The organism is Kitasatospora sp. NPDC059146 (assembly GCF_042786665.1).
Taxonomy (GTDB): domain Bacteria; phylum Actinomycetota; class Actinomycetes; order Streptomycetales; family Streptomycetaceae; genus Kitasatospora.
Genome location: NZ_JBHZCY010000019.1, coordinates 3,784 through 102,421 on the forward strand (window position 1 = coordinate 3,784; position 98,638 = coordinate 102,421).

Annotated in this window: 80 protein-coding genes, 1 tRNA gene, 1 other RNA gene and 1 riboswitch; of the genes, 25 read left to right on the forward strand and 57 right to left on the reverse strand. The window is 73.6% G+C overall.

Annotated features, from left to right (window positions below):
• Nucleotides 1-138: 138 nt before the first annotated feature.
• The 4 genes from ACFXPX_RS11265 to clpS all read right to left on the reverse strand — a co-directional run bounded on the left by ACFXPX_RS11265 (nt 139) and on the right by clpS (nt 3,307).
• On the reverse strand, nt 139-570 hold the full coding sequence (locus ACFXPX_RS11265; RefSeq protein ID WP_375883086.1) for a Mov34/MPN/PAD-1 family protein: 432 nt from the start codon (nt 568-570) through the stop codon (nt 139-141).
• 112 nt (nt 571-682) lie between these two features.
• Nucleotides 683-2,125, reverse strand: coding sequence for an amino acid permease (locus ACFXPX_RS11270; protein WP_375883083.1), 1,443 nt, complete (start codon nt 2,123-2,125; stop codon nt 683-685).
• Between the two features lie 219 nt (nt 2,126-2,344).
• Complete coding sequence (locus ACFXPX_RS11275) at nt 2,345-2,917, reverse strand: DUF2017 domain-containing protein (protein ID WP_375883081.1); 573 nt, start codon at nt 2,915-2,917, stop codon at nt 2,345-2,347.
• Nucleotides 2,918-3,013: 96 nt separating this feature from the next.
• Complete coding sequence (clpS, locus tag ACFXPX_RS11280; RefSeq protein WP_380522531.1) at nt 3,014-3,307, reverse strand: ATP-dependent Clp protease adapter ClpS; 294 nt, start codon at nt 3,305-3,307, stop codon at nt 3,014-3,016.
• 140 nt (nt 3,308-3,447) lie between these two features.
• Between clpS and ACFXPX_RS11285 the strand changes: the two genes are divergently transcribed.
• Both ACFXPX_RS11285 and ACFXPX_RS11290 read left to right on the forward strand, forming a co-directional pair.
• Nucleotides 3,448-4,764, forward strand: coding sequence for a nicotinate phosphoribosyltransferase (locus tag ACFXPX_RS11285; RefSeq protein WP_380589448.1), 1,317 nt, complete (start codon nt 3,448-3,450; stop codon nt 4,762-4,764).
• Between the two features lie 301 nt (nt 4,765-5,065).
• Nucleotides 5,066-5,659 carry an isochorismatase family protein gene (locus ACFXPX_RS11290; RefSeq protein WP_375883075.1) on the forward strand — a complete coding sequence of 198 codons (594 nt, stop codon included), beginning with the start codon at nt 5,066-5,068 and terminating at the stop codon, nt 5,657-5,659.
• Nucleotides 5,660-5,801: 142 nt separating this feature from the next.
• Here ACFXPX_RS11290 and ACFXPX_RS11295 read toward each other — a convergent pair whose 3' ends face one another.
• A complete protein-coding gene (locus ACFXPX_RS11295; protein WP_380640761.1) occupies nt 5,802-6,815 on the reverse strand; it encodes a hypothetical protein in 1,014 nt (337 codons plus the stop codon).
• Nucleotides 6,816-7,109: 294 nt separating this feature from the next.
• Between ACFXPX_RS11295 and ACFXPX_RS11300 the strand changes: the two genes are divergently transcribed.
• Both ACFXPX_RS11300 and ACFXPX_RS11305 read left to right on the forward strand, forming a co-directional pair.
• Nucleotides 7,110-7,883, forward strand: coding sequence for a hypothetical protein (locus tag ACFXPX_RS11300; protein WP_380640763.1), 774 nt, complete (start codon nt 7,110-7,112; stop codon nt 7,881-7,883).
• A 523-nt stretch (nt 7,884-8,406) separates the two neighbouring features.
• A complete protein-coding gene (locus ACFXPX_RS11305; protein ID WP_375883069.1) occupies nt 8,407-8,847 on the forward strand; it encodes a hypothetical protein in 441 nt (146 codons plus the stop codon).
• Between the two features lie 16 nt (nt 8,848-8,863).
• Here the strand turns inward: ACFXPX_RS11305 and ACFXPX_RS11310 are convergent, their stop codons facing one another.
• Both ACFXPX_RS11310 and ACFXPX_RS11315 read right to left on the reverse strand, forming a co-directional pair.
• The gene (locus ACFXPX_RS11310; RefSeq protein ID WP_380640765.1) at nt 8,864-9,508 is read right to left on the reverse strand and encodes a DinB family protein; all 645 of its coding nucleotides are present in this window, start codon (nt 9,506-9,508) and stop codon (nt 8,864-8,866) included.
• A gap of 135 nt (nt 9,509-9,643) precedes the next feature.
• Entirely contained in the window at nt 9,644-10,027 is a 384-nt protein-coding gene (locus ACFXPX_RS11315; protein WP_375883065.1) for a winged helix-turn-helix transcriptional regulator, read from the reverse strand.
• 170 nt (nt 10,028-10,197) lie between these two features.
• Between ACFXPX_RS11315 and ACFXPX_RS11320 the strand changes: the two genes are divergently transcribed.
• Both ACFXPX_RS11320 and ACFXPX_RS11325 read left to right on the forward strand, forming a co-directional pair.
• The gene (locus ACFXPX_RS11320) at nt 10,198-10,872 is read left to right on the forward strand and encodes an NAD(P)-dependent oxidoreductase (protein ID WP_380640767.1); all 675 of its coding nucleotides are present in this window, start codon (nt 10,198-10,200) and stop codon (nt 10,870-10,872) included.
• Nucleotides 10,873-10,926: 54 nt separating this feature from the next.
• Complete coding sequence (locus tag ACFXPX_RS11325) at nt 10,927-11,490, forward strand: GNAT family N-acetyltransferase (RefSeq protein ID WP_380522528.1); 564 nt, start codon at nt 10,927-10,929, stop codon at nt 11,488-11,490.
• On the opposite strand, the gene mycP is transcribed toward ACFXPX_RS11325, so the two are convergent.
• From mycP to ACFXPX_RS11345, 4 genes are all read right to left on the reverse strand, one after another.
• On the reverse strand, nt 11,484-12,710 hold the full coding sequence (gene mycP / locus ACFXPX_RS11330) for a type VII secretion-associated serine protease mycosin (protein WP_380640769.1): 1,227 nt from the start codon (nt 12,708-12,710) through the stop codon (nt 11,484-11,486). The two genes, ACFXPX_RS11325 and mycP, sit on opposite strands and share 7 nt — an antisense overlap.
• An 89-nt stretch (nt 12,711-12,799) precedes the next feature.
• A complete protein-coding gene (locus tag ACFXPX_RS11335) occupies nt 12,800-14,203 on the reverse strand; it encodes a WXG100 family type VII secretion target (protein ID WP_380589463.1) in 1,404 nt (467 codons plus the stop codon).
• A gap of 29 nt (nt 14,204-14,232) precedes the next feature.
• Nucleotides 14,233-14,673, reverse strand: a complete 441-nt coding sequence (locus ACFXPX_RS11340; RefSeq protein ID WP_380522524.1) for a hypothetical protein — start codon at nt 14,671-14,673, stop codon at nt 14,233-14,235.
• Nucleotides 14,674-14,769: 96 nt separating this feature from the next.
• Entirely contained in the window at nt 14,770-15,468 is a 699-nt protein-coding gene (locus ACFXPX_RS11345; RefSeq protein ID WP_380522523.1) for an endonuclease V, read from the reverse strand.
• Nucleotides 15,469-15,671: 203 nt separating this feature from the next.
• Here ACFXPX_RS11345 and ACFXPX_RS11350 point away from each other — a divergent pair, with 203 nt between their 5' ends.
• Nucleotides 15,672-15,920 (forward strand): hypothetical protein, encoded by a 249-nt coding sequence (locus ACFXPX_RS11350; RefSeq protein ID WP_380522522.1) that lies wholly within the window; start codon nt 15,672-15,674, stop codon nt 15,918-15,920.
• A gap of 79 nt (nt 15,921-15,999) precedes the next feature.
• Here the strand turns inward: ACFXPX_RS11350 and ACFXPX_RS11355 are convergent, their stop codons facing one another.
• A complete protein-coding gene (locus ACFXPX_RS11355; RefSeq protein ID WP_380522521.1) occupies nt 16,000-16,722 on the reverse strand; it encodes an RDD family protein in 723 nt (240 codons plus the stop codon).
• 152 nt (nt 16,723-16,874) lie between these two features.
• Nucleotides 16,875-18,320 (reverse strand): RDD family protein, encoded by a 1,446-nt coding sequence (locus tag ACFXPX_RS11360; protein WP_380640771.1) that lies wholly within the window; start codon nt 18,318-18,320, stop codon nt 16,875-16,877.
• Between the two features lie 421 nt (nt 18,321-18,741).
• Between ACFXPX_RS11360 and ACFXPX_RS11365 the strand changes: the two genes are divergently transcribed.
• The gene (locus ACFXPX_RS11365) at nt 18,742-19,158 is read left to right on the forward strand and encodes an SsgA family sporulation/cell division regulator (RefSeq protein ID WP_188307044.1); all 417 of its coding nucleotides are present in this window, start codon (nt 18,742-18,744) and stop codon (nt 19,156-19,158) included.
• Nucleotides 19,159-19,274: 116 nt separating this feature from the next.
• On the opposite strand, the gene ACFXPX_RS11370 is transcribed toward ACFXPX_RS11365, so the two are convergent.
• The 4 genes from ACFXPX_RS11370 to ACFXPX_RS11385 all read right to left on the reverse strand — a co-directional run bounded on the left by ACFXPX_RS11370 (nt 19,275) and on the right by ACFXPX_RS11385 (nt 25,057).
• Entirely contained in the window at nt 19,275-20,678 is a 1,404-nt protein-coding gene (locus tag ACFXPX_RS11370) for a glycosyltransferase 87 family protein (RefSeq protein ID WP_380589472.1), read from the reverse strand.
• A 221-nt stretch (nt 20,679-20,899) separates the two neighbouring features.
• A complete protein-coding gene (locus ACFXPX_RS11375) occupies nt 20,900-22,489 on the reverse strand; it encodes a cellulose binding domain-containing protein (RefSeq protein WP_380640773.1) in 1,590 nt (529 codons plus the stop codon).
• A 298-nt stretch (nt 22,490-22,787) separates the two neighbouring features.
• The gene (locus ACFXPX_RS11380) at nt 22,788-24,338 is read right to left on the reverse strand and encodes a sensor histidine kinase (protein ID WP_380640775.1); all 1,551 of its coding nucleotides are present in this window, start codon (nt 24,336-24,338) and stop codon (nt 22,788-22,790) included.
• Nucleotides 24,335-25,057, reverse strand: coding sequence for a response regulator transcription factor (locus tag ACFXPX_RS11385; RefSeq protein ID WP_380640777.1), 723 nt, complete (start codon nt 25,055-25,057; stop codon nt 24,335-24,337). The genes ACFXPX_RS11380 and ACFXPX_RS11385 overlap by 4 nt, the downstream gene beginning before the upstream one ends.
• Nucleotides 25,058-25,202: 145 nt before the next feature.
• Between ACFXPX_RS11385 and ACFXPX_RS11390 the strand changes: the two genes are divergently transcribed.
• Nucleotides 25,203-25,742: a hypothetical protein gene (locus tag ACFXPX_RS11390; protein WP_380589483.1), complete on the forward strand. Its 540-nt coding sequence runs from the start codon at nt 25,203-25,205 to the stop codon at nt 25,740-25,742.
• 67 nt (nt 25,743-25,809) lie between these two features.
• Here the strand turns inward: ACFXPX_RS11390 and ACFXPX_RS11395 are convergent, their stop codons facing one another.
• The gene (locus tag ACFXPX_RS11395) at nt 25,810-26,352 is read right to left on the reverse strand and encodes a VOC family protein (RefSeq protein WP_380640779.1); all 543 of its coding nucleotides are present in this window, start codon (nt 26,350-26,352) and stop codon (nt 25,810-25,812) included.
• Between the two features lie 192 nt (nt 26,353-26,544).
• Here ACFXPX_RS11395 and ACFXPX_RS11400 point away from each other — a divergent pair, with 192 nt between their 5' ends.
• Nucleotides 26,545-27,129 carry an Lrp/AsnC family transcriptional regulator gene (locus ACFXPX_RS11400; RefSeq protein ID WP_380640781.1) on the forward strand — a complete coding sequence of 195 codons (585 nt, stop codon included), beginning with the start codon at nt 26,545-26,547 and terminating at the stop codon, nt 27,127-27,129.
• Between the two features lie 11 nt (nt 27,130-27,140).
• Here the strand turns inward: ACFXPX_RS11400 and ACFXPX_RS11405 are convergent, their stop codons facing one another.
• The 3 genes from ACFXPX_RS11405 to ACFXPX_RS11415 all read right to left on the reverse strand — a co-directional run bounded on the left by ACFXPX_RS11405 (nt 27,141) and on the right by ACFXPX_RS11415 (nt 30,872).
• Nucleotides 27,141-27,947 carry a S16 family serine protease gene (locus tag ACFXPX_RS11405; RefSeq protein ID WP_380640783.1) on the reverse strand — a complete coding sequence of 269 codons (807 nt, stop codon included), beginning with the start codon at nt 27,945-27,947 and terminating at the stop codon, nt 27,141-27,143.
• 69 nt (nt 27,948-28,016) lie between these two features.
• A complete protein-coding gene (locus ACFXPX_RS11410; RefSeq protein WP_350564128.1) occupies nt 28,017-28,667 on the reverse strand; it encodes a helix-turn-helix domain-containing protein in 651 nt (216 codons plus the stop codon).
• Between the two features lie 372 nt (nt 28,668-29,039).
• Nucleotides 29,040-30,872: a DEAD/DEAH box helicase gene (locus ACFXPX_RS11415; protein WP_375883453.1), complete on the reverse strand. Its 1,833-nt coding sequence runs from the start codon at nt 30,870-30,872 to the stop codon at nt 29,040-29,042.
• A gap of 310 nt (nt 30,873-31,182) precedes the next feature.
• Here ACFXPX_RS11415 and ACFXPX_RS11420 point away from each other — a divergent pair, with 310 nt between their 5' ends.
• Nucleotides 31,183-31,611: an SsgA family sporulation/cell division regulator gene (locus tag ACFXPX_RS11420; protein ID WP_375883023.1), complete on the forward strand. Its 429-nt coding sequence runs from the start codon at nt 31,183-31,185 to the stop codon at nt 31,609-31,611.
• Nucleotides 31,612-31,708: 97 nt separating this feature from the next.
• Here the strand turns inward: ACFXPX_RS11420 and ACFXPX_RS11425 are convergent, their stop codons facing one another.
• The 3 genes from ACFXPX_RS11425 to ACFXPX_RS11435 are packed head-to-tail and all read right to left on the reverse strand — an operon-like array spanning nt 31,709 to nt 36,239.
• Entirely contained in the window at nt 31,709-34,309 is a 2,601-nt protein-coding gene (locus ACFXPX_RS11425; protein ID WP_380640785.1) for a rhomboid family intramembrane serine protease, read from the reverse strand.
• Nucleotides 34,276-35,601 carry an alpha/beta hydrolase-fold protein gene (locus ACFXPX_RS11430; RefSeq protein ID WP_375883019.1) on the reverse strand — a complete coding sequence of 442 codons (1,326 nt, stop codon included), beginning with the start codon at nt 35,599-35,601 and terminating at the stop codon, nt 34,276-34,278. Before ACFXPX_RS11430 ends, ACFXPX_RS11425 begins: the two co-directional genes overlap by 34 nt.
• Nucleotides 35,598-36,239 (reverse strand): class F sortase, encoded by a 642-nt coding sequence (locus ACFXPX_RS11435; protein ID WP_380522510.1) that lies wholly within the window; start codon nt 36,237-36,239, stop codon nt 35,598-35,600. Before ACFXPX_RS11435 ends, ACFXPX_RS11430 begins: the two co-directional genes overlap by 4 nt.
• A 445-nt stretch (nt 36,240-36,684) precedes the next feature.
• Here ACFXPX_RS11435 and ACFXPX_RS11440 point away from each other — a divergent pair, with 445 nt between their 5' ends.
• Nucleotides 36,685-37,992, forward strand: a complete 1,308-nt coding sequence (locus ACFXPX_RS11440; protein WP_375883014.1) for a hypothetical protein — start codon at nt 36,685-36,687, stop codon at nt 37,990-37,992.
• Nucleotides 37,993-37,999: 7 nt separating this feature from the next.
• Here the strand turns inward: ACFXPX_RS11440 and ACFXPX_RS11445 are convergent, their stop codons facing one another.
• Nucleotides 38,000-39,439, reverse strand: coding sequence for an MFS transporter (locus ACFXPX_RS11445; protein ID WP_375883011.1), 1,440 nt, complete (start codon nt 39,437-39,439; stop codon nt 38,000-38,002).
• 96 nt (nt 39,440-39,535) lie between these two features.
• On the reverse strand, nt 39,536-39,850 hold the full coding sequence (locus ACFXPX_RS11450) for a DMT family transporter (RefSeq protein ID WP_375883009.1): 315 nt from the start codon (nt 39,848-39,850) through the stop codon (nt 39,536-39,538).
• A 44-nt stretch (nt 39,851-39,894) separates the two neighbouring features.
• A riboswitch (guanidine-III (ykkC-III) riboswitch) is annotated at nt 39,895-39,963 on the reverse strand.
• Nucleotides 39,964-40,043: 80 nt separating this feature from the next.
• On the opposite strand from ACFXPX_RS11450, the gene ACFXPX_RS11455 reads away from it, so the two are divergent.
• Nucleotides 40,044-40,115 (forward strand) — tRNA-Cys (locus ACFXPX_RS11455).
• A gap of 134 nt (nt 40,116-40,249) precedes the next feature.
• Here the strand turns inward: ACFXPX_RS11455 and ACFXPX_RS11460 are convergent.
• From ACFXPX_RS11460 to ACFXPX_RS11485, 6 genes are all read right to left on the reverse strand, one after another.
• A complete protein-coding gene (locus tag ACFXPX_RS11460) occupies nt 40,250-42,580 on the reverse strand; it encodes a xanthine dehydrogenase family protein molybdopterin-binding subunit (RefSeq protein WP_380522508.1) in 2,331 nt (776 codons plus the stop codon).
• Nucleotides 42,577-43,779, reverse strand: coding sequence for a 2Fe-2S iron-sulfur cluster-binding protein (locus tag ACFXPX_RS11465; RefSeq protein WP_380640788.1), 1,203 nt, complete (start codon nt 43,777-43,779; stop codon nt 42,577-42,579). Before ACFXPX_RS11465 ends, ACFXPX_RS11460 begins: the two co-directional genes overlap by 4 nt.
• On the reverse strand, nt 43,776-44,642 hold the full coding sequence (locus ACFXPX_RS11470) for an FAD binding domain-containing protein (protein ID WP_375883450.1): 867 nt from the start codon (nt 44,640-44,642) through the stop codon (nt 43,776-43,778). Before ACFXPX_RS11470 ends, ACFXPX_RS11465 begins: the two co-directional genes overlap by 4 nt.
• Nucleotides 44,643-44,966: 324 nt before the next feature.
• Nucleotides 44,967-46,577: a beta-N-acetylhexosaminidase gene (locus tag ACFXPX_RS11475; protein ID WP_380640790.1), complete on the reverse strand. Its 1,611-nt coding sequence runs from the start codon at nt 46,575-46,577 to the stop codon at nt 44,967-44,969.
• Nucleotides 46,578-46,668: 91 nt separating this feature from the next.
• Entirely contained in the window at nt 46,669-46,953 is a 285-nt protein-coding gene (locus ACFXPX_RS11480; protein WP_360239079.1) for a DUF3039 domain-containing protein, read from the reverse strand.
• A 100-nt stretch (nt 46,954-47,053) separates the two neighbouring features.
• Complete coding sequence (locus tag ACFXPX_RS11485) at nt 47,054-47,647, reverse strand: YqgE/AlgH family protein (protein WP_375883000.1); 594 nt, start codon at nt 47,645-47,647, stop codon at nt 47,054-47,056.
• Nucleotides 47,648-47,946: 299 nt separating this feature from the next.
• On the opposite strand from ACFXPX_RS11485, the gene murA reads away from it, so the two are divergent.
• Nucleotides 47,947-49,287 carry a UDP-N-acetylglucosamine 1-carboxyvinyltransferase gene (gene murA, locus ACFXPX_RS11490; RefSeq protein ID WP_375882997.1) on the forward strand — a complete coding sequence of 447 codons (1,341 nt, stop codon included), beginning with the start codon at nt 47,947-47,949 and terminating at the stop codon, nt 49,285-49,287.
• Between the two features lie 70 nt (nt 49,288-49,357).
• On the opposite strand, the gene ACFXPX_RS11495 is transcribed toward murA, so the two are convergent.
• The 8 genes from ACFXPX_RS11495 to ftsE all read right to left on the reverse strand — a co-directional run bounded on the left by ACFXPX_RS11495 (nt 49,358) and on the right by ftsE (nt 58,386).
• Complete coding sequence (locus tag ACFXPX_RS11495) at nt 49,358-49,639, reverse strand: HU family DNA-binding protein (protein WP_030059737.1); 282 nt, start codon at nt 49,637-49,639, stop codon at nt 49,358-49,360.
• Between the two features lie 532 nt (nt 49,640-50,171).
• Complete coding sequence (locus ACFXPX_RS11500; protein ID WP_375882994.1) at nt 50,172-51,644, reverse strand: NAD-dependent malic enzyme; 1,473 nt, start codon at nt 51,642-51,644, stop codon at nt 50,172-50,174.
• A 348-nt stretch (nt 51,645-51,992) separates the two neighbouring features.
• On the reverse strand, nt 51,993-54,296 hold the full coding sequence (locus tag ACFXPX_RS11505) for a HelD family protein (RefSeq protein ID WP_375882992.1): 2,304 nt from the start codon (nt 54,294-54,296) through the stop codon (nt 51,993-51,995).
• Nucleotides 54,297-54,448: 152 nt separating this feature from the next.
• Nucleotides 54,449-54,830, reverse strand: a transfer-messenger RNA (tmRNA) gene (ssrA, locus tag ACFXPX_RS11510).
• 86 nt (nt 54,831-54,916) lie between these two features.
• The gene (smpB, locus tag ACFXPX_RS11515; RefSeq protein ID WP_350504740.1) at nt 54,917-55,393 is read right to left on the reverse strand and encodes an SsrA-binding protein SmpB; all 477 of its coding nucleotides are present in this window, start codon (nt 55,391-55,393) and stop codon (nt 54,917-54,919) included.
• Nucleotides 55,394-55,456: 63 nt separating this feature from the next.
• Nucleotides 55,457-56,593 (reverse strand): S41 family peptidase, encoded by a 1,137-nt coding sequence (locus tag ACFXPX_RS11520; protein WP_375882990.1) that lies wholly within the window; start codon nt 56,591-56,593, stop codon nt 55,457-55,459.
• A 113-nt stretch (nt 56,594-56,706) separates the two neighbouring features.
• A complete protein-coding gene (ftsX, locus tag ACFXPX_RS11525; RefSeq protein ID WP_350504738.1) occupies nt 56,707-57,618 on the reverse strand; it encodes a permease-like cell division protein FtsX in 912 nt (303 codons plus the stop codon).
• A gap of 78 nt (nt 57,619-57,696) precedes the next feature.
• Nucleotides 57,697-58,386, reverse strand: coding sequence for a cell division ATP-binding protein FtsE (ftsE, locus tag ACFXPX_RS11530; RefSeq protein WP_030059730.1), 690 nt, complete (start codon nt 58,384-58,386; stop codon nt 57,697-57,699).
• A 367-nt stretch (nt 58,387-58,753) separates the two neighbouring features.
• On the opposite strand from ftsE, the gene ACFXPX_RS11535 reads away from it, so the two are divergent.
• Entirely contained in the window at nt 58,754-58,948 is a 195-nt protein-coding gene (locus ACFXPX_RS11535; RefSeq protein ID WP_030059729.1) for a hypothetical protein, read from the forward strand.
• A 147-nt stretch (nt 58,949-59,095) separates the two neighbouring features.
• On the opposite strand, the gene prfB is transcribed toward ACFXPX_RS11535, so the two are convergent.
• The 3 genes from prfB to ACFXPX_RS11550 all read right to left on the reverse strand — a co-directional run bounded on the left by prfB (nt 59,096) and on the right by ACFXPX_RS11550 (nt 63,699).
• On the reverse strand, nt 59,096-60,211 hold the full coding sequence (prfB, locus tag ACFXPX_RS11540; RefSeq protein ID WP_380589507.1) for a peptide chain release factor 2: 1,116 nt from the start codon (nt 60,209-60,211) through the stop codon (nt 59,096-59,098).
• Between the two features lie 68 nt (nt 60,212-60,279).
• The gene (locus ACFXPX_RS11545; protein WP_375882985.1) at nt 60,280-61,533 is read right to left on the reverse strand and encodes a serine/threonine-protein kinase; all 1,254 of its coding nucleotides are present in this window, start codon (nt 61,531-61,533) and stop codon (nt 60,280-60,282) included.
• A gap of 258 nt (nt 61,534-61,791) precedes the next feature.
• Nucleotides 61,792-63,699 carry a serine/threonine-protein kinase gene (locus ACFXPX_RS11550; RefSeq protein ID WP_380589510.1) on the reverse strand — a complete coding sequence of 636 codons (1,908 nt, stop codon included), beginning with the start codon at nt 63,697-63,699 and terminating at the stop codon, nt 61,792-61,794.
• 352 nt (nt 63,700-64,051) lie between these two features.
• Here ACFXPX_RS11550 and ACFXPX_RS11555 point away from each other — a divergent pair, with 352 nt between their 5' ends.
• A complete protein-coding gene (locus ACFXPX_RS11555) occupies nt 64,052-66,967 on the forward strand; it encodes an FtsK/SpoIIIE domain-containing protein (RefSeq protein WP_380589513.1) in 2,916 nt (971 codons plus the stop codon).
• Nucleotides 66,968-67,145: 178 nt separating this feature from the next.
• Here ACFXPX_RS11555 and ACFXPX_RS11560 read toward each other — a convergent pair whose 3' ends face one another.
• The 6 genes from ACFXPX_RS11560 to ACFXPX_RS11585 all read right to left on the reverse strand — a co-directional run bounded on the left by ACFXPX_RS11560 (nt 67,146) and on the right by ACFXPX_RS11585 (nt 77,616).
• Complete coding sequence (locus ACFXPX_RS11560) at nt 67,146-67,976, reverse strand: hypothetical protein (protein ID WP_380589516.1); 831 nt, start codon at nt 67,974-67,976, stop codon at nt 67,146-67,148.
• A gap of 146 nt (nt 67,977-68,122) precedes the next feature.
• On the reverse strand, nt 68,123-73,069 hold the full coding sequence (locus ACFXPX_RS11565) for an NAD-glutamate dehydrogenase (RefSeq protein WP_375882975.1): 4,947 nt from the start codon (nt 73,067-73,069) through the stop codon (nt 68,123-68,125).
• Between the two features lie 286 nt (nt 73,070-73,355).
• Nucleotides 73,356-74,981, reverse strand: coding sequence for an L-glutamate gamma-semialdehyde dehydrogenase (gene pruA, locus ACFXPX_RS11570; protein ID WP_380640806.1), 1,626 nt, complete (start codon nt 74,979-74,981; stop codon nt 73,356-73,358).
• A gap of 156 nt (nt 74,982-75,137) precedes the next feature.
• Complete coding sequence (locus ACFXPX_RS11575) at nt 75,138-75,794, reverse strand: HAD family hydrolase (protein WP_375882973.1); 657 nt, start codon at nt 75,792-75,794, stop codon at nt 75,138-75,140.
• Nucleotides 75,795-75,889: 95 nt separating this feature from the next.
• A complete protein-coding gene (locus ACFXPX_RS11580) occupies nt 75,890-76,399 on the reverse strand; it encodes a DUF6912 family protein (protein WP_375882972.1) in 510 nt (169 codons plus the stop codon).
• A gap of 101 nt (nt 76,400-76,500) precedes the next feature.
• On the reverse strand, nt 76,501-77,616 hold the full coding sequence (locus ACFXPX_RS11585) for a patatin-like phospholipase family protein (RefSeq protein ID WP_380589521.1): 1,116 nt from the start codon (nt 77,614-77,616) through the stop codon (nt 76,501-76,503).
• 349 nt (nt 77,617-77,965) lie between these two features.
• Between ACFXPX_RS11585 and ACFXPX_RS11590 the strand changes: the two genes are divergently transcribed.
• Complete coding sequence (locus tag ACFXPX_RS11590; protein ID WP_380640792.1) at nt 77,966-78,511, forward strand: Rv3235 family protein; 546 nt, start codon at nt 77,966-77,968, stop codon at nt 78,509-78,511.
• 104 nt (nt 78,512-78,615) lie between these two features.
• On the opposite strand, the gene secA is transcribed toward ACFXPX_RS11590, so the two are convergent.
• Entirely contained in the window at nt 78,616-81,378 is a 2,763-nt protein-coding gene (secA, locus tag ACFXPX_RS11595; RefSeq protein WP_380589527.1) for a preprotein translocase subunit SecA, read from the reverse strand.
• A gap of 242 nt (nt 81,379-81,620) precedes the next feature.
• Here secA and ACFXPX_RS11600 point away from each other — a divergent pair, with 242 nt between their 5' ends.
• Together ACFXPX_RS11600 and ACFXPX_RS11605 are read left to right on the forward strand one after the other, a co-directional pair.
• Complete coding sequence (locus ACFXPX_RS11600; RefSeq protein ID WP_380640793.1) at nt 81,621-82,202, forward strand: GNAT family N-acetyltransferase; 582 nt, start codon at nt 81,621-81,623, stop codon at nt 82,200-82,202.
• Nucleotides 82,203-82,280: 78 nt separating this feature from the next.
• Nucleotides 82,281-83,486 (forward strand): winged helix-turn-helix domain-containing protein, encoded by a 1,206-nt coding sequence (locus ACFXPX_RS11605; RefSeq protein WP_380640795.1) that lies wholly within the window; start codon nt 82,281-82,283, stop codon nt 83,484-83,486.
• An 18-nt stretch (nt 83,487-83,504) separates the two neighbouring features.
• Here ACFXPX_RS11605 and ACFXPX_RS11610 read toward each other — a convergent pair whose 3' ends face one another.
• On the reverse strand, nt 83,505-84,263 hold the full coding sequence (locus tag ACFXPX_RS11610) for a response regulator (RefSeq protein WP_375882957.1): 759 nt from the start codon (nt 84,261-84,263) through the stop codon (nt 83,505-83,507).
• Nucleotides 84,264-84,503: 240 nt separating this feature from the next.
• The gene (gene hpf, locus ACFXPX_RS11615) at nt 84,504-85,199 is read right to left on the reverse strand and encodes a ribosome hibernation-promoting factor, HPF/YfiA family (protein ID WP_360244504.1); all 696 of its coding nucleotides are present in this window, start codon (nt 85,197-85,199) and stop codon (nt 84,504-84,506) included.
• Nucleotides 85,200-85,578: 379 nt separating this feature from the next.
• Between hpf and ACFXPX_RS11620 the strand changes: the two genes are divergently transcribed.
• A complete protein-coding gene (locus ACFXPX_RS11620) occupies nt 85,579-86,310 on the forward strand; it encodes a ComF family protein (protein WP_380640797.1) in 732 nt (243 codons plus the stop codon).
• 6 nt (nt 86,311-86,316) lie between these two features.
• On the opposite strand, the gene ACFXPX_RS11625 is transcribed toward ACFXPX_RS11620, so the two are convergent.
• The 3 genes from ACFXPX_RS11625 to mtrA form a co-directional block, all read right to left on the reverse strand.
• Nucleotides 86,317-88,194, reverse strand: coding sequence for an LpqB family beta-propeller domain-containing protein (locus tag ACFXPX_RS11625; RefSeq protein ID WP_380640799.1), 1,878 nt, complete (start codon nt 88,192-88,194; stop codon nt 86,317-86,319).
• A gap of 58 nt (nt 88,195-88,252) precedes the next feature.
• Nucleotides 88,253-90,235: an MtrAB system histidine kinase MtrB gene (gene mtrB, locus ACFXPX_RS11630; protein WP_375882951.1), complete on the reverse strand. Its 1,983-nt coding sequence runs from the start codon at nt 90,233-90,235 to the stop codon at nt 88,253-88,255.
• Nucleotides 90,236-90,359: 124 nt separating this feature from the next.
• Complete coding sequence (gene mtrA, locus ACFXPX_RS11635; protein WP_030283937.1) at nt 90,360-91,037, reverse strand: MtrAB system response regulator MtrA; 678 nt, start codon at nt 91,035-91,037, stop codon at nt 90,360-90,362.
• Between the two features lie 287 nt (nt 91,038-91,324).
• Here mtrA and ACFXPX_RS11640 point away from each other — a divergent pair, with 287 nt between their 5' ends.
• The 5 genes from ACFXPX_RS11640 (at nt 91,325) to ACFXPX_RS11660 (ending at nt 96,807) form a co-directional block, all read left to right on the forward strand.
• Complete coding sequence (locus ACFXPX_RS11640) at nt 91,325-92,479, forward strand: hypothetical protein (RefSeq protein WP_380640801.1); 1,155 nt, start codon at nt 91,325-91,327, stop codon at nt 92,477-92,479.
• A 5-nt stretch (nt 92,480-92,484) separates the two neighbouring features.
• A complete protein-coding gene (locus ACFXPX_RS11645) occupies nt 92,485-93,192 on the forward strand; it encodes a DUF4129 domain-containing protein (RefSeq protein ID WP_380640802.1) in 708 nt (235 codons plus the stop codon).
• The gene (locus ACFXPX_RS11650; RefSeq protein WP_380640804.1) at nt 93,189-94,427 is read left to right on the forward strand and encodes a DUF4350 domain-containing protein; all 1,239 of its coding nucleotides are present in this window, start codon (nt 93,189-93,191) and stop codon (nt 94,425-94,427) included. Before ACFXPX_RS11645 ends, ACFXPX_RS11650 begins: the two co-directional genes overlap by 4 nt.
• 26 nt (nt 94,428-94,453) lie before the next feature.
• Complete coding sequence (locus ACFXPX_RS11655) at nt 94,454-95,434, forward strand: AAA family ATPase (RefSeq protein WP_380407819.1); 981 nt, start codon at nt 94,454-94,456, stop codon at nt 95,432-95,434.
• 62 nt (nt 95,435-95,496) lie between these two features.
• Nucleotides 95,497-96,807, forward strand: a complete 1,311-nt coding sequence (locus tag ACFXPX_RS11660) for a DUF58 domain-containing protein (RefSeq protein WP_380531530.1) — start codon at nt 95,497-95,499, stop codon at nt 96,805-96,807.
• Between the two features lie 9 nt (nt 96,808-96,816).
• Here ACFXPX_RS11660 and ACFXPX_RS11665 read toward each other — a convergent pair whose 3' ends face one another.
• Both ACFXPX_RS11665 and ACFXPX_RS11670 read right to left on the reverse strand, forming a co-directional pair.
• On the reverse strand, nt 96,817-97,962 hold the full coding sequence (locus ACFXPX_RS11665) for an RNA polymerase sigma factor (protein ID WP_380531548.1): 1,146 nt from the start codon (nt 97,960-97,962) through the stop codon (nt 96,817-96,819).
• A gap of 20 nt (nt 97,963-97,982) precedes the next feature.
• On the reverse strand, nt 97,983-98,390 hold the full coding sequence (locus ACFXPX_RS11670) for a YciI family protein (RefSeq protein ID WP_375882940.1): 408 nt from the start codon (nt 98,388-98,390) through the stop codon (nt 97,983-97,985).
• Between the last annotated feature and the right edge of the window lie 248 nt (nt 98,391-98,638).

The window sequence follows — 98,638 nt, forward strand, 5'->3', positions numbered from 1 at the left end:
TGGTGCCCGGGCCCCCCCCGGACGGCCCGCCCGGGCTACCGGTTGGGTTGCGTGTCCTTGTGGGTGGGCCGGCGGGCCGGCGGGGGGCGCGGGGCCGGGGGGGGGGGGTGGGGGGGGCCGGGTCCGGGTGGGTGCCGGTCAGGCCGGGTGGGCCTCGACGACCTGGACGTCTTCCTCCGTGATCTCGCCGTCCACGATGCGGAACGAGCGGAACTCGTAGGGGTCGTCCTCGGCGGCTCCCTCGGCGGTGGAGACGAGGACGTAGTGGGCGAACGGCTCGGAGGCGTAGCTCACGTCGGTGCGGGAGGGGTAGGCCTCGGTGGCGGTGTGCGAGTGGTAGACGATCACCGGCTCCTCGTCCAGGTCGTCCATCTCGCGGTAGAGCTTGAGCAGGTCGCCCGAGTCGAACTCGTAGAAGGTGGGCGAGCGGGCCGCGTTGAGCATCGGGACGAACCGCTCGGGCCGGCCGCTGCCGGCCGGGCCGGCGACCACGCCGCAGGCCTCGTCCGGGTGGTCGGCGCGGGCGTGGGCCACGATCCGGTCGCGGATCTCTCGGGTGATGGTCAGCATGTCGGCCAGGATGCCACGCCCTACCGGATGTCCGCCGGGGCGTCCGAGGCCCGGTCGCCGGGTGTCCGCCACCCGGTCGCGGGCCCGCGGACGCCCGGCCGCGCCGGGGGTGTCAGCCGCCGTTGCGGGCGTGCAGGTGGTCGTGGGCGGTGCCGTGGACGGACTCCGGGTTGCGGCGCTTGAGCACCTGGTAGCCGATCACCAGCACCAGCGCCCAGCCGGGGAAGACGTACAGCGAGATCCGGTTGTCGGCGTCCAGGGCGATCAGCACCACGACCATGGCCAGGAAGGCGAGGGCGGCCCAGCTGACCCAGGCGCCGCCGGGGGCCTTGAAGGTGGGCGGCGGCAGGTGGCCGGCCTGCCAGGCCTTGCGGTAGCGGATCTGGGAGATCAGGATCATCGCCCAGGTCCACAGCCCGCAGACCGTGGCGACCGAGGTGATGTACTCGAACGCCCGTGCCGGGACGAGGTAGTTGAGGACCACGCCGGCGCCCATCAGCACACAGGAGATGGTGATCGCGAAGGCCGGGGTGCGGCGGCTGTTGAGCTTGGTGAGCTGCCCGGGGGCCTGGCCGCGCAGGGCGAGGTCGCGCAGCATCCGGCCGGTGGAGTACATCCCGGAGTTGCAGGAGGAGAGCGCCGCGGTGAGCACCACGAAGTTGATGATGCCGGCCGCGGCCGGGATGCCGATCTTGCCGAAGGCGGCGACGAACGGGCTGACGCCGGGCTGGAACTCCCGCCACGGCACCAGCGAGAGGATGACCACCAGGGCGCCGATGTAGAACAGCGCGATGCGCCAGGGCAGGGTGTTGATGGCGCGCGGCAGGGTCTTCTCGGGGTTCTCGCTCTCGCCCGCGGTGACGCCGACGAGTTCGACGCCCAGGTAGGCGAACATGACGATCTGCAGGGTCATCACGGTGGCGCCGATGCCCTTGGGGAAGAAGCCGCCGTCCTGCCACAGGTGGGTGATCGACGCGGTGTCACCGGCCTTGCTGAACCCGAGGGTGAGCACGCCGATGCCGATCAGGATCATGCCGATGATGGCGGTGACCTTGACCATGGAGAACCAGAACTCGATCTCGCCGAACAGCTTCACCGAGATCAGGTTGGCCGCGTAGAGGATGACCAGGAAGGTCAACGCGCTGGCCCACTGCGGGATGCCGGGCGCCCAGAACTTGACGTACACGGCGGCCGCGGTGGTCTCGGCCATGCCGGTGACGACCCAGAACAGCCAGTACGTCCAGCCGGTGACGTAGCCGGCGAAGGGGCCGAGGAACTCCCGGGCGTACTCGGCGAAACTGCCGGAGACCGGGCGGTAGGTGAGGAGTTCGCCGAGGGCGCGCATGATCGCGAAGATCACCAGGCCGGCGACCGCGTAGGAGAGGATCAGGCTCGGCCCGGACTTGGAGATCGCGGTGCCGGCGCCGAGGAAGAGGCCGGTGCCGATCGCGCCGCCGATCGCGATCATCTGGATCTGGCGGCTGCCGAGCCCCCGCTCGTAGCCCTCTTCGTCCGGTTTCCCGTCGACCACCTGGTCGTAGGTCTGCTCGGCCATGGTCACCGTCCTGGTGGGTCTCGTTTGTGGGGAGAAGTCGTACCACGCCCGATCCGGATACCGGTGTTCATCTGAGCGATATTTGAGCATGTCCTGCTAGGTTTTGCCCGATTTATGCGAAAATGCCCCGGCCGATCGTCCGCATGCTGGACGGAACGGCCGGGGCTTGCCCGAAAGCGGGCAGGATCGCCGGACGAAGCGGAGGAAACCGCTCCACCGTCAGTCGGCGATCGCCTCCAGCAGCGACTCCTGGAGCGCCCCGAGCCACAGGTAGGCCATCACCAGCGGCTTGCGCTCGTCGCCGTCCGGCAGCCCGTAGAGGCCCTGCTCGTCCTCCTCGGTGATCTCCAGCCGCGCCCCGAGGGTCAGCCGCAGGTCGTTGAGCGCGCCCAGCCAGCGCAGGCAGTCGGGGGCCGGCAGCTTGAGCACCCCGCCGCCGCCCAGGCCGTCCAGCGACCGGACCACCTGCAGCGCGTCGTCCCGCTTGCGGGCCCGCAGGTCGAGCTCGGTGTAGCGGCGGAACTCGGCCGAGGCGGCCTGCGCCTCGGTGTCGGCCGGCGCGGCCGGGTCGCCGTAGGCGTCCGGGAACAGCCGGGCCAGCGCCGGGTCCGCGGGCGCCTCGCTCGGCCCCTCGGCGAACAGCGCCGCCAGCGGGTCGTCGCTCTCCCCGCCCGGGCCGGGGCCGATCAGCTCCAGCATCTGCACTTCCAGCGAGCGCAGGATGGAGGCCTCCACCTCGTCCAGCGCGATCGCCGCGCCACCATCGCCGGTGCTCTCGAACAACCCAGCCATCTGTATCGGTCAGCCCGTCTTCGTCGTCTTCGCCCGCACCGCCGGGGAGGCGGGCGGTCAGTCGGTCGCCCGGTCGGTCGTACGCCGGAGGGGAGGTCAGTCGTGCTGCAGCGTCGCCCACAGGCCGTAGCCGTGCATCGCCTGGACGTCCCGCTCCATCTCCTCGCGGGAGCCACTGGAGACCACCGCCCGACCCTTGCTGTGCACGTCCATCATCAGCTTCCGGGCCTTGTCCTTCGGATAGCCGAAGTAGGCCTGGAAGACGTACTGGACGTAGCTCATGAGGTTGACCGGGTCGTTGTGCACGATGGTCACCCAGGGCGTGTCCGGCTCCGCCACCGGCAGTCCTTCGACCTCCGGGCGCTCGATCTCCACGGGCGCGACACTCACCGGCAGGCCTCCTCGTTGCACACTCGTCCGTGACTTCTCACGCCCCATGCTGCCATCCGGGGGACACCCGGGCGATTCCGCCCCGGGTCGCAACGAGAGAAATCGTCACTCTGACGCTAAGTGGTAGTAGCATCATCCTCATGGACGCCACATCAGTGCGCGCGGCCGGTTCGACCGCGCTGCTCACCGACCGCTACGAGCTCACCATGCTGCAGGCCGCCCTGCGCAGCGGGGCCGCGCACCGCCGCTCCGTCTTCGAGGCGTTCACCCGACGCCTCCCCAGCGGCCGCCGCTACGGCGTGATGGCCGGCACCGGCCGGGTGCTGGACGCCGTCGAGAACTTCCGCTTCGACACCGCCCAGCTGGACTGGCTGTCCGAGCAGGGCGTGGTGGACGAGGACACCCTGCGGTTCCTGGCCGACTACCGCTTCCGCGGCGACATCCACGGCTACCCCGAGGGCGAGGTCTACTTCCCCGGCTCCCCCGTGCTCACCGTCGAGGGCAGCTTCGCCGAGACGGTGATCCTGGAGACGGTGATCCTCTCGATCCTCAACTTCGACTCCGCCGTCGCGGCCGCCGCCTCCCGGATGACCGCCGCGGCCGGCGGCCGGCCGGTGATCGAACTGGGCGCCCGCCGGGCCCACGAGCAGGCCGCCGTCGCCGCCGCCCGGGCCGCCTACGTGGCCGGCTTCGCCGCCACCTCCGACCTGGAGGCCGGCTACCGGTACGGCATCCCCACCACCGGCACCTCCGCACACGCCTTCACCCTGGTGCACGACAGCGAACGGGACGCCTTCCGGGCCCAGATCGAGTCGATGGGCCGGGGCACCACCCTGCTGATCGACACCTTCGACCTGCACGAGGCCGTCCGCACCGCCGTCGAGGTGGCCGGGCCCGAACTCGGCGCCGTCCGGATCGACTCCGGCGACCTCATCCTGGCCGCCCACCGGGTCCGCCGTCAGCTCGACGAACTCGGCGCCGAGAAGACCCGGATCATCGTCACCTCGGACCTGGACGAGTACGCCATCGCCGCCCTCGCCGCCGCCCCGGTGGACGGCTACGGCGTCGGCACCAGCCTGGTCACCGGCAGCGGCCACCCGACCTGCGCCATGGTCTACAAGCTGGTCGCCCGCGCCGAGACCCCGGACGGCCCGCTCGTCCCGGTCGCCAAGCGCGCGGCCGGCGGCAAGACCAGCGTCGGCGGCCGCAAGTGGGCCGCCCGCCGACCCGACGCCGAGGGCGTCGCCGAGGCCGAGGTGGTCGGCACCGGGCCGATCCCCGAGGACCTGCGGCCCCACCTCGTCCAGGTGCCGCTGGTCCTGGCCGGCGAGACCGTCGGCCGCGAACCGCTGACCGCCGCCCGCGACCGCCACGTCCGGGCCCGGGCCGCGCTGCCGCTGTCGGCCACCCAGCTCTCCAAGGGGGACCCGGTCATCCCCACCGAGCTGATCGACTGACCGGCGGTCCGGTCGGCCGGCTGGATCGACTGACCGGCGGTCCGGTCGGCCGGCTGGCCGGCAGACGACCGGTTGGCCGACCTGCCGACAGACCCGCCGACTCCTGCGGAGCGTCGCGGACGGCCGCGCGGACCGGCGGTGGGCCGCCGGGCCCGAAGACGGGCCCCAAGCCTTCCGCCGCCGCGCGCCACTCCCTAGAGTCAGCCGTAGAGTTCCCCTGGAGTTCCTCCCCGGCCGTCCGGCGTTCGCGAGGGACCCGCCACCGGGGCACACCCGCCCCCCACATCCGAGGATGCGAGCCATGCACCGGGCACTGATCGTCGTCGACGTGCAGAACGACTTCTGCGAGGGCGGCAGCCTGGCCGTCCCGGGCGGCGCCGAGGTGGCCGCCGCCATCACCGACCTGATCGCCGAGTCCCCCGCCGGCTACCAGCACATCCTCGCCACCCGGGACCACCACATCGACCCGGGCGGGCACTTCTCCGCCGAGCCGGACTACGTCTCCAGCTGGCCGGTGCACTGCGTGGCCGGGACCGAAGGCGTGGGCTTCCACCCCAACTTCGCCCCCTCGGTGATCTCCGGCGCGGTCGAGGCGGTCTTCGACAAGGGCGCCTACTCGGCGGCCTACAGCGGCTTCGAGGGGCTGGACGAGAACAACCGCGGCCCGGTGGAGTGGCTGCGCGAACGGCAGGTCGACGAGATCGACGTGGTCGGCATCGCCACCGACCACTGCGTCCGGGCCACCGCCCTGGACGCCGCCCGGGCCGGCTTCACCACCCGGGTGCTGCTCGACCTCACCGCCGGGGTGGCGCCGGAGACCACCGCCGCCGCGCTGGAGGAACTGCGGGCGGCCGGGGTCGAGCTGGTCGGCGCGCCGGTGGTCCGGCCGGCCTGAGCCGGACCTGCTGGGCCCGGCCCGCTGGACCCGGCCCGCGCACGAGCGGTGCGGTCGGCGCGGTCGGCGCGGTCGGTGCGGTCGGTGCGGTCGGCGCGGTCGGTGCGGTCGGTGCGGTCGGTGCGGTCGGTGCGGTCGGTGCTCAGACCACCATCAGCTCCACCACGTCCGTCCCGCCCGCCCGGTAGGCCTCGCGCAGCTCGCCGCCGACCGCCTCCGGGTCCGCGGCCAGCCGGGCGCCGGAGACGTACACCACCCGGATCCCCAGGTACTCCATCCGGTGCTGGCCGCCGCGCACCCAGGCGGCCTCGCCCTCGCTGACGCAGCGCAGGTCCGAGTCCACCTCCACCGCGACGCCCTGCTCCGGCCAGTAGAGGTCCGGGACACCGATGTAGGTGCCGCCGCGCATCCGCAGCTCCGGGGCGACCAGCGGGGCGGGCAGCAGCCACTCGTCCACCAGCCGGTCGACCCGCTCCAGCACGAACTCCCGCTCGGCGGCCAGGAGTTCGTCCAGCGCGGCCCGCACCCGGGGCTCCCCGGTCAGCCCCGACTCGACCAGCTCGGCGGCCAACTCCCGCGCCGTGCAGCGGTTCTCCGGGCGGGCGACGGCCTCACGGAGCACCTCGCGCACCGGCACCGGAGCGTCCACCGGGAGCCCGTCCGCCGTCCACTCGGCCAGCGCGTCGGCGACCGCCCGGGCCACCGGCGCGCAGGCCAGCCCGTGCACCGAGCGGGCCACCAACTCCCGTTCGGTGCGCCGGATCCGCACCTCGCCGGCGTCCTTGAGCCGACGCTGGCGGGGCACCAGGACGTCCACCCCGGTCACCGCGGGCAGCCGGGGCACGGCGGCGAAGCCGTACAGCGCCAGCGCGGCCGCCCCGGTGATCACCGCACCCTCCCGGCGGCCCTCCTCCCGACCGTTCTGCGCCGCGTACAGCAGCGCGGCCCACATCCGCTGCTCCGGGGTGGGCTCGCCGGACTGGAGCAGGTAGACCCTGGGCAGCAGCCGCTGCCAGGGGCCGCCGTGGCGGCAGTGCTCGGTGATGACCCGGGCCGGCACGCCCCGGGCGCGCAGCTGGCTCGCGGTGACGACGTTCTGCTGACGCTTCGCCAGCTCCTCCAGGGACGGCGGCGGCGAGGGGATCCGGTAGCTCATGCGCGCCCCTCGACGAATCGCTCACTACGTTCGTTCATGCGCCCACCATCCCCAACCGCCACGCCCCCCGTGCCACTGCCTGACGCACTGTTACTCAACCGTCGCGAAACCGGGATCAGCCTGCACTAAAGTCCTCATACCCTCACTCATTTGGAGTAAATGACGTTCATATGGCTATCGGGTTTGATCGGAAACGATCGCCGACCTGGTCGTCTGACCCAGAGTGATCAAGGGCATACGGCGAGGGACCCCCGGGGCGTCAAACGCGCTTCCGGGATTGCCTAGGCTTACGTCATGTCACGTGACGAGACCGCCGGCCTCCGCGCGGCCCAGCTCCGCCTCGGCCGTCTGCCCGGGTACGTCCGCCGCCCGGATCCGGCCCGCCGCAGCGGCGAGAAGGGCCATACGTACAAGAAGGGCTGGGAGGTCCGCTTCACCGCCCGGAGCGAGGCCGAGATAGCAGAGATCCGCGACCTCGTGGTCGCCGCCGGGTTCGCCCCGGCCAGACCCTTCTTCAAGGGCCACCAGCTCATCCAGCCGGTCTACGGCATGGCCGCCGTCCAGGCCTACCTGGCCGCTAGACAGGCGGCCGAGGAACACGCCGAACGGGCGGAACTCGGGCGCCGACGACGCGCGGCGGGGGCGCGCACGGGCGCGACGCACGCCGGAGGGGCGCACGCCGCCGGACAGCACGCCGTCGGCCATGCGGCGAACGGGTATCCGGCGGGCGGACACCAGGCGAACGGCCACCTCGCCAACAGCCACCCGGCGAACGGACACCAGACCAACGGACACCCGACCAACGGGCATCCGGCCAACGGGTTTCCGGCGGGCGCACACGCCACAGCCGGCCACCCCTCGGCAGCGCAGGCCACCGCAGCGCCCGGCACCCACCGGTGCGAGCGCGAGGAGGCCGCCGCCGGAGCCGCCGCGGCTGCCGCGGCAGCGGCCGCAACGGCCGCCCAGCTGGCCCGGCGCCGGGCCGTCGAGTCCTTCCCCGCCCAGGTCGAACGCGGCAACACCGCCGACGACCTGATCGCCCCCACGGAGGCCCGGCCGACCCCCTGACCGGGCGGCACCTCCCCGCCCCGATCCGCGCCCCGGTCGCCGCAGGCCGCCGGGGCGCTTTCGACGCACCCCCCGCCACCCGGCCCGGCGCAACCCCCGTCGTGAGCGCGGTTGCGCAGACGGTTGTGCGGCCCCGGCTTCGCGCCCTGGGCGTGGACGCCGGACCCGGCAGGCCCTACGGTGGCACCTCAACTGCCGTGCGACCCCTGCCGTCCCACACCCCCTGACCAGCTGCGACACGCTCGCACCCGCGCCCCCGCACCGCTGTGCAGCACTCCCCGGCCGGGCCTCGGCGGCCCCGGTCGACCCACCACCAGCCCTCGACCGGCCCTCGACCGGCCCTTCACCGGCCTCCACCGGCAGTACCGCCGCCGCGCCGCACCGCCCGTCACCGGAACCGGACGCGCCGCAGCGGGTTCCAGGCATTCCATCGGATTGGTCACCCAGCGCACCGAGGGCCTACCGTAGAGTGAGCACAGATGATCGACCATCAGAAACCCATCTCCCCTTCCGAGAAGACGAGATGACCAACCGTCACACGAGCGCCGCCGAGCCACCCCCGGGGCCCGGCGAACCGGAGGACGTACCGCTGGAGTTCGCGGCCTTCTGCGAACTCCACCGCCCCCGGTACCTCAGCTACGCCCGGGTGTGGCTGACCGAGCACGCCGAAGCGGCCACCGCCGTCCAACAGGCGTTCGCCGAAATCGCCGTCCAGTGGCGGGAATTGCTCACCAGCCCCAACCCGACCGCGCTCGCCTGGCAGATCCTGCGCGGCACCGTCGCCGAACACACCCCGCAGGAGATCCCCGTCCCCGACCGCCACCCCGCCGACGACGACCTGGCGATCCTGCACTACGTCGTCGGCCTCGCCGCCCCCGAGATCGCCGACGTCATCGGCACCGACACCGCCAGCGTCGCGGGCCGGCTCCGGCGCACCATGCTCCGCGAGGCCTCCGGCTGGTGAACCGCGGCGACCGGGGTCAGACCCGCTCGCCCGTCACGTCGAACAGGTGGTGCACCGGGTCGTGGATCAGGTAGCGGGCGAAGGACCCGACGGTGAAGCGCGCCCCGTCGCTGCGGCTCCCGGTCCGTTCCCACTGCTCCCCCGACACCGCCTCGAACGCCGCCGCCAACGCCGCCGTGGCCTCCGCCAGCTCCCCGGCCACCACCTGCGGCCGCTGCTCCCGGTAGCGCTCGGCGACCGCGGTCTCGTCCTGGTCCCAGTTCGGGAAGAGCGGGCCGTCCTGGTCGAGCATCAGGTCCAGCCGGACCAGGAACAGCCGGAAGACGTCCCGGACGTGGCAGGCGTACTCCAGGTCCGACCACACCCCCGGAGCCGGCCGACGGCGCAGCCCGTCCTCGTCCCCCGCCAGCACCGCCAGCCAGGCCTCGGCGTTCGCCCGGACCATCGCGGCGACCTCCGTCGGGGCCACCGCCGGAGTGTCCAACCCGCAGTCGGGGCAGGCGCGTTCGAGCACCCAGGTCCAGTCCTTGGCGTCGGGGACGATCGCGTCCGGGGCGCTGGGGGCGGGGGTGCCCGGGGCGGGGGTGCCCGGGGCGGGGGTGCCCGGGGCGGGGGTGCCGGCGTCGACGGGGTTCGCGAGGTGCTGGTCAGGAGTGCTCATGGGCCCAGCATGGCCGCCCCGCACCCGGCCCCACCAGCGCCAAGGCCGCCAGCGACCGCCGAAATGCTGCCAGGCCGGCGCCCGTCCGATCGGCACCCGTCCGAGCGGTGCGCGGCACGATCAGCCCCGGCGCGATCAGCCCCCGGCCCGCTCGTACTCCAGCCGGGCCGCCAGCAGGCTGCCCAGATTCTCCCGGCTCCACTCGCACACCGCGTCCATCGGCCCCAGCAGGGTCCGCCCCAACGGCGTCAGCGCGTACTCGACCCGCGGCGGATTCTCCGCGTACTCGGTCCGGACCACCGCGCCGTCCTGCTCCATCGAACGCAGCGACTCCGCCAGCACCTTCGCCGTGATGCCCGCCAATGGGACCCGCAGCTCCGAGAACCGGCGCGGCCCGCCCTCCAGGCAACGGATGATCCGCCAGGCCCACTTGCGGCTGCCCAGCACCGGCACCGACTGCACCGGGCAGTCGGCCGGGAAGAAGTCCGCCGGCAGCGGCGCCGGCCCGGTCTGCGTCATGCCCCGACCGTACCCGCCGGACCGGCTCCGCGGCAGGGCGGCACCGGCCGTCGGAGCCGGTTCCGTTGAAGTAACCGGCACCCCCCGGTCTACCGTCACGGCACCGGCGGGCCACCACGCCCGCCACCGAACCGACCCGAACCGACCCGAACCGACCGACGGAGGCCCCCATGACCACCACCACGCCCCGGCACCAGCACCGCGCGGACGTCATCGTCTACGGCGCGGGCGGGCAGGTCGGCCGCGCCGTGATCACCGAGGCCCGCCGCCGCGGCCTCACCGTCACCGCCGCCGTCCGCGACCCCGAGCGCCACGCCGACCTCGCCGACCTCGCCGGCGGGGGCGTCACCCTGGTGCGCTGTGACGTCACCGACCCGGCCGCCGTCGCCGCCACCGCCCCCGGACACCCCGCCGCCGTCAGCTCCGTCTACACCCCCGACACCCCGTCCACCGAGTTCTACCGCGCCGCCACCAGCGCCCTCGTCGACGGCCTCGGCCGCGCCGGCGTCCCCCGGCTGCTCAGCGTCGGCATCGCCACCACCCTGCAGACCGCCCCCGGCGTCGCCGTCCACGACGACCCCGCCTTCCCCGACGCCTACCGCACCTTCTCCCTCGGCCACTCCGCCGCCCTCGACCTGCTCCACGACTCCCCCGCCACCCTCGACTGGGTCGTCGTCACCCCGCCCATGGACCTCGACCGCACCGCCCCCGGCACCGGCCGCTACCGGATCGGCGGCCCCCACGTCCTCGGCCCCCGGATCGCCCAGGCCGACCTCGCCCTCGCCATCGTCGACCAACTCACCACCCCCACCCACCACCGGCAGCAGATCGCCGTCGCCGCATAGGCCCCGCACCGAAAATCCCGGCACGAACCGGCCCCACCGGGCATCCTGGGCACCATGGCCACGGACCTCTCAGCCCTCGCGGTGAAACCCACCCTGCACGGCCCCACCATCCGCCTCGTCCCCCTGGCGGCCCGGCACACCGACCCGCTGTGGGCGCACTGCACCGACCAGGAGACCAACCGCCTCACCGGCACCCGCACCGCCTTCACCCGCGACCAGATCGCCCAGTGGTGCGCCACCCGCGCCGACCACCCCGACCGGCTCGACCTCGCCGTCGAGGACCCGACCACCGGCCGCTTCCTCGGCGACACCGCCCTCACCAACGTCGACCCGGACAACAACTCCGCCGACTACCGGATCGCCCTCACCCCCGACAGCGTCGGCCGCGGCATCGGCACCGAGACCACCGTCCTGGTCCTCCGCCACGCCTTCGCCACCGTCGGCCTCCACCGCGTCCACCTCGACGTCTTCGAGTACAACGAACGCGCCGCCCGCGCCTACACCAAGGCCGGCTTCGTCCTCGAAGGCCGCGCCCGCCAGGCCCACCACTGGGACGACCGCTACTGGGACGTCCTCCACATGGCCGCCCTACGCGACGACTGGCTCAGCACTCACTGACCGCCCCCACCGTACGGCGCCCCCTCAACCCCCCGCCGCCCCCGCCGCCGCAGCACCACCACGGCCACCACCGCCCCCACCACCACAACACCAACCGCACCGGCGCCGATCACCAGCCCACTGCCGCTGCTGCCGCCTGACGTGGCCTCGGGTACGGCCGATGGTTGGCCCGTCGCGTCGCTCTCGTCATCGCCGGGTGGCGCGCCCAACGACTCGGGCCGGTTCGCGAGCGGGTTCTCCTTCGGCCCGTTGTCCACCGCCGGATTCGGCTCCAGCGCCTTCTCCGGGGCGACGACCCCGTAGCCGTAGTGGACATTGGGCACCACTGTCCCATCCGGCGGGGGAGTAGCCGACTTGATCATCCTGTTGATCACCTGCCCGGCGGACAGGTTCGGGTACTTGGACCGAATGAGAGCCGCGGTAGCGGAGACGTAGGCAGTGGAGTCGGACGTACCGTTCCCGATCGCATAGCTCGTCAGGGATTTCGCCGAAGCACGGTAGATCTCCACACCGGGTGCGAGGAGCGTGAGTTCGGGACCGGGCTTGGAGCTGCCCCACACCACCCCCTTGGCGTCCGCCGCCCCGACGGCCACCACACCGGGAAAGGCGGCCGGATAGTTGACGCTCAGGTCCGCGACGCTGTTGCCGGCTCCCCCGACCAGTACGGCGTCCTTCGACACCGCGTACTCCACCGCTTTCCGGGCCTGAGAGTCGAAGTGGAACGGTCCCCCGACGGACATATTGATGACCGTCGCACCGTGGTCCACCGCGAAACGAATCGCCGCCGCCAGATCGTTCTGCTCCGGCACAGGACCGCCGTCGCTCGTTCTCACCTTCACCGGCAGGATCTTCGCCTTGGGGGCCAGCCCCATCACTCCGGCCTGGGTACCGTGCCCGTGCCCCGCGATGAGACTCGCCATCCCGGTACCGTGACCGTCCGTGTCAGTACGCCCGTCCGACTTGGCACCGGAGAAATCGGCCCCGGGAAGCACCTGCCCCGTCAGGTCCTGGTGCTCCGAGTTCACCCCGCTGTCGATCACCGCAACGACGACGCCCTCGCCCTGACTCACCGGCCAGACCTTCGTCTCGGCCTCGAAGGTCTTGAGAGCCCATTGCTTGTCCCTGACCTCATCGGCCAGAGCCGCCGGCGCGGCGACGGCCCAGACCAGCGCCCCAGCCGCAAGGACCGCCGTACCACGTGCCAACGAGCGGCTCGTCAACCCCGTTCACCCCACTCAACGAGGCATCCCCGCAGATCACCGACCTGCGGGGATGCGATCAGATCACCCGGCCGTTCACGGACCGGCCCTCATTCCACCACGTTCGGATTGGCCGGCTTGTCCGACGCCCAGGTCTCCTCGTCCTCGACGAGGTAGTCCGGCCGCTTACCGTCCTTCCCTCGGTTCTTCCTACCGCGCTGTGCCTCGCTCAGCGGGATGCCTGGCGACATGACACCTGTACTCCGGGCTCCGACCTCCCCACCCAGGCGGCTGCGCGCGCCCAAACCGGACCCTCCTTCCGTGAAGGCCTGCTTGCCCCGTACTCCGGAAATGGGCGGAATCGTCTCGCCGACGGCTCCCCCGGGCCGGGCCAGCGGTCCAGCGAGCTGTCTGGCCCCGGCCGCTCCTCTTCCTCCGGCTCCGATACCTGGATGGACCTCACCACCGATCCCGGTAGTTCGGCCACCTCGAAGACCCGGCCCCTCCACCGGAGCCGCGCCACTCGAAAATTCCTTGGCGCCAAGGCCAGAACCAGCAGGAGAGCCCTGCACCGACGGTCCTGGATGGACAGCAGTCGTCCGCTCACCGCCGCCCCCGATCGGTCCGCTGCCGGGAGCCACGGTCGGCGGAACATTCAAGCCGGACGTCTGGGTCCCGGAGGTGACCGGACTCGGCACACTTCCGCCCTGTCCGGGCATCGGCGTACCCGAGATGCCCGCGCTGGAAGTACGCCCCGTGGTTGGCGGCGATTTCGGGAGCGCCTGTGCCACTCCTCCCCTGATCCCGGAGTCGGTCGGGGCCGCTGTCCCCTTGACCGCGGGGCGGGCCACCATCGGAGGCTGCGACTTCGGCCGCGTTGACGTGGCGCCGGCTGCCGACCGCGCCGACGCCCCTCCGGTCCCGAACGAAGCACCTGAGACGACTGCGGCCACTGCAGCCGCCGCCCCCGTCGGGTCGGCCTGCGGGCTGGCGTCTCGACTGTCGTCCACCGGCGGTCGTTGAAGGGACGGCGGAGCCTTCAAGGCAGGTGTCGCGATGCGGTAGTGCATCGCGAGGGTCTGCATGACGGCTGCCGCTTCGGCCTTCTTCTGGTCCGTGAGCTGGATGTGGTCGTCCTCGCTGCTGAAGAAGTCCCCGACCTTGTCCTTGAACTGGTCCCAGCTGCCCGGTTCCTCGGGCATGGTGCGCTTGGCCGTCGCCATCGCCTCGGACATGTTGTGCAGCGTGTTGGCCGCGTCGTTGGCGTACGCGGCGGCCTCGTTGATGTTGGTGGCGAGGGTCAGCATCGAGGTGTGGAAGGAGTCGCTGGTGGTGCCCTCCCAGGAGGTGGCCGCCTCGGTGCTCACGTTGGTGAGGGTCTTGCGGATCTCCTTGAGCGTGGTCGCCGCCTTGCGCCAGGGGTCGCCGGCGGCCATCACCGCGCCGGGGTCGAGGGCCTGTGCCATCGTGCGGAGATCGGCATGGCTGTACTTGGTGAAATCGGTGTAGGTCACGGGTTGTTCACCTCCGGTCGGGCGATCGGTCAGATGGTGGCGTTGCCACGCCGGGACGGGACCTGGTTGGCCTGGTACGCGACCTGGCTGGTGGCCGAGGGATCGGACACGGACCAACCGTCGCCGGCCAGCTTGAGCTTCGTGCCCACGTGCTGGTCCTGCTCCTCGTAGTTGGTCGCGGTGAGTTCTGCCTTCTTCTGGGCCTGATCGATCGCCTGCTGGAGCTGGTTCAGCACGTCCCGCAGGGCGTCCCGCATGGTGCTGTAGCGGCCGTGGATCTCCGTCGCCTCCGCGAAGGTGCCGAAGGCGGTCTTGCCGATGCCGCTGCGTCCGTGGGTGGTGCTGCCGTTGGCGTCCTTCTCGAATTCCTTCAACAGCAGCCGTACCTGCCCGGCGAACGTGCGCAGTTGCTCGATCTCGACCCGGTAGCCCTGGTTGGCCCCGCCGGTCGAACCGGTCCCTGTTCCCATTGCGGCGCCCCCCGTGCGTCCGTTCCTGGCCTTCGGGGCCCGGGCCCCGGTGTCCCATGTCTAACACACCGGGTCGGAACCCCGCCCGGTGCACGGTCAGTTCGAGGGCGTCCTGGTCTGCAGGGCTTCGGCGAGGGCGCGGCGGCAGAGGGAGTCGGCGTGCCGGGTGGTCTCGGGTTGGCGGTAGCGGCGGGCGAGGTCGAGGGTGGTGCGGACGGCGGTGTCGAGGCCGATGCGGTGGCCGACGGAGACGTAGACGGGTTTGACGCCGGGCTGGGTGCGCACCGCGCGGCCGACCTCTTCGCCGGTGACGGGGTCGGTGAGCGGGGTCCAGGAGCCGCGTGCGGCCTCGGGGTCGTGGTGGTCGAAGGTGAAGGGGGTCTTGGCGACGCCGAGGGTGCGCAGTCCGGTGAGGACGCCGAGGTGGCTGGCGAGGCCGAGGCGGCGGGGGTGGGCGAGGCCGTAGCCGTCGCAGACGACGGTGTCGGGGGTGCGGGTGAGGGCGGCCAGCGCGTCGAGGACGGCGGGGAGTTCGCGGAAGGCTAGCAGTCCGGGGACGTAGGGGAAGGCGATCCGGCCGACGGCGGTGGCTTCCTCGACGACGTCCAGGGTGTCCCGGTCGAGGAGGACGGCGGCGGCGACGACGAGGTCGTGGTCGTCGTCGTAGGCGACGTCGACTCCGGCGATGAGCGGGCCGGGGGTGCCGTCGTCCTGGGCGCGGACGAGCGGCCGCAGTCGTTCCTGTTCGGCGAGCGCCTGGGCCTCGGTGGTGGGCCAGTCGGTGGGGATGGGCACGGTCGGTTCCCCCGGGTCTGCGTGGTGTCGGACGGGTTCCACCGTACCGAGGGGTGCGGACGACCCCGGGGTGAGCCCGTGCGCCCCCTGTGCCCCCGGCCTCGCGGGCTAGCCTGGTCGTGCCGAACTCCCTTGCCGGGTAGGACTTCTGGCACCGGCATCATTCCCGCCCGTTTCCCCCGACGTGCGAAGGACCCCCCGCCATGCCACGTCCGTCCGCTGCCCAGTTCTGCCTCGGCTCGTTCACCGTCGTCGCCACCACAGTGGCGCTGCTGGCCGTCTCGGGCGCCTCGGGCGTCCTGGAGGTCGCGGTGCTGGTGGGGTTCGCGCTGGCGCTCGGCACCGTGGTGACGGTGCTCTCGATGGCGGTGTCCGCCCGCTCGGCGGCGGTCGGCGACCGCTCCGGGGCCTCCGCGGCCGCTGCCGGGCGCGAGTACGCCCGGCAGCGCTGATCCGCCGATCAGCTGATCGACGGGCCGACGGGCCGACGGGCCGACGGGCCGACGGGCCGACGGATCAGCGCTGTCGCGGTCAGATCTCGGTGGTGACCACGACGGTCTTCGCGGCCTTGTCGTGGAGGCACTGCCGGTAGGGCTTGTCGAAGACGCCGAAGAGGCCGTCGATGACCCACCACACGGCGGCGCAGCAGAGCACGGCCGGGAGGATGTAGACGGCGGCCCGGGTCCACGCGGCGGACTGCGTCGGCGAGTTGCCGTCGATCAGCATGGCGACGCGGATCTTCATGGCCTTCTTGCCGAGGGTCTGGCCGTCCCGGCTGAGCATCAGCGCCTCGTAGACGAGGTAGACGGCGCAGCCGAGCCAGAAGGCCTCGGTGGTGCCCTCCCGGGTGCTGAGGTCGACGAAGGGGCCGATGACGATGACGCCGATGGCCTGCATCAGGACGTAGTCGATGAGGCGGGCGACGATCCGCTTGGGCCAGGTGCCGATCGGCGGCATGCCGGGGACGGGTCCGCCGCTGGGGGTGCCGTACGGGGCGGAGTCGGGGCCGTGGCCGGGTGGGGGCTGGTCGTAGGGCTGTCCGCCGTAGGGCGTTTGGCCGTAGGGGTTCTGACCGGGGGTCGGTCCGCCGTAGCTGCCCTGGTAGGCGCCGGGGCCCTCCCCGGGGGCGCCGGACGGGGCGGGTCGTGGCGGTTCGCCGTCCGGCGTGCCGCCGCCCGGGGTGGGGGGCTGCTTGTCGAAGGAGGGCGGACCGCCCCCCTCCGGCTGGGGGCCTGAGGGGTCGTGGGTGCTCATCCCCCGAGTAGAACATCGAGGATTCTCAGCCTTTGGGACATTTTGTCCGTTTTGCTGTCACGCAGCTCGATCGGCGACCCGGCGAACGCCACCCGGGCACCTGGGCACCTGGGCACCTGGGCACCCGGGCACCCAGGACCGCAACGGCCGGCTCAGCTGCGGACCACCCTGGTCCGGGCCGCCCGGTCCTGCCAGCCGCGCCGGGCCGACCGGTCGAACACCGGCCAGACCAGGCCGAGCAGCAGCACCGTGCCGAGCTGCCGGACGACCCACCGCAGCAGCGAGCGGCCGAGGCTCAGCCGGGTGGTCCGTCCGCCGGGGGCACCGGCGTCCACCACCCGGATCCGGGCCAGGCGTTTGCCGAAGGTCTGGCCGGTCCGGGCGATCGGCAGCACCTCGTAGACGAGGCTGACGAACACCAGGATGCCGAGCAGGGCGGCGACCTTGGCCAGCACCACGTCGTCGACCAGCCAGACCTGCACGTGGCGGCGGGCGAGGGAGCTGGCCATCCTGGCCTGGTCGACCTTCTGCTGGAGGTGGTCGGAGACCGAGCTGCCGAGCGGGATCCCGGCCGCGACGGCGACCACCAGCAGCACCGCGGTGTCCACCGCCCGGGCCGCCAGCCGCCGCCCCAGCCCGGCGGGCACCAGGGGCGCCGGGGATGCCGGTCGGCGACGGACGGCGGACTCCCGGGCCGGCCGCACCACCGGCAACGCGGCGACGACGGCCGGGACCGGCGCCGACCCGGGACCGGCCCCCGCTCCGGGACCGGCCCCCGCTCCGGGCCCGGGCGCCACTTCGGCCACCACCTGGGCCGCCGGTTCGACGGCCGCCCCGGCGGTCGGCGCCGCCACCTCGCGGACCGCGCCCGTCATGGCGGGCGCGACGGCCACCGCCACCTCCACGGCAACCGCAGCGCGCTCCCCCTCCGCACGCCCCTCTTCCTCCTCGGGCGCCCCCGGAAGCACCCCCCAGGACACCCAGCGCGGGGCCCCACCGGTCTCCATCAGGCCCCGCTGCGCCCGCGGATCCGCCTGCCACCCCGAGGCTCCGGCGTCGGCACCGGCACCGGCCTCGGCAGCACCGCCCACCCCAGGAGCCTCCTCCAGCGCGGGCTCGACGATCCGGAACACCGGCCCGCCGATCACCTCGGCGACCCGCGGCCCGACCACGAAGGACGCCCCGCCCGTGGTCTGGTCCAGGTACACCGGCCCGGTGTCCCCCGCCCCCGGAGCCTCCCGCCCGTCCAGCACGGGCACCACCGGCACCGGCCCCGGCGCAGAAACAGGCACGGACAAAGGCACCGGCACGACCAGCGGCACCGGCGACTCCGACCGCGCCGGCGGCACCGGCACCACCGGTGGCGGCACCACCCGCGCCGCCGCGACGTCGGGGGCGGGGGCGGGGGCGGGCCGCCGGGTGGCGTACCGGGGCGGCTGCAGCACCTCGCCCTCGACGGGGGCGGGCCGGCTGGTGCCCGGCACCCAGGCCGAGCCGCCCCAGTAGCGGACGAACCCGGGGATGGACGGGTCGGCGTAGTAGCCGGGCTCGGGTGCGACGGCCGGGTCGCCGCCGGCGGCGAAGGAGCGGTCCGTCATGGGGGTCTTCTCTCCTGTCGGGCCTTGACGAGGGCCGTTGAGGGGCGGGCCTCGGCAGATCCAAAGATCGAAACGTGGTCGGAACCGGGTCGGTCCGAGCACAGGGCCACGCCGCGCCCGCGCACACCCCGGGGCGTACGGGGCGCTCGGGGCACGTGGGGGCGCCACCGAAGGCGGACAGTCGCCGGACAGTTACAAAGGGTAGTACCTCGCCGGAGCCCCCAAGGAAAGTTGACGATTCCCCGGACAGCGGAGGCCCGCCCGGGGTAGGGGCCCACGCCCGGCGGGACCGCCACACCCCGCCGCCCGAAACTTCCCGGAGAAATCCCGGAAACGTGTGTAAGAACCGGCGCGGACCGCCCTCTCAAAGGTCACAGGGCCCGGAAGCGGGCACGAACCGAAGGCAGAGAGGAAGACGATCATGGACCGCCCCGTCAGCGTCGTGGAGCACGAGCTGGAGCTGAACCTGGTGCTCTCCCCGGAGCACAGCGTCCCCGTCCCGGCCCGGCTGACCTACGGCAGCCACGACCCGTACGCCGTGTACATCACCTTCCACCTGGACACCGGCTCCCCGGTGACCTGGGTGTTCGCCCGCGAGCTGCTGGTCGAGGGCACCTTCCGCCCGTGCGGCCAGGGCGACGTGCGGATCTGGCCGACCCGTTCGGGCCGGCGCAGCGTGCTGTGCATGGCGCTGAGCTCCCCGGCCGGGGACGCGCTGCTGGAGGCGCCGCTGCCGGTCGTCGCGGCCTGGCTGGAGCGGGCGCACCGGCTGGTCCCGCCGGGCAGCGAGCTGGCCGCCCTCGACATGGACGGCTCGCTCGCCGAGCTGCTCGCGTAGACGTGCGGGCCATGCGGGTCGTGCCGGTCGTGCCGGTCGTACGCCGCAACGTGCGGAGCGTACGGAGACTGCGGAGGCTGCGGAGGCTGCGGAGCGTACGGAGAGCCCCCGCCGGCTCAGCGGGCCGCGGGGGCCTGCTGACGACCGCGGGCGGCGTCCGGGCCGCCGTCGCCGTCCCGCTGTCCGGGCAGCCGGACCAGCGGGGCACCGGCGGAGCGCCGACGTGCCCTTATCCGGATGGCGGCGGCGAGCAGGAAGCAGAGGCCGACCCACGGATAGACCGAGGTCGGCAGCTGGTTCAGCGGTGACATGTGGAGCACGGCCGCGCCGACCGGCTTGGCGGCCCACATCGCGAAGGACAGGAAGGCCAGCAGGGTGGCCCAGAACGCGGCCCGCCAGCGCAGTCGGCGGACGCCGGCCGGGCGGGCGCGCTCGACGGAGGCCTCGGCGGCGAGCAGCACGAGGACCGGCACGCACCAGACCCAGTGGTGGGTCCAGCTGATCGGCGAGATGAGCACGGCCGTGACGGCGGTGACGCAGAAGCCCCAGGCCTCGGCCCGGGGCAGCCAGCGGCCGCTGCGGACGGCCCAGGCGGCGACGGCGAGGCCGGCCACCGCGACCAGGCCCGCCCCGAGGGTGGCGAGGAAGCCGGGGTCGGCGCTGTGCAGCAGCCGGGCGAAGGCGCCGCGCAGCGACTGGTTGTCGACGATCTCGGTCTTGCCGACCCGGGAGGAGTCGTAGAGGTACTTGGTCCAGAAGCCCCAGGTGGCGTCGGGGAGGAAGAGCGCGCCGATCAGGAAGGTGCCGAGGAAGGTGAGGCCGGCGGTGAAGGCGGCCCGGACCCGGCCGGTGATCAGCAGGTAGACGGCGAACAGGCCGGGGGTGAGCTTGATCCCGGCGGCGATGCCGATCGCGATGCCCTTGCTGCGGTGGGCGTCGGACCGGGTGAGGTCCCAGAGGATCAGGCAGCCGAGCGCGAGGTTGATCTGGCCGTACCGGAGCGTGGTGAAGACGGGTTCGAGCCAGACGCCGAGGCCGGTGATCAGGACCACACCGATCGGCCGGAGTTCGCGGCGCGGCCAGCCGACCAGCTTGAAGGACAGGTGGGACATCAGCGCGAGCAGCCCGAGGTTGCCGAGAGTGATCACCACGCGGAGGACGGGGATCGGCAGCCAGGTGGTCGGGACGAACAGCATGGCCGCGAACGGGGGGTAGGTCGCGGGGAGGTTCCACTCGGTGACGCGCAGCGCGTAGAGGTCGGTGCCGTTGGCGACGGCGGCGCCCTCGGCCCGGTAGACGATCATGTCGACCATCGAGGTGTGGACGAAGTGGCGGACCACTGCGTACACGACCAGCGACAGCAGCGCCACGGACGAGGCGATCAGCATCGGGCGGCGGGGGGCCTCACGCACTGCGCGCACGGGGGCACCGAGCGCGACGCGCAGCCGGTCGGACAGGGGAGCGGGCGACGGGGCGGATACGGTCCGCACCGGGCTGCGCTCGTCTTGTACCGCTGTCACCTGTCCACTCCGTCCACCGCTCGGCCAACCAGCGACGATACCGGATGCGACCCATCCCGTCCTGGGCGCGATCGACTACTCGCAGTGACGACAGTGCCCCGACCGACCGTGCCCTGACCGACAGTGCCCCGACCGACAATGCCCCGACCGACCGTGCCCGGCTGCGGGCTGAGCACGGGCGGCCGGGGCGGTCCGAGGGGCCGGAGCCCGGCGCGGGGGCCTCAGCCGGTGTAGCGGCCGAAGGCCCGGGTGAAGTCCAGCGGCTGCTGGACGATGCTGCTGCAACTGGCGTCCGCGGTGGGCCTGGCGCCGCCGGCGCAGGCCTTGTCCCGGGTCCCGGACCACATGGCCAGCCAGGCGAGGTGCTTGCCGGCCGCGAAGTCGGCCAGCTGCTCGGCATCGGCCACCGTGAAGACCTCGCTGGCGACGTCGTTGACGCCGATCATCGGGGTGACCGCGACCTTGCGCCACGCGGCCGCGTCGTCCAGCCCCAGCACGTTCTTGACCTGGGCCTGGGTGGCGGTGGCCGCGGCGATCGCGTACGTGCCCATCCGCCCCTGCGGGTTGGGGGCGACGCCGTCGCCGAAGTCCATGGCCATGATGTTGACGGCACCGATCGCGACGCCGGCGGCCTTGGCACCGGTGACCAGGTCGACGCCGTCCTGGGTCAGGCCGGAGGGCAGCGCGGGCAGGGTGAAGGAGACGTCGAGCGGACTGCCCTTCGCCGCGGCCTCGCGCTGGAGCTGGGCGACGGCCTGGGCCCGCCGGGTGTTGGCGGCGGTGTCGGCGATCGCGCCGCCCTCGACGTCGAAGTCGAGCCGGGTCACGCCGTACGCGTCGATCACCGTGCGGTACGCGGCGGCCAGGTCCGCGGTGGAGCCGCAGGCCAGGGCCAGCTCGCTGCCGTTGGCGCCGCCGAAGGAGACCCGGACGTCGCCGCCGATCGCGCGCAGGGCGCCGATCTGGGCGGCCACCGCGTCGGCGGACAGGTCGCTGACCCCGCCCCACTTGGGTACGCAGCCGCCGCCGGAGACCACGAAGGCGAGGGTGAACCGCTTCACCCCGGTGGCCTTGGCGGTGGCGACCAGGTCGTAGGGCGGGTAGAGCGAGGTGTCGACGTACGGGGCGAAGCCGCCCCCGGTGCCGGCCGGGGGGACGGGCACACCGGTCACCGTGGGGGTGGCGGTCGGGGTGGCGGTCGGCTTCGCGGTGGCGGTCGGGGTCGGCTTCCCGGTGGCCGTGGCAGTGGCAGTGGCGGTCGGACCGGCCGTCGCGGTCGCGGTGGGCGAGGCCGAGCCGGTGGGCGCCACCGTGGGGGTGGTGGTCGGGCGTCCGGAGGGGGTGGGCGCGGGGCTCTCGCCGGCCGTGCAGGAGGCGTTGTTGATCAGGCAGTTCCCGGGCTCGGCCTGCGCCGGGCCGGCGCCCTGGGCGACGAAGCCGACCACCACGCCCTTCCCCGGGTCCAGCCGCTTGCTCCAGGCCTCCGGCCTGACGTTGACGTGCTGTCCGGCGACGGTGAAGGTGGCGTTCCAGAGCGAGTCGATCTTCGCGCCGGCCGGCAGGTCGAAGCTGAGCGTCCAGTCCTCGATCGGATCGGCGGCCGGGTTGGTGACCAGGTACTGGCCGGTGTAGCCGGTGTCCCAGCTGCTGGTCCGGCTGTAGACGGCGCCGAGCGGGGCGGCGCTGGCCGAGGAGGCGAGCACCACCGTCCCGCCCGCGACCAGGGCGGCGGCGACCGCCGAGGCCCCGATGATCGTCCCCTTGCGGCTGCGCCTGCGGCGGCCGGAACGGCGGGTGGGTCGGGTGGTCATGCGCGTTACCTCCGCGGGAGCCTGCGGTCGGCACCGTTCGCGGGTGCCTGCGGTCGGCCGCCGTCCGGACGGGCCGCGCACGGGTGCGCGGGGACGTCCCGGGCGGCCGGCCCGGCTCGGTCGGGTGACCGGCGCGACCGACGCTAGCCGCGCCCGGGGGCCGGAAACCGCGGGCTGAGCGAGGGGTGAAGCTCCCTTAGGCCGCAGTTAAGGAAGAGGCCCCGGAGGAGAAGGCCCCGGAGGAGAAGGCGCCGGAGGAGGACGCCCCGGAGGAAGAGGCCACCCTCCCGACCCGCCGTCACTTCGGGAACAGCGCGCCCCGGGTCCGCCGCCGTCCGGCCCGCGCGGGCGGGGCCTCCGTCGGGCGGGTGCGCAGCCGCAGCCTGGTCTCCGCGCCGCCGAGCACGGCGGAGCGGCCGAGTGCCAGGTCGCCGCCGGTGGACTCGGCGAGCTTGCGCACGATGTCCAGTCCGAGGCCGGTGGAGCCCTCGCCGCCGTGGCCCTCGCCGCGTTTGAGGGCGGCGGCCGGGTCGCTGTAGCCGGGCCCGGCGTCGCCGACCAGCACGATCACCGCGTTCTCGGTGGCCAGGACGTCCACCGAGAAGGCGGTGCCGACGGCGGTGTGCCGGAAGACGTTGCCGAGCAGGGCGTCGACGGCGGCGGCCAGGTCGCCGCGCTGGACGGGGACGGGCGCGGCGCGTTCGGCGCCGGCCAGTTGCCAGCGGCGGCCCTCGTCCTCGGCCAGCGCGGACCAGAAGCCGACCCGTTCGCGGATCACCTCGGCGGCGTCGCAGCCGACCGCGACGGCGGGCGCGTCCTCGGGGGCGCGGCGGGCGGAGCGGATGATCTGGTCGACCTCGCGCTCCAGTTGGGCCACCGCGTGCCGGGTGGCGTCGGCCGCGTCGCCGTCGCCGAGGGAGGCGGCGTTGAGCCGCAGCACGGTCAGCGGGGTGCGCAGTCGGTGCGACAGGTCGGCTGCCAACTCGCGTTCTGCCGCGAGGAGTTGGACCACACGGTCGGCCATGGCGTTGAACGCGGTGGCGGCCTCGCGGAGTTCCTCGGGGCTGCCGTCGACCTGCTTGCCCGTCACCGGGACGCGCACCGCGAGGTCCCCGGCGCCCAGCGAGCGGGCGGCGGCGGCCAGCCGGCGGGCGGAGGCCACGATCCGGCCGCCCATCCGGTCGGCGACCAGCACCGAGAGGGCGACCAGGCCGAGCGCGACGGCGGAGAGCACCAGCCAGGCGGTGGCGACGCCCCGGGTGAGGTCGCTCTCGGCGACGAACACCTCGACCACGGCGGTCCGTCCGGTGTCCACCGCGACCGGCTGGAGCAGCGCGTAGCCGCCGGGCACCGCGACGGTGAAGGCCCGGCCCTGGTCGCCGGCCGTGGCCACGTCCGCCGCGGCGGCGCGCCCCTCCCCGAGGGTCGGCCCGTCGGGCCCGCCGGACCCCGCGGGCGCCCGGGTCGCACCGGCCCCCGCAGCCGCCCCGGCCCCTTCGGCCCCACCGGCCCGGCCGGCCCCGCCGGAACCGCCCGACCCTGCAGCCGCACCGGCCCCGCCCGAGGCCCAGGACTCCCCCGCGGGCACCGGAAGGTGTACCGCCATCCGGCCCTGGCCCCCCGCGTCGGTGCTGGCCAGCGCACGGTTGACGGCGTCCTGGTCGGTGGTGATCGCCAGGGCCGGCCCGAGCGCCGCGGCCTGCCGCTCGGCGGCGGTGAACGCCCGGTCCCGGGCGGTCTGCTGGACCATCAGGCCGAGCGGGATGAGGAAGGCCAGCGCGACCATGGTGGTCCCGGCCACGGCGGCCTTGATCAGGGCCCAGCGCAGCGAGTGGGTGAACCGCTTCATGTCCGGTGCTCCGCGGGGCCCCCGGTCGCGGGGCCCGCGGTGGCGGCCTCCAGCCGGACCCCGACGCCCCGGACGGTGTGCAGGTAGCGGGGGTTGGAGGCGGTCTCGCCGAGCTTGCGGCGCAGCCAGGAGAGGTGGACGTCGATGGTCTGGTCGCCGCCGTAGGTCTGCTGCCAGACCTCGGCGAGGATCTCCTTGCGCGGTACGACCACTCCGGGCCGGGCGGCCAGGAAGGCCAGCAGGTCGAACTCCCGCCGGGTCAGGTCGAGCAGCCGCCCGTCCAGGACGGCCTCGCGCCGCTGGACGTCGATGGCCAGTCCGCCGACCCGCAGCACCTGGGCGACGGGCGCGGTGCCGCCGCCGAGCCGGCGCAGCACGGCGGCCATCCGGGCGCTCAGGTGTTCCCCGGAGAAAGGTTTCACCAGGTAGTCGTCGGCACCGTCGTTGAGCAGTCGGACGATCTCGGCCTCGTCGTCCCGCGCGGTCGAGATGATCACCGGGACGTTGGTCAGTCCCCGGATCATCTTGAGCGCCTCGCTGCCGTCCAGGTCCGGCAGGCCCAGGTCCAGGATCACCAGGTCGCAGCCGACCTGGGCGACCTCCCGCAGCGCCTCCAGGGCCGTGCCCACACTGCGGACCGCGTGACCGGTGTCGGTCAGGTGGCGGATGAGCGCGGAACGTACGAAGGGGTCGTCCTCGACCACGAGCACTGTTGCCATGGCCCTGCACGGTACGCCATCGGCGGGCAGTGGTCTGTACCTCGGGGGTGGCTGCGCACGGCCTCCGGACATGGTGCAACTCCCCTGCCGAACACCGGGGGTACCCGTCACGACCTGCCCGGAAATGCGGCAGGATGTGCGGACGATGCGGAACGGACTGGTACAGCTCTGCGCCTGGGCGGCGGCCACCGGGGCGGCGGTGGCGCTGTCCTGGCTCGGCGTGCACGCCGTGCTCAGCGGAGCCGCGTTCGAGCGGCCCACCGCGCTGCCGCTGCCCTCCCCCAAGGTCGGGAGCACCCCGTACGGAGCGAGCGCCACCCCCGGCCGGACGCCGACCGGCGACGCACCCTCCCCGCCGTCCTCCCCGGCCACCAGCGCGGCCGCCACCGCCGCGCACGCCCCGGTCACCACCGCGGCCGCCCCGCCGACCAGGAAGCCCGTGCCCGCCGCCACCACCCCGACGTCGACGGTGAAGAGCTACCCCGTCCCCGGCGGCCGGGTCGCCCTGGACATCCGCGCCGACCGGGCCTCGCTGGTCTCCGCCACCCCGGACCCGGGCTGGCAGATGCAGGTCTGGAACGGCGACCAGTGGATGCGGGTGGACTTCACCAAGGACAACCAGGCCAACTCGGTCTTCGTCTACTGGAACGGCCACCCGCCGGTCGTGGAGACAGCGGTCCGCTGACCCGCCGCCGCCCGCGACCCCGGCACCGCACCCGCCGTACCGGTCACCACCAGCGCGGACACCCCCGTCACCACCCCGCGAAGGCCTCGTACCCCGGCAGGTACGGCCCCGCGTAACCCGACCGGTCGACCAGGGTGTGCCGGGAGCCGCCCGGCACCGCGATGGTGGCCAGCACCACCGAGCCGTACCGGTCCCGCACCCCGTACGGTTCGGCCAGCGACAGCGCGCCCCGGTCCACCGCGTAGTCGTACGCGTAGGGGACGTCCGGCACGCCGACCGCGAGGTCCAGCACCCCGTCCCCGTAGCGCTCCAGGTGCGCCGCCAGCTCACGGCCGCGCGGGCCGATCACCTGCACCGGCGAGGTGAGCACGATCCGCGTCCCGGGCCCGGCCAGCACGTAGGAGACCGCCTCCGGGTCACCGGTCCCCGGCCCGGCGTACGCCGTACAGCGCAGCCCGAGCGCCGCCAGGTAGCGGCGGGCCGCCCGCTCGGCGTCGCCGACCACGAACACCAGCGCGTCGGCGCGGCCGGGCGGCAGCGGCCCCGGGTCCTCCGGTCCCCCGGCCGGGCCCGCGGCGAGCAGGACGGATTCGGCGGCGGTGTCGGTCATGACGGCCCTCCCGGTAGGCGTACGGACCACCCGGCGCCCGGGGTGGGGCCCGGAGCACGGGATCGTGGCTGGAGGGTGGCGCCGGGCCGACCGACGCGCAACTGTTCCGTTTCCTCCTGGTCAAGCTGCGCCCCGGAGCGGGAGAATCGGCGGCACCGCTGTACAGAATGCCCACCGGAGGACCGAGCCGCGATGCCCCCCGCCCACTCCCCGAGCGCCCCGGGCTCCCCCGACCCGTCCGCCCCCCAGGGCGCCCCCGCGGCCCCGGCCGCCGCCGGTACCGGCACCGGCACCGGCGGCGGCGGCAACGACACCATCGACGCCCTGGACGGCCGGCTGATCCGGCTGCTCGCCGAGGAGCCCCGGATCGGCGTGCTGGAGTGCTCGCGCCGGCTCCAGGTCGCCCGGGGCACCGTGCAGGCCCGGCTGGACCGGCTGCAGGCCAAGGGGGTGATCAGCGGGTTCGGCCCGGAGGTGGACCCGGCCGCGATCGGCTACCCGGTGACGGCCTTCGCCACCCTGGAGATCTCCCAGGGCCAGGGCGCGGACGTGCGGGCGCACCTGGCGCGGGTGCCGGAGGTGCTGGAGCTGCACACGATCACCGGGATCGGGGACATGCTGGTGCGGATCGTGGCCCGCTCCAACGCCGACCTCCAGCGGGTGATCGACCGGGTGCTGGGCTTCGACGGGATCGTCCGCTCCTCCACCGCGATCGTGCTGGAGAACCCGGTGCCGTACCGGATCCTGCCGCTGGTGGACCAGGCGGCCGCCGAATAGGACGGGGCGGCTCAGCAGCTGGGAACGCTGCCGCCGCTCTTCAACGCCTCGAGCGCCTGCACCGACTCGGCGAGCGTGCCCACCGGCACCAGCCGCAGCGTCCTGGGGGTGTTCACCTTGGCGTCCGTGCACTCGTCCTTGGGCAGCAGGAACACCGTGGCGCCGTCCCGGGCCGCCGCCTGGGTCTTCAACGGGACGCCGCCGACCGGGCCGACGGTGCCGTCGTCGTCGATGGTGCCGGTGCCCGCGATCCTGAGCCCGCCGGTGAGGTCGCCGCCCTTGCCGTCACCGGCCAGCTTGTCGACGATGCCCAGCGCCAGCATCTGTCCGGCGCTGGGGCCGCCCACGTCCCCCAGGTCGACCTTGACCTTCACCTGGGCCGGCGAGAGGTGGAGGTAGCCGAGCGCGGCCGCGGTGGCGCTGTCCTGGGACTCGGCCATCTGCTGGGCCGTCACCTGCTCCGCCTTGGCCGGGTTGCCCTGCGGGTACACCGTCTCGGTCGGCCGGACGGCCTCCTTCGGGTCGAACCAGGCGCGCAGGCCCCGCCAGAACGTGGTCTTCTGCCCCGGGTTGGTGGCCGAGATGGTGACCATCCGCAGCTCGCCCTCGGTGCTGCGCAGCGGCGCCCCGGTGATGGTGAGCACCGGCCGGTCCTGGTAGCTGCCGAGGGTGTCCGCGGTCAGGCCCGGCCAGGTGATCGTGTACGGCAGCGGGACGAAGGCCGCCACGCCGAACAGCGCGGCGACCAGGACCCCGCAGAGCGCGAGCGAGCGGGTCCGCGGGGACGGGAGGGCCTTGGGCAGCTTGGTGTCGGACACAAGGGGAATCCAAACACACCCGACACTCCCGCGTGGTTCGCCCGCTCGCCCCGCGCCGGACGGCGGGCGCTACCTCAGGGCGTCGGCCACCTCGGTGGCCGCCTCCACCACCCGGGGGCCGACCCGTTCGGGCACCAGCCCGTTGAGCATCACCACGCCGACGCTGCCCTCGATGCCGCTCAGCCCGAGCAGCGCGGCGGCGGCCCCGCTGGCCCCGGACTGCTCCTCCGCACGGGTGATGACGAATCCCTGTTCGGGCCGGCGCTGGCTGGGGAAGCCGCGGGCCTCCAGGATCGCCCGGCCGGCCGCGCTCTCGCCGAGCGGGTGGCGCAGGCCGGTGCGGTAGGCGACGTGGAAGTCGGTCCAGCTGGGCTCGACGACGGCGACGGCCAGCGCCTCGTTGCCGTCCACCAGGGTCAGGTGGGCGGTGGCGCCGAGGTCCTCGGCGAGGCTGCGCAGGGCGGGGAGTGCGGCCTCGCGCAGCAGCGGGTGGACCCGGTGGGCCAGGCGCAGCACGCCGAGGCCGACCCGGGCCCGGCCGCCGATGTCACGGCGGACCAGGCCGTGCTGCTCCAGGGTGGCGAGGAGCCGGTAGACCACGGTGCGGTTGACGGCGAGGCGGGCGGCCAGCTCGGTGACGGTGAGCCCGCGCTCGGAGTCGGCGAGGAGCTTGAGGACGCGGACGCCGCGATCCAGTGTCTGGGAGGTCTCTGCTGTCACGACGGGCAGTCCTTTCCGCGGCGCTCGCGGGGCGTGCGGCGCCGGGCCAGAAGGTCGGTGCCGCGCGCAGGTGGGGGTGGCCGCGCTCGGGCCGTGCGGCGTCGTCCTTGACGACCGCACGGTCCTGCGGAGCCCGTCCCGCGGGGGTTGCCCGGCGGAAGAGCGTGGGGGAAAGGTAGTGAAGGAATTCCCGCGGCGGAAGTGGTTGTCCAAAATTCGGTCGTGATCGGCATCACCGCCGCCGGGAATTCCGGACAAACCCTGCCGATCCACCGGCCCGACCAGGGCGTCAGTTCGACCCCGGTCCGATGTCCGGACACTCCGGGGGGAGGCGGTCCGGGCCGCGGCGGCCCGGATCCGCCTGCCGGACCGTTACTTCGCCCACTCCCGGATCTTGGCGATCCGCGCCGTCAACTGGTTGGCGGTGGCCTGCGCGGTCAGCGGCCCGCCGCACTGGCGGCGCAGCTCGTTGTGGACGGTGCCGTGCGGCTGGTTGGTGCGGTGGTGCCAGGCGGCGACCAGCGCGTTCAGCTCCTTGCGCAGCTCGCGCAGCTCCTGGTGGGTGACCACCGGCCGCTGCTCGGCCGGGAGCTCCAGCAGGTCGGCCTCCTCGGCAGGCTTGGTCTTGCTGCGCTGGATCTGCCGGTGCTGGCGCTTCTGCAGCAGCATCTGCACCTGGTCCGGCTCCAGCAGGCCCGGGATGCCGAGGTAGTCCTCCTCCTCCTCGCTCCCCGGGTGGGCCTGCATGCCGAACTCCATGGCGTTGTACAGCACCCGGTCGAAGACCGCCTCGGAGCCCAGCGCCTCGTAGGAGAACTCCTCGCCGCCCGCGCCGTCCGGCCCGTCGTTGGCCCGCTCGGCCTCGGCGAGCAGCCGGTCCTCCTCGTCGAAGAGGCCGTCGCCCTCCTTCTTCGGCCGGTCCAGCACGTGGTCGCGCTGGAGCTCCATCTCGTTGGCGAAGCCCAGCAGCATCGGGATGGTCGGCAGGAACACCGAGGCGGTCTCGCCGCGCTTGCGGGCGCGCACGAAGCGGCCGACGGCCTGGGCGAAGAACAGCGGGGTGGAGATCGAGGTGGCGTACACCCCGACGCACAGCCGGGGCACGTCGACGCCCTCGGACACCATGCGGACGGCGACCATCCAGCGCGAGGTCCCCTCCGCGTAGTCGGAGATCCGCTTCGAGGCCTCGGTCTCGTCGGAGAGCACCAGAGTGACCTTCTCGCCGCTGATCTCGCGCAGCATCTTGGCGTAGGCGCGGGCCACGTTCTGGTCGGTGGCGATCACCAGTCCGCCGGCGTCCGGGATCGCCTTGCGGACCTCGGTGAGCCGGCGGTCGGCGGCCTGGAGGACGGAGGGGATCCACTCGCCCTGCGGGGAGAGCGCGGTGCGCCAGGCCTGGGCGATCAGGTCCTTGGTCATCGGCTCGCCGAGCCGGGCCTCCAGCTCGTCGCCGGACTTGGTGCGCCAGCGCATGTTGCCGCTGTAGCTGAGGAAGATCACCGGGCGGACGACGTGGTCGGCGAGCGCGTGCCCGTAGCCGTAGGTGTAGTCGGCGATGGACTTGCGGATGCCGTCGCTGCCCGCGTCGTAGGCCACGAAGGGGATCGGGTTGGTGTCCGAGCGGAACGGCGTCCCGGTCAGCGCCAGCCGGCGGGTGGCCGGCTCGAAGGCCTCGAAGCAGGCCTCGCCCCAGGACTTGGAGTCACCGGCATGGTGGATCTCGTCCATGATCACGAGGGTCTTGCGGGCCTCGGTCCGGTTCCGGTGCAGCATCGGGTTGACCCCGACGCCCGCGTAGGTGACCACGATGCCGTGGTAGTCCCGGGAGAGCGGGCCGGAGGAGTACGCCGGGTCCAGCCGGATGCCTATCCGTGCGGCGGCCTCGGCCCACTGCTTCTTGAGGTGCTCGGTCGGGGCGACGACGGTCACCTGCTGCACCAGGTGGTTGTGCAGCAGGTACGAGGCCAGGGTGAGGGCGAAGGTGGTCTTGCCGGCGCCCGGGGTGGCGACCGCGAGGAAGTCCCGCGGCTGGGTCTCGATGTACTTGTCCAGCGCACCCTGCTGCCAGGCCCGCAGCTTGCCCGCGGTGCCCCAGGGGGCACGACCGGGGAAGGCCGGGGAGAGGTGGTGCGAGGCGGCGGGCGCGGCGTGGCCGACGGCCCGGGCGGGCTCCTGCTGCTCCGGTGCGTCGGAAAACAGCGGCATCGAGGAGGCGGCGGCAGTACTCACGGTCTCCGAGGGGGGATCATCGCAGGTCAGGGGCGGTTTGGCGGCCCCGTCCCGCGGTCGGGCGGCGATCGGACAACCCGCCCAGCGTACCGGGCCAGCGCCGTTCGGGCCTCCAGGCCGGGCTCCGTGCCGGGCCCGGGCGGCCGGAAATCGCTGTGACGCAGGTCACGTCGATTCCTCCGTGGAACCGGGTAATCCCCACTGTCCCCGGGACTCTCACCAGGGTGAGGCCGCCCCAACCCCACCTGCCGTCGGGCGGCCCGCACCGAACGAAGGGACCCACCCCTTGTACTCCGCCGTCGAAGAGACCGTCCAGGCCCGCCTGATCCTCTCCCCCCAGCGTTCCGCCCGGCTGCGCGTGGTCCTGTCGTACCTGCCGGAGGACCCGTACGCGGTCCGGATGGCCTTCCCGGCCGAGTTCTCGCTGGACGGGCCCGCGGACGAGCGGGCCGGCGAGGACATCGTCTGGGTGTTCGCCCGGCAGCTGCTCTCGGCCGGCCTGGAGCTGCCGGCCGGCGTCGGCGACGTCCACGTCCGCCCGGCCCCCGCCCGGCACACCATGGTCGAGCTGCGGGCACCGGAGGGCACCGCGCTGCTCCGGTTCGACACCGGGGACCTGCGCCGGTTCCTGTGGCGCAGCCGCCTGCTCGTCCCGGAGGGCGAGGAGCACCTGCACCTGGACGCCGACCGCGCCCTCGCCCAGCTGCTCGGCTGACGTGGGCGCGGCTCCCGGGCCCGGGGCCGGGGCCGGGGCCGCCGCACGCCCGAGCACCGGTCCGGCCGGTTCAGCCGGTTCAGCCGGTTCAGCCGGTTCAGCCGGACAGCTTGCGCATCAGCCGGACCCCCTGCGCCGCCGTGAGGTGCGGCAGATAGGCCTTGCCGATCGCCCTGGTGATGCCGGGCAGCGCGGCCGGGTCGGGGTACGCCATGTACATCGGCCGGTACTCCGGCTGGAACTTCGCCTTGAACGCCAGCAGCGAGCGGAACCCGTACACCGGCTCCAGCACCCGGCCCATCCAGTCCAGCATCCGCTGCAGGCCGGCGGGCTCCTCGTCCTGCCGGGCGCGGGCCAGCGGTGCCCCCGACAGCGAGAGGAAGCGGGCGCCCTCGCCCTTGAAGCCGAGCGCGGCCGAGGCGATCAGGAACTCGTTCACGCCGCGGAAGCCGTCCGAGCGCCGCCGCATGAAGTCGAGCGTCCAGCCGACCGGCACGCCGTCCTCGTGCACCGGCATCCAGCTGGTGAGCCCGTGCACCACCCGGTCCTGGTCCACCGCGATCAGCACCCGCACGTCCGGGTCGTCCAGCTCCTCCAGCCCGCCGAGCGTGAAGCCCATCTCGGGCAGGCCCTTCTCGGAGACCCACTCCTCGGAGATGGCCCGGATCTGGTCGCGCAGCGCGAGCGGCGCCTCCTGGTAGGTCCACCACTCCGCGGTGATGCCCTGCTTCCCGGCCTTGTTCAGGGCGGTGCGGATGTCCTGCCACTTGCGGCCGGTGAAGGCCAGTTCGGGCAGCGGCACCACGGTGTCCTCGGCGACCTGCACCGAGCGCCAGCCCAGCTGCGCGGCCGCCGCCCTGGTCTCGGCGCAGACGCTGTAGAAGCACGGCGTCCAGCCGCGGGCGTCGCAGTAGCGGGCGAATCCGGCCACCGCCCGGGCCCGCGCCTCCGGGGCGCCGAACGGGTCGCCGGTGGTCAGCGCCACGGTGCCGACCACCCGGTAGGCGACGGCCGCGCGGCCCTGCTCGTCGAACCAGTAGTGGTTGCCCTCCCAGGTGGTGATGAAGGACAGCGTCCCGCCGCCGTGCTCGGCGAGCAGCGCCCGGGCCCGGGCGGCGGCGGCCGTGTCGGTGCGCAGCACCGGACGGCGGAACGCCGACAGCAGCGCGAGCAGCGCGACGACCCAGAACGCCGGCCCGCAGTACGTCTCCAGGAACAGCGCCATCGGGCCGACGGCTATCGGGTAGTCCGGCAGCAGGTCGTTGTAGGCGGGCGGCAGGAACTGGGCGGGCAGCCCGTTCACCAGTCCGCGCACGCCCGCGCCCGGCTCGAACTGCCCGGCCACCAGTCGCCCGACGCCCACGTAGGTGGCCGCGGCGACCAGCGCGGCCCCGCCGACCACGACGGCCAGCCGGCGCACCGCCCGGCCGGTCAGCCGCAGCCGGAACCGCTGCCGGGTGGCCAGCAGCAGCACGGTGGTCAGCAGCGGCAGCAGCATCGCCTCGACGAAGTACTGCACCGCGTCCCCGCTGACCGGCCCGGCCTCGAAGTACAGCCAGGCCAGCAGCGCGGCCCAGAGCACCTCGGTGACGACGCTGATCCGCCAGGCGAACCGCAGGCCCCGGCGCAGCCCCTCGGCGAGCACCAGCAGCAGGGCCGGGAAGAGCGCGGCCATCAGCCGGGCGGGGGTGTCGAATATCCGCTCGACGGCGTGCGCCCGGGCGCAGTCGTGCGCCGAGGCGGCGCAGAAGTCGGCCACCTCCTCGGGGCTGAGCCGGTGCGAGAGGTACAGCTCGGAGAAGGTGTTGAACGGACCGCTGGCGTTGTCGTACAGCGAGGCGATCAGCGGCCCGCAGGCGGCGGCGACCAGGCAGAGCGCGACCAGCACCCGGGTCTCGCCGTGCGAGGAGCGGTGGGTGCGCAGGTACGGCCGGCCGCGGCTGAGCAGGGCGCCCAGGCCGAGGCCGAACAGCGCGCCGGCGCAGCGCTGGACGCTCTGCAGGTGCCCCACGTACAGGGTCATGACCAGCGGGACGAGCAGCACCAGCAGGTGCAGCCGGCGGCGCCAGAGCACGGTGAGCCGGTAGCCGAGCACCCCGGCCAGGGCGAACAGGCCGACGGCGGGCCCGACCGAGGTCTGGTCGGCCACCGAGGCGGTCCACTGCTCCCCCGCCGAGGAGCCGAACGCGACCAGCCCGGTGCCCAGCAGGGTGCCGGCCACCTGCCCGCCGACCAGCAGCGCGAGGGTGCGCAGCCGGCCGAACCGGCGCTCGGCGGCCGGGCCGACCAGGAGCAGCAGCAGGCTGGTGAAGACGTACGAGCCGATGCCCGTGGAGAAGGACAGCGAGCTGACCGGCGTCCACCAGCGGCCCTCGCCGAGGGTGGGCAGGCCGACGCCGACCCGGGCGAGCAGCCGCCCGGACGGACCGCCGGACAGACTGCCGGTCGCCGCGCCGAGGGCCCAGAACCCGGCCAGCAGCGCCAGGGTCAGCGGCGCCGAGCGCAGCCGGTCGCCGAGCATCCGGACGGCCCGGCGGATCCGCTGCGGCCCGACCTCCCGCGTCGGGGTGACCGGGGCCAGGTGGGCGTCCTGCGGTTGCGCGGCCTCCGCGTCCCGCCCCTCCGCGCGCTCCCGCCCCTTGGCGACGCGCGCCGCCGTCCCGATCACCGGGTCAGCCCGGTCTGCTGGGCCAGCCACGGGATCTGCCGGACGATGCCCGGGCGGAAGACGACCCAGCCGTGACCTCCCGGCATGAGTTCGAACTTCGCCTTCATACCGGCCTCCTGAGCGAGCTGGTAGACCTTCTCCATCTGCGGTCTGAACTCCCCGTCGTGTTCGCCGACGACCAGCGCGACGCTGGTGTCCGGGAACTTCCGGCGGGCCATCACGTGGGCGGGATCGACCGCCTCGAACTTCTTCCCGTCGCCGCCGAAGGCCGCCTTGACGGTCTCCTCGCGGGTGCCCAGGGTGGGCTCCTCCTGCCCGGACATGTCGAGCACGGTGCCGTACACGTCGGGCGCGTTGACCCCGAGCTGGAGGGCGCAGGTGCCGCCCATCGAGGCGCCGCCGATCGCCCAGGCCTTCGGGCCGGTGGCGGTCTGCAGGTTCTGGTGGACCCACCGGGGGACGTCCACCGCGAGGTAGGTCTGCACCTTGGCGATCTTCGAGTCCAGGCAGAGCGTGTTGGCCCAGGTCGAGCCGAGCTGGTCGGGCATCACGACGATCGGCGCCAGGCCGTGGTGCTCGGCCGCGAACGCGTCCATCGCCGCGTTGATCTGCCCGGAGAGCACCCAGTCCCCGGGCTGCCCGGGCTGGCCGGGGAGCATCACGACCACGGGCAGCAGCGGCCGCGGGGTGGCCTGGTAGGCGGGCGGGAGGTAGACGTACGCGTCCCGGGCCTTGAAGCCGGACCTGAGGCCCGGGATCGGGACCACCGAGACGGTGCCCTTGTCGGGCAGGTTCGCCGGGGGCTGCCAGACCTCGTCCAGCACCTGCTCCGGCTGGGCGGAGACGGTCTGCGCCACCTTGGCGGCGACCAGGCCCTCGGTCCTGGTCAGCCACGGCGCCAGCATCACCCGCCCGTTGGGGAACTGGCCGAAGCCGGTGTTCACCTCGGAGGCGGCCATCAGCAGGACCAGCCCGCTGAGGCCGAGCGCCAGGCCCCGGCGCGGCCAGGACAGCCGGCGCATCCGGTACCCCGCCAGGCAGAAGCCCAGCAGGGCGACGGCTATCCACCAGGTGACGTACCGGGGGGTGCCCTCCGGGAAGGGGTGCCACCAGCCGTCGACGACGACCTCCAGCAGCAGGCTGAGCGCCGCCGCGGTGATCAGCGCGGCGGGCAGCCGGACCCGCCACCAGCTGCGGCCGCGGCCGACGGCGAGCGCGAACAGCGCCGCCCAGCCGGCCAGCAGGACGGCTTGCGGGATGGGGCCGTGGGTGAGCGGCCAGTCGATCGGGTTCCAGCGGGTGGCGAGGGTGAGCGTGGTCATGCGGCTTTGCCCGGCGGTGTGGTGTCGGCCAGGAATCCGTAGGCGACGACGTTTCCCTCGTAGCCGTGTTCCTCGCTGTACGCGCCGCCGCAGGTGATCACCCGCAGCTGAGCGTCGGCGGCCTGGCGGTAGACCCGGTCGTCCGGGAAGTCCTTTCGGTCGTGCACTTCGATGGCGTACAGCTGGTAGACGGCGGTGGCGCCGTCGGCGCGGGCGATCTCGATCCGGTCGCCCCGGTGGAGTGCTCCCAGGTGGTAGAAGACGGCCGGTCCGGCCTTGTTGTCGACGTGGCCCGCCAGGATGGCGGTGCCGCGCTGGCCGGGGGTGGCGCCGCCGCGGTACCAGCCCGCGAGGTTGCGGTCGGCCGCGGGCGGGGCCTGGAGGTGGCCGTCGGGGTCCAGTCCCAGCTCGGTGACGGGGGCGTCCAGGCGGACGGCCGGGATGCGGATCCGGGTCGGGGCGGACGGGCCGAGCGGGGGGACGACGGAGACCGGGGCGAAGCCCGACAGCGCCTGTCCGCTCGGCAGCGGCGGCAGCACGGGCGCGCCGCCCCCGTGCAGCAGCCAGGCCCCGAGCACCAGGGCGGCGCCGGCCGCCAGGGTGCCCGGCCAGGGGCTCGTGCTCTGCTGGACGCCCACGGGTGCTCCCTTCTGCCGGCCCGGATCCCATTCCTGAGAGTTTGCTGGGAACTCATTCAATCGGATCGGACCCTAAGGCACGTCCCCACGACGGTCGTATCCGCACCCGCCGATCGGCAGGGATGACGGCTCCGGACCTGCACGGAGTGGGTGGGCGGCCACGGTACGTGACGTTCCGCTTCCGCGTCCGGGGGCGGCGCTCCCACCCGTACGAACACCTTCGACGTTTCGGCCCGCCGTTTCGGTTGCGTCAATCGGGCGATCGATCACGACCGTTCGCTGCGCCTCTACGACCGTTCCGGCCCACATGCCATCCTGACCCGGTCACGGGCTCCACCCCCTCCGGGCCGACCGGACCTCCGCGCGCCGCACGCACCCCGAACGCACCCCGCGCGCGCCTGCCGGACTCCGCCCGCCCGTCGAACACCTCACGAACGGAGTGACCATGGACGCGCTCTCCCGCCGAACCCTGCTGGCCGCCGGAGCGGCCGGCGCCGCCACCCTGGCAGCGGGCTGCGGCAGCGACCGGGCCGGCGGGGGCGGGGAGCACGCGGCCGGCGGCGCGGCCCCGGCCACCCCGGCGTCCGAGGGGCAGAGCGCCACCCCCGCCGCGGTCCCGCAGAAGCCGCAGGCCGTCCTGCTCGGCGACGGTTCCACCTCGGACACCGGCCCCCAGCCCCACCAGCCCGTCCCGGACCGGCTCCAGCCCGGCCAGCGGCCCCCGCAGTTCGTGGTCTTCTCCTGGGACGGCGCCGGCGAGCTCGACAACGGGCTGTTCGCGCGCTTCCGCCGGCTGGCCCAGGAGCACAACGCCTCGATGACCTTCTTCCTCAGCGGGCTCTACCTGCTGCCGGAGTCCAAGAAGGACCTGTACCGCCCGCCGCAGCACAAGGTCGGCGCCTCCGAGATCGGCTACCTGAGCGACCAGCACATCCACGACACCCTGGAGAACGTGCACGCCGCCTGGCTGGAGGGCCACGAGATCGGCACCCACTTCAACGGCCACTTCTGCGGCCCCACCGGCGTCAGCGCGTGGTCCCCGGAGGAGTGGGAGAGCGAGATCCAGCAGGCGATGGAGTTCGTGACGAGCTGGCGCACCAACACCGGCTTCACCGACCTGCCGGCCCTGCCCTTCGACTACCGCAAGGAGCTGATCGGCAGCCGCACCCCCTGCCTGGAGGGCCAGCGCAACCTGCTGCCCACCGCCGTCAAGCGCGGCTGGCGCTACGACAGCAGCGGCAACGGCACCCAGGTCTGGCCGCAGAAGATCCAGGGCGGCGCGCTCTGGGACCTCCCGCTGCAGTCCATCCCCTTCCCCGGGCACACCTTCCAGGTGCTGTCGATGGACTACAACATCATGTTCAACCAGTGCGGCCCCAACACCAAGGCCGACCCGGCGCTCTACCCGGGCTTCCAGGCCCAGGCCCGGGACTCGTACCTGATGGGCTTCGACCGCACCTACAACAGCAACCGTGCGCCGTACATCATCGGCAACCACTTCGAGGAGTGGAACGGCGGCATCTACATGAACGCCGTCGAGGACGTGCTCAAGTCGATCGCGGGCAAGCCCGAGGTGCGGCTGGTCTCCTTCCGCCAACTGGTCGACTGGCTGGACGCCCAGGACCCGGCGGTGCTGCGCAAGCTCCAGGGCCTCGGCCCGGGCCAGTCCCCGGCCGGCGGCTGGGAGGCCTTCCTCGGCACCCCGGCCGCGCCGCCGGCCGCCTCCCCCTCCCCCACCGCCGCCGCGTCCTGACCCCGGGTCAGGCCCGGACCCGCACCCGCCCGGCGAGCAGCGCCCCCAGCGCCGCCACCGCGGCCATCACCAGCAGGATCACCGCGAAGGCGCCGGGCGAGCCGTCGGCCCCGGCGCCCTCGTGCGCCGCGGCCAGTGACCCGCCGCCCAGCGCCGCGAACAGCACCCCGGCCAGACCGGTCAGCAGCACGTTGCCCAGGGCGTCGCTCATCTGCAGCGCGGCCGAGTTGGCCCCGGCGTCCTCGGGCGCGGAGAGCTTCATCATCAGCACGCTGACGCTCGCGACCGTCAGCCCCATCCCGATGCCGCCGACGCCCCAGGCCACCGAGGCCACCCAGGCCGGGACCGCCGGGACCAGCACCAGCGCGGCGGCCGCGATCGCCACCGCCGTCAGCACGAAGCCGCCCCGGATCATCGCCTCGCGGTACCGCTCGGCCCCCGGGCGGCCCTGCAGCCAGGAGCCCAGCGCCCAGGTCAGCCCGCCGCTGGTCAGGGTGAGCCCGGACAGGGTCGGCGAGAGGCCGCGCTCGGTGGTCATCATCAGCGGGACGAAGGCCTCGGCGCCGAGGAACGCCCCCGCCGCCAGCCCGCGCAGCAGGATCACCGTCGGCAGCCCGCGCCCGGCCCGCAGGGTCCGCTTCGGCAGCAGTCCCAGCACGGCCGGGGCCAGCAGCGCCGCACCGGCGACGCCGGGGAGCAGCCCGACCAGGTCCCGGCGCTGGCCGGCGTACTGCAGCAAGCCGGCGCCGACCGCCGCCATCGCGGCCAGCAGGGTGCGGCGGCGGTCGAAGTCGGCGCCCTTGAGCACCGGGTGGTCCCGCTCGGAGCGGGCCAGCGCCGGGCCCATCACCGCCAGCGGCAGCAGGATCAGCACCGGCACCGCCAGGAAGACCCAGCGCCAGCCGAGGTGCTGGGTGACGGCCCCGGAGACCAGCGGCCCGACGATCGAGGGCAGCACCCAGGCCGAGGAGAAGGCGGCGAACACCGCCGGCCGCAGGCGCTCCGGGTAGGCCCGGCCGACCACCACGTACAGCGCGACGATCACCAGCCCGCCGCCCAGCCCCTGGATCGCCCGCCCGGCCACGAACACCCACATGCCCGGCGCCGTCCCGGCCACCACCAGGCCCGCGCCGAACACCGCGATGCCGGTGAACAGCGGCTGGAGCGGGCCGCGCCGGTCGCACCACTGGCCGGAGACGACCAGGGCGAACAGCGTGGTGGTGAAGTAACCGGAGAAGGCGAAGGCGTACAGCCCCAGGCCGTCCAGCTGCCGGGCCGCGGTCGGCATCGCGGTGTTGACGGCGGTCGCCTCGAAGGCGATCACCAGCACGACCGACACGATCCCGAGCGTCAGGGCCCGGAAGCGGCCGCTCATGACCCCGCCCCCGGGGTCAGCTCCGGAGGGTATCGAGGGGGAGTCGACCGAGGTGGGGGAGGCAGTGGTCATACGTAACATCGTAAGAGCCGTCCGCGTCCTTGACTCCTGACCGGAGTCCCTGACCGGGTCCGTCGCAGGGCCTAGGACCGGCCCCGGGGGCAGGCGTCAGTGCAGCACCTTGAGCCCCACCACGCCGCAGACGATCAGCAGCAGGCAGCCGATCCGGGCCATGGTCACCGCGTCGCCCAGGACGGCCATGCCGTAGACCGCGGTGCCGACCGCGCCGATGCCGACCCAGACCGCGTAGCCGGTGCCGATCGGGATGGTGCGCATCGCGTACGCCAGCCCGCCCATGCTGAACAGCAGCGCGACGCCGAAGACGAGGCTGGGAACGAGGCGGGAGAAGCCCTTGGACGATTCCAGGGCCACTGCCCAGACGGTCTCCAGGAGACCCGAGACGATCAGAACGAGCCAAGCCATGACGGCCGTACCTCCGCAGTCCACAGCGGCCGGATTGCCGCTGAACTGCGCCGTCTTGTCGTCACCGGGTACGACGCGCTCGTCCGGGGTGGCGGGGAATCAACCACCTGCTCCGACCGTAGCACACATTGCCACACAGAATTTACACAACGTCATTGACCCCATTCGGCCGGTCCGCCATCCTGAATTCACTGGCCGTGTGCCCGAGTGGCTCAGGGAATCGTCTGCAAAGCGATGTACGCGGGTTCAATTCCCGCCACGGCCTCGAAAGGGGAATTGCCGGTCGACCGAAGTCGACCGGCAATTCCGCATTTCCCGTTCCGTTTCCGGCCGCCCGACCCGACCCGACGACCCGACGGGCACCCGCGGCGGCGGGGCCCGACGGCCGCAGGCGCCGGCTCAGGCCGTGACGGCGTCCTCCGGGCGGATCGGCAGCCGGCCCACCGGCAGCCCGGTGGCGGCCCGGACGGCGGCGGCGACCGCCGAGGGGGCGACCACCGCGGGCACCGCGCTGACCGCCTTGGCCCCGAAGGTGGCGACCACGTCCCGCTCCTCCAGCAGCGCGGCGATCCGCACCTCGGGAGTGTCCAGCGAGGTCGGCAGCCGGTAGCCGGTGAGCGAGGGGTTGGTCATCACCCCGCCCGAGGTCTGGAGGTCCTCCATCAGCGCCAGTCCCACGCCGTGGGCCACGCCCGCCTCGATCCGGTCCTCGATCTGGCGCGGGTTCAGCGCCCGGCCGACGTCCTGGGCGACGGTCATCTCGACCACCCGGACGGCCCCCAGCTCGATGTCCACGTCCACCACCGCGCGCATCGCGCAGAAGGAGATGGAGACGAAGGCGTCGCCGTGTCCGGACTCGTCCAGCGGCTCGGTCGGGTGCGGGCGGCACTGCGCGGTGGCCCAGAGCTCCTTGCCCTCCAGCGCCTCCGCGACCGGCATGCCGAGCACCCCGTCGTAGGAGGTGATCTTGCCGTCGGCGATCTGCAGCAGCTCCACCGACATCCCGAAGTCGGCCGCGATCGGCTGCAGCAGCTGGTGGCGGACCATCAGCGCGGCCCGCTCGACCGCCCCGCCGGAGACCCAGGTATGCCGGCCCCGGGCGGAGGGCCCGGCGATCGACTGGTCGCTGTCGGCCGGCGCGATGTAGACCTCGCTGACGCCCAGCACCGTCTGCACGATCTGCCGGGCCAGCGTGGCGAAGCCCTGCCCGGCGTCGACGGCCGCGCAGATCACCGTGGCGTGGTCACCGCTGACCCGCACGGTGGCGGTGGAGACCTCGTCCTCGCCCTCGGCGCCCAGCATGTGCACCATGCCGACGGCGTAGCCGATCCCGCGCCGCACCGCGGCCGGGTCCCCGGCCCCGCCGGGACCGCCGGGCAGCAGCCACTCGGCGTCCGGGTCGTCCACCGGCAGGGCCGGCAGCGGCTCGGCGGCCACCGCGTCCAGCAGCGCCTTCACCGGGGCGGGGCAGGTGACGGCCTGTCCGGTGGGCAGCGGGTCGCCGGTGGACATCGCGTTGCGGCGGCGGATCTCCACCGGGTCCACGCCCACCCGGGCGGCCAGCTGGTCCAGCTGCGACTCGTACGCGAAGCAGGCCTGGAGCGCGCCCTCGCCGCGCATCCGCCCGGCCGGCGGGTTGTTGGTGCGCACCGCCCAGGCGTCCACGAACACGTTGGGGCAGACGTACGGGCCGACCGAGAAGGCCGTCGCGGCGGCCAGCGCCTCGGCGGAGACGTCGGCGTAGGCGCCGCCGTCCAGCAGGATCTGCGCCTCCACCTTCACCAGGGTGCCGTCGGCGTCGGCGTGGTGGCGGTAGCGCAGCAGCGCGGGGTGGCGCGAGGTGTGGGTGTGGAAGGACTCCTCGCGGGTGAGGGTCATCTTCACCGGGCGGCCGGTGCGCAGCGCCAGCAGCGCCAGGGTGACCTGGAAGGAGAGGTCCTCGCGGTCGGTGGTGGCGCCGGGCACGCCGGTGACCACCAGGCGGACCCGGTCCGGCTCCAGGCCGAGGCAGGCGGCGGTGCGGTCGCGGTCGCCGTGCGGGTCGGTGGAGGACAGGTGCAGCTCGACGCCGCCGTCCGGGCGCGGCACGGCCAGCCCGGCCTCGGCGCCGAGCGGGGCCGGGTCCTGCCGGCCGACCTGGTAGAGGCCCTCGACGATGATCTCGCCGGCCGCGTCCGGGTCCCCGGTGCGCAGCGGCAGGTGGCGGAACAGGTTGCCGTCCGGGTGCAGCGCCGGAGCGGTGAAGGCCTGCTCGGGGTCGGTGACCGCCTCCAGCGGCTCGTAGTCGACCGCGATCAGGCCGACGGCCAGCCGGGCGGTGTCGGGGTGGTCGGCGGCGACCGCGGCGATCGGCTCGCCGTGGTGGCGCACCACGCCGGCGGCCAGCACCGGGCGGTCGGAGACGATCGGGCCGGCCGGGGCGCCGTCCGGCAGGCCGTCCGGGCCGGGCGGCAGGTCGGCGGCGGTGACCACGGCGTGCACCCCGGGCAGGGCGAGCGCGGCCGAGGTGTCGATGCCGCGGATCCGGGCGTGCGGGTGCGGCGAGCGCAGCACCGCGCCCCACAGCAGCCCCTCGGCCCAGAGGTCGGCCGCGTACGGGTAGATGCCGAGCGCCTTGGGCAGCGCGTCGCTGCGCAGCGGGGAGCTGCCCAGGCCGAAGGGCTCCGGTCCGGCGCCGCCCTCGCCGCCGTCCTGCTGGAGTGCTGCGCCGATGTCGGTAGGCGACGTCATGATGCGTGGTCGTCCTCGGGGAGCCGGATGCCGTGGGCGGGGGTGGCGCCGTAGGGGACGCCGGTGGTCGGGACGCCGGCCTCGGCCGGGGTCCCGTGCGGGTCCGCGTACGGGGTGCCGTGCGGGGGCGTGCCGTCGTGGACGGCGCCCGGCAGCGGGGTGCCGTGCGCGGGGGTGGGCTCGTAGACCGGGGCGTCGTAGCCGGTGTCGTAGCCGGTGTGCTGCTGGTGGCCGTCCGGGTAGCCGGCCGGCACGTAGGTGCCGTGCGCGGGGGTGGCCTGGTAGGGCTGCTCGGGGTAGCCCTGCGGGTAGTACACCTGGTCGCCGACGGCCTGGGCGGGGATGCCGGGCTGCATCCCGGTCAGCGCGGAGGTGTCGTACACGCCGGTGTCGTAGCCGCCGTCGCCGTACGGCTGCTCGGCGGGGGCCTGGGCCGGCAGCGGGGCCTGGGCCTGGGCGGGCACCGGGGCGGGGGCCGGTTCGACGGGCGGCTGCGGGACGTGCTCGATCCAGGCGTCGGAGTCGGCGTAGACCGGCGGTTCGACGGCCGGCTCCGGCTCGACGGCGGCGGCCGGGGCGCCGGTCCCGGCGGCCGGGGCCGCGGTGCTCCCCTCGGCGGCCGCGGCGGCGGCCTCCTCGGCCTCCTCGACCTCCAGCGCGCGGGCGTCCGCGACGGTCTGGACGGCGGCCAGCACTCCGCGGTAGCCGGTGCAGCGGCACAGGTTGCCGCACAGCGCCTGCCGGGCCTCGACCTCGGTGGGCCGGTGGTTGCGCTGGAGCAGGTCGTGCACGGCCATCGCCATGCCGGGGGTGCAGTAGCCGCACTGCACGGCGCCGGAGGCGGCCAGCGCCTGCTGGACGTCGCTCGCGCCGCCGCCGGCCGACAGGCCCTCGACGGTGTTGATCTCGCTGTCGGCGGCCAGCGCGGCGGGCACCAGGCAGCCGGCCACCAGCTGGCCGTCCACCTGCACCGAGCAGGCCCCGCACTCGCCCTGCTCGCAGCCGTCCTTGGCGCCGGCCAGGCCGAGCCGCTCGCGCAGCACGTAGAGCAGGCTCTCGCCGATCCAGGCGTCGGTGACGGGCCGTTCGAAACCGTTGACCCGCAGCGTGTAGGAGGCGCACGGGCGCAGCTCCCGGCTGACCTGCGGGGTGAGGCCGAGCGGGTCGGCGTCGAGGGTCTCGATGGGGTCTGTGGTCACTTCAGCGCCCTTCCCAGTGCCCGTCGGGCCAGCACCGATACGGTACGCCGCAGCCGGACGGCGGCCGCGGTCGGCCCCTCGGTCGCGGCCTCCCAGGCCCCTTCGGCACCGTAGTTGTCGGGGACGCAGGCGGCGGCGACGTACTCGCCGAAGGCGGCGCCCGCGGCCGGGTCGATCTCCCGGCTGCCGTCCCAGTCGATGCAGCCGGCCACCCAGGCCTCGGCCTCCAGCGGGCGCAGCGGCACCGGGGCGACGGCCCCGACGGCGCAGCGCACGGCGCGCCGGGCCGGGTCGAGGACGAGTGCGACGGAGGCGGTGGCACGGGCCGGGCCGCTGCGGCCGGTGGCCTTGAGGAAGACCTGCGGCGCGTGCAGCAGCGGGACCCGCACCCAGGTGAGCAGTTCGCCGGGGCGCACCGGGTCGAGTCCGGTGAGCAGGTGACTGACCGGCACCTCGCGGCTGCCGCCGGCCCGGGCGAGGGTGACGCTGGCCTCCAGGGCGGCGAGCACCGGGAGGGTGTCGCCGGCCGGGGCGGCGGTGACGATGTTGCCGCCGAGGGTGCCGACGTTGCGGACCTGCGGCGGGCCGGCGGTGCGGGCGGCGTCGGCGAGGGCGGGGATGAGCGCGGCGAAGTCGGGGCGGTCCATCCGGGCGTGGGTGAGTCCGGCGCCGAGCACCGCGGTGCCGCCGTCCTCGTAGCGCCAGCCGCGCAGTTCGGTGATCCGGCCGAGGCCGACCAGGGCGGCGGGGCGCAGCCGTCCGGCGTTGACGGCTTCCATGAGGTCGGTGGCTCCGGCCACCGGTACCGCGGCCGGGGCGGCGGCCAACGCGTCGACGGCCTCGTCGAGCGAGGCCGGCAGCATGATCGTCCGGTTCACCTGGGTCCCACCGTGCTCCACTTGCTCATCGATCGTCTGCCGCCCGCGGCCGTGGCCGCACTGCACTGTCCGCGTCAGCAGCCCGGCCTGGCCGTAGGGTACGGGCGATCGGGCCGGGTTGGGCAACTCTGGCACACAATGCTCGATGATCATTTCGGGACCGGTGAACGGGACTGCCCGATTGGGACGGATACCGGGCGGTATCTGCCCCGACCCGAACGGGACCGGGGCAGATGTTCATCTCTTCTTGACGTCAGATGACCGTCCATAAGTTCCCGACGAACACATTGGCGCACCGCCCGCACCGCCTCAGCGCACCGGCGGCGGCCCCTCGATCGGCCGCCCCGCCACCCCGGGCCGGCGCTGCCAGGGGTGCGGCCCGTCGGCCGGGCGGTACTCGACGCCCAGCGCGTCCAGCACCGCCAGGTGGCCCCGCAGCCGCCGCTCGAAGCCGGCGTAGTCGCGCTCGGCGGGCACGGCGGGCAGCGCGGACCAGGCGACCTCCGCGAAGGCGACCAGCCGGGGGAAGGCCCGGTAGTCGATGTCCCGGGCGCTGTCCATGAACTCGCTCCACAGGTTGGCCTGGGTGCCGATGACGTGCCGGGCGGCCTCCCCGTCCAGCTGCTCGGGGACGGGCTCGAAGCGGTAGACGTCCTCCAGCGTGCGCACGAAGCCGACCGGGACCGGCTCGTCCAGCCCGTCCGCCTGCCGGTGGTCGAAGTAGACGTGCTGCTCGGGGCACATCACCACGTCGTGCCCGGCCTTCGCGGCCGCGATCCCGCCGCCGAAGCCGCGCCAGGAGGAGACCGCCGCGCCCGGGGCGAGGCCCCCCTCCAGGATCTCGTCCCAGCCGATCAGCCGGCGGCCGCGCTCGGCCAGCCAGCGGTCGAAGTGCCGGATGAGGTGGCTCTGCAGCTCGTCCTCGTTGGCCAGGCCCAGCTCGCGGATCCGGGCCTGGGCGGCGGCGCTGTCCTTCCACTGCTCCTTGGGGCACTCGTCGCCGCCGAGGTGGACGAACTCGGACGGGAACAGTTCCAGGACCTCCTCCAGCACCCCCTCGAAGAAGCGCAGGGTCTCCTCGGAGGCGTTGAGCACGTGGTGGCTCACCCCCCAGTCGGTCCAGACGCCGAGCGCGGCGGTGTCCACCACGTCGGTGTTGCCCAGCTCGGGGTAGGCGGCGACGGCGGCCTGGGTGTGGCCGGGCAGGTCGATCTCCGGGACGACGGTGACCCCGCGCGCGGCCGCGTAGGCGACGATCTCGCGCAGGTCGTCCTGGGTGTAGTAGCCGCCGTGCGGGCGGTCGTCCCGGCGCTGCGCGGACCGGTAGCCGACCATCGAGCGCTCCCGCCAGGCGCCGCGCTCCGTCAGCCGCGGGTAGCGCTTGATCTCCACCCGCCAGCCCTGGTCGTCGGTGAGGTGCAGGTGCAGCACGTTGAGCTTGTGCGCGGCCAGCAGGTCGACGAAGCGCAGCAGGTCGGACTTGGGCAGGAAGTGCCGGGCGACGTCCAGCAGCGCGCCGCGCCAGCCGAACCGGGGTTCGTCCGCGATGTCCGCGCCGGGCAGCACCCAGCCCTCGGCGCGCAGCGGGGAGCGGCGGTAGGCGTCCGGCCCGAGCAGCTGCCGCAGGGTCTGGGCCGCCCACAGGGCGCCGGCCGGCCCGCCGGCGGTGAGCAGGGCGTGGCCGGGGCGCACCGCGATCCGGTACGCCTCGGCGGCCAGGGTGTCGTCCAGGACCAGCTCGATGCCCGTGCCCGGCCGGCCCGGACCGAGCGGCAGCCCGGTGGCGGCGGACAGCGTGCCGCGCAGCCAGCGCTCGGCGTCGGCCAGTACGGGCGGTGCGGTCAGCGTGGTGGCGGCGTCGAGCGGGAAGTCCCCGTCCGGGCGCCGGACGGCACTCGAAGGTGCGGGAATGAGGTCCATTCCGACATCCTGCCCAGGCCCCGAACGATTGGCATAGACCACCTGGGAAACGCGGTGCTATGCAAAACGGCGTCCTGCAGACGGCGGCGGACTACTTGCCGCCGTTGTCCCCGTCGCCGCCCTGCGGCTTGCCGATGCCGTCGTAGATCTCCTTGCACATCGGGCAGACCGGGTACTTCTTCGGGTCGCGCCCGGGCACCCACACCTTGCCGCACAACGCCACCACCGGGGACCCGGAGAGCGCGCTCTCCATGATCTTGTCCTTCTGGACGTAGTGCGCGAAGCGCTCGTGGTCGCCGTCCCCGTGGGACACCTGGGGGACGGGCTCGACCAGGGTGCCGGTGCCGAGGCCGCGCTCGGGCTCAAGAGTGCTCATGGGTGCCAAGTCTATGGGCGCCCCGGGAAACCGGGCCAGTGTCACGCGGCGGCCCGGGTTCCCCGGGCCTCGACACGGGGCCGGACGGGCCGGACACGCCCTAGTTCATCGTCGGGTCGTCCGGGTAGGTCGCCAGCAGGGCCAGCGGGCTGCGCTGGCGGCGCAGCACCGAGCGCCACAGCCGTTCCGGCTCCGGGCTGGAGACGTCCCCCGGCTCGCAGTCCACCAGGTACCAGGCGCCGCTCCCCAGCTCCGACTCCAGCTGGCCCGGCGACCAGCCCGCGTACCCGGCGAAGATCCGCAGGCTGCCCAGCTCCCCGGCCAGCACCTCCGGCGGCGCCTCCAGGTCGACCAGGCCGATCGCGCCGTGCACCCGGCGCCAGCCGAGCGGCTCCCCGGTGCCCGGCTCCCCCGGCGCGACGGCCAGGCCGAGCGCCGAGTCCAGCGCCACCGGCCCGCCCTGGAACACCACCGCGGGCTGCCCGACGAGTCTGCCCCAGCCGTCCAGCACACTGCCCACCTCGACCGGCGTCGGCCGGTTGAGCACCACGCCGAGCGCCCCCTCGGCGTCGTGGTCGAGGAGCAGCACCACCGCCCGGGCGAAGTTCGGGTCGGTGAGCATGGGCGTCGCGACGAGCAGACGGCCGGTGTGGGACCGGCCTCCGTGCGAATGGGCCGCCGTCATGCCACACATGATCCCGCAGAACGGCACCGGCCGGACACCGCAACACCCGAAACCCCGCCACGCCGGACGAGCACCCGTACGGCCGAACCGGCGGGCGGGAGCCGGGCCGGAGAGAGCACCATCACGGGAGAGGCAAACGGGAACCATCGGGACGCCCACTACCATCTACGGATGGTGGACGCCCCTCTACGGTGCCGACTCGGATTCTCCGGGGGCCCGAACGCGCCCGTACGCCTGTACCACCGGTCCACCAGCGGTTCCGTGACGGAACCGTTCCCACTCCTCTGGCACCCCGGATTGCGAGAACGATGACCGACGACGTCCTGCTGGTCCACGGCGGAAACCCGCTCGAAGGCGAGATCCGCGTCCGCGGTGCGAAGAACCTGGTCCCCAAGGCCATGGTCGCCGCCCTCCTCGGCCAGGGCCCCAGCAGACTGCGCAACGTCCCGGACATCCGCGACGTCAAGGTGGTCCGCGGCCTGTTGCAGCTGCACGGCGTGACCGTGCGCACCGGCGACGAGGACGGCGAGCTGATCCTCGACCCCTCGCACGTCGAGAGCGCCAACGTCGCCGACATCGACGCCCACGCGGGCTCCTCGCGGATCCCGATCCTGTTCTGCGGCCCGCTGCTGCACCGCCTCGGCCACGCCTTCATCCCGGGCCTGGGCGGCTGCGACATCGGCGGCCGGCCGGTCGACTTCCACTTCGAGGTGCTGCGCCAGTTCGGCGCCACCATCGAGAAGCACCCGCAGGGCACCTACCTGGTGGCCCCGCAGCGGCTGCGCGGCACCAAGATCGAGCTGCCCTACCCCTCGGTCGGCGCGACCGAGCAGGTGCTGCTCACCGCCGTCCTCGCCGAGGGCGTCACCGAGCTGCGCAACGCGGCCATCGAGCCGGAGATCGTCGACCTGATCTGCGTGCTGCAGAAGATGGGCTCGATCATCACCCTGGGCACCGACCGCACCATCCTGATCACCGGTGTGGACGAGCTGAACGGCTACAACCACCGGGCCCTGCCGGACCGGCTGGAGGCCGCCTCCTGGGCCTGCGCGGCGCTGGCGACCAAGGGCGACATCTACGTCCGCGGCGCCCGCCAGCTGGAGATGATGACCTTCCTCAACACCTTCCGGAAGGTCGGCGGCGCCTTCGAGGTGGACGACGAGGGCATCCGCTTCTGGCACCCGGGCGGCGAGCTCAAGGCGATCGCCCTGGAGACCGACGTGCACCCGGGCTTCCAGACCGACTGGCAGCAGCCGCTGGTGGTCGCGCTGACCCAGGCCACCGGCCTGTCCATCGTCCACGAGACGGTGTACGAGTCGCGGCTGGGCTTCACCGGCGCGCTCAACCAGATGGGCGCGCACATCCAGCTCTACCGCGAGTGCCTGGGCGGCACCCCGTGCCGCTTCGGCGCGCGCAACTTCCTGCACTCCGCGGTGGTGTCCGGCCCGTCCAAGCTGATGGGCGCCGAGCTGGTCATCCCGGACCTGCGCGGCGGCTTCTCGTACCTGATCGCGGCGCTGGCGGCCGAGGGCACCTCGACCGTGCACGGCATCGACCTGATCAACCGCGGCTACGAGAACTTCATGGAGAAGCTGCGGGACCTCGGCGCCCACGTCGAGCTGCCCAGCGAGCAGCTGGTCGACGCGTAACGACCGCACGCACGACGAGAGGCCGGGCTCCCCGCGGGGAGCCCGGCCTCTCGGGCGTTCAAGGGGTGGTTCAGGCGCCCTTGGCGGCTTCCTTCAGCTTGGAGCCGGCGCTCACCTTGGCGCTGTAGCCGGCCGCGATCTGGATCGGCTCGCCGGTCTGCGGGTTGCGGGCGGTGCGGGCAGCGCGGTGGGTGCGCTCGAAGGTCAGGAAACCGGGGATGGTGACCTTCTCGTCGCCCTTGGCGACGACCTCGCCGACGATCTCGGCGAAGGCGGCCAGAACGGCGTCGGCGTCCTTGCGGGTCACCTCGGCGCGCTCGGACAGCGCGGCCACCAGCTCACTGCGGTTCATGTGTACTCCTGTGGTCTGTTCGCTTGCGGTGTGCGGGGGCCCATCGGTGCTCCCACCGGGGGGCACCCGGATGGGCCGCAGGTCCGCACACTGTGCTCATGCAGGCATTGCGTGGTCGCAGGCCGGGTCCGTACCCGTATGCCGCGCGCCGGAGCCGTCGAAGAGGCCCGCCGCCTGCCTGGGAACGAATCCTGCCCCGACCGGCCCCGAGAAAGCCAATCGGGCCCCGGCCGAGCCACCCGAACATCGCCCGCCCGTTGGAGGTGTGACGCTCCGTCGGCTCCGGCGGACCGGGCGCGGACGGCGGTCAGGATGACACGCCGGAAGACCAGGGGGACGTTCCGTACTTGTCGGACACGCCTGCCCCGGCCAGGGCTACCGTACGCCCTAGGCACGACAAGCCCAAACACGCCCCTCGCCCTTGTGTCGCAAGGGTTCGGGGCGCGCTTGGGCGGGTATGGCCGCTAATCGGACATTTGACCGATCGGCGACCGGCCCGCGAGCCGGGCCGTCCGGCGCCCGGCCGGGGCCGTCAGAGCTTGACGGTGGGGAAGGCCGAGGTGTCCAGCGTGCCGACGATGCCGGGGGTCGGACGGGCCGGTACGGCGGGCTCCTGGGCGTCCGCCAGGGCCGCCTCGCGCACCGCCGCGGCGACGGTCTTGGCGACGTCCTTGTGGAAGACGCTGGGGATGATGTAGTTCGCGTTCAGCTCGTCGTCGGCGACGGTGGTGGCCAGCGCGCGGGCCGCGGCGATCATCATCTCGGTGTTGACCGTGCGGCTCTGGGCGTCCAGCAGGCCGCGGAAGACACCCGGGAAGACCAGCACGTTGTTGATCTGGTTCGGGAAGTCGCTGCGGCCGGTGGCGACCACGGCGGCGGTCTGCCGGGCCACCCCGGGGTCGACCTCCGGGTCCGGGTTGGCCAGCGCGAAGACGATCGACCGCTCCGCCATGGTGGCCAGGTCGTCGCCGTCCAGGACGTTCGGGGCCGAGACGCCGATGAACACGTCCGCGCCCGCCACGGCCTCCTTGAGGCTGCCGGTGCGGCCCGAGCGGTTGGTGTGCTCGGCGATCCAGCGCAGGCTGTCGTTGAGGTCCTCACGGCCCTGGTGGACCACGCCGTGCACGTCGGCGACGGTGGCGTGCTCGACACCGGCGGCCAGCAGCAGCTTGAGGATGGCGGTGCCGGCCGCGCCGGCGCCCGACATCACCACGCGGATGTCGCCGATCTCCTTGCCGACCACCTTCAGCGCGTTGGTGAGGGCGGCCAGCACCACGATCGCGGTGCCGTGCTGGTCGTCGTGGAAGACCGGGATGTCCAGGGCCTCGCGCAGCCGGGCCTCGATCTCGAAGCAGCGCGGCGCGGAGATGTCCTCCAGGTTGATCCCGGCGAAGCCCGGGGCGATCGCCTTGACGATGGCGACGATCTCGTCGCTGTCCTGGGTGTCCAGGCAGATCGGCCAGGCGTCGATCCCGGCGAAGCGCTTGAACAGGGCCGCCTTGCCCTCCATGACGGGCAGCGCGGCCGCCGGGCCGATGTTGCCCAGGCCCAGCACCGCCGAGCCGTCGGTGACCACGGCGACGCTGTTGCGCTTGATGGTCAGGCGGCGGGCGTCCTCGGGGTTCTCGGCGATCGCCATGCAGACCCGGGCCACGCCCGGGGTGTAGATCATGCTGAGGTCGTCACGGTTGCGGATCGGCAGCTTCGAGGACATCTCGATCTTGCCGCCGAGGTGCATCAGGAAGGTGCGGTCCGAGACCTTGCCGATCGACACGCCGTCGATCGCCCGGAGCTTCTCGACGATCTCCTCGCCGTGCGCCACCGAGGAGGCCGCGACCGTCACGTCGATCCGCAGCGCCTCCAGGCCGGAGGCGGTGACGTCGAGACCGGTCACCGATCCGCCGGAGGACTCCACTGCCGTGGTGATCGCGCTGACCGCGTTGCCGCGGGCCGGGACCTCCAGTCGCACCGTGATCGAGTTGGAGACACTGGGCACCGTCGCCATCGACGCTTCCTTCTTCCGTCTGTCCCGCAGGCTCAACATTTTGTTGAAGGCATCGCCTGCGCATGCTAGACCTCGATCGTCGCACCTTCCAAGGGGTTGCCAGAAATAACGTTCATTGAGTGTGCGGATCCGACAAGCGGGCCGCGTCGCCCACAGTCTCCGGGCGCACACTCCTTGCCTCTCCCGGCCGATGCGTTACATTGGACGGGACACCGGCTCGATCCAAGCCCCCGGGCCCAACCTTCGTCCCTCAGAGGGACCACTTGCCGCGAGGCGAGCATGGCGGGTCGGTGTCGTCAACGTCCGAAGGCCCCTCACCAGCGGTGAGGGGCCTTCGTCGTGGGTGCGTCAGCCGTGCAGCAGCGCGGGCACGCCGGCCGCGTCCGGCAGGTCGTCAGGGCCGGACAGCACCGTCAGCCGCTGGGTCGCCCGGGTGAGCGCCACGTAGAGCACCCGCAGGCCCGCCTCCGACTCGCCGGCGATGCCGGTCGGGTCGGCGACCACCGTCGCGTCGTACTCCAGGCCCTTGGCCTCCAGGCTGCCCAGCACCACCGCGCGCCCCCCCAGGCCCTCGGCCCAGCCGGCCGCCTCGGCCCGGCGGTCCATCGGCACCACGATCGCCACGGTGCCGTCCACCTCGCCCAGCAGCCGCTCCAGCTCGCTCCGGGCGGCCCGGCCGAAGGCCTCCGGCGCGGGGTCGGTGACGGCCGCGAAGCGCGGCTCCACGCCGACGTGGCGCACCGCGCTCGGCGAGGGCGTGCCCGGCGCGGCCAGCGCCAGCACCTTCGCCGCGACCTCGGCGATCTCGGCCGGGTTGCGGTAGTTGACGGTCAGCGTGAAGCGGCGGCGCGGCTTGCCCGCCAGCACCTCGTCCAGCGCGGCCTGGGCCTCCTGGGGGAACGGCCAGGAGGACTGCGCCGGGTCGCCGACGATGGTCCAGGTGGCCATCCGGGAGCGCCGGCCGATCATCCGCCACTGCATCGGGGTGAGGTCCTGGGCCTCGTCCACGATCACGTGGGCGTACTCCTTGCGCTCCACCGGCTGGCGCTCGCGCTGGCGGGAGTTGCGGTCGGCGAAGGTGGTGACCTCCTCCAGGCCGCTCAGCAGGTCCACCGCGTCCACCTCGCGGACCTTCGGACGGGCCGGCTCGCCGAGCAGCACCTGCAGCTCGTCCACCAGTGCCACGTCGTGCGCGGACAGCCCGCCCTCGCCCTGCGGCGACAGGTGGCGCCAGGAGGCGGCCAGCAGCCTGGCCTCGTCCGGGGTCACGGCACGGCGGGCGATCCGGTTGGTGTGCCGGGTCTGCTTGAGCGTGCCGAGCACCCGGCGCGGGGTCAGCGCGGGCCACCAGGCGTCCAGGAAGTCCAGGAACGACGACTCGTCGGAGACGTAGTCGTCGAAGGACTCCTTCTCCTCCTGGCGCTGCTCCCGGGCGTAGTGGTCGGTGGGCTTGGGCAGGTGCCTGATCGCCTCCTGCCACAGGGCGTCCAGCAGCAGCCGGCGGGCGCGCGGGCGCAGCAGGTTCAGCGGGGTGCCGCCGGAGCCCACCACGTTGCCGCGGACGGACCTCAGCCGGCCCGCGTCCAGCTTCAGCACCTCGCCGCGGGCGACCACCTTGAGCTCCTGCGGGGCGCCCAGCTCCAGCGCCGCCCGGGCCGCCCGCCGCAGCAGGTGCACCATCCGGGCCGAGCCCTTGACCCGGGCCGCCTCCGGGGCGTCGTAGGTGTCGGCCTCGATGCCGTCCACCAGCGAGCCGACCGCGCGGATCGCGACCTGGCCCTCCTCGCCGAGCGAGGGCAGCACGCCCTCGGTGTAGGAGACCAGCAGCGCGGTGGGCGAGACCACCAGGATGCCCCCGGCGTAGCGGCGGCGGTCCTGGTAGAGCAGGTACGCGGCGCGGTGCAGGGCGACGGCGGTCTTGCCGGTGCCGGGGCCGCCGGTGACGAGGGTGGCCCCGGCCGCGGCGGCCCGGATCACCTCGTCCTGCTCCTTCTGGATCGAGGAGACGATGTCGCGCATCGAGTGGCTGCGGGCGCGGCCCAGCGAGGCCATCAGCGCGCCGTCGCCGACCACGGCCAGCTCCCGGCCGCCCAGGGTCGGGGTGAGGTCGGGGCGCAGCAGGTCGTCCTCGACGCCGATCACCTTGCGGCCCTTGGAGCGGATCACCCGGCGGCGGATCACCCGGCCGGGCTCCACCGGGGTGGCGCGGTAGAACGGCGCGGCGGCCGGGGCCCGCCAGTCGATCACCAGCGGGCCGAACTCGGCGTCCAGCACGCCCAGGCGGCCGATGTGCAGGGTCTCGGCGACGGCCGGGTCGGCCGGGTCGAGCGGGGTGTTCGAGGGGATGCCGTGTTCCTCCGGCGCGTCGGCCTGCTGGAGGTCGATCCGGCCGAAGAGGAAGTCCTCGAACTCGTTGTTGAGCCGTTGGAGGTGCGCGCCGGCCCGGTAGACCTGGGCGTCGCGCTCGGCGAGGGCGCCGGGAGTACCGACCTGGACCCGCTTGGCGGCGTCCTCCAGGATGTACTCCGCCTCGGCGAGCTTCTCCTCCAGCCGGTGGTAGACGGTGTCGAGGTGCTGCTGTTCACCGGCGATCTCACGCTCGCGGACGGTCTCGTGATCGGTGGTGGGGGTGGTGTCCGTGTTGCTCTGCATGGCCTCGGGGGTTGCGACGGAATCCGGCTCCGGAAAACGAGCGGACGGATGATCCTACGCCGCGACCCCCCGCACGCGCTGCTCCGGAACGTACAAAAATCGAAGGCCGCCCTCCGCATCAGCGGTGGACGGCCTTCGGTGTGAACATGGGGTGGTGGAGATGCCGGGAATCGAACCCGGGTCCAGTGGAGTTAATTCAGGGCTTCTCCGAGCGCAGTCCGCTGTGATTTTCTCGGCCCTGGCGGTCACACGGACAAGCCGCCAACAGGCCCAGCTGCTGTTTGATTTCCCATCCACCCTCGCAGCCCGGGCGGACGGTTGAGTTCCCTAGATTATGCCAGGGTCCGGGTCGGGAACTCCCCGGTCTGACACCCAAGCGCTATCGGTGCTTATTAGGCAGCGAGAGCGAACTGCTGGGAATCGCGCTTAGAGTTGGCGATTATTTTTTTGCGACACGTGGTTAACGAGATCATTGCCGCGTTCCTCGGCTCGCTTCCCCTGTTTCAACATCCCCTGTCGAAACCGATCATCCCCATGTTTTGTTGAGAAACAGCTCGGACGGTGACCGTCCGTGTTGCTGACGCCATAGTACGCGAGGCGACGGGCGAGGGTCCAGCGGATTAACCCTGGCGCCGCCGGGCCGCCGCCACCGCGCGGGCCGTCTCGCGGGTGTCCTGCTTCTCCCGCAGCGTCTGGCGCTTGTCGTACAGCTTCTTGCCGACCGCCAGCGCGAGTTCGAGCTTGACCCGGCCGTCCTTGAAGTACAGGGACAGCGGGACCAGGGTGTGGCCCGCGTCGCGGACCTTGGTCTCGATCTTCTGGATCTCCATCCTGTGCAGCAGCAGCTTGCGCTTGCGCCGGGCCGCGTGGTTGGTCCACGTCCCCTGGGTGTACTCGGGGATGAAGACGTTGTCGATCCAGGCCTCGCGGTTCTGGATGTAGGCGTAGCCGTCGACCAGGTTGGCCCGCCCCTCGCGCAGCGACTTGACCTCGGTGCCGGTGAGCACGAGGCCGCACTCGTAGGTGTCGAGGATCGTGTACTCGTGTCGCGCCTTCTTGTTCTGCGCGATCAGCTTGTGTCCGGTTTCCTTTGCCATAGCGCGGCCATTCTCGCACTTCGACGCCGGATCGGGCAGCCGCTTTACCGCCGGGCGGCCGGGTCAGGACCGGGTGCCGAGCCCGGCCAGGACGCGCAGGGCGAGCGCGTCGGCGTCCTCGCCCGCGGCGGCCGGGACGTCCGGGGTCAGGCCGGTGCCGTCCAGGGAGCGTCCGGCCGGGGTGTAGTAGCGGCCGACGGTCAGCTCCAGCACCGCGCCGTCGGCGAGCCGGCTGGGCTGCTGGACGGTGCCCTTGCCGAAGGTCCGGGAGCCCACCACCACGGCGCGGCTGCGGTCCTGGAGGGCCCCGGCGAGCAGTTCGGCGGCGCTCATCGTGCCGCCGTCCACCAGCACCACCAGCGGGCTGCGCCGGTCGCCGCCGGGTGGGGCGGTCAACTCCCGCTTCTCGCCGCGCTCCTGGTAGGAGCCGACGGCGCCGCCGTCCAGGAAGCTCCCGGCGGTGCCGACGGCCTCGTCCAGCAGCCCGCCGGAGTTGCCGCGCAGGTCGAGCACCACCCCGGCGTGCGGGGCGCGCAGCGCGGCGCGCACCTGGTCGGCCACGCCGCTGGTGAAGCCCCGGACGGTGATCCGCAGCACGCCCTTGTCCAGGTGCTCCGCGGTGACCTGCCGGCTGTCCAGCAGCACCCGCCGCAGCCGCAGTTCGCGCACCTCGCCGCCGTCGCGCTGGACGGCCAGGGTGACCTCGGAGCCGGCCCGGCGCTCGTCGCCCTGCCCGCGCAGCCGGGCGACCACCTCGGTGACCGGCAGCCGGTCGGCCTGGTCCCGGTCGATCCGCAGCAGCCGGTCGCCGGGGGCGATCCCGGCCTCGGCGGCCGGTCCGGCCGGGGTGACCTGGGAGACCGAGGTGACGCCGTCCTCGCCGCGGCCGACCGACAGCCCGACCCCGGGGTAGCGGCCGTCCAGGCCCTGGCTGAACTCGGCGTACTCCTGGGCGCTGTAGTACGCGCCCCAGCGGTCGCCGCCGGCCGCCAGCAGGTGCTCGGCCTGCTGCTCGGACAGCGCGGCGCCCGCCGGGTCCGCCGGGAGCCCGGCGGCGGCCGGGGCGAGGTCGGCGGAGGCCCGGCGCGGCGGGTCGCCCGGGCCGTCCCAGGCGCCGGTCGCGGCGCCGCCCAGCAGCACGGCACCGAACACCAGGCTGAGCGCGGCCACCTGACGTGCCCTGCGCGGAGTTTGCAGCATGGCAACGGAGTGTAGACACCGCTCCGCGCGCGACGGGCCGGAACGGCGGAGCGCGGAACGGCGACGGCCCCGTACGGCGCAGTGCCGTACGGGGCCGAAGCGACTTCCGGGGGTCAGACCTTGAGGTACTTGCGCAGCGTGAAGAACGCCGCGATGCCGGCCATGCCCATACCGACCACGACCAGCAGCGGGATCACCGCCAGCACCGAGCCGAGGCCGATGAAGTGGATGAACTGCACCCGGTCGGCGAGCCAGCCCTGGACGAAGAAGTGCCCGCCGACCAGCAGGCCGGAGGCCAGCGCCGCGCCGAGCAGCGCGGAGAACGCGGCCTCGGCGATGAACGGCATCTGGACGTAGAAGTTCGAGGCACCGACCAGGCGCATGATGCCGGTCTCGCGCCGCCTGCTGTACGCCGACACCCGGACGGTGTTGACGATCAGCAGCAACGCGACGAACAGCATCAGCACCATGATCACGAACGCCGCCGTCTGCAGGCCGTTGAGCAGGCCGAACAGGTTCTCCAGGATCTTCCGCTGGTCCTCGACCGACTTGACGCCGGGCTTGCCCGCGAAGGCGCTCTGGATGACGTCGTACTTGGTCGGGTCGTTGAGCTTGACCCGCCAGGACTGCGGCATGGCGTCCGGGCCCAGGACGGAGATGAGCGGATTGTCCGGGTTCATGTCCTTCCAGTGCTTGTACGCCTCCGCGGAGCTCTCGTACGTGGACGACTGGACCACCGAACTCATCTTGTCCAACTGGTCCTTGATGTCCTGGACCTGCTGGTCGGTGGCCGCACCCTTGTCGCACTGGGGCGAGTTGCGGGCATCCGCCTTGGTACAGAAGTAGATGCTCACCTCGACCTTGTCGTACCAGTACCCCTTCATGGAGTTCACCTGGTCGCGGACCAGGAGCGAGGAACCGGCGAGGGCGAGGGAGAGCGCGACGCTGACCACGACCGCGATGGTCATGGTCAGATTGCGTCGGAGACCCACACCGATCTCCGACAGGACGAACTGGGCACGCATGCGGGAAACAACTCCAGGGTCGGTACTGCGCGGTCTGGCGGTCCGGGCCGGCGGGCCCTACGGGTCAGCGCTGGTCGGTCAGTGCTGGTATCCGTAGACGCCGCGGGCCTGGTCGCGGACGAGCAGCCCCTTGTCGAGCTCGATGACGCGCTTGCGCATCTGGTCGACGATGGCCTGGTCGTGGGTGGCCATCAGCACCGTGGTGCCGGTGCGGTTGATCCGGTCGAGCAGCTTCATGATGCCGACCGAGTTCTGCGGGTCCAGGTTTCCGGTGGGCTCGTCCGCGATGAGCAGCATCGGGCGGTTCACGAAGGCACGGGCGATCGCGACGCGCTGCTGCTCACCACCGGACAGCTCGCCGGGCATCCGGTCCTCCTTGCCGCCGAGGCCGACCAGCTCCAGCACCTCGGGCACCACCTTGTTGATGGCGCTCTTGGGCTTGCCGATCACCTCCAGCGCGAAGGCGACGTTCTGCGCGACGGTCTTGTTCGGCAGCAGGCGGAAGTCCTGGAAGACGGTGCCCAGCTGGCGGCGCATGTGCGGCACCTTCCAGTTGGACAGCTTGCCGAGGTCCTTGCCCAGCACGTGCACCGCGCCCGTGGAGGGACGTTCCTCCCGCAGGCACAGTCGCAGGAAGGTGGACTTTCCCGAGCCGGACGAGCCGACCAGGAAGACGAACTCGCCCTTCTCGATCTCCAGCGAGACGTTGTCCAGGGCGGGACGGTTCTGCTTGGGATAGGTCTTGGAGACGTTGTCGAATCTGATCACGGCTGCATCACGGAGGCCATCCTAGGCGGCGCCAGTCCTCGGTCGATCCGCCCCGGAGGCCCGGCCCGGGGGCGGGCGATGGGAGCGCGGAGGGCCGCTCCCGGTCTGGGACCATACGCGAACCTGCGGTGGGCCCGCAGGGACAGCCCAGGACGGATTCCGGAATCTGGGGGAGAATGTCCGGTTGTGCCCCGATAATTGCGAGCCATCTCACAGCCCGGGAGCCGGAACGGCCAGAACCTGGCAGAGTGGAGGTGGCGACCGTGTCCGGCCGCTCCCCCGTACAGGGCAGACTCCCCCGTACAGGTAGGAAGAGGGAACCAAAGCCCCGTCCGGTGCGTTGCTGTAGCAGCGAGGAGGAGATCGCATGACCTGCGACCATCTGGTGTGCGCCAACTGCAACGGCCGCGTCAGCGACGGGCGTTGCCCGGTGTGCCGCGCCAACCGGGCCCGGCTGCAGGAGCAGCAGGGGCCGTTCGCCGCACTCTCCCCCGCGATGCTGCTGGCCCTGCTGGCCGGACTGCTCGCGGTGGCGCTGATCGCGCGGCAGGCGCTGGCCTGACGAACCTGCGGTACGACGAAGGGCCCCGACCGCTGCGGTCGGGGCCCTTCGCGTGTGCCTGCTGTTACTCGGCGCTGGTCTCGCGCTGCTTGCGCCAGCGGATCCCGGCCTCGATGCTGTGCTTGATTTTCATCGAGGCCGGACTCCTTACGCCTCGTTCGAGGTCTCGCGCTGCTTGCGCCAGCGGATCCCGGCCTCGATGAAGCCGTCGATGTCGCCGTCCAGGACCGCCTGCGGGTTGCCCGCCTCGTACGCGGTGCGGACGTCCTTGACCATCTGGTACGGGTGCAGCACGTAGGAGCGCATCTGGTTGCCCCAGGAGCTGCCGCTGTCCTTGAGCGCGTCCATCGCCGCGCGCTCCTCCTGGCGGCGCCGCTCCAGCAGCTTGGCCTGGAGGACGTTCATCGCCGAGGCCTTGTTCTGGATCTGCGAGCGCTCGTTCTGGCAGGAGACCACCACGCCGGTCGGGATGTGCGTGATGCGCACCGCCGAGTCGGTGGTGTTGACGCCCTGGCCGCCGGGGCCGGAGGCGCGGTAGACGTCGATGCGCAGCTCGCCCTCGTCGATGTCGACGTGGTCGGACTGTTCGACGACCGGGAGCACCTCGACGCCGGCGAAGGAGGTCTGCCGGCGGCCCTGGTTGTCGAAGGGCGAGATGCGGACCAGGCGGTGGGTGCCCTGCTCGACCGAGAGGGTGCCGTACGCGTAGGGCGCCTTCACGGTGAAGGTCGCGGACTTGATGCCGGCCTCTTCGGCGTACGAGGTGTCGTACACCTCGGTCGGGTAGCCGTGCCGCTCGGCCCAGCGCAGGTACATGCGCATCAGCTGCTCGGCGAAGTCGGCGGCGTCCACGCCACCGGCCTCGGCACGGATGTTGATCAGCGCCTCGCGGGCGTCGTACTCACCGGAGAGGAGGGTGCGGACCTCCAGCTCCTCGACGGCCTTCTGGAGCGAGACCAGCTCGGCCTCGGCCTCGGTGCGGGTGTCCGCGTCGTCCTCGGCCTCGGCGAGTTCGAACAGCACGCCCAGGTCGTCGATGCGGCTGCGGAGGCCCTCGACGCGGCGCAGTTCGCCCTGGAGGAAGGAGAGCCGACTGGTCACCTTCTGTGCGTTCGCGACGTCGTCCCACAGGGTGGGGGCGGCTGCCTCCTCCTCCAGGACCGCGATGTCGGCCCGGATCTTGTCCAGGTCGAGGACGGCCTCGATCGACCCCATGGTCGTATCGAGGTTCTTGAGCTCTTCGGAAGGATCGACGGCTGCCACGCCCCCAGCGTAATGGTTCCGGGGGTGCTCATGACGACACCCCCGGTTCCAGCGCCGTTCCCCGCGGGCTACGGAGCCCGCGGAGCGGTGCCGTGCACGGCCGGGCGGGCCGGGTGGCCGCCGCCCGGTTCGGTGGCCGCGAAGGCCGTCCAGGCCGCGGCGGCGCCCGCCAGCAGCAGCACGGTGGCCAGCAGGACGGCCAGCAGCCGGCGTCGGCGCAGCAGCGCCGCGCGGTCCCGGCGGTGGCCCGGCGCGGTGCGCTGGGCGCGGGACTCGGCGGCGTACGCGGCCAGCTCGTCGGCCGAGGGGCGGCGCAGGCTGGTGTGGGTGTCCCGGGTGGAGTCCGGGGCGACGCCCGGCACCAGCGGGACGGCCGGGCCGCGGCGGCGCTTGTGGGTGCCCGGGCCGGCGTCCACCTCGGCGTAGACCGCCTCGCCCGGGGTCAGCTGCTCCTCGGCCGGGGCGCGGCCCTGGGAGGGCACCGCCAGCACCGGCAGACCGGCCAGCGAGGGCAGCTGCTCACGCAGCCGGGCGGCCAGCTCGGCGGCGCGCAGCCGGGAGGCCGGGGCCTTGGCCAGGCACTCGGAGATGACCCGCCACAGCCCGTCCGGCAGGCCGGGGATCGGCGGCACCTGCTCGGTGACGTGCCGGCGCAGCACCGCGCCGGTGTGGCCGCCGCCGAACGGGGTGGAGCCGGCCAGCAGCTCGTACAGCACGGTGGCGAGGGCGTAGATGTCGACGGCGGCGCGCGGCTCCAGGCCCTCGATGATCTCGGGGGCGAGGTAGTCGGGGGTGCCGATGATCCGGGTGGCCCGGGTGCGGCGCGGGGCGTCGACCAGGCGGGCCACCCCGAAGTCGGTGAGCTTGGCGCGCGGGGCGCCGCCCGGGCCGGGCGCGGCGGCGAGGTCGAGCAGGACGTTCTCCGGCTTGACGTCGCGGTGGACGATCCCGGCCGCGTGCGCGGCCGCCAGGCCGTCGGCGACGTCGGCGATGATCGAGGCGGCGGCCTGCGGCGGGAGGGCGCCGTCCCGCTCCAGCCGGGAGCGCAGGTCGGTGCCCTGGACGAGTTCCATCACCAGCGCGAGGTCGCTGCCGTCCACGACCATGTCGCGCACGCCGACCACCCGGGGGTGGTCGAGGCTGGTCAGCGCGGTGCGCTCCTGGACGAAGCGGCCGACCAGCACCTGGTCGGCGGCGAGGTCCTCGCGCAGCAGCTTGACCGCCACCGGGCCGTCGGGCCCCTCACCGAGCCAGACCGTCCCGGCCGAACCCCGGCCGATCACCTGGTGGACGGTGTACCGGCTGCCGATCTTGCGTGCCAATGCTGCTCCGTGGGCGGCGCGGGAGCGCTCCGGGGGTCCGGGCGCGCTCGGTGGGGCGGGACAACAGCGACCAACCTACGCGCCCGGACCCCCCGTGCGGGCCGCCTGGGGGCCGTGGAGCGGCACTCGGGGGCGAGAAATCTCGGGAATTGTCGACAAAGCGTCAATCATGGCTTCCGGGGCGGGACCGGACGCCCGGTCAGCCGCCGGGGCGGCCGGTCGCCCCGGCCCGCACCCCGTCGGCCGCCCGGGCCCGCGTCAGCCGTTGGAACTGCCGATGACGCTGTTCACCCAGTCCCGGGCGGAGTCGAACCAGCCCACGACGTTGTCCCAGTAGTGCGGCAGCGGCGTGAAGTTCCACAGCGCCAGCGCGGCCACCGCCAGCACCAGCAGCACCATCAGGCAGCCCTTGAGACAGCCCAGCCCCGGGATGTACATCCGGTTGCGGCTGCGCGGACGCCGCTCGCGCGGCGGGGCGCTCTCCCGGCGGGACGGCTCCCGCGGCTCCTCCCGCGGCGGCCGGGACTCCCGGTGCTGCGGCGCGGGCGGCTCGGCCCGGCGCGGCACCGGGGTGGGCGCGGGCGGCGGCGGGTAGCCGCCCTGCGGCCCGCCCTGGCCGGACGGGGCCTGCCGGTAGCCGCCGGGCGGCTGCGGACGGCCGCCGCCCTGGCCGCCCTGCCCGCCCTGGTTGACCTGGTAGGGCGGCGGGGCGACCGGCGGGCGCTGGGCGTAGCCGGGCGGCGGCGCCTGGCGGCGCTGGTCCGGGCGGTAGCCGGCCGGGGGCTGCGGCTGGTAGCCGGGCGCGCCCTGGCCGGCGTGACCGCCCTGGCCGCCCTGCTGGGCCTGGCCCCCCTGGTGCGCCTGGTAGGGCGGCGGGGCGACCTGCGGGTCCTCGAAGTCCTCCGGCCCGAAGTAGCCGACCTGGGTCTGCTGGTTGCGGTCGCGCGCCGCCCTCAGCTGGGTCTGCCAGGGGTGCGGCGCCTCCTCCGGCGGCGGCCCGGCCGGGGCGACCGGCGGGGGCGGCGGCACGGCGGTGGGCGGCATCACCTGGGTGCGGTCCTGGGTGCCGTACGGGGGCGCGGGCGGCGGCTGGGTGCCCATCACCCGGGTCGCCGCGGCCGGGTCGTACTGCCCGGCCGGGTCGTACGGCGGGACGCCCGGGGGCGGGGGCAGCACCTGGGTGCGGTCGTCGGCCCCGAACGGTCCGGGCCCGCCGGGGGCCACCGGCACGGTGCCGGGCACGGCGGTCGGCCGCGGGTCCGGCAGCAGCAGGGCGCCGACCGCCAGGGCCTCGTCCACCGCCGCCGGCGAGGCGTGCACGCCGACCCCGGCCGCGACCACCCGCAGGGCGCGGGCCAGCACGGTGGCGCTCGGCCGCTGTGCCGGGTCCTTGCGCAGGCAGCGCTCGATCACCGTCCAGAGCGGCTCGGGCATGGTGCTGGGCCGCTGCGGCTCCTGCGCCAGGTGGGCCTGGAGCACCGCCAGGGCGCTGTCGCCCTGGAACGGCTGGCGGCCGGTGACCAGCTCGTACAGCATGATCCCGGCGCCGTAGACGTCCACCGCGGAGGTCTGCGGGCGGCCCTCGGCGGACTCCGGCGCGACGTACGCGGGGGTGCCGACGAACTCGTGGGTGCGGGTGACGCCCGGGGAGTCGGCCAGCCGGGCGATGCCGAAGTCGGTGAGCAGCGGGTGCATCTGCTCGGTGCCCTGCACCCCGGTGGAGGCGAGCAGCACGTTGGCCGGCTTGAGGTCGCGGTGGACGATGCCGTCCGCGTGGCTGGCCGCCAGCGCGTCCGCGACCTGGGCCATCAGCAGGGAGCCGGCGATCGGGCTGAACGGGCCGTTGGCGCGCAGGTAGCGGGCCAGGTCGGGGCCCTCCACCAGGTCCATCACCAGCGCCAGCAGCTCGCCCTCGACGACCAGGTCGCGGACCCGGACGATGTTCGGGTGGCTCAGCCGCAGCAGCAGCGAACGCTCGCGCAGGAAGCGCATCACCACGTCCGGGTCGGCCGCCAGTTCCTCGCGCAGCACCTTGATGGCCACCTGCTGCCCGGGCTCGCTGCCCGGCACCTGGACGTCCTGGCGCACCAGACCGCGCCAGACCGTCCCGGTGGCACCCCGCCCCAGGGTCTCCTCAAGCAGATACTTGCTGCCGACTGGCCGCACCTGTCGCACTCCTCGCCGTGCCGCCCGCGGGGCGCTCCCCCGCCGGTGTGCGGTGAGCCTGCCGGGCCCGTGTTTGCGGCCACTCTAACGGTGTCCGTACGGGTTTTTGAGGTGACCGGCTGGCGGTCGGAGCAGGGTTGGGGGACATCCCCTAGGGAACCACCCGGAGGCGGCCGCCGGGCCCCTCGGCCGGGCGGGCGGAGCGACGGTTGACCTGACCCTCCGTCGCCTCCACCATGGCGATGATCGCAAGATCGTCAAATCCGGTACGGTGCGCGGACCGTCCGCGCCGGATGGCAGGATGGACACTCGCCACTCGTGTGGCCCAAGGGTCGCCGCGATCGCCCCGCGCGTGCGCGACGACACCGGGCAGCGGTACCAGGCATCACACCAGCAGAAGGGACCCGCGGGCGAGATGCAGATCCGGCTGACCGTCCTCCGACCGCGCAGCGGCCCGACCGCCGCCGGCTCCGCCATCCCCTACGTGGACGTGCTGGTCACCGCACCCGTCGGCACCGCGCTCGGCGCCATCGCGGGCGCACTCGCGGGCGCCGTCGGCGTGCGCGGGCCACGGGCCGCCACCCATGTGCACCTGTACGCCGGGGCGCACCGGGTGGACGAGCACACCCTCCTCGGCCACCCCCCGCTGCTCGACGGCGCCGTGCTCAGCCTCAACGAGCCCGACCCCACCGCCGACGACCCCGACGACACCCGCGCCGCGGCCGAACTTCGCGTGGTCGGCGGCCCGGACGCCGGCGGCGTGCACCGGCTGCACGGCCGGGAGATCCGGATCGGCCGCTCCGGCGAGGCCGACGTCCCGCTCGACGACCCGGACGTCTCCCGGCTGCACCTCGCCCTGCACCTCGGCGAGGACGGCCGGGCCACCGTCCGCGACCTCGGCTCCACCAACGGCACCACCCTGGACGGCCGGATCGTCCCGCCCCTGCCGCCCGAGGCCGCCGTCCCCCTGGAACACGGCGCGCTGCTGCGGATCGGCGAGTCCACCCTCCAGGTCCTCGAACCGCTCGGCGAGCCGGCCCGCGCCGCCCTGCCCGACGGCAACGGCCACCTCCAGCTCGCCGCCCCCGGCCCCGTCCGGCCCGCGCCGCCCGTCCTCGAACCGCCCACCGCCCCCGAGCCCGCCCCGGGCCGCGGCCGCGGCCTCCTCGCCCTGCTGCCCGGCCGCGCCGCCGAGCCGCCCGGCCAGGAGAGCGCCGAACGCCACCACACCGCCGTACGGCTGCGCCAGGCCGCCGCCCAGCGGGAGCGCTGGCCCGACCTCGCCACCGTGCTGCTCAACGCCGTCGGCCCCGGCCCCCGACTGTGGGAGCGCGGCCCCGGCCACCCCGACGCGCTCACCCTGCGGCTGGGCACCGCCGACCGCCCCGGCGGCGCCGGCACCACCCCCGGCACCATGCTGCCCGCCGTCCCCGTCACCCTCGACCTCCAGACCGCCGGCAGCCTCGGCCTCAGCGGCCCGCGCGAACGCCTGGACGCGCTCACCCGCGCCGTCGTCGCCCAGCTCGCCGCACTGCACCCGCCGACCGGACTGAGCCTCGTCGTGGTCGACGCCGACCCGGCCCGCAGCCCCGAGGACCGCGTCGACACCTGGGCCTGGGCGCTGTGGCTGCCCCACCTGCGCCCCGTCGACGGCCAGGACTGCCGCCTGCTGACCGGCTTCGACGACGACCAGGCCACCGCCCGGCTCACCGAGCTCACCGCCCGGCTCAGCGGCCCGACCGGCCCCGGCGGCCACCCCGCCACCGTGGTCGTGGTGGACGGCCGCCCGGCCACCGAGGCCGCCCGGCACGCGCTCGACCTGCTGCTGCGCCAGGGCCCGGCGGTCGGCATCTTCCCGGTCTGCCTCGCCGAACAGCCCGAACTGCTCCCCCGCGGCCTCGGCGCCACCGCCCTGATCACCGGCGAGGTCGGCACCCAGCTCTCCCTGGACCGCCCGGTCGCCCGCGGCCGGGAAACCCTGCACGAGGTCTCGCTGGACGCCGTCTCCGACGCCTGGGCCGAACGGCTGGCCCGCCTCCTCGCCCCGCTGCGCGAAGCCGCCCCGGTCTCCCGCGGCCCGCTGCCGGACGCGCTGCGGCTGCTCGACCTGCTCCAGCTCGACACCGTCACCCCGGCCAAGCTCTCCGCCCGCTGGGCCGCCCACGCCGGCGGCATCGGCGCCGCCACCGCCCTGCTCGGCACCACCCGGGACGAGCTGTGCACCCTCGACCTGGCCGACCCCGAACTCACCCTGCCCTCCCCCGACCCGGGCGGCCCCCACCTGCTGATCGGCGGCGCCCGCGGCTCCGGCAAGACGGAGCTGCTGCGCACCCTGGTCGCCTCGCTCGCCGTCTCCGAGCGGCCCGAGCGCCTCGCCGTCACCCTCATCGAGGGCCGGGCCACCGGCGACGGCCAGGACGGACTGGACGGCTGCACCGAGCTGCCGCACGTCACCGGCCGGGTGAACGCCGTCGCCGACCCGCGCGCCGCACTCCTCGCCGCCGAGGCGCTGGAGGACGAACTCGCCCTGCGGGAGCGGCTGTTCGACGGGCTGGACTTCGCCTCCTGGCACGCCGCCCGGATCTTGGACGGGCACATCCTGGACGGACACGGCCTGGACGGGCAGCGGCTGGACGACCACGGCGCGACCTCCGTACCGGTCCCCGCCACCGTCGGCGCCGGCACCACCTCCACCGCGGCGCGGATCATCCAGCCGCGCAGCGCCGAGGACTCCCGGCCGTCCGCCGCCCCCACGGGCCCCGTCCCGGCCCGGCTGGTCGTCGTCGTCGACGACTACGACGCCCTGCTCTCCCCCACCTCCCCGGTCGGCCGCCCGCTGGCCCGCGCGCTCGCCGCCGTCGCCCGGCGCGGCGGCCCGCTCGGCATCCACCTCGCCGTCGCCACCGGCCGCCCCGAGGAGAGCGCCGGCACCGAGGTCGACGAGGCCGCCCTGCTGCGGATCGCCCTGCGCACCGAGGACCCGGCCGACTCCGACCTGCTGATCCACCTCGGCGACGCGGCCGCCCTCCCCGAGGACACCCCCGGCCGCGGCTACCTGCGCCGCCCGGACGGCGGCGTCACCGCCTTCCAGACCGCCCGCATCAGCGGCCGCATCCCGCGCACCGCCACCCTGCGCCCCACCGTGGTCGCGATAGACCCCCTCCAGCTGGGCGCACCGCCCGCCCGCCGCCCGGTCCGCGAACTCGGCAACGGCCCCACCGACCTCGCCCTCCTCGCCAGCGCCCTCCAGCGCGCTGCCTCCCGCTAGGGTCCGCACGCGGGGCTTCGGCGCCACCTGCGCAGGAAGTCGACCGGACCGACTTCCTGTGCAGAGAACAAGAGGCGTTTCGCTCCGCTGTGGGAATGCGAGCACGGAGAACACGAAGCCCGCCTTCGAGATGATCTCGAAGGCGGGCCCCAGCACCGGAACCGTCGCGGTCAGGCGGTCAGACGCACTTGATGTCGCGGTTGGCCACGGCCATGCCGACGACCTTGCCGCCGTCCACGGTGAACTCGTACTTCCAGCCCTGCTGTCCCTCGACCGGCAGCTCGTACTTGCCGCTCTTGGCCAGCTGGAGGCCCTTGGCGCCGTACGCCTGCTGGAGGGCGTCCAGGGTGGAGCCGGCACCGATGCCCTCGGCGGTCCTGGCCTCGGCCGGGGCGACCAGTTCGCGCAGGCCGGTGGCGGCGAAGGAGACCCGGCCGGTGGCCAGGAAGGCCTTGTCCTTGGCCTCGCGGGCCACCCACATGTCCGCGATGGACTTGGTGGCGTCGGCCATCAGCTTGGCGGTGGCGGCCGAGTCCTTGGCCGCGGCGGCCGAACCGGCGGCGGCCGCGGCGGCATCCTTCGCGGAGGCCCCTGGCGGCAGCGTGCCCGCCGGGGCGGGGGCCTTGCCCTGGGCCGCGTCCGCCTGGGCATTGAGGTCCTTGTAGCGGGCCTCGGTGGCCGCCTCGGCGTCCATCCGGGTCTTGTCCGGTGCCGGGCCGCCCTTGTAGACGAAGTCGGTGCAGCCGTCGAGCAGCGAGACCGGCGCCGCCTCCAGCGCACCGGTGGCCAGCCCGGCGTCCTTCGCCGTCCCCGGCTTGAGGCCGCGGTAGCCGGCCGCCGAGAAGGCCTCCGGCGCCTTGGACGTCGGCGCCGCCGAGGCCGTGGCGGTGGAGTCGGCCTTCGCCGTGTCCTTCTTGTCGTCGTTGCCGCAGGCCGCCGCTCCGGCGACCAGCAGCACCACCGAGACGGCCGCGCCCACTGCGCGGATCGGTCCCCGGTTCTTCCCCATGTCGATTCCCCCAAAGTTCGTTCGGGAGCACCGTATCGAACGTGCGTCCACGATCCGTAACCGGTTTTCGGGGCGGTGGCGGGAACGCGGAAGGGCCCGCGTCCGAAGACGCGGGCCCTTCCGTACAGCCGTCCTGCAGCTGTCCGTCAGCGCATCGAACCGGTGCGCAGCAGGGTGCGGATGACGCGCATCGCGACCGAGAGGCTGGACAGCTCGTAGTTGTCCGAACCCCTTATGTCGTCGAGGGTGGCCTTGGCGCGGTTCAGCAGGGTGGAGTTGAGGTCCGCCCAGGCGGTGTAGCGCTCCTCGGGGGTGGCGCCCTCGGGGCCGCAGGCCAGGATGTCGGCGGTCAGCGCCGCGTGCGCCGCGAAGAGGTCCTCGCGGATCGCGGCCCGGGCCATCGACGACCAGCGGTCGGTGCGGGGCAGGTCGATGATGCGGTCGAGCAGGTGCGAGATCTGCAGGCGGTCGCCCAGGTCGTAGTACAGCTCGGCGACCTCGGCGACGTCCTTGCCGGAGCGGTCCGCGACCTCGGTGATGTCCAGGGTCGGGAAGACCGAGGACAGCCCGGCGATCCGGGTGGCCAGCGCGTCCGGCACGCCCGCGGCGGCGAGCTCGCCCTGGATCTTCTCGAACCAGGTCAGGTCCTCGCCGCGGAGCGGCTTGGGCAGCGAGCCCCAGACCTGGTTGATCCGGTCGTGGAAGAACTCGATGGTGCCGGCGATGTCGAGCGGCTGGCGGCGGTTGTTGAGCATCCACCGGGTGGCGCGCTCGACCAGGCGCCGCGAGTGCAGCCGCATCTTGGTCTGGATCCGGGCCGGGACCTTGTTGTCCAGGCCCTCGATCTCGGCCCAGATCTCCTCCAGGCCGAAGACGGCCCGCGCGGCGGTGTGCGTCCGGGCGATCTCCTCGTAGGTCGCGCCGGTCTCCTCCTTCAGGCGGAAGGCGAAGGTGCAGCCACCGCGGTTGATCGTGTCGTTGACGATCAGCGTGGTGATGATCTCGCGGCGCAGCGCGTGGTTGTCGATCGCGTCGGCGAACTTCGCGCGCAGCGCGCTCGGGAAGTACTCGTGCAGCGCGGTGCGGAAGTACGGGTCGTCCGGCAGGTCGGTGGCGAGCAGCTCGTCGGCCAGGATGATCTTGGTGTAGGCGAGCAGCACCGACATCTCGGGCTGGGAGAGCCCGCGGCCGTTCTGCTGGCGCTCGCGGATCTGGCGCTCGACGGGCAGGAACTCCAGCCCGCGGTCGAGCCGGCCGGCCGCCTCGAAGCGGTTGATCATCCGGGCGTGGACGTTGACCATGCTGTGCGCCTGGGCGACGGCGTTGGCCAGCACGACGTTCTGCGCGTAGTTGTTGCGCAGCACCAGGTGGCCGACCTCGTCGGTCATCTCGGCGAGCAGGACGTTGCGCTGCTTGACCGTCATGTCGCCCTCGGCGACGACCTGGTTGAGCAGGATCTTGATGTTGACCTCGTGGTCCGAGGTGTCCACACCGGCCGAGTTGTCGATGGCGTCGGTGTTGATCCAGCCGCCGGCCGCCTCGGGGCCGCCGGTGGCCGCGTACTCGATGCGGCCGAGCTGGGTGCAGCCGAGGTTGCCGCCCTCGCCGATGACCCGGGCCCGGACCTGCTCGCCGTTGACCCGGATGGCGTCGTTGGCCTTGTCCCCGACCTCGGCGTTGGTCTCGGTGGAGGCCTTGACGTAGGTGCCGATGCCGCCGTTCCAGAACAGGTCGACCGGCGCCTGGAGGATGGCCTTCATCAGCTCGGCCGGGGTGAGGCGGGTCTCCTGGATGCCCAGCGCGGCCCGGACCTGCGCGCTGACCTGGATCGACTTGGCGCTGCGCGGGAACACGCCGCCGCCGGTCGAGATCAGCGACTTGTCGTAGTCGTCCCAGGAGCTGCGCGGCAGGTCGAACAGGCGGCGGCGCTCGGCGTACGAGACGGCCGCGTCCGGGTTCGGGTCCAGGAAGATGTGGCGGTGGTCGAAGGCCGCCATCAGCCGGATGTGCTCGCTGAGCAGCATGCCGTTGCCGAAGACGTCGCCGGACATGTCGCCGATGCCGACGACCGTGAAGTCCTCGGACTGGGTGTCGTGGCCCAGCTCGCGGAAGTTGCGCTTGACCGACTCCCAGGCGCCGCGGGCGGTGATGCCCATGCCCTTGTGGTCGTAGCCGGCCGAGCCACCGGAGGCGAAGGCGTCGCCCAGCCAGAAGCCGTACGACTCCGCGACGCCGTTGGCGATGTCGGAGAAGGTCGCGGTGCCCTTGTCGGCGGCGACGACCAGGTAGGTGTCGTCCTCGTCGTGGCGGACCACGTCGGCCGGGTGGACGACCTCGCCGGCCACCAGGTTGTCGGTGATGTCGAGCAGCGCCGAGATGAAGGTCTTGTACGAGGAGACGCCCTCGGCCAGCCAGGCGTCGCGGTCCACCGAGGGGTCCGGCAGCTGCTTGGCGACGAAGCCGCCCTTGGCGCCGACCGGGACGATGACGGTGTTCTTGACCATCTGGGCCTTGACCAGGCCGAGGATCTCGGTGCGGAAGTCCTCGCGCCGGTCGGACCAGCGCAGACCGCCGCGGGCGACCTTGCCGAAGCGCAGGTGCACGCCCTCGACCTGCGGCGAGTACACCCAGATCTCGAACGCCGGGCGCGGGGCCGGGAGGTCCGGGATGGCCTGCGGGTCGAACTTCATCGACACGTAGGAGTGCCACGCGCCGGAGCCGTCGTGCTGGAAGAAGTTGGTCCGCAGGGTGGCCTTGATGAGGTGCAGGAAGGAGCGCAGGATGCGGTCCTCGTCCAGCGACACGACCTCGTCGAGCGCGCCGGACAGCTCCTCCAGGATGCCCTCGGTCAGCTCCAGGGCGCCGGAGCGGTGGCTGGGGCTGAGCCGGGCCTCGAAGAGGTTGACCAGCAGGCGGGTGGTGTGGGTGTTGTTGCGGAGCGCGTCCTCCATGTAGTCCTGGGAGAACGTGGAGCCCGCCTGGCGCAGGTACTTGGCGTAGGCGCGCAGCACCATCGCCTGGCGCCAGTTCAGCCCGGCGGTGAGGACCAGCTCGTTGAAGCCGTCGTTCTCGGCCTTGCCGGTCCAGGTCGCGGCGAAGGTGTCCTGGAAGCGCTCGCGGGCCTCGTCGGTGAGCTCGGTGGCCTCGCGCAGCTTGAGGCCGAAGTCGTACACCCACGCGGTGGTGCCGTCGGAGCGGCGCAGCGCGTACGGGTGCTCGTCCAGGACCTCGACGCCCAGGCGCTGGAGCACGGGCAGGACCTCGCTGAGCGAGATCGGGCCGCCGACCCGGTAGATCTTGAAGCGGCGCTCGTCGTCGCCCGCGCCGACCGGCTGGTACAGGTTGAGGCGGAAGTCGCCCTCGCCGTGCAGCGCCTCGATCTGCTTGATGTCCGAGACGGCGGTGCGCGGCGGGAAGTCGGCGCGGTAGCCGTCGGGGAACGCGTTGGCGTACTTGTGGCCGAGCTCGGCGGCCTTCTCCTCGCCCAGCTCGGTGTGCAGCTGGTCGTGGAAGCCGTCCATCCAGAACCGGGCGGCCTCGGCCAGGCGGTTCTCGATCCGCTCGATGTCGGAGTCGGTGAGCCGGGGCAGCTCGGTGCCCGGGGCGACCCGGACGACGAAGTGCAGGCGGGTCAGCACCGACTCGGTGGCGTACACCGTGTAGTCGATGGTGGCACCGTTCAGCTCTTCCTTGAGGATGTCGGTGAGCAGCAGCCGGATGCGCGTGGTGTAGCGGTCGCGCGGGAGGTAGATGAAGGCGGAGAAGTAGCGCCCGTACTCGTCCTGGCGCAGGAAGAGCCGCAGCTTACGGCGCTCCTGGAGGTAGAGCACGCTGGTGGCGATGGAGAGCAGCTCGGCGGCCGAGGTCTGGAAGATCTCGTCGCGCGGGAAGGTCTCCATGATCTGGAGCAGGTCGCGGCCGTCGTGGCTCTCGCTGGAGAAGCCGGAGCCGTCCAGCACCTCCTGGACCTTGCGGCGCACGACCGGGATGCGGGTGACCGACTCGGTGTAGGCGGCGGAGGAGAACAGGCCGAGGAAGCGGCGCTCGCCGGTGGGCTCGCCGGCGGCGTTGAACTTCTTCACGCCGACGTAGTCGAGGTAGGCCGGGCGGTGCACGGTGGAGCGGCTGTTGGCCTTGGTCAGGACGAGCAGCTTCTTCTCGTGGGCCTTGGCGCGGACCGGGGCGGAGAGCCGGCCGAAGGCCTCGGAGACCGAGTGGTGGCGGTCGTCGTGGCTGTGCGGGTCGGAGCGCAGGATGCCCAGGCCCGTCCCGGCGACGGCCTTGAGGACCTCCTCGCCCTCGTGCTCGACCAGGTCGTACTCGCGGTAGCCGAGGAAGGTGAAGTGGTCGTCGGCGAGCCAGCGCATCAGCTCCCAGGCCTCGCCGACCTCCTGCTCGGGCAGCTCGGCCGGGGGCTCCTCGGCCAGCTCGTCGGCCAGGCGCAGCGCGCTGTCGCGCATCTTGCCCCAGTCCTCGACGACCTCGCGGACGTCGCCGAGCACGCGGCGCAGGTTGGTCTCGATGGTGCGCAGATCGTCGCGGTCGGTCTCGCGGTCGATCTCGATGTGCATCCACGACTCGACGGTCGCGTCGGCGGGCCACTCGGTGCCGGCGGCCTGGCTGCGGGAGCAGGCGTCGACGTCCAGGATCTCCAGCAGCTTGCCGGTGATGTCACGGCGGACGAGCAGCTGGGGGTGGACGACGAGGTGGATCGCGCGGTCCTGGCGGGAGAGCTCGTTGGTGACCGAGTCGACCAGGAAGGGCATGTCGTCGGTGACGACCTCGACCACGGTGTGGCCGCAGGACCAGCCGTTCTCCTCGACCGAGGGGGTGTGGACCCGCACCTCGGCGGTGCCCTGGGGGCGCTTGAGCCCCAGGCGGTAGTGGGAGGCGGCCGCGCCGTACACGTCGACCGGGTCGAGGTCGACCAGGTCCTCGGGCGCGGTGTGGAGGTAGTAGTGGTGCAGGTACGCGGTCAGAGCACCGTTGCTCAGACCCTCCCCCGGCGCCGCTCCCCCCACCTGGCTGTTCTCAGCGGCTGCGGCTGCCTTCTTGAGCAGTTCGGCCTTGGCTGCGTCCAGCTTGGTCTGCATGACTTCTTGGCTCCTGTCGCGCGCCGTTGCGTGACTCGGTGGTGTGTGGGTGTACACCGACGGGTCGCTCGCAATCCTGCCGCACCGTCCGACTGAAAGGGGCTCATGGCACGCATGAAACGCCCTCCCAGCGGGTAGGACGACACGTTCGTCCTGCAAGCCACCCGACGACGCCAGCCAGCCTAACCGGATCAATCGAAGGTGCACAGGGACAGGGAGGCGCAAACCCACAGGATGTCGGGTCCGTCCTGGACACCATGTCCAAACCGGAGCGTCGTGTTCGCTTTCAGCCCATATGCGGGTAACCGTGCCGGGTGGGCGGCACGAAGGTCTCCTTGATCGCCCGCGCCGAGGTCCAGCGCAGCAGGTTCTGCGCGGCGCCCGCCTTGTCGTTGGTCCCGGAGGCCCGGGAGCCGCCGAAGGGCTGCTGGCCGACCACGGCGCCGGTGGGCTTGTCGTTGATGTAGAAGTTCCCGGCGGTGAAGCGCAGCTCCTCCACGGCCTGGGCGATGGCGTACCGGTCCTGGGCGATCACCGCGCCGGTGAGGCCGTACGGGGCACCCGCGTCGACCCGGCGGAGCACGTCGTCCCAGCGGGAGTCCTCGTAGACGTGGACCGCCAGGATCGGCCCGAAGTACTCGGTGCGGAAGATCTCGCCCCGGTGGTCCGAGGAGACCAGCACGGTCGGCCGGACGAACCAGCCGATCGCGTCGTCGTACTGGCCGCCGGCCACCAGTTCGACGGTCGGGTCGGCCTTCGCCCGCTCGATCGCGGTGCGGTTCCGCTCGAAGGCGCGCTTGTCGATCAGGGCGCCCATGAAGTTCGACAGGTCGGTGACGTCGCCCACCGTCAGGGCGTCCACCTCGGCCAGGAAGTCGTCCTTGATCGTGAGCCAGAGGCTGCGCGGCACGTAGGCGCGGGAGAGCGCCGAGCACTTCTGGCCCTGGTACTCGAAGGCGCCGCGGACCATCGCGGTCCGCAGGATGTCCGGGTCGGCCGAGCGGTGGGCCAGCAGGAAGTCCTTGCCGCCGGTCTCGCCGACGATCCTCGGGTACGTGCGGTAGCCGCCGATGTTCGCGCCGATGCTCTGCCAGAGCGACTGGAAGGTGGCGGTCGAGCCGGTGAAGTGCAGCCCGGCGAACGCCGGGTCGGCGAGCACCACCGGGGAGACCTGGAGGCCGTCGCCGGTGACCAGGTTGATCACCCCGGGCGGCAGGCCGGCCGCCTCCAGCAGCCGCATCAGGTGGTACGCGGCCAGGGTCTGGGTCGGCGCGGGCTTCCAGACCACGGTGTTGCCCATCAGCGCGGGGGCGGTGGGCAGGTTCCCGGCGATCGCGGTGAAGTTGAACGGGGTGACCGCGTAGACGAAACCTTCCAGCGGGCGGTGGTCGACCCGGTTCCACACCCCCGGGGAGGAGACCGGCTGCTCCGCCAGGACCTGCCGGGCGAACCCGACGTTGAACCGCCAGAAGTCGATCAGCTCGCAGGCGGAGTCGATCTCGGCCTGCTGCACGGTCTTGGACTGGCCGAGCATGGTCGCCGCGTTGAGCGTGTCCCGCCACGGCCCGGCCAGCAGGTCGGCGGCCCGCAGGAAGACCGCGGCCCGGTCGTCGAAGGAGAGCGAGCGCCACTGCCGCCCGGCCGCCAGCGCCGCGTCCACCGCCGCCCGGGCGTCCTCCCGGGTGGCGTTGCCGAGCACGCCCAGCTTGGCGGCGTGGTGGTGCGGCTGGACGACCTCGATCCGCTCGCCGCCGCCGAACCGCTGTTCACCGCCGATGGTCATCGGCAGCGGGACCTGCTCGGCCGCCAGCTCGTCCAGCCGCCGGACCAGCCGGTCCCGCTCCGGGCTGCCGGGCGCGTACGTCCGCACCGGCTCGTTGACCGGGGTCGGCACCTCGGTGACTGCGTCGATGGGCATGGCGGCTCCGTCCTGGCGGCTGGGGTTCGACTCCAGCCTGACCAGGGCGGGACGGTTCCGCCCGTCCAGACACGCCAACGGCGGACGTGGCGCCCGCCACGTCCGCCGTCCCGGCGGGTCCGCTCGGCCCGTCGGCCCGACCGTCCCGGCTCAGCCGGTCAGCCGGCCCGCCAGCTCGACCGCCTCAGCCAGGCTGTCCACCACCGGGACGCCGACCGGCTCCAGCTTCTCCCGGGTGTGCGAGCCCCCGGTGTACAGCACCGCGCGGGCCCCCGCGTGCAGCGCCGCCAGGGCGTCGTCCGCGGCGTCGCCGATCAGCACCGTACGGGCCGGGTCGACCCGCTCGCCGAGCTCGGCCAGGTGCCTGGTCAGCTGCTGCGCCTTCTGGCCGCCGGAGGGGCCGCTGCGGCCGTCCACCCGCAGGAAGCTGCCGGTCAGGCCGAAGCCGTCGACCAGCGGGACGAGCTTCTCGTGCTCGTACATCGACAGCAGGGACTGGCTGTGCCCGGCCGCCTGCCAGCCCGCCAGCAGCTCGGGCACGCCCTCGGTCAGGCCGCAGGCCCGGCTGAGCTCGACGTAGCGGTCGTGGAAGGCGTCGTCCAGTCGCAGCCACTCCTCCGTGGAGGGCATCCGACCGAGCAGCCGCTCGTAGAACCGGGGGATCGGGATCTCGTACTGCTCGCGGTACTGCTGCAGGGTCATCGGCCCGACGCCGATGGTCGCGAACGCGGCGTTGCTCGCGCCGAGGACGGCGTCCATGTCGTGGAAGAGCGTGCCGTTCCAGTCCCAAACGATGTGAGTGCGCACGGGATCAAACGGTAACCCGAACGGCCGACACGCCGGTAGGAGCGGGGTCACCCCCGCAACGGTCGTACGCCGGGCGCTCCTACGCCGGGGCGGGCCTACGCCAGCAGGGCGGGGATCTCCTGGGTCGCGTACCAGAGCAGGTCGTGGTCCTCGGCGCCGTCCACGGTGAACTGGGCGTCCTGGTCGCCCGCGTCGGCCGCGGCCACCGCCGCCACCGCGGCGGCGACGTCCTCGACCACCTCGTCGTCGGCCACGTCCGCGTGCACCGAGGCGGCCTTCGCCAGCTTCACCGGGCCGGCCAGCACCACCCGGCCGAGCGAGGCCTGGTCCTGGTACTCGTCACCGGGGAACGGCCGCACCGCCGAGTCGGCCACGTCCAGCGCCACCACGACGCGCCGGCGCGGGGAGTCCGGGTCGGCCGCCAGCAGCCGCAGCGAGGACTGCGCGGCCCGGTTGAGCGCCGCGTACTCCAGCTCCTCCAGGTCGTCGCTGACGTACCACTCGCGCAGCGCGGGCGTCACGGCGTACGCCGCGGACTGGTCCAGGGCACCGCCCTCGTGCGCCGCCGCCAGGCCGGTCAGGGTGGTGGGCACGTACACGCGCATCGGTGGCACTCTCCGGTTTCCGCGAAGCTACTCCAGCGCCCCAAGAATAAGCTCAGCCGCGCCGGGCGTGATCACCTGAGCCCTCGCACCGGTGCCCGGGACTACCGCGCCGCCCCGAGCGCCTCCCGGGCGCTGCGCAGGCCGCTCTCCAGCACCGCGCCGCGGCGGGCCGGGTCCATCAGGTTCGGGCCCATCACCGCCAGGTCGGCCGGGGTCGGCGCGAGCAGCCGCACCCGGACGCCCTCGGCCCGCAGCAGCGCGGCCTCGCGCAGCAGCTGCCGGGTCACCGCGCGGCGGTAGCGGCTGACCAGCTGGGCCAGCACCCCGCGCGGGCGGTCCCGGGCCCGCCACTCGCGCAGGGCGGCCACCGTGCCGCCCTCGGAGCGCTCCGACCGCGGGCCGAGCCGCAGGGCCATCGGGGCGAGCACGTACACCTCGTCCAGGCCGCGGCCGAGCAGCAGGTCGGCGTTGGTGGCCGACCAGCAGCCGCCGTCGACGTAGGCCGAGCCGTCCAGGCGCACCGGCGCGAACCAGCCGGGGATCGCACAGGAGGCCATCACGGCCCCGGCCACCGGGACGTCGGGGGCGTCCGGGTCGCCGAAGACCACCCGGTGGCCGCTGCGGTAGTCCACCGCGGCCACCCGCAGCGGGGCCGCGGCGGCGCTGGGCGGGACGGCGTCCGCGGCCTCGGCCTCCACCATCGCTCCCGCCTCTCCCGTCGCGCCCACCGGGAGCGGCCAGCCGCCCGGGCCGAGCAGCCCGCGCACCAGCTCGCCGACCGGGGCCAGCGAGCCGCGGCCGTGCGGCGCCACCGCCGAGACCATGGTCAGCAGCGGGTACTCGCGCGGGTGCCGGACGGCGTCCCGCAGCAGGCCGGGCGAGCCGATCCCGGCCCGCGGCCGGGGCGGCAGCGCACCGCCCACCGCGGTGTCGTAGTCGAAGGCCACCCCGGCCAACGGGCCCTCGGTGATCGGCAGGCCGCGCTGGTGGTCGCGCAGCTGCTCGGGGCGCACGCCCCCGGCCAGCATCGCGGCCAGGATGGCGCCGGCCGAGGTGCCGAGCAGCACGTCCGCCTCGCCCGGCCGGTGCCCGACGGCCTCCTCGACGGCGCAGAGCGCGCCGACCGTCCAGGCCGCGCCGAGCATCCCGCCGCCGCCCAGCACCAGGCCGCGCCGGGGGGTGCCCCCGGCGTCGGCGGGCGTGTCCGGCCCCGTCACCGCCCTTGTGGTCGTCCCGGCTGTCGTCATCCCGGCCGCCCGTCGTCGTCGGGTTCGGGTCAGGCTCCGATGGTGCGCGCGGACGCGCGGGCGGCGCAACGGGAGCCCGCCGCGGGACCACCCGGTCCGCCGTACCCGGGCGTCCCCTTTCGGGCCGTACGGTCCGTCCCCGCACGTCAACCGGGTGCCGCCGACACGGCCGCCGGGCCCGTCGCCGCACTGGTCGACTCACCCGGATAGGTGAACTTCGCACCGGCCCGAGGGACGGCCGCAAACCCGTTGCCGCCCGGTGATCACCACCGCCAGCCTGGACCCGTCCGTACCCGCACCACCCTTGTTCGGAGCCACCGTGACCGTCAGCCCCCGCACCTGCCCGAGCGCCCGGCCCACCGCCGCGCCGACCGCCCACCGGCGCGTCCGCCCGACCGAGCACCCGACCGCCCGACCGCACCACCGGGCCCGTACACCCGACGGCGGCTGCGACCCGACCGGGCGCCGCCCCCGCCACCCGCGCGCCGCCTGCGCCACCCCCGGATCCGCACCCGGATCCGCACCCGGCCCCGCCCGGCACGACGCCGGGGCGCTCGCCGCCCGCTTCGCCCACCAGCTGGTCGAGGTGCTCACCGGCGCCCGGCCCTCGGGCCAGCTGATGCGGCACACCAGCCTGGACGGCTACGGGCAGCTCGCCTCACTGGTCCGGGCCGGTGCGCTGCGCCGCGGCGGCCCGGCCGACCGGCCCCGGCTCGGCCCGGTGCACGACCGGTCGCCCTCCCCGGACGCCGTCGAGGCCTGCGTCCGGGTCGACCTCGGCCGGCGGCACCACATGGTGGCCTTCCGGCTGGAGCAGCGCGGCCCGGCCGGCCAGTGGCAGTGCACCGCCGTGGAGGCCCGGTGACGACCACGGCCCGGAACACGCCCCGAGGGATGCCCCAGGGGACGGCGCAGGGCGCCGCCCCGGTACGGGAGCGGCGCCCTGCGCGGCGTCCTGCGGCCGGCGGCTCAGGCCTTGCGGCGGCGGCCCTTGGCGGACTTGGCGGCCTTGCGGCGCTCGGCGCGGGTCAGCCCGTCGCCCTCGTCCTCCGGCAGGCCGTCCTCGAAGTCGCCCTCGATGACACCGCCGCCGACCTCGTCCGAGGGGGCCGTGTAGTGCAGCCGCTGCGGCTTCGGGGCCTCCAGGCCCTTGGCCTTGATCTCCGGGCGGGCGGCGTCCTTCTCCAGCTTGTCGAGCAGCACCTCGGCGTCCGCCACCGGCACCTCCTCGACCTGCTGCTCGACCTGGACCTCCAGGTTGAACAGGTAGGCGACGGACTCCTCCTTGATGCCCTCCATCATCGCGGTGAACATGTCGAAGCCCTCGCGCTGGTACTCGACCAGCGGGTCGCGCTGCGCCATGGCCCGCAGGCCGATGCCCTCCTGGAGGTAGTCCATCTCGTAGAGGTGCTCGCGCCAGCGGCGGTCCAGCACCGACAGCACGACGCGGCGCTCCAGCTCGCGCAGGATCTCCTCGCCGAGCTGGTCCTCGCGGGCGCCGTACTGCGCCTGGACGTCCTCCTGGACGACCTTGATCAGGAAGTCCGGGGTCAGGCCGGCCGGACCGCCGACCTCCTCCTCCAGCTCCGCGAGGTCCAGGGTGATCGGGTAGAGCTGCTTGAACGCGGTCCAGAGCTTGTCGAGGTCCCAGTCGTCCTCGAAGCCCTCGCCGGTGGCCGCCTTGACGTAGGCCTCGACGGTGTCGTCCATGAAGTGGCCGACCTGCTCCTGGAGGTCCTCGCCCTCCAGGACGCGGCGGCGCTCGCCGTAGATGACCTCGCGCTGGCGGTTGAGCACCTCGTCGTACTTGAGGACGTTCTTGCGGATCTCGAAGTTCTGCTGCTCGACCTGGGTCTGCGCGGAGGCGATCGCGCGGGTGACCATCTTGGACTCGATCGGCACGTCCTCGGGCACGTTGGCCATCGAGAGCACGCGCTCGACCATGCCGGCCTTGAACAGGCGCATCAGGTCGTCGCCCAGCGACAGGTAGAAGCGGGACTCGCCCGGGTCGCCCTGACGGCCGGAGCGGCCGCGCAGCTGGTTGTCGATCCGGCGGGACTCGTGCCGCTCGGTGCCGAGGACGTAGAGGCCGCCGGCCTCCTTGACCTCCTCCTGCTCGGCCTTGACCGAGGCCTTGGCCTTCTCCAGCGCGGCCGGGAACTCGGCCTCGTACTCCTCCGGGTTGTCGCCCGCGGAGAGCCCGCGCTGGGCCAGCTCGGCCGCCGCCAGGTGGTCCGGGTTGCCGCCGAGCATGATGTCGGTGCCACGGCCGGCCATGTTGGTGGCGACGGTGACGGCGCCCTTGCGGCCGGCCTGGGCGACGATCTGCGCCTCGCGCTCGTGGTGCTTGGCGTTCAGCACCTCGTGCGGGATGCCGCGCTTGCGCAGCTCCTGCGACAGGTACTCGGACTTCTCGACCGACACGGTGCCGACCAGCACCGGCTGGCCCTTCTCGTGCTTCTCGGCGATGTCCTCGACCACGGCGGCGAACTTGGCCGGCTCCGACTTGTAGATCAGGTCGGGCTGGTCGATGCGCAGCGGCGTCTTGTTGGTCGGGATCGGCACCACGCCGAGCTTGTAGATCTGGTGGAACTCGGCGGCCTCGGTGGTGCCGGTACCGGTCATGCCGGAGAGCTTGTCGTACAGGCGGAAGAAGTTCTGCAGGGTGATGGTGGCCAGGGTCTGGTTCTCGTTCTGGACCTCCACCCCCTCCTTGGCCTCGATCGCCTGGTGCATGCCCTCGTTGTAGCGGCGCCCGGCCAGGATGCGGCCGGTGTGCTCGTCGACGATCATGACTTCGCCGTTCATGACGACGTAGTCCTTGTCCTTCTTGTACAGCTCCTTGGCCTTGATGGCGTTGTTCAGGAAGCCGACCAGAGGGGTGTTCACCGACTCGTAGAGGTTGTCGATGCCCAGGTAGTCCTCGACCCGGGTGACGCCCTCCTCCAGGACGCCGACGGTGCGCTTCTTCTCGTCGACCTCGTAGTCGCGGTCGATCTTGAGGCGCAGCACCAGCTTGGCGAAGTCGGCGTACCACTTGGTCGCCTGGTCCGCCGGGCCGGAGATGATCAGCGGGGTGCGGGCCTCGTCGATGAGGATCGAGTCGACCTCGTCGACCACCGCGAAGTTGTGGCCGCGCTGGACGAGTTCGTCCTTCGACCAGGCCATGTTGTCGCGCAGGTAGTCGAAGCCGAACTCGTTGTTCGTGCCGTACGTGATGTCCATCGCGTACTGGCGCTTGCGCTCGGCGGGCGTCATGTTCGCCAGGATCACGCCGACCTCGAGACCGAGGAAGCGGTGCACCCGGCCCATCCACTCCGAGTCGCGCTCGGCGAGGTAGTCGTTGACGGTGATCAGGTGAACGCCCTTGCCCGTCAGCGCGTTCAGGTACGTGGGCAGGGTGCCGACGAGGGTCTTGCCCTCACCGGTGCGCATCTCGGCGACGTAGCCGAGGTGCAGCGCCGCGCCGCCCATGATCTGGACGTCGTAGTGCCGCTGGCCGAGGACGCGCTTGGCCGCCTCGCGGACGGTGGCGAACGCCTCGGGGAGGATGTCGTCCAGCGTCTCGCCGTCGACGATCCGCTGCTTGTACTCGTCGGTCAGCGCGCGCAGCTCGGCGTCGGTGAGGTTGACGAAGTCCTCTTCGATGGAGTTGACCTGGGCAGCAATCCGCTGCAGCTTGCGAAGGATCTTGCCTTCGCCGGCGCGCAGGATCTTGTCGAAGACGGACACTTGAGCGGGCTCCTTGCCTGTATTGGCACTGGACGACTGCACGGGGGGTCCACCCCACCGCACGGGCCATCGTATGCGAGGAGTCCAATGCGCCGGGAGGTGCGTCAGCACGGTATTCCCGTGTCACCCGCCCGTGCACATGGACCGATAGCACCGTCCACCGGGACAAAAGGGTCGACGGGCCGGGGAGTTGGCCCGGAATTCGGATGCCCGCATTCCTCCTGCGGAGAAATAATCCGCCCATGGAACAGCCCCGGAGCGAACTCGTCACCCTCACCACCGACCGCCTGGTCCTGCGGGCCCCGCAGGAGTCCGACATCGACGCGATCTTCGCGGCCTGCCAGGACGCCGAGATCCAGCGCTGGACGGTCGTCCCGGTGCCCTACCGCCGCAAGGACGCCGAGTTCTTCGTCCACACACTGGCATCCGAGGGCGTGGCCAAGGACTCCGAGTTCATCTGGTGCGTGGTCGAGCGCGGGACGGGCCGGCTGGTCGGCGCCCAGGCGGTCACCCGCAAGGCGGACGACCCGGCCGCCGCCTCGGTCGGCTGGTGGACGGTGCAGGAGCAGCGCGGTCGCGGCTACACCGTCGAGGCGGCCCGCGCGGTCGCCCGCTGGGCGCTGACCGACCTCGGGCTGCGCCGCCTCCAGTGGCTCGCCTACGTCGGCAACGACGGCTCGCGCGCGGTCGCCGAGCGGGTCGGCTACCGCTACGAGGGCACCCTGCGCTCGTACGCCGACCAGCGCGGCGTCTTCCGGGACGCCTGGGTCGCCTCGCTGCTCCCCGCCGACCTGGACCGACGGACCGGGCCCGACCAGGACTGACCGCAGGATCGGGCCACGGGACCGGCGCCCGACCCGGCGCCCGGCCCGCTGTCGGTGCCCCCGGCTACGCTCCCCGGCATGACCGCTGCCGCCGCCGGGCCCGCGCCCGTCACCGTCCTGGGCGCCGACGACGCCCGCCGGATCGCCCTGCGCGCCCAGGGCCTGCTGGGCGCGCCCGACCGCCGGGCCGGCGCGCGCGGGGTGCTGCGGCACCTGGGCGCCGTCCAGCTGGACACCATCTCGGTGCTGGCCCGCTCGCACGAGCTGGTGCCCTACGCCCGGCTGGGCGCGGTCGGCCGCCCGGCGGTCGAGGCGGCCTACTGGGGCGCGGGCACCACCTTCGAGTACTGGTCGCACGCGGCCTGCGTCCTGCCGGTCGAGGAGTGGCCGCTGTTCGCCTTCCGGCGCCGCCGCTACCGCGAGCGCGGCAGCCTCTGGAGCCACCAGGTCGCGCCCGGGACGTACCGGGCGGTGCTCGACAAGCTGCGCGCCGAGGGGCCGTTGACCGCCACCGAGCTGGGCGGGGCCAAGCGGACGGCCGAGTGGTGGGACTGGTCCGACACCAAGATCGCGGTGGAGCGGGCGCTCGCCTTCGGCGACGTGGTCTGCACCGACCGCCGGAGCTGGAAGCGGGTCTACGCGCTGGCCGAACAGGCCGTCCCCGACGCCCTGTTCGGCCAGGACCGGTCCGACGAGGAGTGCCTGCGCACCCTGGTGGCCCAGGCCGGGTCCGCGCTCGGCGTGGCCACCCGGGCCGACCTCCAGGACTACCACCGGCTGCGCGCCGAGGACTTGGACCGGGTGCTCGCGGACACCGGGCTGGTCCCGGTCGAGGTGGCGGGCTGGGGACCGGACGGCGGCCGGGCCGCCGCCTGGGCCGACCCGGCCGCGCTGGCCACCGCACCGCGCGGGCGCCACCGCACCACGCTGCTCTCGCCGTTCGACTCGCTGATCTGGGACCGCGCCCGCACCGAGCGGATCTTCGGCATGACCCACCGGCTGGAGGCCTACACCCCCAAGCACAAGCGGGTGCACGGCTACTTCGCGATGCCGCTGCTCACCGGCGGCCGGCTGGTCGGCCGGGTCGACCCGGCCCGGGAGGGCCGCACGCTGGTCGCCCGGCAGGTCTCGCTGACGGACGACCGGGGCGGCGCCCGCCAGGTCGAGGCGCTCGCCACCGCCCTGCGCGAGGCGGCCGCCTGGGTCGGCTGCGACGGGGTGCGGGTCGAGGCGCTGCACGACGAACGGCTGCGCCCGGCCCTGGAGAAGCTGCTCGCCCGGTAGCCAGGCGGCGGGCGCCGGTCACCCTATTTCGAGGATCTTCTCCCGCATCGCGTACACCACGGCCTCCATCCTGGAATGCAGTTGGAGCTTCTCCAGGATGTTGCGGACGTGGTTCTTCACCGTGTTCTCGCTGATGAAGAGCTCCTTGGCGATCTCCCGGTTGTTCATCCCGGTCGCCACCAGCTTGAGCACCTCCAGCTCCCGGTCGGTGAGCCGGGGCGCCGGGACGAGGTCCCGGTCGTCGGAGCGCCGCTGGATCATCGACTTGAACTCGGTGAGCAGCTTGGAGGCCATCGACGGGCTGATCTGCGACTGCCCGTCGGCGACCGCCCGGATCGCGGTGGCGACCTCGTCGGTGGAGATCTCCTTGAGCAGGTAGCCGGTGGCCCCCGCCTTGATCGCCTCGTAGAGGTCGGCCTCCTCGTCGCTTATGGTCAGCATGATGATCTTGGTGCTGGGCGCCACGTCCTTGATCGCCGTGCAGGCCTCGATCCCGCTGCGGCGCGGCATCCGGACGTCCATCAGGATGATGTCGGGCAGCAGGTCGGCGGCCTTGAGCACGGCTTCGGCACCGTCCCCGGCCTCGCCGACGACCTTGATGTCCGGCTCCTCCGCCAGCACGATCTCCAGCCCGCGGCGGAACAACGCGTGGTCGTCCACCACCAGGACGCGGATCGGCTCACCCCGGCGCGGCGCGTACGCGGGTTCCTCCTCCGGCCCCGGCGGCAATCCGGTGACCGGTCCCCCAGCGGGCCCCAGCCCGAAGTGATCCCCCATCCGCTCCTCCCCCTTCGCGGGTCGACGTGCGCCCAATCATTCCACGCCCCGCCACCGCCGCGGTCACCCTCCGGCGCCGATTGCCCCGCATCGGGTGACCCCTGGACACAACGGACCCGAGCCCCGTTCGAGCCCGTCCCACCGGCCGGTGCCCGGAACGCGTGGAACGCCCCGGAACGCCGGTGACCCCGGCGGTCGCTGCCGCCGGGGTCACCACTCCGTGTTCAGCTGCCGGGACGGTCAGTCCTCGTCGACGGACCGACCGATCGCACCGCCGGCGCCGCTGGCCACGCCGGCCGCCATGTCCGGCTGCACGTGGATGACGCCGTAGTGGTAGCCGTGCCGGCGGTAGACGACGCTCGGCAGGCCGCTGTCCTTCTCCACGAACAGGTAGAAGTCGTGGCCGACCAGCTCCATCTCGTAGAGCGCCTGGTCCAGCGCCATGGGGGCGGCCGAGTGGGTCTTCTCCCGGACCACCAGCGGGCCTTCGCCCTCCACTTCCAGGGATCCCATCATGGTCTTGCGGACGGCCCCGTTGGTCTCGCCCTCGTGCGCCGTGGTCTCGGGCAGCGCGGCCAGGGCCGCGGTCGCCTCGGCGACGCTGATGGGGGTGCGGCCGTTCGCGCCGCCCTTGTGCACCCGGCGCCGGTCCGCGGACTTGCGCAGCTGCGCGTCGAGCTTCGCCGAAGCCAGGTCGAGCGCCGCGTACGGGTCGCCGGCGGCGGCTTCGGCCCGGATCACCGGGCCCCGGGTACGGAGAGTGATCTCCACACGGTCGGACCGGTCGGCCTGCCGCGGGTTGTGCTCCTTGGACACCTCGACGTCGAGGCTGATCACCTTGCCGTCGAACTTCTGGACCTTCTCCAGCTTCTCGGCCACGTGCTCGCGGAACCTCTTGGGCACCTCGGTCTTGCGGCCCTTGACGACGATGTCCACGCAGAACTCCGATCCCTCGTGCTGACGCCGATCCGGGTGCTACCGGACCGGACTGAGCTCCAGCTGGACCAGCCCATCCACTGCCGGCCCCCCGCTCCGCCGCCAGCGGCGGAAACGACTGGCCCTCATCTCACTTCCTCCCCATCAGGGACGGTTGAAACCCCCTGGAGCCTTATCGAACACCTCACGCGGGGTTTTCGCCTCCCCGGGCGGGAAGGGGGGTATGACCCGATACTTCGGGCGGTGCTGGGAGTGGGCGGTCAAACCGTTGCACCCTGTCTACCCTCCTGCGAGTGAAGTATGGGTAAATACCTGGACAACGCCCCCCATACGGCGGATCCTTTGCTGACTCTCCGTGCCGAAGCCGCCAGGAGCAGCCGTGCCGCCGACCCCCTCGCCCGCCCGTCCGCCGTCCGCACGGACACCGTTCGGCCACGCACTGGCCGGGCTGCTGGACGTCCTGCTCCCCGCCGACTGCGCGGGCTGCGGCGCCGAGCGCACCCAGCTCTGCCCGGCCTGCCGGCACGCGCTGACCGCCACCCGGCCCGGCCCCACCCTGCTGCCCTGGGCGCACGCGGCCGCGCCGTACGCCGACCCGGTACGGCAACTGCTGCTCGCCCACAAGGAACGCGGCGCGCTGCGCCTGGCCGGGCCGCTCGGCGAGGCGCTCGGACGGGCGGTGCGCTCCGCCCTGGGGGCGCGCGCCGGGGCCGCGCCGCTGCTGCTGGTCCCGATGCCCTCGGCCCGCGCCGCCGTGCGCGCCCGGGGGCACGACCCGACGCTGCGGCTGGCCGGGGCCGCCGCCCGCTCGCTGCGCCGGGCCGGCCTGGACGCCCGGGCCGCACCGCTGCTGCGGCACGCCCGTCCGGTCGCCGACCAGGCCGGGCTGAACGCCGCCGAGCGGCGGCGCAACCTGCACGGCGCGCTCACCGCCCTGCCGCGCGCCCGTCGGGGCCTGGCCGGCCGTCAGCCGGTGCTGGTGGACGACCTGGTGACCACCGGGGCGAGCCTGGCCGAGGCCGCCAGGGCCCTGGCCGACGCCGGACTGCCGGCCCGCGCCGCCGCCACCGTCGCGGCCACCGCGGTGCACCCGCCGGGTCAGTACACCTAGAACCGGTCAGCCCGGGTAGAAGTACGAGCGGGCCTTGTCCACCAACTGGGCTTCCCGCCACTGGTTGTTGACCAGCCGGTAGACGGTGCCCGCGGCCACCGCGAGCACCGGCGAGGGCTGGGCCAGGATGTAGCCGCGGGACTCCGCCGTCGAGATCGACTGCGGGGAGGACGGCAGGCCGTTGCCGGTCTGCAGCTGACCGTCCGTGCTCTGCGAGCCGTCGGTGCTGATGTAGTACAGCTGCTGGGGGCGGTCCTGCTCCTTGCCGAGCACCAGCAACTGGTCGGTCTCCGACCAGGACACCGAGGCGACGTCGACGAGCGAGGGGGCAGCCGGGCGGACGCCGGTGATCCGCACGGTCGGCGCCTGCGGCGTGCCGCCGTGCTCCACCCGCCCGAACATCAGTGAACTCCCGTTCACCCCGGGGGACTTGACCACCAGGGCGATCCGGGCGCCGTCCGAGGAGAGCTTCAACGCCTGCACCGTCTGCCCGGTCAGCCCGTCCACCGGCGCGGTGTACGTCTTGCCGCCGCGCACCATGACCACCCGCGGGTTCTGCGGGTTGCGGTCCACCACCCAGAGGTCGCCGCGGCCGTCCCAGCTGGGCGAGGCGAGGCCGTCGTCCTTGGCGCCGGCCTTCGCCGGGGAGCTGAGCACCGGTTCGGGCATCGTCGCCGTGCCGGCCTGCAGCGGCACCGCGTAGAGCTGGTGGCCGTCGTCCGAGAGCGCGGCGGCCTGGGCGCCGTCCCGGCTGACCGCGACGGCGCCCAGGACGGGCGCTCCGCTCGCGTGCGGCTTGCCGAGCACCCCGGACACCGGGTCGCCGGTGTGCCCGTCGTCGGCCGCCATCAGGGCGCCGTTGTCGGCGCGCTGGTAGTACTGCTGCACGGGCAGTCGCCCGGCCAGCGCGCCGGGGCCGACGGCCGGGTCGTCGGTGCGACTGGCCGTGCAGGAGCCCCGCTGACCGCGCAGTTCCAGCCGTTCGACCTGGCCCTTGCCCTGGTCGGCGAAGGTGTAGAAGAGCTGGGCCGCCATCCGCCGGCAGGCCAGCGGGTCGGCCAGGTCGGCCCCGCCGACCTGCACGTGGGCGATCCGGCTGTCGTCGATGCTCACCTTGTCGACCGTGGTGCCGGTCGGGAAGGCCGTCCGGACCACCGGCGAGAGCCAGGTCGACGGCCCGGAGACCAGCGCCTTGGCGGCCGAGGTCAGCGGGTCGATCCGGCGGCGCAGGTAGATCGGGTCGGCTATCAGCACCTCCTGGCCGCCGTTGGCGGGGGCCGGCACGGACGGGTCGGGGGTGCTGTAGAAGAAGCGCTCGACCTGCCGGAAGCTGTTCCGGAAGTTGGTCTCGTTCATGATCACGCCGGGCGGCAGCGAATCGATCCGCCAGTCGCCGTCGTGCTCGCGCACGAAGGTGAAGTCGAAGACGTTGTTGTTCTGCCCCGCCACCAGCAGGTAGGAGTGCTTGTCGTCGACCTTGGCCACCAGCTGCCCGGAGACCGTCGACGAGTACTTGGTGTCGGCGTCGGCGACCTGGTCCAGCGGGATCTTCGTGGCGGAGAGCACCTGGATGCCCGCATCCGGGTTCCAGCTCGCCGCGGCGCGCTCGGTGAGGTACTTACGCGCGGTCTCGTACCCCTCGTCGGCGGTCACCGCGTCCAGGAACCCGGTCAGCAGCTCGCGCGGCTTGGCGCCCTTGCCGGGCGCCACCGGGAAGACCCTGGCCTGCAGGTTCTTGTCGGCCGAGCCCTGGGACAGCTCCACCTTGGTGATGCCGCCGGAGTCCGGCATGGCCGCGCAGCCGCTCGCCACCAGGGTGACGAGCACCGCGCCGGCCACCGCCACGAGCAGCGGCGCGGGGCCGGTCCTCGCACTCCCGCCCACGGACCGACGCCCGCCCACGGACCGACGCCCGTCCGCGGACCGACGCCGGGGCAGGCCCCTAGTCGTGTTGCTCGTCCTTCGCACGCTGCGACCCCTCCAGGTCCGTCCCACCCGTCACGTCCGGCTCCGCCGTACGCTGCGCCACCGACGGCCGTCCGGGCGTCGGGTCCACCATGACCTGGGCGCCGATGACGCCGTAACCGGCCCCCGCCGTCCGCACGTCCGAGGGGTCCGCGCGCGGCCCCTCGGGCAGCCGGCTCCGGCCCAGTCCGGGGCCGATGTTCAGCACTCCGCCGAGGCCGCTGCCCAGCCCGTTGCCGGGCCCCTCCGGCGCCTCGGCCTGCTCCTCGGCGGCGGTCATCGCCGTGGCGCCCGCCGGGGCGATCGCCCGCCGGTACGGCGTGCCGTACGCGCCCAGGCCCCGGTTGTTGCGGGAGTCCTCCGGCTCCAGCCGGAACGGCGCCCGGTTGATCTCGCCGCCGCGGGTGCGCGGCAGGGTCAGCCGGAAGTGCGAGCCGCCACCGGGCTCGCCCCAGGCCTGGAGCCAGCCGCCGTGCAGGTGGGCGTCCTCGACCGCGATGGACAGGCCCAGCCCGGTGCCGCCGGTGGTGCGCACCCGGGACGGGTCCGCCCGCCAGAAGCGGTGGAACACCCGGGAGGCCTCGCCCGGCTTGAGTCCGATGCCGTAGTCGCGCACGCCGACCGCGACGGCGCCGTCGGCCGAGCCGAGGCGCACGACCACGTCGCGGCCCTCGCCGTGCTCCAGCGCGTTGACCACCAGGTTGCGCAGGATGCGCTCGATCCGGCGGGAGTCCACCTCGGCGAGCACCGGCTCGCCGTCACCGCGGATCACCACGGCGCTGCCCTTGGCCTCGGCCAGCGGTTCGGCGGCCTCGACCACCCGGCCGACGATCTCCCGCAGGTCGACCGGCTCGGCGTCCAGGATCGCGGCGCCGGCGTCGAAGCGGCTGATCTCCAGCAGGTCGGCGAGCAGCGACTCGAAGCGGTCCAGCTGGCCCTGGAGCAGCTCCGCCGAGCGGGCCGCCATCGGGTCCAGGTCCTCGCGGCTGTCGTAGATCAGGTCGGCGGCCATCCGGACCGTGGTCAGCGGGGTGCGCAGCTCGTGCGAGACGTCCGAGACGAAGCGCCGCTGCACCCGGGAGAGCTCCTCCAGCTGGCGGATCTGCGCCTGGAGGGCGTTGGCCATCCGGTTGAACGACTCCCCGAGGCGGGCGATGTCGTCCGTCCCGGTCACCTTCATCCGCTCTTCCAGGTGTCCGTCGGCGAGCCGCTCGGAGATGCCCGCGGCCATCCGGACCGGGGTGACCACCTGGCGCACCACGACCCAGGCGATGCCGCCCATCAGGATCACCACGAACACGCCGGCGGTCGCCAGGGTGCCGGTGATCAGGTTGAGGGTGTCGGTCTCCTGGCCGAAGGAGAACACGTAGAACAGCTGGTAGCTGGTGTCGGCCGGGCCGACGAACTGCATGCCGAGGGCCAGTCCGGGCTCGCTCTTGCCGCCGCCCTCGGGCGAGCGGTGGATCCGGGTCGGCTGGTCGAACATCTGGCCGGGCTCTTCGAAGAGCTTCGCGCGCAGGCTGTCCGGGATGCTGCTGGGCTGGATGTCGCCCGAGTAGCGCGGCGCGAAGCCGGCGCTGTCCGGCACGACCGTCCCGGTGCCGGGGGCCATCGCGATCACCGAGTAGACCGTCTGCCCGCTCGCGGCGAGGTCGTTGACCTGGCGCAGCAGCCAGGTGCCGGTCTCCGCGGTGCTCGGGTCGACGGCGCCGCGCAGCGCCTGGTCCCGGGCCTCGTCGATCTTCTTCTGCTCGACCTGGAAGCCGATCCGGGCCTGCGCCCGGGCCGCGTCGATCTTGGTGTCGAGCAGGCCGGTGCGCACCTGCGCCACCACGACCACGCCCAGCACCAGGACCACCGCGATGGAGGCCAGCAGGGACACCGCGACCACGCGCAACTGGATCGACCGGCGGTACAGCGTGGTGACCCGGCGTGCCGGGCGCCTGAGCTGACGCTTCATCAGACCGAACACTCCGGACGGGCCGCGACGGCGGCGGGTGGTCGAACTCAGCACGTCCCCGCGCACGGCCCCCGCCCCGTCGGTCGCGGAACCCGACGGGGTGTCGTCAGCCCGGTCCGTCACGTCAGCTGGGTCCGGCCTTGTAGCCGACGCCGCGGACGGTCACCACGATCTCGGGGCGCTCCGGGTCCTTCTCGATCTTGGAACGGAGGCGCTGCACGTGGACGTTGACCAGGCGGGTGTCCGCCGCGTGGCGGTAGCCCCACACCTGCTCCAGCAGCACCTCGCGGGTGAACACCTGCCAGGGCTTGCGGGCCAGCGCGACCAGCAGGTCGAACTCCAGCGGGGTCAGCGGGATGCTGCGCCCGTCCCGCTTCACCGAGTGGCCGGCCACGTCGATCACCAGGTCGCCGATGGTCAGCTGCTCGGGCGTCGGCTCCTCGGCACGGCGCAGCCGCGCGCGCACCCGGGCCACCAGTTCCTTGGGCTTGAACGGCTTGGTGACGTAGTCGTCGGCGCCGGACTCCAGGCCCACCACGACGTCGACCGTGTCGGTCTTCGCGGTCAGCATGACGATCGGGACGCCGGACTCGGCCCGGATCTGCCGGCACACGTCGATGCCGTCCCGGCCGGGCAGCATCAGGTCGAGCAGGACCAGATCGGGCTTGCTCTCCCGGAACGCGGCTAGCGCCTTGTCCCCATCCGCGACGAAAAACGGCTCAAAACCCTCACCACGCAACACGATGCCGAGCATCTCGGCCAGTGCGGAGTCGTCATCAACGACGAGGACGCGTCCCTTCATGGGTCCATCTTCTCATTACCGGATTGTGACCTGCCGCACAGCAGTGCCATTGCTCCACAACGGCCAACTCCACCGCCGTCGAATTCCGGCCATACCGGGCGAATAGCCCTCCTCGGAGCGCCTCCGAACTGACCGGAACCCGCCGTCCGACCCCCCGGCGGCCCTCGTTGTCGATCAGCAACCGGATACCCCTGGGGCGTCTCCGGGCCCCATGGCACGATGGGCGCTGCGCGCGGGCGAAAGATCCGCCCGGAGCCGCGCCCAGGACGCCCCTCCGAGGAGCAGTGATGACCGACACTCCGGGCTGGGCCTCGCCCAGCTCGTCCGAGCCACCCCGCGACGGCACCCGGCCCCCGGCCGACGCGCCCGCCGCCGTGCCCGGACCGTCGGCACCCCCTCAGGCCGCACCCGCCTGGGGCGCCCAGTACGGACAGCCGAACCGCGGCACCCAGCCCCCCGGCCAGGGCCCGTACGGCTGGGAGAGCGCGCGCAGCCCCCGGCCCGGCGTCATCCCGCTGCGCCCGCTCAGCATCGGCGAACTGCTCGACGGCGCCGTCACCACCGTCCGCCGGAACTGGCGCACCGCGCTCACCCTCTCGCTCGGCATCGCCGTCGTCGACCAGGCCGGCGCCTTCGTCGCCAAGCTGCTGGTCAAAGGCCGTACCGGCGCCTCCACCCAGCTGCTCACCCTGCTCGCCACCATGCCGCTGTCGCTGCTGCTCGACGCGCTGGCCGTCGCCCTGCTCACCATCGTGGTCAGCCGCGCCGTCCTCGGCCGACCGGTGACCGCCGGCGACGCCTGGCGCGACGCCCGCCCCCGGCTGCTGCAACTGCTCGGGCTCACCGTGCTCACCACCCTGATGAGCGTCGGCGTGGTGCTGCTCGGCTTCACCCCGCTGATCGGCTACACCGCGGGCGGCTCGGACACGCCCGGCACCGCGGCCCTGCTGTTCCTGGTCGGCGTGCTGACCGTCCCGGTCGGCCTCTGGCTGCTGATCCGCTACAGCATGGCCGCCCCCGCGCTGATGCTGGAGAAGCAGGGCGTGGTGACCGCGCTCTCGCGCTCCCGCCGGCTGGCCCGCGGCTCCTGGTGGCGGATCCTCGGCATCGTCCTGCTGAGCCGGGTGCTGGCCGGGATCGTCGGAGTGACACTCGCCATCCCGTTCCGCTTCCTCGGCCTGGTCCTCGGCCTCGGCTCCATGGACCGGCTCGGCGACACCGCCCACGAGTCCGTCGGCATGATGGTGCTGACCGCGCTCGCCGGGATCATCGCCTCCGCCCTGACCACCCCGTTCCTGGCCGCCGTCGGCGTGCTGGTCTACATCGACCAGCGGATCCGCCGCGAGGCCCTGGACATCGAGCTCGCCCGCGCCGCCGGACTGCCCGAACAGGGCGGCACCGGCTGGAGCGGCCACGCCGACCAGACCACCGCGAGGCACTGAACCGGATGCCTATCTGGGGGGACAGGCTCCTCGCCGCCGGCGGCGCCCCGGTCACCGTTCCACGGGACCCGGCCCGCGACGCCGCCCGCGACGAGCTGCTCAAGGCCGAGTACCACAAGAACGACCCGAGCGTCCTGGAACGGGTCATCGACTGGATCTGGGACCACATCGACCGCGCCATGGGCAGCATCTCCGGCGGGGGCACCGACGGCACCACCGGACTGGTGCTCTTCCTGGTCGTCGCCGCGGTGATCGCCGCCGCCCTCTGGTGGCGCCTCGGCGCGCCCAAGCGCGCCGTCCGCACCGACTACGGCGTGTACGGCGCCGCCGGCCCGCGCACCGCCGCGCAGTACCGCGCCGACGCCGCCGGGCACGCCGCCGCCGGCCGCTGGACCGAAGCCGTCCGCGAGCAGATGCGCGCGCTGGTCCGGGCCCTGGAGGAGCGCACCCTGCTCGACACCCGCCCCGGCCGCACCGCCGACGAGGCCGCCGCCGAAGCCGGCCGGGCCCTGCCCGACCAGGCCGCCGCACTGACCGCCGCCGCCCGCACCTTCGACGACATCGCCTACGGCGAGCGCACCGCCGACCAGGCCGCCTACCAACTGCTGCTGGACCTCGACCGGGCCCTGGAGCGCAGCCGCCCGGTGCTCGCCCACGCCGCGGCCACCGCCCCGGCGCCGGCCCCGACCCCGACCCCGGGAGGAGCGGCATGACCAGCACCGCCCCGGCTCCCCCCACCCCCGAACGACCCGCCGCCGAACGACCCGCCGCCGACGCCGCACCGACCAGCCTCGCCCCCACCGGGCGCGGCCTGGCCCGCCGCGCCCGCTGGTACCTGGTCGCCCTCGCCGTCCTGCTGGTCGCCGCCGTCGGCCTCGCCGTCCTCAACACCGGCCACCGCTACCCGCCGCTCGACCCCCGCTCCTACGACGCCGACGGCACCCACGCCGTGGTCGCCCTGCTCCAGGGCCAGGGCGTCCGGACCGAACTGCGCACCGACCCCACGGCCCCCGCCGACGGCGCCGACACCCTGGTGCTGCCCGAACCCGACCTGCTGAGCCCGGCCGAGCTGCGCGCCGTCGCCGCCGCCCGGCACCGGCGGCTGGTCCTGATCAACCCCGGCCCGGCCGCCCTCAGCACGCTCGCCCCCGGCATCCGCACCTCCGACGAGGTCGGCGGCGTCCCGTTCACGTCCGTCCGCAGCACCCACCCGGGCTGCGCCCTCCCCGAAGCCGTACGGGCCGGCGCCGCCGCGATGGGCGGCACGCTCTACACCAGCGGCAGCCGCGGCGACGGCTGCTACCTGTACCACCACGGCTACCCGCTGGTCAGCACCCCCGACGACGGCGGCGGCAACGTCATCGTCCTCGGCAGCGGCGAGTTCCTGCAGAACCGCCGGCTCGCCGACGACGGCAACGCCTCGCTCGCCCTCGGCCTGCTCGGCTCACAGCCCCGCCTCACCTGGCACCTGCCCGACTACTCCGCGCCGGTCGCCGAGGGCACCCCGCGCAAGAGCTTCGGCGACTACATCCCGAAGGGCTGGCACTGGGCCTTCTACCAACTGGCCGTCGCCGCCGTGCTCGCCGCCCTCTGGCGGGCCCGCCGACTCGGCCCGGTGGTCAGCGAGAACCTGCCCGTGGTGGTCCGCGCCGCCGAGACCACCGAGGGCCGCGCCCGCCTCTACCGGCGGGCCAAGGCGCACGGCCGCGCCGCCGAGGCGCTGCGCCGCGCCACCGCCCACCGCCTCGCCCCCGCCCTGGGCCTCCCGCTCCAGGCCGGCGGACCGGAGCCGGAGGCGCTCTGCGCGGCCGTCGCCGACCGCCTCCCCACGCGACCCGCCGGGGACGTCCGGGCCCTGCTGTACGGCCCGCCCCCGACCGACGACGCCGCACTGCTGCGGCTCGCCGACGACCTCGACGCCCTCGAAAGGCAGGTACGGAACCCGTGACCGAACAGGCAACCGCCCAGCTCCGCATCACCCCCGGCACGGCGCCCGCCACCCCCGTCACCGACCCGCGCGCGGCCCTGACCGCCCTGCGCGCCGAGATCGGCAAGGCCGTCGTCGGCCAGGACGCCGCCGTCACCGGCCTGGTGGTGGCCCTCCTCTGCGGCGGCCACGTGCTGCTGGAGGGCGTCCCCGGCGTCGCCAAGACCCTGCTGGTGCGCACCCTGTCCACGGCGCTCAGCCTGGGGACCAAGCGCATCCAGTTCACCCCCGACCTGATGCCCGGCGACGTCACCGGCTCGCTCGTCTACGACGCCCGCACCGCCGAGTTCTCCTTCCAGCCCGGCCCGGTCTTCACCAACCTGCTGCTCGCCGACGAGATCAACCGCACCCCGCCCAAGACCCAGGCCGCCCTGCTGGAGGCCATGGAGGAGCGGCAGGTCACCGTCGACGGCGAACCGCGCGCGCTGCCCGTCCCGTTCCTGGTCGCCGCGACCCAGAACCCGGTCGAGTACGAGGGCACCTACCCGCTGCCCGAGGCCCAGCTGGACCGCTTCCTGCTCAAGCTGATCCTCCCGCTGCCCGACCGCGACCAGGAGTTCCAGGTCCTGTCCCGGCACGCCTCCGGCTTCGACCCCAAGGACCTCGCCGCCGCCGGCGTCCGCCCGGTCGCCGGGCCCGAGCACCTGGCCGCCGCTCGCGAGCAGATCGCGAAGCTCACCGTCTCGCCCGAGATCCTGGCGTACATCGTCGACCTCTGCCGGGCCACCCGGCAGTCCCCGTCGCTGTCGATCGGCGTCTCCCCGCGCGGTGCCACCGCGCTGCTCGCCGCCTCGCGCGCCTGGGCCTGGCTGGCCGGGCGGGACTACGTCACCCCGGACGACGTCAAGGCGCTCGCCCTGCCCACCCTGCGGCACCGCGTCGCGCTGCGCGCCGAGGCCGAGATGGAGGGCGTCACCGCCGACTCCGTCATCCAGGCCGTCCTCGCCCAGACGCCCGCCCCCCGCTGATCCACCACCGGTAGGCGTACCGGGTCCTCGAACTCACCGGGCTTCCGAAGGAGCGCACCCGCATGGCCCTCACCGGGCGAACCGCCCTGATCGCCGCGCTCGGCGCGCTCTTCGTGGGCCTCCTGCTGCCCTCCTGGACCGGGATCGGAGCCGTCACCGGCGCCGTCCTGCTCGCCGTCCTGGTCGACCTGGTGCTCGCCGCCCCCGTCCGCAGCCTGCGGATCGCCCGGGGCGGCGACACCACCGTCCGGCTCGGCGACACCGCCTCGGTCGAACTGACCGTCAGCAACACCTCCGGACGGCCGCTGCGGGCCCTGGTCCGCGACGCCTGGGCCCCCTCCGCCTGGCGCCCCGGCACCTCCGAGACCGCCTCCCGGCACACCCTCGCCGTCCCCGGCGGCGAACGGCGCCGCGCCGTCACCGTGCTCACCCCGGGCCGCCGCGGCGACCACCACGCCCACCGCGTGACGGTCCGCTCGCTCGGCCCGCTCGGCCTGGCCGGGCGCCAGGGCTCCCACCACGTCCCCTGGACGGTCCGCGCCCTCCCCCCGTTCAACAGCCGCAAGCACCTGCCCTCCCGGCTCGCCCGGCTGCGCGAACTCGACGGCCGGACCTCGGTGCTGACCCGGGGCCAGGGCACCGAGTTCGACTCGCTGCGGGAGTACCTGCCCGGCGACGACGTCCGCTCCATCGACTGGCGCGCCAGCGCCCGCCGCAACACCGTCGCCGTCCGCACCTGGCGCCCCGAACGCGACCGCCACATCCTGATCGTCCTCGACACCGGCCGCACCTCGGCCGGCCGCGTCGGCGACGCCCCCCGCCTGGACGCCGCCCTCGACGCCGCCCTGCTGCTCACCGCCCTCGCCACCCGCGCCGGCGACCGGGTCGACCTGCTCGCCCACGACGCCCGCAAGCGCGCCTCGGTCATCGGCAGCTCCCCCAGCGAGATCCTGCCCTCCTTCACCAACGCGATGGCCCTGCTGGAACCCGCGCTGCACGAGACCGACATGCGCGCGCTGGTCTCCACCGCGCTCACGATGGCGCCGCACCGCTCGCTCGTCGTCCTGCTCACCGGCCTGGACGCGGCCTCCGTAGAGGACGGCCTGCGCCCACTGCTGCCGCTGCTCACCAAGCGCCACGAGGTCGTCCTCGCCTCCGTCGCCGACCCGCACCTGGACGTGCTGGCCGCCGGCCGCGGCACCGTGGAGGCCGTCTACGGCGCCGCCGCCGCCGAACAGACCCGTGCCGACCGCCGGAACACCGCCGACCGCCTCACCCGCAGCGGGGTCACCGTCCTCGACGCCCCACCGGCCCAGATCGCCCCGGCGCTGGCGGACACCTACCTGGCGCTCAAGGCGGCCGGGCGGCTCTGAGGCACCGGATCAGGTGCGGCGGCCGGCGTTGAGCCGGGCCGCCTGGCGCGTGAGGTGGTCGCGCTCCGCGAGGTTGGACGCCCGGCGGGCCGCCTCGGCGTACAGCCGGGCCGCCACCACCGGCTCCCCGGCACGCTCGTGGAGGTACGCCGCGGCGGCCGCGTACCGGGGCAGCGCCTCGTCCAGTCCACCGAGCGCCGCCAGGCCGGCCCGCGGCCCGTCGGCCTCACCGACCGCCACCGCACGGTTCAGCCGCACCACCGGACTGTCCGTCAGCCGCACCAACTCGTCGTACCACTCGACGATCTGCACCCAGTCGGTCTCCCCGGCGGTGGGCGCGTCGGCGTGCAGCGCCGCGATGGCCGCCTGGGCCTGGAACTCCCCCAGCCGGTCCCGGGCCAGGGCCGTCTGCAGGATGCCGACGCCCTCCGCGATCGCGCCGGTGTCCCAGAGCCGCCGGTCCTGCTCCGCGAGCGGCACCAGGCTTCCGTCGGGACCGGTCCGGCCGGCCCGCCGGGCGTGGTGCAGCAGCATCAGCGCCAGCAGCCCCGCCACCTCGGGGTGGTCGATCGCCGCCGCCAGCTGCCGAGTCAGCCGGATCGCCTCGGCAGCGAGGTCGACGTCCCCGGAGTAGCCCTCGTTGAACACCAGGTAGAGCACCCGCAGCACGGTCGCGACGTCGCCCGGCCGATCGAGGCGGACCGCCGAGACGGTGCGCTTGGCCCGGCTGATCCGCTGCGCCATGGTCGCCTCGGGCACCAGATAGGCCTGGGCGATCTGCCGGGTGGTCAGCCCACCGAGTGCGCGCAGGGTGAGCGCGACCGCGGAGGACGGCGTCAACGACGGGTGGGCGCACAGGAAGTAGAGCTGCAGGGTGTCGTCCACCGAGGCCGCCGGACCGGGCTCCGGCTCCTGGTCGACCAGGTCCTCCCGGCGGCGGCGGGCGGTGTCCGCCCTGGTCGCGTCGAGGAACTTCCGCCAGGCGACGGTGACCAACCAGCCCTTCGGATCCCGCGGCGGATCGCCCGCCCAGACGCGGACCGCCTCGACCAGCGCCTCCTGCACGGCGTCCTCGGCCGCCGCGAAGTCGGCTCCGCGGCGGACGAGGACACCCAGCACACCCGGGGTGAGGCCCCGGATCAGGGCCTCGTTCATCGGGAAGGTCACGGGAGAGGTCACTCCGTGACGGTCGGCGGCATCGCCAGGAACGGACGCAGCTCCAGCCACTCGTGGATCGGCTTCCCACCGGCCCCCGGGGCCGCCGACAGCTCACCGGCCAGCTCCAGGGCGCGCTCGTGGCTGTCCACGTCGATCACCATCCAGCCGGCGATGAGGTCCTTGGTCTCCGCGAACGGACCGTCCGTCACCGGCGGCCGCCCCTCGCCGTCGTACCGCACCCACGACCCCTCGGGCGCGAGCGCCTGGGCGTCGACGAACTCGCCGGTCTGCTCCAGCCGAGCCGCGAAGTCCTGCATGTACGTGATGTGCGCCGTGACCTCCTCCGGCGTCCACTGGTCCATCGGCGCGCAGTTGACCGGAGTCGGGGCGCCTCGGTAGTGCTTGAGCAGCAGGTACTTGGCCATCGTGCTTCTCCTTCGGAGCTCGTGCGACCCATTGTGGCCGCGCTCACCCCTGGGACGGAGCCGGCCACGGGTTCTCGACACGACCGGCCAAGATTTTTTCGCCCGTGGTCCTGTCGTCCTGTCTTTCTGTCGTCCTCCGGAAGCCCTGAGAACGCGAAAAGGCCCACCCGGTCACCCGGGTGGGCCTTCTCTGAATGATTGTTCGGCGGCGTCCTACTCTCCCACAGGGTCCCCCCTGCAGTACCATC

Excerpts from the sequence above, each read along its gene's own strand:
- ACFXPX_RS11665 (WP_380531548.1), bottom strand. The coding sequence starts at position 97,962 with ATGAACGAGGCCCTGATCCGGGGCCTCACCCCGGGTGTGCTGGGTGTC.
- ACFXPX_RS11660 (WP_380531530.1), top strand. The coding sequence starts at position 95,497 with ATGGCCCTCACCGGGCGAACCGCCCTGATCGCCGCGCTCGGCGCGCTC.
- ACFXPX_RS11640 (WP_380640801.1), top strand. The coding sequence starts at position 91,325 with ATGACCGACACTCCGGGCTGGGCCTCGCCCAGCTCGTCCGAGCCACCC.
- ACFXPX_RS11320 (WP_380640767.1), top strand. The coding sequence starts at position 10,198 with ATGACCACCACCACGCCCCGGCACCAGCACCGCGCGGACGTCATCGTC.
- ACFXPX_RS11535 (WP_030059729.1), top strand. The coding sequence starts at position 58,754 with ATGACCTGCGACCATCTGGTGTGCGCCAACTGCAACGGCCGCGTCAGC.
- ACFXPX_RS11400 (WP_380640781.1), top strand. The coding sequence starts at position 26,545 with ATGCCCCCCGCCCACTCCCCGAGCGCCCCGGGCTCCCCCGACCCGTCC.
- ACFXPX_RS11560 (WP_380589516.1), bottom strand. The coding sequence starts at position 67,976 with ATGGGGAAGAACCGGGGACCGATCCGCGCAGTGGGCGCGGCCGTCTCG.
- ACFXPX_RS11610 (WP_375882957.1), bottom strand. The coding sequence starts at position 84,263 with ATGGGGGATCACTTCGGGCTGGGGCCCGCTGGGGGACCGGTCACCGGA.
- ACFXPX_RS11440 (WP_375883014.1), top strand. The coding sequence starts at position 36,685 with ATGGACGCGCTCTCCCGCCGAACCCTGCTGGCCGCCGGAGCGGCCGGC.
- smpB (WP_350504740.1), bottom strand. The coding sequence starts at position 55,393 with ATGGCAAAGGAAACCGGACACAAGCTGATCGCGCAGAACAAGAAGGCG.
- ACFXPX_RS11305 (WP_375883069.1), top strand. The coding sequence starts at position 8,407 with ATGACCAACCGTCACACGAGCGCCGCCGAGCCACCCCCGGGGCCCGGC.
- ACFXPX_RS11395 (WP_380640779.1), bottom strand. The coding sequence starts at position 26,352 with ATGACCGACACCGCCGCCGAATCCGTCCTGCTCGCCGCGGGCCCGGCC.
- ACFXPX_RS11355 (WP_380522521.1), bottom strand. The coding sequence starts at position 16,722 with ATGAGCACCCACGACCCCTCAGGCCCCCAGCCGGAGGGGGGCGGTCCG.
- ACFXPX_RS11415 (WP_375883453.1), bottom strand. The coding sequence starts at position 30,872 with ATGCCGCTGTTTTCCGACGCACCGGAGCAGCAGGAGCCCGCCCGGGCC.
- ACFXPX_RS11385 (WP_380640777.1), bottom strand. The coding sequence starts at position 25,057 with ATGGCAACAGTGCTCGTGGTCGAGGACGACCCCTTCGTACGTTCCGCG.
- ACFXPX_RS11270 (WP_375883083.1), bottom strand. The coding sequence starts at position 2,125 with ATGGCCGAGCAGACCTACGACCAGGTGGTCGACGGGAAACCGGACGAA.
- ACFXPX_RS11500 (WP_375882994.1), bottom strand. The coding sequence starts at position 51,644 with ATGGCGACGGTGCCCAGTGTCTCCAACTCGATCACGGTGCGACTGGAG.
- ACFXPX_RS11295 (WP_380640761.1), bottom strand. The coding sequence starts at position 6,815 with ATGAGCTACCGGATCCCCTCGCCGCCGCCGTCCCTGGAGGAGCTGGCG.
- ACFXPX_RS11495 (WP_030059737.1), bottom strand. The coding sequence starts at position 49,639 with ATGAACCGCAGTGAGCTGGTGGCCGCGCTGTCCGAGCGCGCCGAGGTG.
- ACFXPX_RS11485 (WP_375883000.1), bottom strand. The coding sequence starts at position 47,647 with ATGTGTGGCATGACGGCGGCCCATTCGCACGGAGGCCGGTCCCACACC.
- ACFXPX_RS11565 (WP_375882975.1), bottom strand. The coding sequence starts at position 73,069 with ATGCAGACCAAGCTGGACGCAGCCAAGGCCGAACTGCTCAAGAAGGCA.
- ACFXPX_RS11290 (WP_375883075.1), top strand. The coding sequence starts at position 5,066 with ATGCACCGGGCACTGATCGTCGTCGACGTGCAGAACGACTTCTGCGAG.
- ACFXPX_RS11325 (WP_380522528.1), top strand. The coding sequence starts at position 10,927 with ATGGCCACGGACCTCTCAGCCCTCGCGGTGAAACCCACCCTGCACGGC.
- ACFXPX_RS11375 (WP_380640773.1), bottom strand. The coding sequence starts at position 22,489 with ATGACCACCCGACCCACCCGCCGTTCCGGCCGCCGCAGGCGCAGCCGC.
- ACFXPX_RS11670 (WP_375882940.1), bottom strand. The coding sequence starts at position 98,390 with ATGGCCAAGTACCTGCTGCTCAAGCACTACCGAGGCGCCCCGACTCCG.
- ACFXPX_RS11450 (WP_375883009.1), bottom strand. The coding sequence starts at position 39,850 with ATGGCTTGGCTCGTTCTGATCGTCTCGGGTCTCCTGGAGACCGTCTGG.
- ACFXPX_RS11520 (WP_375882990.1), bottom strand. The coding sequence starts at position 56,593 with ATGCTGCAAACTCCGCGCAGGGCACGTCAGGTGGCCGCGCTCAGCCTG.
- ACFXPX_RS11445 (WP_375883011.1), bottom strand. The coding sequence starts at position 39,439 with ATGACCACTGCCTCCCCCACCTCGGTCGACTCCCCCTCGATACCCTCC.
- ACFXPX_RS11340 (WP_380522524.1), bottom strand. The coding sequence starts at position 14,673 with ATGGGAACAGGGACCGGTTCGACCGGCGGGGCCAACCAGGGCTACCGG.
- ACFXPX_RS11650 (WP_380640804.1), top strand. The coding sequence starts at position 93,189 with ATGACCAGCACCGCCCCGGCTCCCCCCACCCCCGAACGACCCGCCGCC.
- ACFXPX_RS11265 (WP_375883086.1), bottom strand. The coding sequence starts at position 570 with ATGCTGACCATCACCCGAGAGATCCGCGACCGGATCGTGGCCCACGCC.
- ACFXPX_RS11360 (WP_380640771.1), bottom strand. The coding sequence starts at position 18,320 with ATGACGGACCGCTCCTTCGCCGCCGGCGGCGACCCGGCCGTCGCACCC.
- ACFXPX_RS11475 (WP_380640790.1), bottom strand. The coding sequence starts at position 46,577 with ATGGACCTCATTCCCGCACCTTCGAGTGCCGTCCGGCGCCCGGACGGG.
- mtrB (WP_375882951.1), bottom strand. The coding sequence starts at position 90,235 with ATGAAGCGTCAGCTCAGGCGCCCGGCACGCCGGGTCACCACGCTGTAC.
- ACFXPX_RS11505 (WP_375882992.1), bottom strand. The coding sequence starts at position 54,296 with ATGCAGAGCAACACGGACACCACCCCCACCACCGATCACGAGACCGTC.
- ACFXPX_RS11480 (WP_360239079.1), bottom strand. The coding sequence starts at position 46,953 with ATGAGCACTCTTGAGCCCGAGCGCGGCCTCGGCACCGGCACCCTGGTC.
- ACFXPX_RS11470 (WP_375883450.1), bottom strand. The coding sequence starts at position 44,642 with ATGCTGCCGGCCTCGCTCGACGAGGCCGTCGACGCGTTGGCCGCCGCC.
- ACFXPX_RS11605 (WP_380640795.1), top strand. The coding sequence starts at position 82,281 with ATGACCGCTGCCGCCGCCGGGCCCGCGCCCGTCACCGTCCTGGGCGCC.
- ACFXPX_RS11365 (WP_188307044.1), top strand. The coding sequence starts at position 18,742 with ATGGACCGCCCCGTCAGCGTCGTGGAGCACGAGCTGGAGCTGAACCTG.
- ACFXPX_RS11390 (WP_380589483.1), top strand. The coding sequence starts at position 25,203 with ATGCGGAACGGACTGGTACAGCTCTGCGCCTGGGCGGCGGCCACCGGG.
- ftsX (WP_350504738.1), bottom strand. The coding sequence starts at position 57,618 with ATGCGTGCCCAGTTCGTCCTGTCGGAGATCGGTGTGGGTCTCCGACGC.
- ACFXPX_RS11315 (WP_375883065.1), bottom strand. The coding sequence starts at position 10,027 with ATGACGCAGACCGGGCCGGCGCCGCTGCCGGCGGACTTCTTCCCGGCC.
- ACFXPX_RS11580 (WP_375882972.1), bottom strand. The coding sequence starts at position 76,399 with ATGCGCGTGTACGTGCCCACCACCCTGACCGGCCTGGCGGCGGCGCAC.
- ACFXPX_RS11310 (WP_380640765.1), bottom strand. The coding sequence starts at position 9,508 with ATGAGCACTCCTGACCAGCACCTCGCGAACCCCGTCGACGCCGGCACC.
- mtrA (WP_030283937.1), bottom strand. The coding sequence starts at position 91,037 with ATGAAGGGACGCGTCCTCGTCGTTGATGACGACTCCGCACTGGCCGAG.
- ACFXPX_RS11285 (WP_380589448.1), top strand. The coding sequence starts at position 3,448 with ATGGACGCCACATCAGTGCGCGCGGCCGGTTCGACCGCGCTGCTCACC.
- ACFXPX_RS11380 (WP_380640775.1), bottom strand. The coding sequence starts at position 24,338 with ATGAAGCGGTTCACCCACTCGCTGCGCTGGGCCCTGATCAAGGCCGCC.
- ACFXPX_RS11460 (WP_380522508.1), bottom strand. The coding sequence starts at position 42,580 with ATGACGTCGCCTACCGACATCGGCGCAGCACTCCAGCAGGACGGCGGC.
- ACFXPX_RS11430 (WP_375883019.1), bottom strand. The coding sequence starts at position 35,601 with ATGACCACGCTCACCCTCGCCACCCGCTGGAACCCGATCGACTGGCCG.
- ACFXPX_RS11275 (WP_375883081.1), bottom strand. The coding sequence starts at position 2,917 with ATGGCTGGGTTGTTCGAGAGCACCGGCGATGGTGGCGCGGCGATCGCG.
- ACFXPX_RS11600 (WP_380640793.1), top strand. The coding sequence starts at position 81,621 with ATGGAACAGCCCCGGAGCGAACTCGTCACCCTCACCACCGACCGCCTG.
- ACFXPX_RS11645 (WP_380640802.1), top strand. The coding sequence starts at position 92,485 with ATGCCTATCTGGGGGGACAGGCTCCTCGCCGCCGGCGGCGCCCCGGTC.
- ACFXPX_RS11350 (WP_380522522.1), top strand. The coding sequence starts at position 15,672 with ATGCCACGTCCGTCCGCTGCCCAGTTCTGCCTCGGCTCGTTCACCGTC.
- murA (WP_375882997.1), top strand. The coding sequence starts at position 47,947 with ATGACCGACGACGTCCTGCTGGTCCACGGCGGAAACCCGCTCGAAGGC.
- ACFXPX_RS11300 (WP_380640763.1), top strand. The coding sequence starts at position 7,110 with ATGTCACGTGACGAGACCGCCGGCCTCCGCGCGGCCCAGCTCCGCCTC.